Source organism: Microbacterium paraoxydans, from assembly GCF_900105335.1.
Lineage (GTDB): Bacteria > Actinomycetota > Actinomycetes > Actinomycetales > Microbacteriaceae > Microbacterium > Microbacterium paraoxydans.
This window is the reverse complement of record NZ_LT629770.1, coordinates 1,611,019-1,722,569: the sequence shown is the minus strand read 5'-3', so window position 1 is coordinate 1,722,569 and position 111,551 is coordinate 1,611,019. Positions and strand designations below refer to the sequence as shown.

The 111,551-nt window shown below is 71.0% G+C and carries 107 protein-coding genes and 1 riboswitch (2 of these 108 only partly in view); of the genes, 55 read left to right on the top strand and 52 right to left on the bottom strand.

All coding sequences use genetic code 11. From position 1 onward, the window contains the following. Both pyrE and BLU02_RS08650 read left to right on the top strand, forming a co-directional pair. Positions 1-495, top strand: partial view of an orotate phosphoribosyltransferase gene (pyrE, locus tag BLU02_RS08655; RefSeq protein ID WP_060923662.1) — the 3' portion only. The gene continues 66 nt to the left of window position 1, outside the view; only the last 495 of its 561 coding nucleotides appear in the window; its start codon lies beyond the left edge, outside the window; the stop codon is at positions 493-495. Next, positions 492-1,394 (top strand): ROK family protein, encoded by a 903-nt coding sequence (locus tag BLU02_RS08650; protein WP_083370942.1) that lies wholly within the window; start codon positions 492-494, stop codon positions 1,392-1,394. Before pyrE ends, BLU02_RS08650 begins: the two co-directional genes overlap by 4 nt. An 8-nt stretch (positions 1,395-1,402) precedes the next feature. Here the strand turns inward: BLU02_RS08650 and BLU02_RS08645 are convergent, their stop codons facing one another. After that, entirely contained in the window at positions 1,403-1,837 is a 435-nt protein-coding gene (locus BLU02_RS08645; RefSeq protein ID WP_060921502.1) for a hypothetical protein, read from the bottom strand. Between the two features lie 215 nt (positions 1,838-2,052). Here BLU02_RS08645 and BLU02_RS08640 point away from each other — a divergent pair, with 215 nt between their 5' ends. Beyond that, positions 2,053-3,255 (top strand): anhydro-N-acetylmuramic acid kinase, encoded by a 1,203-nt coding sequence (locus BLU02_RS08640; protein ID WP_060921503.1) that lies wholly within the window; start codon positions 2,053-2,055, stop codon positions 3,253-3,255. A 21-nt stretch (positions 3,256-3,276) separates the two neighbouring features. Here BLU02_RS08640 and BLU02_RS17580 read toward each other — a convergent pair whose 3' ends face one another. The 5 genes from BLU02_RS17580 to BLU02_RS08620 form a co-directional block, all read right to left on the bottom strand. After that, positions 3,277-3,441: a hypothetical protein gene (locus BLU02_RS17580; protein WP_167627837.1), complete on the bottom strand. Its 165-nt coding sequence runs from the start codon at positions 3,439-3,441 to the stop codon at positions 3,277-3,279. Further along, positions 3,438-4,007, bottom strand: coding sequence for a YdeI/OmpD-associated family protein (locus tag BLU02_RS08635; protein ID WP_060921504.1), 570 nt, complete (start codon positions 4,005-4,007; stop codon positions 3,438-3,440). Before BLU02_RS08635 ends, BLU02_RS17580 begins: the two co-directional genes overlap by 4 nt. Before the next feature lies 1 nt (position 4,008). Then, positions 4,009-4,818, bottom strand: a complete 810-nt coding sequence (locus BLU02_RS08630) for an HAD-IIA family hydrolase (RefSeq protein WP_025104898.1) — start codon at positions 4,816-4,818, stop codon at positions 4,009-4,011. Positions 4,819-4,914: 96 nt separating this feature from the next. Next, positions 4,915-5,547 carry a metal-dependent transcriptional regulator gene (locus tag BLU02_RS08625; protein WP_060921505.1) on the bottom strand — a complete coding sequence of 211 codons (633 nt, stop codon included), beginning with the start codon at positions 5,545-5,547 and terminating at the stop codon, positions 4,915-4,917. 9 nt (positions 5,548-5,556) lie between these two features. Beyond that, entirely contained in the window at positions 5,557-6,225 is a 669-nt protein-coding gene (locus BLU02_RS08620; RefSeq protein WP_060921506.1) for a TetR/AcrR family transcriptional regulator, read from the bottom strand. Positions 6,226-6,295: 70 nt separating this feature from the next. On the opposite strand from BLU02_RS08620, the gene BLU02_RS08615 reads away from it, so the two are divergent. Together BLU02_RS08615 and BLU02_RS08610 are read left to right on the top strand one after the other, a co-directional pair. Then, positions 6,296-7,909, top strand: coding sequence for an amidohydrolase (locus tag BLU02_RS08615; protein ID WP_060921507.1), 1,614 nt, complete (start codon positions 6,296-6,298; stop codon positions 7,907-7,909). Between the two features lie 52 nt (positions 7,910-7,961). Further along, complete coding sequence (locus BLU02_RS08610) at positions 7,962-9,407, top strand: Na+/H+ antiporter NhaC family protein (protein WP_060921508.1); 1,446 nt, start codon at positions 7,962-7,964, stop codon at positions 9,405-9,407. 1 nt (position 9,408) lies between these two features. Here the strand turns inward: BLU02_RS08610 and BLU02_RS08605 are convergent, their stop codons facing one another. Then, complete coding sequence (locus tag BLU02_RS08605) at positions 9,409-9,708, bottom strand: hypothetical protein (protein ID WP_060921509.1); 300 nt, start codon at positions 9,706-9,708, stop codon at positions 9,409-9,411. A gap of 20 nt (positions 9,709-9,728) precedes the next feature. Beyond that, positions 9,729-11,012 carry an Nramp family divalent metal transporter gene (locus BLU02_RS08600; RefSeq protein ID WP_231919666.1) on the bottom strand — a complete coding sequence of 428 codons (1,284 nt, stop codon included), beginning with the start codon at positions 11,010-11,012 and terminating at the stop codon, positions 9,729-9,731. 101 nt (positions 11,013-11,113) lie between these two features. Here BLU02_RS08600 and BLU02_RS08595 point away from each other — a divergent pair, with 101 nt between their 5' ends. Continuing rightward, positions 11,114-11,779 (top strand): TrmH family RNA methyltransferase, encoded by a 666-nt coding sequence (locus BLU02_RS08595; protein ID WP_060921510.1) that lies wholly within the window; start codon positions 11,114-11,116, stop codon positions 11,777-11,779. Positions 11,780-11,806: 27 nt separating this feature from the next. On the opposite strand, the gene BLU02_RS08590 is transcribed toward BLU02_RS08595, so the two are convergent. Together BLU02_RS08590 and BLU02_RS08585 are read right to left on the bottom strand one after the other, a co-directional pair. Beyond that, positions 11,807-12,145 (bottom strand): hypothetical protein, encoded by a 339-nt coding sequence (locus BLU02_RS08590; protein ID WP_071329417.1) that lies wholly within the window; start codon positions 12,143-12,145, stop codon positions 11,807-11,809. Between the two features lie 119 nt (positions 12,146-12,264). Continuing rightward, complete coding sequence (locus tag BLU02_RS08585) at positions 12,265-13,587, bottom strand: MATE family efflux transporter (RefSeq protein ID WP_060921512.1); 1,323 nt, start codon at positions 13,585-13,587, stop codon at positions 12,265-12,267. A gap of 94 nt (positions 13,588-13,681) precedes the next feature. On the opposite strand from BLU02_RS08585, the gene BLU02_RS08580 reads away from it, so the two are divergent. From BLU02_RS08580 to BLU02_RS08565, 4 genes are all read left to right on the top strand, one after another. Further along, on the top strand, positions 13,682-14,227 hold the full coding sequence (locus tag BLU02_RS08580) for a DnaJ family domain-containing protein (RefSeq protein ID WP_060921513.1): 546 nt from the start codon (positions 13,682-13,684) through the stop codon (positions 14,225-14,227). Between the two features lie 45 nt (positions 14,228-14,272). Next, complete coding sequence (locus BLU02_RS08575) at positions 14,273-16,258, top strand: M13 family metallopeptidase (protein WP_060921514.1); 1,986 nt, start codon at positions 14,273-14,275, stop codon at positions 16,256-16,258. A gap of 111 nt (positions 16,259-16,369) precedes the next feature. Then, positions 16,370-17,335: a serine hydrolase gene (locus BLU02_RS08570; protein ID WP_060921515.1), complete on the top strand. Its 966-nt coding sequence runs from the start codon at positions 16,370-16,372 to the stop codon at positions 17,333-17,335. Between the two features lie 224 nt (positions 17,336-17,559). Beyond that, entirely contained in the window at positions 17,560-17,958 is a 399-nt protein-coding gene (locus tag BLU02_RS08565) for a hypothetical protein (protein WP_060921516.1), read from the top strand. 90 nt (positions 17,959-18,048) lie between these two features. Here the strand turns inward: BLU02_RS08565 and BLU02_RS08560 are convergent, their stop codons facing one another. Further along, positions 18,049-19,488 (bottom strand): MFS transporter, encoded by a 1,440-nt coding sequence (locus BLU02_RS08560; RefSeq protein ID WP_082749975.1) that lies wholly within the window; start codon positions 19,486-19,488, stop codon positions 18,049-18,051. A gap of 56 nt (positions 19,489-19,544) precedes the next feature. Between BLU02_RS08560 and BLU02_RS08555 the strand changes: the two genes are divergently transcribed. Together BLU02_RS08555 and BLU02_RS08550 are read left to right on the top strand one after the other, a co-directional pair. Beyond that, positions 19,545-20,165, top strand: a complete 621-nt coding sequence (locus BLU02_RS08555; RefSeq protein WP_060921517.1) for a hypothetical protein — start codon at positions 19,545-19,547, stop codon at positions 20,163-20,165. 47 nt (positions 20,166-20,212) lie between these two features. Then, a complete protein-coding gene (locus tag BLU02_RS08550; RefSeq protein WP_060921518.1) occupies positions 20,213-20,902 on the top strand; it encodes a GNAT family N-acetyltransferase in 690 nt (229 codons plus the stop codon). A gap of 12 nt (positions 20,903-20,914) precedes the next feature. On the opposite strand, the gene BLU02_RS08545 is transcribed toward BLU02_RS08550, so the two are convergent. After that, positions 20,915-22,384 carry a peptide MFS transporter gene (locus tag BLU02_RS08545; protein WP_060921519.1) on the bottom strand — a complete coding sequence of 490 codons (1,470 nt, stop codon included), beginning with the start codon at positions 22,382-22,384 and terminating at the stop codon, positions 20,915-20,917. A gap of 116 nt (positions 22,385-22,500) precedes the next feature. Between BLU02_RS08545 and BLU02_RS08540 the strand changes: the two genes are divergently transcribed. From BLU02_RS08540 to BLU02_RS08530, 3 genes are all read left to right on the top strand, one after another. Further along, positions 22,501-23,886 (top strand): glycine--tRNA ligase, encoded by a 1,386-nt coding sequence (locus BLU02_RS08540; protein WP_060921520.1) that lies wholly within the window; start codon positions 22,501-22,503, stop codon positions 23,884-23,886. 46 nt (positions 23,887-23,932) lie between these two features. After that, positions 23,933-24,604, top strand: a complete 672-nt coding sequence (locus tag BLU02_RS08535; RefSeq protein WP_060921521.1) for a hypothetical protein — start codon at positions 23,933-23,935, stop codon at positions 24,602-24,604. A 278-nt stretch (positions 24,605-24,882) separates the two neighbouring features. Continuing rightward, positions 24,883-26,562: an ABC-F family ATP-binding cassette domain-containing protein gene (locus BLU02_RS08530; protein WP_060921522.1), complete on the top strand. Its 1,680-nt coding sequence runs from the start codon at positions 24,883-24,885 to the stop codon at positions 26,560-26,562. 136 nt (positions 26,563-26,698) lie between these two features. Here the strand turns inward: BLU02_RS08530 and BLU02_RS08525 are convergent, their stop codons facing one another. From BLU02_RS08525 to BLU02_RS08510, 4 genes are all read right to left on the bottom strand, one after another. After that, complete coding sequence (locus BLU02_RS08525) at positions 26,699-26,956, bottom strand: hypothetical protein (RefSeq protein WP_082749976.1); 258 nt, start codon at positions 26,954-26,956, stop codon at positions 26,699-26,701. Next, positions 26,956-27,546, bottom strand: coding sequence for an HhH-GPD-type base excision DNA repair protein (locus BLU02_RS08520; RefSeq protein ID WP_060921523.1), 591 nt, complete (start codon positions 27,544-27,546; stop codon positions 26,956-26,958). Before BLU02_RS08520 ends, BLU02_RS08525 begins: the two co-directional genes overlap by 1 nt. An 18-nt stretch (positions 27,547-27,564) precedes the next feature. Then, positions 27,565-28,317, bottom strand: coding sequence for a class I SAM-dependent methyltransferase (locus BLU02_RS08515; protein ID WP_060921524.1), 753 nt, complete (start codon positions 28,315-28,317; stop codon positions 27,565-27,567). Between the two features lie 176 nt (positions 28,318-28,493). Next, positions 28,494-29,810 (bottom strand): glutamyl-tRNA reductase, encoded by a 1,317-nt coding sequence (locus tag BLU02_RS08510; protein WP_060921525.1) that lies wholly within the window; start codon positions 29,808-29,810, stop codon positions 28,494-28,496. Positions 29,811-29,882: 72 nt separating this feature from the next. Here BLU02_RS08510 and hemE point away from each other — a divergent pair, with 72 nt between their 5' ends. Beyond that, a complete protein-coding gene (gene hemE, locus BLU02_RS08505; RefSeq protein WP_060921526.1) occupies positions 29,883-30,905 on the top strand; it encodes a uroporphyrinogen decarboxylase in 1,023 nt (340 codons plus the stop codon). A 51-nt stretch (positions 30,906-30,956) separates the two neighbouring features. On the opposite strand, the gene BLU02_RS08500 is transcribed toward hemE, so the two are convergent. After that, positions 30,957-31,850, bottom strand: a complete 894-nt coding sequence (locus BLU02_RS08500; RefSeq protein ID WP_060921527.1) for an NAD(P)H-binding protein — start codon at positions 31,848-31,850, stop codon at positions 30,957-30,959. 66 nt (positions 31,851-31,916) lie between these two features. Between BLU02_RS08500 and BLU02_RS08495 the strand changes: the two genes are divergently transcribed. The 11 genes from BLU02_RS08495 to BLU02_RS08445 all read left to right on the top strand — a co-directional run bounded on the left by BLU02_RS08495 (position 31,917) and on the right by BLU02_RS08445 (position 40,776). Continuing rightward, positions 31,917-32,228, top strand: a complete 312-nt coding sequence (locus BLU02_RS08495; protein ID WP_060921528.1) for a metalloregulator ArsR/SmtB family transcription factor — start codon at positions 31,917-31,919, stop codon at positions 32,226-32,228. Positions 32,229-32,320: 92 nt separating this feature from the next. After that, on the top strand, positions 32,321-33,829 hold the full coding sequence (locus BLU02_RS08490; protein ID WP_060921529.1) for a protoporphyrinogen/coproporphyrinogen oxidase: 1,509 nt from the start codon (positions 32,321-32,323) through the stop codon (positions 33,827-33,829). Positions 33,830-33,998: 169 nt separating this feature from the next. Continuing rightward, the gene (locus tag BLU02_RS08485; RefSeq protein WP_060921530.1) at positions 33,999-34,412 is read left to right on the top strand and encodes a hypothetical protein; all 414 of its coding nucleotides are present in this window, start codon (positions 33,999-34,001) and stop codon (positions 34,410-34,412) included. Between the two features lies 1 nt (position 34,413). Then, positions 34,414-34,821: a phage holin family protein gene (locus BLU02_RS08480; protein ID WP_060921531.1), complete on the top strand. Its 408-nt coding sequence runs from the start codon at positions 34,414-34,416 to the stop codon at positions 34,819-34,821. After that, positions 34,808-35,080, top strand: a complete 273-nt coding sequence (locus tag BLU02_RS08475; RefSeq protein WP_060921532.1) for a hypothetical protein — start codon at positions 34,808-34,810, stop codon at positions 35,078-35,080. Before BLU02_RS08480 ends, BLU02_RS08475 begins: the two co-directional genes overlap by 14 nt. Before the next feature lie 79 nt (positions 35,081-35,159). Beyond that, the gene (gene hemQ / locus BLU02_RS08470; RefSeq protein ID WP_174521419.1) at positions 35,160-35,837 is read left to right on the top strand and encodes a hydrogen peroxide-dependent heme synthase; all 678 of its coding nucleotides are present in this window, start codon (positions 35,160-35,162) and stop codon (positions 35,835-35,837) included. A gap of 5 nt (positions 35,838-35,842) precedes the next feature. Further along, positions 35,843-36,844 (top strand): hydroxymethylbilane synthase, encoded by a 1,002-nt coding sequence (gene hemC / locus BLU02_RS08465; protein ID WP_060921534.1) that lies wholly within the window; start codon positions 35,843-35,845, stop codon positions 36,842-36,844. Beyond that, positions 36,841-37,638, top strand: coding sequence for a uroporphyrinogen-III synthase (locus BLU02_RS08460; RefSeq protein WP_060921535.1), 798 nt, complete (start codon positions 36,841-36,843; stop codon positions 37,636-37,638). The genes hemC and BLU02_RS08460 overlap by 4 nt, the downstream gene beginning before the upstream one ends. After that, on the top strand, positions 37,635-38,612 hold the full coding sequence (gene hemB / locus BLU02_RS08455; protein WP_060921536.1) for a porphobilinogen synthase: 978 nt from the start codon (positions 37,635-37,637) through the stop codon (positions 38,610-38,612). Before BLU02_RS08460 ends, hemB begins: the two co-directional genes overlap by 4 nt. 90 nt (positions 38,613-38,702) lie before the next feature. After that, positions 38,703-40,025, top strand: a complete 1,323-nt coding sequence (gene hemL / locus BLU02_RS08450) for a glutamate-1-semialdehyde 2,1-aminomutase (RefSeq protein WP_060921537.1) — start codon at positions 38,703-38,705, stop codon at positions 40,023-40,025. Between the two features lie 301 nt (positions 40,026-40,326). Next, positions 40,327-40,776 carry a hypothetical protein gene (locus tag BLU02_RS08445; RefSeq protein WP_025104866.1) on the top strand — a complete coding sequence of 150 codons (450 nt, stop codon included), beginning with the start codon at positions 40,327-40,329 and terminating at the stop codon, positions 40,774-40,776. 57 nt (positions 40,777-40,833) lie between these two features. Here the strand turns inward: BLU02_RS08445 and BLU02_RS17670 are convergent, their stop codons facing one another. Beyond that, the gene (locus BLU02_RS17670; RefSeq protein ID WP_176573021.1) at positions 40,834-42,801 is read right to left on the bottom strand and encodes an ATP-binding cassette domain-containing protein; all 1,968 of its coding nucleotides are present in this window, start codon (positions 42,799-42,801) and stop codon (positions 40,834-40,836) included. A 110-nt stretch (positions 42,802-42,911) separates the two neighbouring features. On the opposite strand from BLU02_RS17670, the gene BLU02_RS08435 reads away from it, so the two are divergent. Further along, positions 42,912-43,973, top strand: coding sequence for an enoyl-CoA hydratase/isomerase family protein (locus BLU02_RS08435; RefSeq protein ID WP_231919665.1), 1,062 nt, complete (start codon positions 42,912-42,914; stop codon positions 43,971-43,973). An 8-nt stretch (positions 43,974-43,981) separates the two neighbouring features. On the opposite strand, the gene BLU02_RS08430 is transcribed toward BLU02_RS08435, so the two are convergent. Together BLU02_RS08430 and BLU02_RS08425 are read right to left on the bottom strand one after the other, a co-directional pair. After that, positions 43,982-44,377, bottom strand: coding sequence for a GntR family transcriptional regulator (locus tag BLU02_RS08430; RefSeq protein WP_060921539.1), 396 nt, complete (start codon positions 44,375-44,377; stop codon positions 43,982-43,984). Beyond that, positions 44,374-45,396, bottom strand: coding sequence for a hypothetical protein (locus BLU02_RS08425; protein WP_083370941.1), 1,023 nt, complete (start codon positions 45,394-45,396; stop codon positions 44,374-44,376). The genes BLU02_RS08430 and BLU02_RS08425 overlap by 4 nt, the downstream gene beginning before the upstream one ends. 203 nt (positions 45,397-45,599) lie before the next feature. On the opposite strand from BLU02_RS08425, the gene BLU02_RS08420 reads away from it, so the two are divergent. Together BLU02_RS08420 and BLU02_RS08415 are read left to right on the top strand one after the other, a co-directional pair. Next, positions 45,600-47,327: an ABC transporter ATP-binding protein gene (locus tag BLU02_RS08420; protein ID WP_060923393.1), complete on the top strand. Its 1,728-nt coding sequence runs from the start codon at positions 45,600-45,602 to the stop codon at positions 47,325-47,327. Next, positions 47,324-49,633, top strand: a complete 2,310-nt coding sequence (locus tag BLU02_RS08415; RefSeq protein WP_060923392.1) for an ABC transporter ATP-binding protein — start codon at positions 47,324-47,326, stop codon at positions 49,631-49,633. The genes BLU02_RS08420 and BLU02_RS08415 overlap by 4 nt, the downstream gene beginning before the upstream one ends. 58 nt (positions 49,634-49,691) lie before the next feature. Here the strand turns inward: BLU02_RS08415 and BLU02_RS08410 are convergent, their stop codons facing one another. Continuing rightward, positions 49,692-51,179 carry a D-alanyl-D-alanine carboxypeptidase family protein gene (locus BLU02_RS08410; protein ID WP_144881923.1) on the bottom strand — a complete coding sequence of 496 codons (1,488 nt, stop codon included), beginning with the start codon at positions 51,177-51,179 and terminating at the stop codon, positions 49,692-49,694. A 70-nt stretch (positions 51,180-51,249) separates the two neighbouring features. Next, a riboswitch (TPP riboswitch) is annotated at positions 51,250-51,361 on the top strand. Here BLU02_RS08410 and BLU02_RS08405 point away from each other — a divergent pair. From BLU02_RS08405 to BLU02_RS08385, 5 genes are all read left to right on the top strand, one after another. Further along, a complete protein-coding gene (locus tag BLU02_RS08405; RefSeq protein ID WP_060923390.1) occupies positions 51,352-51,993 on the top strand; it encodes an ECF transporter S component in 642 nt (213 codons plus the stop codon). Its footprint overlaps the riboswitch before it by 10 nt. Beyond that, positions 51,993-53,447 (top strand): ABC transporter ATP-binding protein, encoded by a 1,455-nt coding sequence (locus BLU02_RS08400; protein WP_197676700.1) that lies wholly within the window; start codon positions 51,993-51,995, stop codon positions 53,445-53,447. Before BLU02_RS08405 ends, BLU02_RS08400 begins: the two co-directional genes overlap by 1 nt. Then, a complete protein-coding gene (locus BLU02_RS08395) occupies positions 53,444-54,235 on the top strand; it encodes an energy-coupling factor transporter transmembrane component T family protein (RefSeq protein ID WP_060923373.1) in 792 nt (263 codons plus the stop codon). The genes BLU02_RS08400 and BLU02_RS08395 overlap by 4 nt, the downstream gene beginning before the upstream one ends. A 101-nt stretch (positions 54,236-54,336) precedes the next feature. Continuing rightward, positions 54,337-55,707, top strand: coding sequence for a glutamate decarboxylase (locus BLU02_RS08390; RefSeq protein WP_060923374.1), 1,371 nt, complete (start codon positions 54,337-54,339; stop codon positions 55,705-55,707). A 9-nt stretch (positions 55,708-55,716) separates the two neighbouring features. Further along, entirely contained in the window at positions 55,717-57,189 is a 1,473-nt protein-coding gene (locus BLU02_RS08385; protein ID WP_231919664.1) for a glutamate/gamma-aminobutyrate antiporter GadC, read from the top strand. A 13-nt stretch (positions 57,190-57,202) separates the two neighbouring features. On the opposite strand, the gene BLU02_RS08380 is transcribed toward BLU02_RS08385, so the two are convergent. Further along, complete coding sequence (locus tag BLU02_RS08380) at positions 57,203-57,928, bottom strand: aminoglycoside 3'-phosphotransferase (protein WP_060923375.1); 726 nt, start codon at positions 57,926-57,928, stop codon at positions 57,203-57,205. A 133-nt stretch (positions 57,929-58,061) separates the two neighbouring features. Between BLU02_RS08380 and BLU02_RS08375 the strand changes: the two genes are divergently transcribed. Both BLU02_RS08375 and BLU02_RS08370 read left to right on the top strand, forming a co-directional pair. Further along, on the top strand, positions 58,062-58,820 hold the full coding sequence (locus tag BLU02_RS08375; protein WP_060923376.1) for an SDR family NAD(P)-dependent oxidoreductase: 759 nt from the start codon (positions 58,062-58,064) through the stop codon (positions 58,818-58,820). Positions 58,821-58,899: 79 nt separating this feature from the next. Continuing rightward, the gene (locus BLU02_RS08370; protein ID WP_060923377.1) at positions 58,900-59,733 is read left to right on the top strand and encodes an SDR family oxidoreductase; all 834 of its coding nucleotides are present in this window, start codon (positions 58,900-58,902) and stop codon (positions 59,731-59,733) included. Positions 59,734-59,852: 119 nt separating this feature from the next. Here BLU02_RS08370 and BLU02_RS08365 read toward each other — a convergent pair whose 3' ends face one another. From BLU02_RS08365 to BLU02_RS08355, 3 genes are read right to left on the bottom strand one after another with little or no spacing between them, the layout of a single operon-like run. After that, positions 59,853-60,602: a sulfite exporter TauE/SafE family protein gene (locus tag BLU02_RS08365; RefSeq protein WP_060923668.1), complete on the bottom strand. Its 750-nt coding sequence runs from the start codon at positions 60,600-60,602 to the stop codon at positions 59,853-59,855. After that, positions 60,599-61,300 (bottom strand): ankyrin repeat domain-containing protein, encoded by a 702-nt coding sequence (locus BLU02_RS08360; protein ID WP_083370940.1) that lies wholly within the window; start codon positions 61,298-61,300, stop codon positions 60,599-60,601. Before BLU02_RS08360 ends, BLU02_RS08365 begins: the two co-directional genes overlap by 4 nt. A gap of 37 nt (positions 61,301-61,337) precedes the next feature. Beyond that, positions 61,338-61,976 (bottom strand): bifunctional 4-hydroxy-2-oxoglutarate aldolase/2-dehydro-3-deoxy-phosphogluconate aldolase, encoded by a 639-nt coding sequence (locus tag BLU02_RS08355; protein ID WP_060923635.1) that lies wholly within the window; start codon positions 61,974-61,976, stop codon positions 61,338-61,340. A gap of 132 nt (positions 61,977-62,108) precedes the next feature. Here BLU02_RS08355 and rlmN point away from each other — a divergent pair, with 132 nt between their 5' ends. Both rlmN and BLU02_RS08345 read left to right on the top strand, forming a co-directional pair. Further along, complete coding sequence (gene rlmN, locus BLU02_RS08350; RefSeq protein WP_231919663.1) at positions 62,109-63,398, top strand: dual-specificity RNA methyltransferase RlmN; 1,290 nt, start codon at positions 62,109-62,111, stop codon at positions 63,396-63,398. A gap of 122 nt (positions 63,399-63,520) precedes the next feature. Continuing rightward, positions 63,521-65,011, top strand: a complete 1,491-nt coding sequence (locus BLU02_RS08345) for a DUF4407 domain-containing protein (RefSeq protein ID WP_083370939.1) — start codon at positions 63,521-63,523, stop codon at positions 65,009-65,011. Here BLU02_RS08345 and BLU02_RS08340 read toward each other — a convergent pair. Continuing rightward, entirely contained in the window at positions 64,999-65,328 is a 330-nt protein-coding gene (locus tag BLU02_RS08340) for a hypothetical protein (protein WP_060923272.1), read from the bottom strand. The two genes, BLU02_RS08345 and BLU02_RS08340, sit on opposite strands and share 13 nt — an antisense overlap. A 19-nt stretch (positions 65,329-65,347) precedes the next feature. On the opposite strand from BLU02_RS08340, the gene BLU02_RS08335 reads away from it, so the two are divergent. Genes BLU02_RS08335 through BLU02_RS08325 form a run of 3 tightly spaced genes read left to right on the top strand, consistent with a single transcriptional unit; the run spans position 65,348 to position 68,414 of the window. Beyond that, entirely contained in the window at positions 65,348-66,841 is a 1,494-nt protein-coding gene (locus BLU02_RS08335; protein ID WP_060923271.1) for an aminotransferase-like domain-containing protein, read from the top strand. A 9-nt stretch (positions 66,842-66,850) separates the two neighbouring features. Continuing rightward, a complete protein-coding gene (locus BLU02_RS08330; protein WP_060923270.1) occupies positions 66,851-67,348 on the top strand; it encodes a hypothetical protein in 498 nt (165 codons plus the stop codon). A 52-nt stretch (positions 67,349-67,400) separates the two neighbouring features. After that, a complete protein-coding gene (locus tag BLU02_RS08325) occupies positions 67,401-68,414 on the top strand; it encodes an aldo/keto reductase family protein (RefSeq protein ID WP_060923269.1) in 1,014 nt (337 codons plus the stop codon). 66 nt (positions 68,415-68,480) lie between these two features. Here the strand turns inward: BLU02_RS08325 and BLU02_RS08320 are convergent, their stop codons facing one another. From BLU02_RS08320 to BLU02_RS08305, 4 genes are all read right to left on the bottom strand, one after another. Then, on the bottom strand, positions 68,481-69,401 hold the full coding sequence (locus BLU02_RS08320) for a carbohydrate ABC transporter permease (protein ID WP_197676699.1): 921 nt from the start codon (positions 69,399-69,401) through the stop codon (positions 68,481-68,483). Further along, positions 69,398-70,345 (bottom strand): carbohydrate ABC transporter permease, encoded by a 948-nt coding sequence (locus BLU02_RS08315; RefSeq protein ID WP_025105358.1) that lies wholly within the window; start codon positions 70,343-70,345, stop codon positions 69,398-69,400. The genes BLU02_RS08320 and BLU02_RS08315 overlap by 4 nt, the downstream gene beginning before the upstream one ends. A 3-nt stretch (positions 70,346-70,348) precedes the next feature. Continuing rightward, positions 70,349-71,662, bottom strand: a complete 1,314-nt coding sequence (locus BLU02_RS08310; RefSeq protein WP_060923268.1) for an ABC transporter substrate-binding protein — start codon at positions 71,660-71,662, stop codon at positions 70,349-70,351. Between the two features lie 61 nt (positions 71,663-71,723). Beyond that, positions 71,724-72,959: an aminotransferase class V-fold PLP-dependent enzyme gene (locus BLU02_RS08305; RefSeq protein WP_083370938.1), complete on the bottom strand. Its 1,236-nt coding sequence runs from the start codon at positions 72,957-72,959 to the stop codon at positions 71,724-71,726. A 165-nt stretch (positions 72,960-73,124) separates the two neighbouring features. Between BLU02_RS08305 and BLU02_RS08300 the strand changes: the two genes are divergently transcribed. Next, positions 73,125-73,802, top strand: a complete 678-nt coding sequence (locus BLU02_RS08300; RefSeq protein WP_060922368.1) for a FadR/GntR family transcriptional regulator — start codon at positions 73,125-73,127, stop codon at positions 73,800-73,802. Between the two features lie 104 nt (positions 73,803-73,906). Here the strand turns inward: BLU02_RS08300 and BLU02_RS08295 are convergent, their stop codons facing one another. The 5 genes from BLU02_RS08295 to BLU02_RS08275 all read right to left on the bottom strand — a co-directional run bounded on the left by BLU02_RS08295 (position 73,907) and on the right by BLU02_RS08275 (position 77,767). Next, positions 73,907-74,422: a glycine cleavage system transcriptional repressor gene (locus BLU02_RS08295; protein WP_060922364.1), complete on the bottom strand. Its 516-nt coding sequence runs from the start codon at positions 74,420-74,422 to the stop codon at positions 73,907-73,909. A gap of 21 nt (positions 74,423-74,443) precedes the next feature. Then, on the bottom strand, positions 74,444-75,502 hold the full coding sequence (locus tag BLU02_RS08290) for a PLP-dependent cysteine synthase family protein (protein ID WP_060922363.1): 1,059 nt from the start codon (positions 75,500-75,502) through the stop codon (positions 74,444-74,446). A 71-nt stretch (positions 75,503-75,573) separates the two neighbouring features. Beyond that, positions 75,574-76,386: a GntR family transcriptional regulator gene (locus BLU02_RS08285; protein ID WP_025105364.1), complete on the bottom strand. Its 813-nt coding sequence runs from the start codon at positions 76,384-76,386 to the stop codon at positions 75,574-75,576. After that, the gene (gene rbsD / locus BLU02_RS08280) at positions 76,386-76,790 is read right to left on the bottom strand and encodes a D-ribose pyranase (protein WP_025105365.1); all 405 of its coding nucleotides are present in this window, start codon (positions 76,788-76,790) and stop codon (positions 76,386-76,388) included. The genes BLU02_RS08285 and rbsD overlap by 1 nt, the downstream gene beginning before the upstream one ends. A gap of 14 nt (positions 76,791-76,804) precedes the next feature. Then, positions 76,805-77,767, bottom strand: coding sequence for a ribokinase (locus BLU02_RS08275; protein ID WP_060922362.1), 963 nt, complete (start codon positions 77,765-77,767; stop codon positions 76,805-76,807). A 117-nt stretch (positions 77,768-77,884) separates the two neighbouring features. Between BLU02_RS08275 and BLU02_RS08270 the strand changes: the two genes are divergently transcribed. Then, positions 77,885-78,547, top strand: a complete 663-nt coding sequence (locus BLU02_RS08270; RefSeq protein WP_060922361.1) for a transaldolase family protein — start codon at positions 77,885-77,887, stop codon at positions 78,545-78,547. A gap of 4 nt (positions 78,548-78,551) precedes the next feature. On the opposite strand, the gene BLU02_RS08265 is transcribed toward BLU02_RS08270, so the two are convergent. Then, positions 78,552-79,229 carry a FadR/GntR family transcriptional regulator gene (locus tag BLU02_RS08265; RefSeq protein WP_025105368.1) on the bottom strand — a complete coding sequence of 226 codons (678 nt, stop codon included), beginning with the start codon at positions 79,227-79,229 and terminating at the stop codon, positions 78,552-78,554. A gap of 47 nt (positions 79,230-79,276) precedes the next feature. On the opposite strand from BLU02_RS08265, the gene BLU02_RS08260 reads away from it, so the two are divergent. Further along, the gene (locus tag BLU02_RS08260) at positions 79,277-80,176 is read left to right on the top strand and encodes an amidohydrolase family protein (protein WP_082750068.1); all 900 of its coding nucleotides are present in this window, start codon (positions 79,277-79,279) and stop codon (positions 80,174-80,176) included. 356 nt (positions 80,177-80,532) lie between these two features. On the opposite strand, the gene BLU02_RS08255 is transcribed toward BLU02_RS08260, so the two are convergent. Further along, the gene (locus BLU02_RS08255; protein WP_060922360.1) at positions 80,533-81,324 is read right to left on the bottom strand and encodes an SDR family NAD(P)-dependent oxidoreductase; all 792 of its coding nucleotides are present in this window, start codon (positions 81,322-81,324) and stop codon (positions 80,533-80,535) included. Continuing rightward, on the bottom strand, positions 81,306-82,166 hold the full coding sequence (locus tag BLU02_RS08250) for a fumarylacetoacetate hydrolase family protein (RefSeq protein WP_060922359.1): 861 nt from the start codon (positions 82,164-82,166) through the stop codon (positions 81,306-81,308). Before BLU02_RS08250 ends, BLU02_RS08255 begins: the two co-directional genes overlap by 19 nt. A 123-nt stretch (positions 82,167-82,289) precedes the next feature. On the opposite strand from BLU02_RS08250, the gene BLU02_RS08245 reads away from it, so the two are divergent. Genes BLU02_RS08245 through BLU02_RS08235 form a run of 3 tightly spaced genes read left to right on the top strand, consistent with a single transcriptional unit; the run spans position 82,290 to position 84,985 of the window. Then, complete coding sequence (locus tag BLU02_RS08245) at positions 82,290-83,585, top strand: L-fuconate dehydratase (protein ID WP_060922366.1); 1,296 nt, start codon at positions 82,290-82,292, stop codon at positions 83,583-83,585. Next, on the top strand, positions 83,572-84,540 hold the full coding sequence (locus tag BLU02_RS08240) for an aldo/keto reductase (protein ID WP_060922367.1): 969 nt from the start codon (positions 83,572-83,574) through the stop codon (positions 84,538-84,540). The genes BLU02_RS08245 and BLU02_RS08240 overlap by 14 nt, the downstream gene beginning before the upstream one ends. Before the next feature lie 25 nt (positions 84,541-84,565). Then, positions 84,566-84,985 (top strand): RbsD/FucU family protein, encoded by a 420-nt coding sequence (locus BLU02_RS08235; protein WP_025105374.1) that lies wholly within the window; start codon positions 84,566-84,568, stop codon positions 84,983-84,985. Positions 84,986-85,080: 95 nt separating this feature from the next. Here the strand turns inward: BLU02_RS08235 and BLU02_RS08230 are convergent, their stop codons facing one another. Next, positions 85,081-86,082, bottom strand: a complete 1,002-nt coding sequence (locus BLU02_RS08230) for a LacI family DNA-binding transcriptional regulator (RefSeq protein WP_060922358.1) — start codon at positions 86,080-86,082, stop codon at positions 85,081-85,083. A 188-nt stretch (positions 86,083-86,270) separates the two neighbouring features. Here BLU02_RS08230 and BLU02_RS08225 point away from each other — a divergent pair, with 188 nt between their 5' ends. From BLU02_RS08225 to BLU02_RS08210, 4 genes are all read left to right on the top strand, one after another. Continuing rightward, a complete protein-coding gene (locus BLU02_RS08225) occupies positions 86,271-87,140 on the top strand; it encodes a sugar phosphate isomerase/epimerase family protein (RefSeq protein WP_060922357.1) in 870 nt (289 codons plus the stop codon). 178 nt (positions 87,141-87,318) lie between these two features. Then, on the top strand, positions 87,319-88,821 hold the full coding sequence (locus BLU02_RS08220; RefSeq protein ID WP_025105377.1) for a sugar ABC transporter ATP-binding protein: 1,503 nt from the start codon (positions 87,319-87,321) through the stop codon (positions 88,819-88,821). After that, positions 88,821-89,855, top strand: coding sequence for an ABC transporter permease (locus tag BLU02_RS08215; protein WP_174521432.1), 1,035 nt, complete (start codon positions 88,821-88,823; stop codon positions 89,853-89,855). Before BLU02_RS08220 ends, BLU02_RS08215 begins: the two co-directional genes overlap by 1 nt. Positions 89,856-89,990: 135 nt before the next feature. Next, entirely contained in the window at positions 89,991-90,992 is a 1,002-nt protein-coding gene (locus BLU02_RS08210; RefSeq protein ID WP_060922356.1) for an ABC transporter substrate-binding protein, read from the top strand. Between the two features lie 166 nt (positions 90,993-91,158). Here BLU02_RS08210 and BLU02_RS08205 read toward each other — a convergent pair whose 3' ends face one another. The 7 genes from BLU02_RS08205 to BLU02_RS08175 form a co-directional block, all read right to left on the bottom strand. Then, positions 91,159-91,455 (bottom strand): putative quinol monooxygenase, encoded by a 297-nt coding sequence (locus BLU02_RS08205; RefSeq protein ID WP_060922355.1) that lies wholly within the window; start codon positions 91,453-91,455, stop codon positions 91,159-91,161. A gap of 23 nt (positions 91,456-91,478) precedes the next feature. After that, positions 91,479-92,447 (bottom strand): phosphotriesterase family protein, encoded by a 969-nt coding sequence (locus BLU02_RS08200; protein WP_060922354.1) that lies wholly within the window; start codon positions 92,445-92,447, stop codon positions 91,479-91,481. Beyond that, complete coding sequence (locus tag BLU02_RS08195) at positions 92,447-93,397, bottom strand: shikimate dehydrogenase family protein (RefSeq protein WP_060922353.1); 951 nt, start codon at positions 93,395-93,397, stop codon at positions 92,447-92,449. Before BLU02_RS08195 ends, BLU02_RS08200 begins: the two co-directional genes overlap by 1 nt. Continuing rightward, positions 93,394-94,395 carry a phosphoglycerate dehydrogenase gene (locus BLU02_RS08190; protein ID WP_083370937.1) on the bottom strand — a complete coding sequence of 334 codons (1,002 nt, stop codon included), beginning with the start codon at positions 94,393-94,395 and terminating at the stop codon, positions 93,394-93,396. Before BLU02_RS08190 ends, BLU02_RS08195 begins: the two co-directional genes overlap by 4 nt. After that, a complete protein-coding gene (gene xylB / locus BLU02_RS08185; RefSeq protein WP_060923619.1) occupies positions 94,371-95,861 on the bottom strand; it encodes a xylulokinase in 1,491 nt (496 codons plus the stop codon). The genes BLU02_RS08190 and xylB overlap by 25 nt, the downstream gene beginning before the upstream one ends. Before the next feature lie 9 nt (positions 95,862-95,870). After that, complete coding sequence (locus BLU02_RS08180; protein ID WP_060923618.1) at positions 95,871-96,446, bottom strand: glucose-6-phosphate isomerase family protein; 576 nt, start codon at positions 96,444-96,446, stop codon at positions 95,871-95,873. Between the two features lie 123 nt (positions 96,447-96,569). Continuing rightward, positions 96,570-97,544 (bottom strand): acetylxylan esterase, encoded by a 975-nt coding sequence (locus tag BLU02_RS08175; RefSeq protein WP_083370936.1) that lies wholly within the window; start codon positions 97,542-97,544, stop codon positions 96,570-96,572. Positions 97,545-97,624: 80 nt separating this feature from the next. Between BLU02_RS08175 and BLU02_RS08170 the strand changes: the two genes are divergently transcribed. Beyond that, the gene (locus BLU02_RS08170) at positions 97,625-98,434 is read left to right on the top strand and encodes a DeoR/GlpR family DNA-binding transcription regulator (protein WP_083370935.1); all 810 of its coding nucleotides are present in this window, start codon (positions 97,625-97,627) and stop codon (positions 98,432-98,434) included. A gap of 11 nt (positions 98,435-98,445) precedes the next feature. Here BLU02_RS08170 and BLU02_RS08165 read toward each other — a convergent pair whose 3' ends face one another. From BLU02_RS08165 to BLU02_RS08140, 6 genes are all read right to left on the bottom strand, one after another. Further along, positions 98,446-99,333 carry a LacI family DNA-binding transcriptional regulator gene (locus BLU02_RS08165; RefSeq protein WP_231919662.1) on the bottom strand — a complete coding sequence of 296 codons (888 nt, stop codon included), beginning with the start codon at positions 99,331-99,333 and terminating at the stop codon, positions 98,446-98,448. Between the two features lie 68 nt (positions 99,334-99,401). After that, positions 99,402-101,663, bottom strand: a complete 2,262-nt coding sequence (locus BLU02_RS08160; RefSeq protein WP_060922930.1) for an FAD-dependent oxidoreductase — start codon at positions 101,661-101,663, stop codon at positions 99,402-99,404. 37 nt (positions 101,664-101,700) lie between these two features. Next, on the bottom strand, positions 101,701-103,506 hold the full coding sequence (locus BLU02_RS08155) for a BNR-4 repeat-containing protein (RefSeq protein ID WP_060922929.1): 1,806 nt from the start codon (positions 103,504-103,506) through the stop codon (positions 101,701-101,703). Between the two features lie 11 nt (positions 103,507-103,517). Further along, on the bottom strand, positions 103,518-104,843 hold the full coding sequence (locus BLU02_RS08150; RefSeq protein ID WP_060922928.1) for an extracellular solute-binding protein: 1,326 nt from the start codon (positions 104,841-104,843) through the stop codon (positions 103,518-103,520). A 50-nt stretch (positions 104,844-104,893) separates the two neighbouring features. Continuing rightward, complete coding sequence (locus BLU02_RS08145; RefSeq protein WP_025105392.1) at positions 104,894-105,799, bottom strand: carbohydrate ABC transporter permease; 906 nt, start codon at positions 105,797-105,799, stop codon at positions 104,894-104,896. After that, positions 105,796-106,650, bottom strand: a complete 855-nt coding sequence (locus BLU02_RS08140) for a carbohydrate ABC transporter permease (protein WP_174235390.1) — start codon at positions 106,648-106,650, stop codon at positions 105,796-105,798. Before BLU02_RS08140 ends, BLU02_RS08145 begins: the two co-directional genes overlap by 4 nt. 245 nt (positions 106,651-106,895) lie before the next feature. On the opposite strand from BLU02_RS08140, the gene BLU02_RS08135 reads away from it, so the two are divergent. Further along, the gene (locus tag BLU02_RS08135; protein WP_060922927.1) at positions 106,896-107,339 is read left to right on the top strand and encodes a hypothetical protein; all 444 of its coding nucleotides are present in this window, start codon (positions 106,896-106,898) and stop codon (positions 107,337-107,339) included. Positions 107,340-107,500: 161 nt separating this feature from the next. Continuing rightward, a protein-coding gene (locus BLU02_RS08130; protein ID WP_060922926.1) for an Ig-like domain-containing protein crosses the window boundary here: on the top strand, positions 107,501-111,551 show its 5' portion. Its footprint extends 23 nt past the window's final position; the window shows 4,051 of its 4,074 coding nt (coding positions 1-4,051); its start codon is at positions 107,501-107,503; the stop codon falls past the right edge of the window.

Genomic DNA, 111,551 nt, shown 5'->3' with positions numbered 1-111,551 from the left:
GGCGATTTCACCCTCTCCAGCGGCAAGAAGGCGACGTACTACGTCGACATGCGCAAGCTCACCCTCGACCACCGCGCCGCCCCGGCGATCGGTCGCATCATGCGCGACCTGATCGCCGATCTCGACGTCGTCGCCGTCGGCGGTCTGACGCTCGGCGCCGACCCGATCGCGAACGCCGTCCTGCATGCCTCGGTCGGCACCGACCGTCCGCTCGACGCGTTCGTCGTGCGGAAGGAGCCGAAGGACCACGGCCGCGGTCGCCAGATCGAGGGCGCCGACGTGAAGGGCAAGCGCGTGGTCGTGCTGGAGGACACCTCGACCACCGGGCAGTCCGCGCTCAAGGCGGTCGAGGCGCTGCGCAAGGAAGGCGCCGAGGTCGTCGCGGTCGCGGTGATCGTCGACCGCAAGACCGGCGCCCAGGCCGCCATCGAGGCCGAAGGCCTGGAGTGGCGCGCGGCCTTCGACCTCGACGACCTCGGACTCGACCCGCAGTGACCCGCTACGCGCTGGCCGTCGACGTGGGCGGCACGAAGATGGAGGCCGCCCTCGTCGCCGACGACGGCGCGCTCGTCCCCGGCAGCCGCAGCCGGCAGCCCACCGGCCGTGAGGCGACGTCCGCGTCGTTGACGGCGGCGGTCGACGCGATCGTGCGGCATGCGCTCGCGGCCCTTCCCGCCGACGCGGAGCTCGTCGGCGCCGGGATCGGCAGCGCGGGTCCCGTGGATCGGACCCGCGGTGAGATCCTGCCGGTGAACATGCCCCTCGCGCGGGGGTTCGGCCTCGTCGACGCGGTCGCCCGTGCGGCCTCGACCGCACTCGGACGGGACGTCCCGGCGGTCCTGGGTCACGACGGCGGCGCGCTCGCGCTCGCGGAGTCGTGGCTGGGGGCGACGCAGCAGGCGGGAGCCTCGTTGTCGATCGTCGTGTCCACCGGCGTCGGCGGCGGTTTCGTCGTGGGCGGTGCGTATGTGCCCGGGGCCAGCGGCAACGCCGGGCACCTGGGGCAGGTCCGCCGCGAGGGCGGGCTCACTCTCGAGGAGATCGCCTCCGGACCTGCCAGTGCCGCCTGGGCGCGGGAGCAGGGCTGGTCCGGCGCGACCGGGGAGGACCTGGCCCGGGACGCCGCAGCCGGTGTCGCCGTCGCCCGTGCGGCGATCGAGCGCTCGGCCCGCGCCGTCGGGGAGGCGCTGGCGGATGCCGCAACCCTCGTCGACCTCGATGTCGTCGCCATCGGCGGCGGCTTCTCGCGGGTGTCGCCGGACTACATCGACCTCGTCCAGCAGGCGCTCACCGCCAGCGCGGTGCACCAGTACTCCCGTCGCACCCGCGTCGTCCGCTCGGGCCTGGGCGACGAGGGGCCGCTGATCGGCGCCGCCGCCCTCGTCCTGCGCTGACGCGAGGCTCAGCTCCCCGACACGAGCAGGCGTCGCGGGGGCCCTTCGAGCCGGGCGACGGTGATCTTCAGCTCCGTGACGTCCGCCGCCACCGCATCGATGCGGGCGCCGAGCTTCTCTTCGGCGGTGTCGATGCGGGCGCCGAGCTTCTCTTCGGCGGTGTCGATGCGGGCGCCGAGCTTCTCTTCCACGGTGTCGATGCGTGCGGTGAGCTTCTCTTCGACGGAGTCGATGCGTGCGGTGAGCTTCTCTTCCACGGAGTCGATGCGGGCGCCGAGCCTTCCTTCGACGGAGTTGATGCGTGTGGAGAGCCGATGGTCGACGGTGCCGAGACGCTCGTCGATGCGACGGATCATCCCCGCCCCTGCCGCGAACAGGCTCGCGCCGAGGGTGAGCACGACGCCGATCGCGCTGACGACGACCGTGAGGGTGTTCGCGGACACGGTGCTCCCTTCCTCGGTGCGGGTGCGGCTTCGACGATACGTGGTCGCCGTGCGCGCGTCGCTCGGAATTCCGGGATCTGTGAAGCGATTACCGATCACGCGGCAGTGTGGAGGAGAGGGCACCCCAGGCCGTCCAACCAGGCGGATGAAACGCTGTTACACCCATATGCCACCTGATGTAGTTTTGATACCTACCTCTTGTCGGAAGGAAATCGATGCGCGTCCTGGGACTGATCTCCGGCACCTCGCACGACGGGATCGACGCCGCCGTCGTCGACTTCGCCACCAATGGGGGGTTCACGGCGCACGGCGTCGACCTCCGGGGCACGGTGCTCGCATCCACGAGCGTCCCCTACGATCCCGAGCTGCGGGCACGCCTCATCGCCGCGCTCCCTCCGGCACAGACCACCCTGGCCGAGGTGGCCGAGCTCGACACCCTCATCGGGCAGGCGTTCGCCGACGTCGCGGCTGATATCGCGGCCGAGGTCGGCGGCGTCGATGCGGTGTGCTCGCACGGTCAGACCGTCTACCACTGGGTCGACGGCTCCCACGCGCTCGGCACCCTCCAGATCGGGCAGCCCGCCTGGATCGCCGAGAAGACCGGCGTGCCCGTCGTCTCCGACATCCGCATCCGCGACATCACCGCGGGTGGTCACGGTGCTCCGCTCGTGTCGTTCCTCGATGAGCTGCTGCTCCGCGGTCGCGCCGGCGTCTCGGCGGCGCTGAACCTCGGCGGCATCTCGAACATGACCGTCGTCCGCCCGGACGGCCTCGTCGCCTACGACATCGGCCCCGCGAACGCGCTTGTCGACGCGGTCATCGTCGCGCACGACCTCAACCCGCTCGGCTACGACGACGACGCGGCGATCGCCCGCACCGGACGGGTCGATGAGGCGCTGCTGGACGCCATGCTCGCGGACCCCTACTACGCCCTCACCCCGCCGAAGAGCACGGGCAAGGAGCACTTCCACCTCGCCTACGTGCACGAGCACCTCGCAGCGCAGGGACGCGAGGTCGCGGTCGCCGACGTCGTGCGCACGCTCACCGAGCTCACGGTCCGCACGGTCGCCCGCGACGTCGAGGCCGCCGGGATCGGCTTCCTCGCGGTGTCCGGCGGCGGCTGCCGCAACCCGCTGCTCCTGGACGGGCTCCGGGCGGCGCTGCCGCAGACCGAGGTCGTGCTGGCCGACGAGCTCGGCGCCCCCGCCGACAGCAAGGAGGCCATCCTCCTCGCCCTCATCGGCTGGTCGACCCTGCACGGCGTCCCCGCGATCGTCCCCGGTGGGACGGGGGCGCGCGAGCCGCGCATCCTCGGCACGATCACCCCGGGTGCCGGTCCGCTGCAGATGCCCGAGCCGGTCGCGGCGATCGACTCGCTCACGCTCACAGAGGTGGCCGGAGCGTCGCTCGCCTCCTGAGACCGGGCGACGGCCGTCGGCTCAGCGTCGGCGGTCGTCGTCGTCCCAGGGGCCTTCCCACCAGCCGGCGCGGCCGTCATCCTCGCCGCCACGGCGGCGGGAGCGCACGAACTGCACCACGAACACGACCAGCGACGTGAGCGTGATGAGGAACAGGACGAGGAACAGCAGGTCGCTCTGGTTCATGGGCGCTTCCCCTCCGCGGCATCCGCCACGATCTTCGCGATGCGCGCGGCCTTCGTATCCGGCCGCTTGGCCATCGCGATGTGTGTGAGGCCGAACTTCTTCACCGACTTCGGGAACGCATCCCAGCTCGCCCTCGCCGCCGGCACCGCGTCGAGAGCGGCGGTGAGCTCCGGCGGCTCGATGCCGGCCTCGGGGCCGTCGAGGAGCGTCCAGGAGCCGTTCGCCTTCGCGGTCTCCAGCGCGCGGATGCCGGCCGGAGCGAGGAGCCCCGCGGCCTCCAGCTCCGCGATGCGGGCCTTGTTCGTCGCCGCCCAGCCGCTCCCCGGGCGTCGAGGGGAGAACCACTGGCCACCGGTCTCGTCGTCGAACGTGCGCACCGGGCCGTCGATCCACCCGAAGCACAGCGCCTGCCGGACGGCGTCCTCGTAGCCGACGCCGGTGGCGGATCGCCCGCGCACGCTCAGCAGCCACACTCCGGCCGTGCGTTCGTGGTTCGCCTCGAGCCAGGCGCGCCAGGCCGCGGCGTCCGCCGCCGTGACCCGCTCGCCGTCGTCGAGGGCGCCCACGTCAGTCCTCGTCGAGAGTGGGGATCGAGTCGGTGATCGTGGGCAGCAGGTCGGCGACCGAGTCGACGATCTCGTCCGGGCGGAAGGGGTACTGCTCGATGATCCGCTGGTCGCTGATGCCGGTGAGCACGAGCACCGTGTGCAGACCCGCCTCGATGCCGGCGACGATGTCCGTGTCCATCCGGTCGCCGATCATCCCCGTCTTCTTCGAGTGCGCGCCGATCTTGTTCAGGGCCGAACGGAACATCATCGGATTGGGCTTGCCGACGACGTAGGGCTCCTTGCCGGTGGCCTTGGTGATGAGGGCGGCGATCGCTCCCGTGGCCGGCAGCACCCCGTCGGCGCTCGGGCCGGTGGCGTCCGGGTTGGTCACGATGAAGCGCGAGCCGTTGATGATGTGGCGGATGGCCTTCGTGATGGCCTCGAACGAGTAGTTGCGGGTCTCGCCGACGACGACGAAGTCGGGGTTCGTCTCGGTCATGATGAAGCCGGCCTCGTGCAGAGCGGTGAGGATGCCGGCCTCGCCGATGACGAACGCGGAGCCGCCGGGGAGCTGCTGCGCGAGGAAGTCGGCGGTCGCGAGCGCGGAGGTCCAGATGCGCTCCTCCGGCACGATCAGGCCGCTCGCACGGAGGCGGGCCGAGAGGTCGCGGGCGGTGAAGATCGAATTGTTCGTGAGCACGAGGTACGGGATCTCGTTGCGCTCCCATCCGGCGAGGAGTTCGGAGGCCCCGGGGATGGCGTCGTTCTCATGGACGAGCACGCCGTCCATGTCGGTGAGCCAGCATTCGATGTCGTCACGGTGTGCCATGTGCTCAGCCTAGAGGCCTCACCTTTCCTTTCGAATCGCCTGATTGGCCCCATCCCCGGCCGATGTGCCGCAAAGTGCGCGATTCGAAGCCGGGGGTCAGGCCGACAACCACACCACGGCGCGGGCGGCGGGGGGCAGCGGCGGCTCGGTGTCGTCGAGGGTGATGCCGGACGGGGTCACCGTCACGGTCGTCCCCACGACGACCCCGTGGGCGTCGAGGGTCCGCAGCAGCTCCGGGTCGCGGTCGTCGACGCGGAGGACGCGGCCGGTGTGTCCGTCCGGGGCATCGGCGAGCAGCACGAAGGGCTCGCGTTCGATGCGGCCCTCGGCATCCGGGATGGCGTCTCCGTGCGGATCGAAGCGCGGCCGCCCCAGGCGCTCGTCGATGCCCTCGAGCAGCCGGTCGCTGATGGTGTGCTCCAGCACCTCGGCCTCGTCGTGCACCTCATCCCATCCGTACCCGAACTCCTGCACGAGCCAGGTCTCGATGAGGCGGTGGCGGCGGACCATCGCGAGGGCCCGGGTGGTCCCCGCGTCCGTCAGCCGGACCGCTCCGTACGGCACGTGCGACACGAGTCCCGCCGCAGCGAGCTTCTTCACCATCTCCGTGACCGACGACGGGGCGATGCCGAGCTTGGCCGCCAGGACCGAGGGGGTGATCGGCGCATCCTGCCACTCGGTGTGCGCGTAGACGGTCTTCAGATAGTCGTCAGCTGCCGGGGATGCCACCCCACCACTCTACGGCGCGGGCCGGTCTCCGCCCCTGCGCGCCCAGGCCGTGAGGCCGTGGATGAGGGCGCGCACGCCGATCTCGAACGTCCGTCGGGCGGGGTCGTCGCTGAGCTCGGCCCTCGCATTCTCCGCCGCGGCGAAGGTGGGGTAGGCGGGGGCGAGCTCCTTCGGTGCCATGTTGTCCGCCGGAGCGAGCGCGTCCAGCGCGGAGCCGATGATGAACGACTCCAGCGCGACGATGGCATCGACGATCGTCTCGCGGGGCCAGCCGTCGTCGGAGAGCAGCACCGCGATCTGCTCGTAGTCCGCGAACGAGCCCTCGTCGGCATCGATGGGGGAGCTCGCGAGCATGACCATGGCCTGCGGGGCGGCGACGGCCGCGTCGCGATAGCTGTGCGCCCAGGCGAGCAGGGCGTCCTCCAGGGGTCGTTCGCGGGGCACCGGGGTGGCGAGGGAGCGGCTCACGCGGCCGCGCATGGCCCGGATCACAGCGTCGCGGTTCTCGAAGTGGTGATAGAGCGCCGAGGTGCGCACCCCGAGGGATTCCGCGAGCGCGGTCATGGTGAAGCGCTGCGGGGTGCGTTCCGCGCTGAGTCGGAAGGCGGCATCGAGGATCCGCTCCTCGGTGAGCACCCGGCCGGAGGGGCGGCCCACGCTGCGGGGAGTCTTCGTCATCGGGGCTCGATTCGGGTTCCGTGTCTGCTACTTTATTGAAACTCTTTCAATTCGCTCGAGGAAGAACGTCATGACGGGTTTCGACGCCGACACTATCGTCACCGGCGCGCGCGTCGTGACCATGGACCCCCGCCGCCCGGAGGCGACGGCCTTCGCCGTCCGCGACGGTCGCTTCCTCGCGGTCGGCGGCGACGACCTCGTCCGCGAGCTGCGCGGGACCGGAACCGTCGTGCACGACCTCGGCGGTGCCGCCGTCACCCCCGGGCTCATCGACGCGCACCTGCACCCGCTGCAGGGCCTCGAGCTCACCGCGGGAATCGACCTCGGGGGCATCACCACCGCCGCGGCGTTGCGCGCCGCCCTGCGCGCCGAGGCGGACCGGGCGCTCGACGAGGACGCCGAGCCGTGGGTGCGCGGGTGGAATCTCGACTACGACGTCTTCCACGAGGTCCCCATGACCGCCGACGCCATCGAGGACGCGGTGCGCGGCCTCCCTGCGCTCCTCATCGTGTTCGACGGACACACCGCGCTGGCCAGCCGCGAGGGGCTGCGGCGCGGCGGCATCACCGGGCCGCGCGAGACGGACGACTCCTCCCTCGTCGTGGTCGACGCCGAGGGGATCCCGACCGGCGAGCTGCGCGAACTCGGCGCCTACGAGCCCGTGCGCCTCGCCGCCCCCGCCCTGGACCGTGCGCAGACGCTCGCCGCCGGCCACGAACTGCTGCAGGGGCTCCGGTCCTCCGGCCTCACCGGCGGCACGATCATGGACGGCGGCTTCGCGACCCTGGACCTGCTGGACGCCATGGAGCAGGGGCCGGGTCTACCGATCCGCATCGTCTCCGCCATCGACCACGAGCCCGGGTTCGACACCGCCCGCACGGCCGAGAACCTCCGGATGCGCGACCGCCGGGGAGAGCGCTGGCGGGGCGGGGTCGTCAAGCTCTATGCCGACGGCGTGGTGGAGACGGGAACCGCCTGGCTGTACGAGCCCGACACGGCGGGGGAGGGGACCGCGCCGTTCTGGAAGGACGCCGCCGCCTACGCCCGCACCGTGCGCCGCTATGCCGAGGCCGGCTTCCAGGTCGCGACGCACGCCATCGGCGACCGAGCGGTGGGGGAGGTCATCGATGCGTACCTCGCCGCCGGGGTCCGCAGTGCCGGTGGCGCACCCCACCGGATCGAGCACCTGGAGACCACGACCGATCGTGACGTCGCGCGCCTCGCGGCCGCGGGGATCACCGCCTCGATGCAGCCGCTCCACCTGCAGTGGCGCAAGGCCGACGGCTCGGACGACTGGTCGCGGCGTCTCGGACCGGCCCGTGCCGCCCGTGCCTGGCGCGTGCGCGACTACTGGGAGGCCGGAGCCCCGGTCGCCCTGGGATCGGACTGGCCCATCGCCCAGAACGACGCCCGCATCGGCCTCGCCTGGGCCCAGCTGCGCCGTCGTCCCGGCGACCGCGACGCCCCCGTCTTCGAGCCCCACCAGGTGCTCACCCCCTACCAGGCGCTGCACGGCTACACCGTGGGTGCCGCGCGTGCTCAGGGCGACACCGACCTCGGCCGGATCGCCCCCGGGTTCCGCGCCGACTACGCCGTGTGGGCGGAGAACCCGCTGCACGTCGCCCCGGACGACCTCCCCGACCTGCCCGTACAGCGGACGGTCGTCGGCGGCGTCGAGCCCTGACCCCCGCTCGACCCCTCATACCCCCTTCCTTCTTCACACCGAGGTGAACCCCATGCCCGAATTCGGCGCCCTCGCGCTCCTGCCCATCGCGGTGATCCTCGTGATCGCCGTCGCCACTCGGCGCACCCTCTTCGCCCTGCTCTGCGGCACCGTCGCCGGCGCCCTGATCCTGGGCGGCTGGGGCGGCTTCGACGTCTGGGTCGAATACACGGGAACAGCGCTGTCCAACGAGACCGCCCAGTGGCTGCTGCTCATCGTGGCGCTGTTCGGCATCCTCATGATGCTGTTCGAGAAGTCGGGCATCGTGACCGACTTCGCCCGCTGGGTGGAGCGGTTCGTGACCTCCCGCCGGAAGTCGACACTGCTGACGTTCCTGCTCTCGGTGGTCCTGTTCGTGGACGACTACCTCAACGTGCTCACCACCGGCACCTCGATGAAGCAGGTGACCGACCGGTACCGCGTCCCTCGTACGCAGCTCGGCGCGATCATGAAGATGACCGCCGCGCCGATCGCGGTGCTCGTCCCGGTCTCGACCTGGGCGCTGTTCTTCTCCGGACTCTTCGAGGCCCAGGGCGTGACCGTCGGAGGCAGCGGCTTCGGCGCCTACCTGCAGTCGATCCCGTTCATCTTCTTCGGGTGGACGGCGATCGCGGTCGCCCTGCTGATGAGCATCGGCTGGCTGCCGCGCTTCGGTCCGCTGAAGAAGGACGCCCTGCGGGCGGAGCGCGACGGCGACGTCTTCCCCCTCGGAACGACCGACGCGGAACGCCGCGCGGAGGGAGCGGCCCTGCTCTCCGAGCTGCGCGAGGACGACCCCGACGGTTCGACGGCGCAGCGGGTCGCCGTGGCGCTGGAGACCTCGACGGAGGCGGGACGCAAGCCGCAGCCGTGGTCGTTCCTCGTCGCGATGGCGGTGCTCGTGGGCGTCACCATCGCCACGGACGCCAACGTCGTCGCCGGCACCGCGGCCGCGCTCGCCGTCACGATCGTTCTCGTCCTCGTGCAGCGCCGTCTCTCCGTGCGGGGCGTGCTGGACGCGGCGCTGGAGGGCGTCGAGAGCATGCTCTTCGTGATGGTGCTTACCGTGCTGGCGTTCATGGTGCAGGAGATGAACATCACCCTGCAGCTCGCCGAGTTCGTCATCCAGGTCACGGAGCCGGTGCTCACCCCGGCCCTGCTGCCCGCCATCGTGTTCGCCGTCTGCGGCGTGTACGCCTACGCGACCGGTTCGTTCTGGGACCTCGCCGCGGTCATCACCCCCGTGGTGCTGCCGCTCGCGCTGGCCCTCGGCGCCGACCCGATCCTGGCGGGCGCGGCGGTGTTCTCCGGGGCGGCGCTCGGCAGCACGACCTGCCTCTACGGGGACGGCATCATCCTCGCGTCGCGGTCCATCGGCATCAAGCCGATCAACCTCATGCTGGCCATCCTCCCCTACGCGGGGATCGCCGCCGGGGTCTCGCTCGTGCTCTACCTCGTGACGGGCTTCCTCGCGGCCTGAGTCAGGCGCCCGCGGAGCCGAGCAGGATCACGGTCGCCTGCCCCGCGAAGAAGAGCACGAGGAACCCCAGGAGGGCGGCGGCGAGCGAGAGGCGCCCGTCGAAGCCCTCCACCTCGGCGATGCCGACCTTGCGGGCGCGGAACGCGAAGATCAAGGTGGCGACGCCGAGCGCGAGCTGCACCCACGGGCTGGCGGGGCCGATGACCTTCGGGAACGCGATGAGCAGACCGCCGATGACGCCGGTCGCGAAGCCGCTCCAGGTGAGGAGGCGGACGGTGCGACGGGCGGAGGCGGCAGACATGATGTCGAGCCTATCCGGCGTCATGCCCCCGTCAGCACCAGCCAGAGCAGGGCGCCGTTCAGGGCGATGAGGAGCACCGAGGCCACGATGCCGGCGGCTGTCGTCCACGCCCGGTTGACCCAGACGCCGAGCGTGCGGCGCTGCGCCGTGAGGGCGACGAGCGGGATCAGCGCGAACGGGATGCCGAAAGACAGCACGACCTGGCTGAGGACGAGGGCGAGCGTGGGGTCCACCCCGATGCCGAGGATCACCAGCGCGGGGATGAGCGTCACGAGGCGGCGGGCCAGCAGGGGGATGCGCACGTGCAGGAGGCCGTGCATGATCTCGGCGCCCGCGTACGCGCCGACGGAGGTCGAGGCGAGACCCGAGGCGAGCAGTCCCACGGCGAAGAAGGTCGCCACGACCGGGCCGAGACCCGCGGCGAGGGCGGCGTGTGCGCCCTCCAGCGAGTCGGTCCCCGCGACGCCCGCGAGGTTCGCCGCCGCGAGCAGGAGGATGCCGAGGTTCACGGAGCCCGCGATGACCATAGCGATCGTCACATCCCAGCGCGTCGCCGTGAGCAGGCGGCGGATCCGCGAGGTCTCGATCCGGGCCGCCTCCTCGGTCGTCTCGGCACTCGTCGCACCGAACCGGTCGCGGGCCAGGGAGGAGTGCGCGTAGATCGCGTGCGGCATGATCGTCGCGCCGAGGATCGAGGCGGCGAGCAGCACGGACCCCGTGTCCTCGAAGCGCGGCACGAGGCCGCTCACGACCCCGGCCGGGTCAGGTGGCGCGAGGAACAGGCCAGCCATGAAGCCGATCGTGATCACGAACATGAGGCCGATGATCACGAACTCGAACGGCCGAGCGCCGCGACGATTCTGCACGGCGAGCAAAACCATGGACACGGCCCCGGTGATGAGGCCGCCCCACAGCAGCGGTACGCCGAAGAGCAGGTTCAGCGCGACGGCACCGCCGATGACCTCGGCGAGGTCCGTCGCCATCGCGACCAGCTCCGCCTGCAGCCAGTAGGCGCGGCGGGTCCAGGGGCGGCGCAGCCGCTGGCCCAGCACCTCCGGGAGGCTCTGCCCGGTGACGACGCCGAGCTTCGCGGACAGGTACTGGATCAGCCAGGCCATCACATTGCCGGCGACGACCACCCACACGAGCAGATAGCCGTACTGCGCCCCCGCGGTCATGTTGCTGGCGACGTTGCCCGGGTCGAGGTAGGCCACACCTGCCACCAGTGCCGGTCCCAGCAGCCACAGCAGGCGCGGCGAGGCGGTGCGGGCGGGGATCAGTACGGCGTCGGAATTTTTAGGCACACCGAAACCGTAGCGTATTTTCGGTCTGCCTAAATATCCGCGGGTGTTGCGCGGCCCCTCCGCCGACCGCGACCAGGCGGAGGCGGCGATAGCCTGGCGGGATGGATGCGCAGCGCCCCGAGAGCACGGAACCGACCGCCCCCGGGGGGTCCTCGGCGCAGCCCGGATACGGCGTCGGCCCCTGGCCCGGAGGGCCGTCGGCCTGGCCTGAGGGAGAGCAGTACGATCCCGAGCTCCTCGCGCACGGCGACACGCGGAACGTCACCGACCGCTATCGCTACTGGCGCATGGAGGCGATCGTCGCTGATCTCGATACGCGGCGTCATCCGTTCCACGTCGCGATCGAGAACTGGCAGCACGACATGAACATCGGTTCCATCGTGCGCAGCGCCAACGCGTTCCTCGCCGACACGGTGCACATCATCGGCCGCCGTCGCTGGAACAAGCGCGGCGCCATGGTGACCGACCGCTACCAGCACGTCGTGCACCACGAGGACATCGCGACCTTCGCCGCCTGGGCGGCCGCCGAGGGGCTGCCCGTCATCGCGATCGACAACGTCGACGGGGCCGTGCCGGTGGACCGCGCCGACCTGCCGCGCTCGTGCGTGCTCCTCTTCGGTCAGGAGGGGCCGGGGCTGTCGCCGGAGGCACTGGCTGCCGCCTCCGGTCACATCGAGATCACGCAGTACGGCTCGACCCGCTCGATCAACGCGAGTGCCGCCGCCGCCGTCATCATGTACGAGTGGTGTCGTCGCCACGCGGAGTGAGCACGAGGAGCGGTCGTACCTGCTCCGTCAGGCCGGATCGATGCCGAAGAGGTGCCGCGAGATCGCGCTGACGTCGCGGTCGAGGCCGTCCATGCGCCGGCTCAGACCGTGCACCTCCTTCCGGAGATCCCCGATCTCGGCTTTCACGCCGACGATCTCGCCCTTGATCCCGACGATCTCGCCCTTGATCCCGCCGATCTCGCCCTTGATCCCACCGATCTCGGTGTGGATCCCGCCGATCTCCGTGCGGACCGTGCCGATCTCCGTCTTGATGATCCTCACGAACATCGTCGCCATGAGCGTGATCGTGGCGTACATGCCCGAGGCGAGAACCCCGATCGTCGTCCATACCTGTGCGTCGTTCATCCCCAGCATCCCTTCAGTGTCACTCCATGCTGGACCGGAGCGACAGAGTGGCGGGGCGCTGTATTCCGCTGTGCCCGGCGGCGGGGGATGAGTCGTTCTTCGGGTCGCCTGTGGAGGAGCTACGCCGGCGCGGCGAGCCATCGCCCGGAGCGCACACGCCACCCCAGCGTCGCCAGCCGTGCGAGCAGGTACACCCCGAAGAACGCGACGGCGAGCCACACGAGGCCGGCGGTGCCGTCGACCCCCGTCGCGGCGATGATCGCCAGGGTGGGCAGGAACGGCACGAGGTTCAGACCGCCCGCGATCGCCAGGTACCGGGCGTCGTTCGCTCCCATGAGCACTCCGTCCAGCACGAACACCACGCCCGCGATCGGCTGCGCCACCGCGAGCACGAGCAGGGCCGGCTGCACCACCTCTGCCACGCCCTGATCGCCGGTGAAGACGATGCCGAGCCCCCCGGAGAGGGCGGCGATGACGGCGCCGACCACGACGCCGAACCACGCTCCCCACGCGACCGTCCGCGCCAGCACCCGGCGCACCTGCTCCTCGTCCCCGGCGCCCAGCTCCTTGCCGATCAGCGCCTGCGCGGCGATCGCGAGTGCGTCGAGGGCGAAGGCCGCCGCCGAGAAGATGGTGAACACGATCTGCCAGCCGGCGAGCTCCTCGGTGCCGATCCCCGTCGCCACGGCCACGGTCGCGAGCAGGGCGACGCGCAGGCTCACGGTGCGGAGGAACAGCCAGCCGCCCGACGTCGCGGTGTGGCGCAGGCCCTCCCGCTGGGCGCGCAACGAGGCGCTGTGCCGGGTCGCCAGCCGCCGGACCACGAGCGCGTACGCCGCGACCATGCCCCATTGCGCCGTCACGGTCCCCGCCGCGGAGCCGGCGATGCCCCAGCCGAGGCCGTAGATGAAGAGCCAGTTCAGCAGGGCGTTCGCCGCGAAGCCGAGCCCCGCGATCCACAGCGGGGTCATGGTGTCCTGCATCCCGCGCAGGAGACCGGTGGCGGCGAACACGATGAGCATCGCGGGGAGACCCCACATCGAGATCACGAGGTATTCGTTCGCCTGTGCCGCCACCTCGGCGCTCGCCCCGAACAGGGAGACGAGCCAGGGGGACGAGACGGCGCCGACGACGGCGAGCACGGCACCCAGGCCGAGTGCGAGCCACATGCCGTTGATCCCGACCGAGACCGCCTCCCCCGGACGCCCGGCCCCGAACCGACGCGCGACCGCGGGAGTCGTGGAGTACGCGAGGAACACCATGAGGCCGACGATCGTCTGCAGCACGGCTCCGGCGATGCCGAGCCCGGCGAGGGGGACGGTGCCGAGATGGCCGACGAGGGCGGCGTCGACGATGAGGAAGGCCGGCTCCGCGATGAGCGCACCGAGGGCGGGGACCGCCAGGCGCAGGATCTCGCGGTTCAGGGAGGTGCGGGCGGCCATCCTCCGAGCCTATGACCTGTCGTCGACACCCGAGACCGCCGGCCTCGACCGGACGTAGGGTGAAGGAGGAGCTCCCAGCGGACGGAGGCGCACCATGACGGATCCCCGGGAGGCGGCCGCGCGCTATCGAGCGCGGCAGCAGCAGGGCGGCAGTGCTGAAGACGACAGCGAAACCGGCACCCCGTCCGCGGCCGCGGCGGTCGATAGAGCCGCCTTCGTCGAATCCGCCATCCAGGTCGCCATCCGTCGCGGCGACTTCGACGATCTGCCGGGAGCCGGGAAGCCGCTCGAAGGGCTCGGCGACCACCACGACCCGGACTGGTGGATCCGCCGGAAGATCGAGACCGAGGGTCTGACCGGGCTCGGCCCTCCCGCCATCCTCCTGCGCACGGAGGACCGCGAGCTCGACGGGCAGCTCGACCTCCTCGGTCGCGAGTCCGACGTGCGCGAGGTGCTCGAGGACTTCAACCGGCGTGTGCGCGAGGCCCGGCGCCAGCTCCAGGGTGGACCTCCCGTCGTGACCGCGCTGCGCGACGTCGACGCCGAGGTCGTCGCGTGGGCGGAACGCCGGGCCGCGCGGACACCGGTGCCAGAGACGTCACCCCGGCGCCGACGCTTCGGGCGCCGACCCCGGGACTGAGGTCTTCTGGACACCGTGGGGGACCCCGGCCATAGGCTGGAGCGCATGACCGACGTGCTTCCCGCGGGCCTCGCGCTCGACGACCTCAGCCCCGACATCCGCCCGCAGGACGATCTGTATCGTCACGTGAATGGCGCCTGGATCGCTCGCACCGAGATCCCCGGAGACAAGGCGCGCTGGGGCTCCTTCCATCTGCTGGCCGAGCAGGCCGAGAAGGACGTCCGTGCGATCGTCGAGGAGTCGCAGGACGCGGAGGAGGGCACCCTCGCCCGCAAGATCGGCGACCTCTTCGCGAGCTTCATGGACACCGACCGCATCGCCGCGGCCGGCGTGACCCCGCTGGCCGGGACGTTCACCGAGATCGACGCGATCGACGGCATCCCGGCCTTCCTGCGCACCGTCGGCACCTACGACCGGGAGGGCCGGGCGGCGGTGATCGGCCTCTACGTCGACGGCGACCCCGGGAACCCGGAGCGCTACCTCCCGGTGCTCGTGCAGGCCGGGCTCTCGCTGCCGGACGAGAGCTACTTCCGACTCGACACCTTCGCGGAGACCCGCGCGGCGTACCGGGAGCACCTGGAGCGCCTGCTCGCCCTCGCCGGCGTGACCGATGCCGCGGCGCAGGCCGAGCGCTCCATCGCGCTGGAGACCGAGCTCGCCGGACACCACTGGGACAACGTGCGCAGCCGTGACGCGGTGGCGACCTACAACCTCAAGACGTGGGACGAGCTGCAGGAACTCGCGGGCGTCGACCTCACTCCGTGGCGCGAAGCCGTGACGCCGACGAACCCGCAGGCGTTCGACGAGGTCGTCGTCGCGCAGCCGAGCTTCTTCGAGGAGCTGGGCGCTCTGCTCACGCCGGAGCGGCTGGACGACTGGAAGGCCTGGCTGCGCGCGAAGGTCGTGCACGCGGCGGCGCCCTACCTCACCGACGAGCTCGTGCAGGAGAACTTCTCGTTCTACGGCACCCAGCTCACCGGCGTCCCGACGCTCCGCGAGCGCTGGAAGCGCGGCGTCTCCGTCGCCGAAGGGGCCCTGGGCGAGGCGATCGGCAAGGTCTACGTCGAGCGGCACTACCCGCCGACGGCGAAGGCGGCCATGGACGAGCTCGTCGCGAACCTCGTCGAGGCCTATCGGCAGAGCATCGAGACCCTGGAGTGGATGACCGCGGAGACCCGGCAGCGGGCGCTGGCGAAGCTGGACGCGTTCACCCCGAAGATCGGGCACCCCGAGGTGTGGCGCGACTACTCGGCCCTCGTGATCGACCGGACCGATCTCCTCGGCAACGTGCGCCGCGCGGCGATCTTCGAGCACGACCGCAACATCGACAAGGTCGGGAAGCCGATCGACCGCACCGAGTGGCACATGCCGCCGCAGATGGTGAACGCGTACTACAACCCCTCGATGAACGAGATCGTCTTCCCCGCGGCCATCCTCCAGTACCCGTTCTTCGACGCCGGGCGGGACGCGGCGGCGAACTACGGCGGGATCGGCGCCGTCATCGGGCACGAGATCGGCCACGGCTTCGACGACCAGGGCAGCCGATACGACGGCGAGGGGCGCCTGCAGGACTGGTGGACCGACGCGGATCGCGCGGCCTTCGAGGAGCGCACGAAGGCGCTCATCGCGCAGTACGACGCCCTCGTGCCGGAGGGGCTGGACGCCGAGCATCACGTGAACGGCGCCCTCACCATCGGTGAGAACATCGGCGATCTGGGCGGCCTCGGGATCGCGCTGAAGGCGTACGAGCTGTCGCTGCGGGCCGATCCGTCGGTGCCGGAGCGCGTCGAAGGGCCGGTCATCGACGGCTACACCGGGGTACAGCGGCTGCTCCTGTCCTGGGCGCAGGTCTGGCAGCAGAAGAGCCGCGAGGCCGAGACCCTGCGTCTGCTGACGATCGATCCGCATTCGCCGAACGAGTTCCGGTGCAACCAGATCGTCCGCAACATCGACGCGTTCTACGAGGCCTTCGGGGTCACCGAGAACGACGCCCTGTGGCTGCCGGAGTCGTCACGGGTGACCATCTGGTGACGAACCTCCGGACTCTGTGAGGTGTGCCCCGGCGGTGGGGTTACGATATCCCTGCCGCCGGGGCGCCCTTCCCGGATGCGCAGTATCCCTCCCCCTCCTGAAGGACCACGCGTGGGTGCGACCGACCCTGGTGACGCGTTCCGGAACCCCTCGGCTCCCGGAGCGTCCGGGAGTGCGCCTGAGTCGTCCCGCGGTCGGCGTTCGCAGCGGCCGGGAGCCCGTCGGCTGCCCCGCCGCGTGGCCGTCGGCCGGCGGTCGTTCACGTCGACGCTGAAGGCTCTCGAAGGCCTCGCGAACTCCGGGGCGCAGGTGTCCGTGCACGTGGTCGACCTCGACTCCCATGTGCACGTGCTGGCGGGAGACGACCACGTCACCATGCCCGTCGCCGGCCTCGGTGTGGTCCCACTGCTCATCGAGGTGGCGGCGGCGTTCGAGTCCGGTGCCCTCGACCCTCTCGAGATCGTGGAGCGCACGAGCGTCGAGGCCGTGGAGAGCTCCGGGCTGTGGCGGCACCTGCGGGCCCCGGCGCTGCCGCTGGAAGACCTCGCCGTGCTGGCCGCGACCGCCGGCGATCCGATCGCCGTGAACATCCTGCTGGAGAAGGTGGGGCACGACCGGGTGCGGGAGCGCATCGAGGGCTTGGGTCTGCGACGCACCGCCCTGCTCGACCGGTTCCGCGACCGCCGCGGTCCGGACGACGCCCCGCAGGTCGCGGTGGGGTCGGCACGCGAGCTCGCCGGGCTGTTCTCCGCGCTCGTGAACTCTCAGGTCGTGGATGCCGCCGTTAGCGCCCAGGTCTCGGAGTGGCTCAGCCTCAACCAGGACCTCAGCCTCGTGGCCGCCTCGACCGGGCTCGACCCCTTCGCACACGAGCACGACGCGCACGGCCTGCTGTTCGTGAACAAGACCGGGCGCGACCGGGGAGTGCGCGCCGAGGCGGGGGTGCTCGCGGGGCCGCGCGCCGGGGTCGCCTACTCGATGATCGTGTGCTTCGACGACCTGTCGATCAGCCACCGTCTCCGCGCGCACGACGCCTTCCGCGTGCTCGGCGTCGAACTCATGGAGTACACGCACTGACCCCCTGACCCCGCGCGAACAGGCATCCGCGCGAGATCAGGCGTCCGGAGTGACAACGAGCCTGATGTCCCGCGCTCGCCTGACCTCGCTTGTTCCCCTGTTTCCACGTCCCCTGGATCCCGCGCGCGAACGCAGACATTCGCGTCGCATCAGGCTTTCGGGGGCGCAACTGCCTGATGTCGCGCGAGAGCCTGATCGTGCGACGCGCGGGCTAGCATCGGGGCATGCCTCATGCCTGGACCCCGCACCGCCGCGACGACGGCGAGCTGCTCGGCTGGATCCGTCCGGAGGGCGAGGACTGGATCGCCGTCGATGTCCTCGGGCGCAGGGTCTTCGGCCCCGGTGAGTGGCTCGACGCGGAGGCCGCGCTGGATGAGCACGGCATCGCCTGGCTCGCCGATCCGTGGATGCTCGAGGGAGAGGGTGACCGCCCGCTTCGGGTGCGCATCCTCGAAGTCACGCCGGACGAAGAGGGCACGCCGGGGCGCATCGTCGTGAAGGTCGACGACTTCGGGGACATGACCCGACCCGCGACCGCGCGGTTCACCCTGCCGTGGCCGCTTCCCGCCCGGCTGCGGCCACCGCGTACCGACGACCCGGATCCGCGCACGATCTTCCGCTGACCCTCCGCCGCAGGTCGCAGATCCGCTGCAGGTCGCACGCTCTGCGGGAGTCCCTGCGACCTCGATGCGAATCCACGACCGCCGAACGGGTCAGCGCAGCGAGGGGTGCGGCTCCTCGGCGCGTCGTCGCGGGATGAACAGGGACAGGACCACGGCAACGATGCCAGCGGCGATCGCGAGCCAGAAGCAGACCTCGAACGCGGCCCGCGTCGGCACGGCCACGCCGCCGACGTCCACGCTCATCGCCGCGAGTACCCCGCCCATCACGGCCGAGGCCGTGGAGGTGCCCACGGAGCGGAACAGCGCGTTGAGGCCGTTCGACGCCCCGGTCTCGTTCGCGGGCACGGAGCGCATGATGATCATGGGCATCGCGGCGAAGGTGAACCCGATGCCGACGCCGATGAAGATGTTGGCGACGAAGATGTGCCACACCTCGGTCGACCACAGCAGCACGAAGACGTAGGCGAGGACGATCGCGATGGCCCCGACGGTGAAGAGCGGCCGCGGCCCCACGGTGCGCTCAAGCCACCCGGACAGGGGCGAGATCACCATCATGACCAGACCCGCCGGCATGATCACGAGGGAGGCCGCCACCATGTCGAGCCCGAATCCGGCGCCGCCCACCGCCGGCATCTCCAGCATCTGCGGGAACGTGACGTTCGAGGCGAACAGGGCGAAGCCCATGCCGATGGCGGCGATGTTGGTGAAGAGGACGGCGGGCCGGGCGGCGACGCGCAGGTCGAGCAGCGGATCGTCCGTGCGCAGCTGGTACCAGCCCCACAGCAGCAGCACCGCGACGCCGCCGATCACGCAGACGAGCGTGAGCGGCGCCGTCCAGCCCCACTCGGCGCCGCGCGACACGAACAGCAGCAGACCGGTGAGGCCGATCGCGAGTCCGATGGCCCCGAGCACGTCGAGCCGACCGGGGGAGCGGAGCACGTCCTCCGGCACCACGGCGAGCACCAGGAGCAGCCCGAGGACTCCGAGGGCGGCGGCGAGCCAGAACAGCATGTGCCAGTCGGCGTTCTCGGCGAGCAGCGCGGCGACGGGCATGCCGATCGCCCCGCCGACGCCCATGGTGGCGCTCATCAGGGCCACCGCGGTGCCGAGGCGTTCGGGTGGCAGCACGTCGCGCATGATCGCGATTCCGAGGGGCACGACGCCGGTCACGGCCCCCTGAAGGGCCCGGCCGATGATGACGCCGACGATGGATCCGGAGAGCGCGGCGATGATCGAGCCCGCGATGAGGATCGCGAGGAGCACGATGACGACGCGGCGCTTGCCGTACATGTCGCCGAGACGGCCGGAGATCGGGGTCGCGACGGCGGCCACGAGCAGGGTGATCGTCACCACCCAGGTGGTGTCCTCACGGGAGGAGTTCAGCAGCTGCGGAAGCTCGGCCTGCAGCGGCACGACGAGCGTGAACATGAACGAGGAGCACAGGCCCGCGAACGCGAGCACCGCGATGATCGCCCACCGCGGAGGGGTACGGGAGAGGCGTTTCCTGGCTCTGTCGTCGTTCGCACCCACCGGCTCAGGCTATCGGCGATCCCGGAGGGGAGGGGCCGATGTGGTTGCATGGCCGGATGACCGACGACATCGCGCCCGCGCAGCACCCCGCCGACTCCGCGTACCACCGCCGGCTCCCGATCGGCGAGGTGCTCGACGCCTCGGCGCTCGCGGAGGGTCTGCCGTGGGCGTTCGAGAGCGTAACGATGCGACCGCTGGAGCCGATGCTCGTGCCGGAGAAGCCCCGCGCCGGCGAGCACGACCCGGCCGCGTGCGGTCACTGCGGTCCGAGCGTGCACACCATCTGGCACGACGACCTCTGGCAGGTGCGTGCCGGGTGGGACGTCGGCGGTCTGCCCTTCATCGGCGGCGTCGCACCGCGCGAACACTGGCTCCTGGAGAACGCGCCGCAGGACGTGCTCGCCGCGCTCGGGCCGCTGATGCAGCGCGTGTCCGAGGCGGTCAAGAGCATCCCCGGCGTCGCCCGCTGTCACTTCGGGCGCTGGAACGACGGCTCCGCGCACATGCACATGTGGGCGCTCGCCCGACCGGCCGGGATGATGCAGGGCCGCGGCGCGGTGCTCGCGTTCTGGGACGGGATCCTGCCGCCGCTGCCGGCGGAGATGGCCGAGGACCACCTCCGCATCGTCGCGGAGGCGCTCGCCGCGGGCGGGGGCGAGGCGTTCCCGTACCGCTGAGCCGGGTCGGTTTCCGCGAACGGGCGGAGGAGGGGCAGACTGGGATCGTGCGAACCATCCGCGATCTCGACACCGTTGAACTCATCCTCGACGCCCAGAGCCTGCTCGACTCCATCCGGGGCCCGCAGCGCGTGGTGGACGCCGGGACCCTCCGTGCCCTGCAGCAGTCGGGCAACTACGTCGTCGGCTTCTTCGACGGCGAGGGCGACGAGGAGCGCATGGTCGGCGCCTCGATCGCCTTCTTCGGCGAACCGGCCCGCCGCGCCATGCACTCGCACATCACGGCTCTGCTGCCCGAGTACCGGGGGCGCGGATGGGGCCGTGAGCTCAAGGAGCACCAGCGGCAGTGGGCGTTCTCCCGCGACGTCGGGCGCATCACCTGGACCTTCGACCCGCTGGTCGCCCGCAACGCGCACTTCTTCCTCACCGTCCTCGGCGCGCGCGCCACGGGCTACTCGGTGAACCGGTACGGCATCTTCGGCGGCGGCGACGCGGGCGACGAGAGCGACCGCCTCGACGTCGAGTGGGCCCTCGCGGACATCGCCAAGCCGCCGGCGAAGGACGCCGTCGTGGAGACGCTGGAGATCCCAGACGACATCGAGGGCATGCGGGAGTCCGACCCCGCGGCCGCGCACGAGTGGCGGCTGCGGCTGCGCGCGCAGATGGAGGGCCTGCTCGGCAGCGGCCTCCACATCGCGGGCTTCGAGACCGGCCGGGGCTACCTCTTCACCGCGTGATCGCCGGGGCCGTCACCGCACGCCCCGCATGAGCCGCAGCACGGGCTTCACGCTCAGCAGCAGGCCGATGCCGACGAGGATCGCGATGCCGCCGAGGATCGAGAAGTACGGCACCTCGTTCTCCGGATCGTAGAACTTCACGAGCTCGCCCGAGATGGCGGTGCCGAGGGCGATCGACAGGAAGAACAGCGCGACCATCTGCGTGTGGAACACGGTCGGGGCGAGCTTCGTCGTCACCGACAGCCCCACGGGCGAGAGCAGCAGCTCGGCGACCGTGAACACGAAGAGGATGCCGACGATCGCGAGCAGCGGCGTGGAGTTCGCACCGCCGCCGGAGAACGGCAGGAACAGCAGGAACGCAGAGCCCATGATGATGGCGGCCAGTCCGAACTTGACGGGGGTCGACGGCTGGCGCTTCCCCAGCTTCGTCCAGATCGCCGCGAAGACCCCGGACAGGATGATGATGAACACCGGGTTGATGGACTGCACCCACGACACCGGCATCTCCCACCCGAACAGGTCGCGGTCGAGTCGCTTGTCGGAGTAGATCGTCAGCACCGTGAACTGCTGCTGGTACAGCGACCAGAACGCGACGCTCGTGAGGAACAGCGGCAGGAACCCCCAGACCCGCGAGCGCTCGGTGGCATCGATGCGGCGGCTGCCGAGGATCACCGCGAAGTAGGCGACTGCGGCGATCACGGTGACCGCGATCACGATGGTGGCGAGGTTGTCGGCCTGGATGACTCCGGTCAGCACGAGCACCGCGATCACGACGACCGCACCGACCGCGATGCCGGCGACGAGCGGGTAGCGCGCGCGGGGGAGCGGGTTCGGCACCTCGCGCGCGGAGGCGGGCAGGCCGCGGCGGCCGAACGAGTACTGCACGAGACCCAGCGTCATGCCGAGGGCGGCGAGGCCGAACCCCCAGTGGAAGCCCAGGGTCGACTGGAGCAGTCCGGTGAGGATCGGACCGAGGAAGGCGCCGAGGTTGATGCCGAGGTAGAACAGCGAGAACCCGGCGTCGCGTCGTTCGTCGTCCGGACGGTACAGCGTCCCCACGACCGACGTGGCGTTGGCCTTCAGACCGCCCGAGCCCAGGGCCACGAGCACGAGTCCGACCCCGACGCCGACGAACCCCGGCAGGAGTGCGAGGGCGAGGTGGCCCGAGACGATGACGATGGCGCTGACGAACAGCACCCGCTCGGAGCCGAACAGTCGATCGGCGAGCCAGGCCCCGAGGATCGTGGACAGGTACACCGAGCCGCCGTACGCGCCGACGATCCCGCCCGCCACCGCTTCCGGGAGGCCGAGGCCGCCATCGGCCACCGAGAAGTACAGGTAGATGAGCAGGATGCCCTGCATGCCGTAGAAGCTGAAGCGCTCCCACATCTCCACGCCGAAGATGTGCACGAGCGACCACGGCTGTCCGAAGAAGCGGGTGTCCTCGTCGCGGGAGGCGGGCGGCTGCGCGGTGGTGCTCATGCGTGGGACGGTACTCCTCCCGCGGGTCCCGCGGCCAGGGGTTGCGCTCAGGCCCCGGATAGAATGGGGGTGCCCGTGCTCACGGGCATTCTCCGCATCCGACCATTGGAGCCACCGTGGCCGAACAGTCCCGCCTCGACAAGGTCATCGCCCTCGCCCGCCACCGCGGTTTCGTCTTCCAGGCGGGTGAGATCTACGGCGGTTCCCGGTCGGCCTGGGACTACGGACCCCTCGGCACCGAGCTGAAGGAGAACATCCGGCGGCAGTGGTGGCAGACCTTCGTGCGCGGCCGCGGCGACATGGTCGGCCTCGACTCCAGCATCATCCTGCCGAAGCGCGTGTGGGAGGCCTCGGGTCACGTCGCGACCTTCACCGACCCGCTCGTCGAGTGCCTGCAGTGCCACAAGCGCTTCCGTGCCGACAACCTCATCGAGGACTTCGAGGCGCGCAAGGGCCGCAAGGCCGAGAACGGTCTCGCCGACATCCCCTGCCCGAACTGCGGCACCAAGGGGCAGTACACCGAGCCGAAGGCCTTCTCCGGTCTGGTGAAGACGTACCTCGGCGTCGTCGATGACGAGTCCGGCCTCTACTATCTGCGCCCCGAGACCGCGCAGGGCATCTTCGTGAACTTCTCGAACGTGCTCACCGCGAGCCGCAAGAAGCCGCCGTTCGGCATCGGCCAGGTCGGCAAGGCGTTCCGGAACGAGATCACCCCCGGCAACTTCATCTTCCGCACCCGCGAGTTCGAGCAGATGGAGATCGAGTTTTTCACGCCGCCCGCCGAGGCGCCGCAGTGGTTCGACCACTGGGTCGAGGCGTGCTGGAACTGGTTCATCGACCTCGGCATCGACCCGGAGAACATGCGCCAGTTCGACGTGCCGGAGGAGGACCGCGCGCACTACTCGGCCGGCACCATCGACGTCGAATACCGCTTCGGCTTCGCAGGCAAGGAGTGGGGCGAGCTCATGGGCGTCGCCAACCGCACCGACTACGACCTCTCCAGCCACAGCGAGGCCTCCGGCCAGAGCCTGACCTACTTCGACCAGGCCACGGGCGAGCGCTATACGCCGTACGTGATCGAGCCGTCCTTCGGCCTGACCCGCGCGATGATGGCCTTCCTCGTCGACGCGTACGTCGAGGAGCAGGTGCCCAACGCCAAGGGCGGCACCGACACCCGCACCGTGCTCAAGCTCGACCCGCGCCTGGCTCCGGTCAAGGCGGCGGTGCTCCCGCTGTCGCGCAACGAGAACCTGTCGCCGCTCGCCCGCGAGGTCGCCGACACGCTCCGCGGCTCGTGGGCCGTCGACTTCGACGACGCCGGTGCGATCGGCCGCCGCTACCGCCGCCAGGACGAGATCGGCACGCCGTTCTGCGTCACGGTCGACTTCGACTCGCTCGACGACCGTGCCGTGACCGTGCGCGACCGCGACACGATGGCGCAGGAGCGCGTCCCGATCGACGAGCTGCACGCCTACCTGACGGAGCGCCTCCGCGGCGCCTGACGTGACAGTACCGGGGGGAGCCGGCGCACGGCGAGAAGCCTCGCCCGTGCGTCCGGTCGCGGCCATCGTGCTCGGGGCGCTCGCCGTGTCATGGATGATCCTCACGGTGCTCGACCTGCGGGAGAACGACGGCGCCGGGCCCATCATCGCGATGTTCGGCATTCCGGCGCTCGCGGCGGCGGTCATCATCCAGATCGTGATGACGCGGCTGGGGGACCGGAAACGCGTGCCGAAGGCCGTGTTCTGGTGGGTTCTCGCGGTGCTGCCGCTGGGCACCCTGGCGGGCTTCGTCGTCGCGATCCTCCGCGACCCCGACTACTTCATCGCCGACGAAGGCCCCTGGATGCTCCTCTGGGTGCCGGTCTTCATCGTCGTGGGGCTGCTGCTCGGGGCCCTCGTCTGGTTCTTCTTCGTGTTCCCCCTCGTCTCGATCGTGACCGTGATCCGCTTGATCGCGCGCGGGGAGGCGAAGCCCGGCGCCCTCATCATGCCGATCGTGCTGCTGAGCCTGGGCGTGCTGAGCATCGTGGGTGGACTCTCGATCGACACCGACAGCAGCGGTCGCGCGTCGTGGGGCTCCATCATCGCCGCGTTCCTCGGCCTCCCCGGGAACTACGAGGTGATCTGGGAGCCCGGCCTCTGGATCGTCCGCGGCATCGTCCTCGCGATCATCCTCCTCTTCGCCCTCCCCCGCCTCTCCTCCCGCCCCCGCCATTGACGCTGAGACCCCGGGTCCTCGCCGAGACCCCGGGTTGCATGCGGGCACGCGTCGGGGTCTCGGCGAGAAAACGGGGTCTGGCGGGCGCTGAGCGACCCTGCTATGGTCGCTCCTCGTGGGTACTCTGATTCGCTAGATCGGGACGCCGCGTCGAGAGATCCTCTCCGCGGTGGGTCCTGAGCGAACGCGCCCGACTCCGGGTGCGGTCGAGGTTCCTGTTCCCCGCGTCATCGACGCAGATCCCGGCGGTGCGCGTGCGCCGCTGGAGAGGACCCCTCATGTTCCCTGTACTCTCGACCCCTTCCGAGTCCTCGGCCCGCGCTCATCGCGAGTGCGCGCTGCAGGCCGCCTCCGTCCGGTTCGCCGACCGACTCGTCCTGGACCGGATCGACCTCGTCGTCGCCCCCACCGACCGCCTCGCCGTCATCGGCGACAACGGCGCGGGGAAGTCGACGCTGCTCGATCTGCTCGCAGGTTCTCTCGCGCCGACGTCCGGGGATGTGCGGATCGACCTTCCCGGTGGGATCGCGCACGTCCGGCAGAATCCGGTGTTCGCGGAGGGAGCGACGGTGGCCGACGCCATCGACGAGCTCCTCGGCGACCTCCGCGCGCTGGAGCGCGAACTCGGCCATGCCTACGACCTCCTCGCCGCCGCGACCCCTTCCGAGCGTGCGCAGCAGATGACCGCCGTGGCCCTGTTGCAGGACCGTCTCGAGTCCCGCGGCGGATACGGGGTCGACCATCGCATCGACACCGCCCTCGAACAGCTCGGAGTGGGCGGGCTGGATCGCGGGCGACCGGTGGCCGCGCTGTCGGGCGGAGAGCGGGCGCGGCTCGCTCTCGCGGTCGCCCTCTCTTCCGGAGCCGAGCTGCTGCTCCTCGACGAGCCCACGAACGACCTCGACGACCGCGCGCTGGCCTGGCTCGAGGAGCGTCTCGCGGCGCACCGGGGAGCGCTGGTGGTCGTGACGCACGATCGTGACTTCCTGGACCGTTTCGCGAAGGCTGTCGCGCAGGTGGAGGACGGACGGATCCGGCGCTACGGCGATGGCTACGCCGGCTTCCTGCGGGCGCGCGAGGCGGAACGCCGGGCGGCGGCTGCGCGCCACGAGGAGTGGAAGGCCGACGTCGCCCGCACCGAGGCCCTGCTCGCCGCCAACGCGTTCCGGCTGCAGTCGATCCCGCGCAAGCTCGAACTCGACGGCTTCGGTCATGGCGCGTTCCGGGCGCGGAGCCGCGACCACGGTGCCGTCGGACGCATCCGCATGGCGAAGGAGAGGTTGTCGCGGCTGCGGGAGAACCCGTGCCCGGCGCCGCCCGAGCCGCTGCGGTTCGTGGTCGCGGCAGAGGATCGGGCACCGCTCGACGACCCGCTCCTGACCCTCGATGCCGTCTCCCTCCGCGCACCGGGACGACGGCTCGACGTGTCGCGGTGGACGATCGAGGCCGGTTCGCGGTGGCTCATGACCGGGCCGAACGGAGCCGGGAAGACGACACTCCTCCGCCTCCTCGCCGGCGAGCTCCTCCCCGCATCCGGGACGCTCGTCCGCGGGGACGGGCTGCGGATCGCGTTCCTCCGGCAGGAGGTCGACGCGCGCCTGCGGGGTTCCGCCGTCGAGGTGTTCGCGGCTCGGACCGGGACGCCGCCGGTGGACGCACAGGGCGCTCTCCTGGCTCATGGACTCTTCCGCGGGTCGGAGGTGAAGCGCGACGTGCGGGCTCTTTCCGTCGGGCAGCGTCGGCGGCTGGATCTCGCGGTCGCCCTGGCGTCGCCGTTCGATCTGCTGCTGCTCGATGAGCCGACGAACCACCTCGATCCCGAGCTCGTGGAGCAGCTCGAGGGCGCCCTTGTCGACCATCCCGCCGCCGTCGTCACGGTGACGCACGACCGGCGGTGGCGTCGTCACGCGGCGGACGCACGGCGCGTGCAGGTTGAAGAGGGGGTGGCCACCGCCTGAGACCCCGCCTTCCCGCCGAGACCCCGGGCTCCGCACGTCCGCACGCCGGGGTTCGGCGGGAACCCGGGGTCTCGGCGACAGGACGAGAGCTACGACGTGACCGTCAGGTGCATGCGCGCGTCGCCGCGGACTCGACCTAGGCGTCCACCCCGTCGAGGAGGTAGATCGTGGTCGCGGCCTTCCGGGGGGCGAAGCTCAGTATGCCGCTGTCGCCCTCCGTCCCGGTGGGATAGCGGTAGTGACAGGAGCCGAACCCGATGATCGACCCCCAGGTCTGCGGCTCGCGCCCGGTGATGTCCTGCAGGAGAGCGGTCAGCGTCTCCGCATCACGGCGACGCACGGCCGGGGAGGAGCGGGCGATCAGCCCCGCGACGTCGTCCCCGGTCGGCTGCACTACTTCGCCGCCTTCGCCGCGGCCTTCATCGCCTTCTTGTGCTCGCGCACCTTCGTCAGCGACTCCGGCGACACGATGTCGGCGACGCTGCGGTACGACCCGTCCTCGCCATACGGGGCCGAGGCCTCGCGCCACCCTTCGCCGGTGAACCCGTACTGCTTGCCGAGGAGGGCGAGGAAGATCTTCGCCTTCTGCTCACCGAAGCCGGGAAGGGCCTTGAGGCGTTTGAGCACCTCGGCACCGCTCGGCTGGGCCCCTGAGCCTGTCGACGGGCGCGTCCACAGGGCGGCGGCGTCCCCGTCCCAGTCGTCGACGAGCGCCTGGCACAGCGTCTGCACCCGCGTCGCCATGGCGCCCGGGAACCGGTGCACCGCGGGGGTCTGCCGGAAGGCCTCCAGGAACTCCTCGGGTGCCATCCCGGCGATCGCCGCGGCATCGGCGGCTCCCGTCCGCTGCTCGATCTTGAGCGGTCCGGTGAACGCGGTCTCCATGGGGATCTGCTGGTCCAGCAGCATGCCGATCAGCAGAGCCGTCGGGTTCTCGGTCAGCAGGGCGTCGGCGGCGGTGTCTCCGGTGATGTGAAGGGCCATGAGTCCCATCCTCTCTCACTACGGGGTGGCGGATTCGCAGATGCAGAGCTGGGTCGAGGAGCCCGCCCCGAAGAGGCTGCCGTCCCAGCTGCCGAAGCGCTCGACCAGTCGGAGTCCGGCATGCGCAAGGAGTACCGGCAGTTCTTGGGGGAAGATGCTCCGCACCTCGATGGACACCGTCTGGAAGTCGGGCTCGGAATCCGTCGAGAAGTACCAGGTGCCGCGCGTCACCTGTGCGGCGGCATCGTAGGCGTCCGCGACGTCCACGCGGACGTCGCCGCGGTCGGGATCGGCGAATGTCGTGCGCGGGCGCCGGACGCCGTCGGCGTCAGCCAGGAGCCGCACGTCGGGATGGAAGACGTCGAAAGCGAACCGTCCGCCGGGCGCGAGGTGCCGCCGTGCCGCGCGGAAGCACTGCACGATGTCGTCAGCCTCGTGCAGGTGCAGCAGAGCGTTGCCCGCGATGAAGATGAGGTCGAACTCGTCGCCCAGGTCGAAGTCGCGCATGTCGCCGTGCTGCCACTCGACGGACACGCCGCGCTCGTCAGCCTTCTGACGCGCCACATCCAGCATGTCGAGCGACAGGTCGAGGCCGACGCTCGGGTGCCCGTCGGCCGCGATCGGTATCAGCTTCTGACCAGTTCCGCATCCGAGCTCGAGCACACGACCGCCCACGCGGTCGGCTTCGGCTCGGTAGAAATCCACGGCTGCCTCGCTCGTCGGAAACAGGAGGTCGTACAGCCTCGCGTCCGAGTACAGATCCTGTGTCATTCGCACCTCCTCGTGCCCCACGCTCCCACAGCGCGGATCCTCCCGCAGCCCATGGTTCTCGCGGTCCGGTCCATCAGCATGTCGACCTGCAGCACCAGCGGCTCTCGTTCCACAGGCGTCGGGGCGGTGTCTCCGGCGATGTGGAGGACAGCGCCTCCCGTCTCGCTCACACGGGATCAGGCTGTGGCGGCGTCCTCGACGGCGTCCGCGGCAGGGGTGATCCCGTACAGCGTCGACAGCGCGGCGGCGAACTCGTCCGCGCGACCGGCGGCGGCGAGCTCATGAGCCCGCACGGTCGGCGTGTGCAGCAGCACGCCCGAGAGGTGCCGCAGGGCCTGCTCGACCTTGCCGTCCTCGTCGCCACGCGCACGCGCACGATCGATCTCGCGCTCCAGCAGTTCGAAGATGTGCGAGCGGAACGCGACGACCGACGGGGTCACGCTCTGGCGGGCACCGACCACGTGGAAGGTCTCCGCGGCTTCGCGGACGACGCTCCGGGCGGCGTCCGTCGCCTGCAGCTCCTCCAGCGGAGCGTGCAGGCGGATGGTCTCCAGGTCGAGCAGCGCGACGCCCTCCAGCGCGGCCACGGCCGGGTCGACGTTCCGCGGCATGCCGAGGTCGACCACCAGCCGGCTCGGGACCCCGGTGGTGCCGCTGGTCGCGGCGACGGGGCAGCCCGCGGCGGCGAGGCCGACCGGGAGCTGCAGGTGCTCCGGGCCGAGCACGGGCTCGGTCGCGGTGGTGCAGGTGATCAGCAGCGTGGAGTGCGCCGCCGTGCGGGCGTACTCCTCGGACGGCACCGGGCGGATGTCGTGCTTGGCTGCGAAGATCTCCGCGCGACCGGACGGGGAGTAGACGGAGATGTCGACGGCGCCGCGCTCGCGCAGGGTCGCGAGGGTGACCGCCGCGTAGGCGCCCGTGCCGACCAGCAGCACGCGCTCGGCGGACCAGTCGGCGATGCGGCTGTCGGCGAGCTCCAGCGCGAGGCGCACGAGCGAGCGACCGGCGCGGCCCAGGGCGGTGACGTTCTTGACCTTGCGCTGCGCCTGGCTCGCGCGCTGGAACAGCCGCTCGAGTTCGGGGGAGGTGGTGCCGTCCTTCCGGGCGGACTTGAGCGCCCGACGGACCTGGCCGGCGATCTCGCCCTCACCGGAGACGACGGACTCGAGGCCCGAGGCGACGGAGAACAGGTGCTCGGCGACGCGGCGGCCGGAGTGCACGGCATAGGCGCCGTCGAGATCGGCGGCGGAGATGCCGGTCGCGGACTCGACCGCCTCGATCACGGCTTCCACGCCGATGGCGCCGGCCGCTGTCACCGGCTCGTCCATCTCCACGTACGCCTCGAAGCGGTTGCACGTCGCCAGGACCACGGCACCCTGCACGCACGGCGCCATGCCCACGATGGTGGGAGCGACGTCGTCGGGGGTGCGGCTCAGGCGTTCGAGCAGTTCGAAGGAGGCGGTCTTGTGACTCGCCGTCACACACAGCAGCACCCTTCGATTGTACCCGAGCATCCGAAGCCGAGACTCGGCTGCTCCCTATACGCCGGATGGGAGGATGGACGCATGGCACTCTCCGACGCCCCGCTGTTGCGCGCCCTCACCGGCGACCGCCCCGCCACCGCTCCGGTCTGGTTCATGCGCCAGGCCGGCCGCTCCCTGCCCGAGTACCGGGAGCTGCGGGTCGGCACGAGGATGCTCGACGCCTGCCTCACTCCTGACCTCGCCGCCGAGATCACCCTCCAGCCGGTCCGACGGCACGGCGTCGACGCGGCGGTGTTCTTCAGCGACATCGTCATCCCGCTGCGTCTCGCCGGCGTGGAGGTCGAGATCGAGCCCGGCCGCGGCCCCGTCTTCGCGAACCCGGTGCGGACGGTCGCGGACGTCGACCGCATCACGGCGATCGATCCGGAGAGCCTGGACGGCAGCGCGATCGCGGAGGCTGTCGGCATCGTCGTCGCGGAGCTCGGCGACACCCCGGTCATCGGCTTCGCGGGAGCCCCCTTCACGCTCGCCGCGTACCTCGTCGAGGGCGGTCCGTCCAAGGAGCACCTGCGCGCCCGCGGCATGATGCACGCGGAGCCCGAGGCCTGGCACCGTCTCGCGGGCTGGCTGGCGCAGATCTCGCGGCGGTTCCTGGAGACGCAGCGCGATGCGGGCGCCGCGGTCGTGCAGCTCTTCGACAGTTGGGCGGGCTCGCTCAGCCCCGCCGACTACCGCGCCTTCGTGGCGCCGCACTCACGGACCGCTCTGGACGGCATCGGCGTCCCGACCATCCACTTCGGCGTCGGCACCGGTCCCTTCCTCGGCGATATGCGGCTCGACGGCATCGCGGACGGTGTGGGGGTCGACTGGCGCCTGCCCCTCGATGAGGCCGCCGCGATCCTCGGCCCCGACGTCTCGGTGCAGGGCAACATCGATCCCGCGTTCCTCGGCGCGCCGTGGCCGGTGCTCGAGGCGCATGTCCGCGACGTGCTCGAGCGCGGTCGCGCGGCCCGCGGGCACATCCTCAACCTCGGCCACGGCGTGCCCCCGGAGACCGACCCCGATCAGCTCACGCGCATCGTCGAGCTCGTGCACGCCGGCTGACCTCCGTTCGAATCGCCTGCTTTGCGGCATCTGCGGCCCAGATGCAGCAAATCAGGCGATTCGAAGCGCGCGCGCCAGCCGCAGGTCCGACAGGCCGAAGCGCCCGGTGGGCAGTGCCGCGCGGATGCTGTCCTCGTCGAACGGCCGTGAGGGGCGGATGTCCTCCGGCGGCTCCGGCGCCCACGGGGCCGGCTCGCTCACACCCTCCGCGAGCATCCGCGCCTGCGCCTTCGCCACTAGGGGCACGACCATGGTCCACTCCGTGAGCTGCGCGAGCACCCGTACGACCCAGGTCGGCACCGGGAGGAAGGCGGGGCGGCGTCCGGCGACACGGGCGATCCGGCGGATGGCCTCTCCGAGCGTCATCTCGTCCGCGCCCATCACCGCAACCGTCGGCTCCGGGATCCGCCCCTCCAGCGCGGCCACCAGCACGTCCGCGGCGTCCTCGACCGGGACCGGGCGGGCGGTGCGTTCGCGGTAGCCGACCGTCCAGAAGAAGGGGAGGGTGCGGACGGCGCGGGTCACGTGGTCGACCATGTGATCGCCGGGGCCGTATATCATCCCGGACTTCAGGATCGTGTGCGGCAGCCCGGAGCCGCGGACGATCTCCTCGGCCTCCCACTTCGACTCGTGGTAGCCGGAGCCGCAGTCGGGACGGGCGCGGAGGAAGCTCACCATGACGAGGCGTCGGACACCGGCGCGGCGGGCGGCTTCGACGACGGCAGCCGTCCCCTCCACGTGCACGCGGCGGAAGGTCTGGTCGCCGATCTCCCGGTTGATCCCGGCGCAGTGGGCCACCGCGTCGCATCCGGCGAAGGCCGCGGTCAGCGCGTCGACGTCCGTGACGTCCGTTCCGGAGCGTCGGGAGATCACCACGGGCTCCTCCAGGCGATCGGCGAGGGCGCGGCCGACGAATCCACTGCCTCCGGTGATGGCGACCTTCATGGTGTTCTCCTTCGCTAATTAGCTACCTGGCGAAACTGTATCTAGCGAAGGTGCTATATTGCAAGCATGGCCGACAGCGCATCCGACATCTTCGCGGCGCTCGCCCATCCCACCCGGCGGCAGATCCTGCAGGACCTCAAGGAGGGGGAGCTCGCCGCGGGGGAGATCGCGTCCCGGTTCTCCGCGAGCGGACCGACCATCTCCCGGCACCTGAGCGTGCTCCGGCAGGCGGGCCTCGTCAGCGAGCGTCGCGACGCCAACCGCATCTTCTACTCGCTCGTCGGCGAGCGCCTCGCCCTCTCCGTCGGCGACTTCCTCTCCACCGTCTGCCCCGAGCAGATCGTGCTCCGCGAGGTCCGCAAGCGCGGTCGGGCCTGACCTCCGTTCGAATCGCGCACCTGGCGGCATCGGCGGCGATTATCCGGCCAATCGGGCGATTCGAAGCACAGGGGCGGTGAAAGGATGGAGGCATGAGCCCCGAGCACCCCGCACCCGCCGAACCGGCCGACCTTGCCGCCCGCGCCGCACGGAAGCACGTCGTCGTGGTGGGCGGTGGCGTCGGCGGACTGGTGGCCGCCCGCGAGTGCGCGAAGGTCGGCATGCGGGTGACGCTGCTCGAGGGGTCCGAGGCCCTGGGCGGCGTGATCCGTCGGGTCGCCCTGGACGGGGTCGTCGTCGACGCCGGGGCGGAGAGCTACGCGACGAAGGGCGGCCATGTCCGGGCACTCGTGGACGACCTCGGCCTCTCCGACCGCGTCGTGACGCCGCAGGCGGGAGGGGCGTGGCTCGCCGGACTCCCCGGCGGTGGCGCGGCTCCGCTCCCGGCCGGCGGCATCCTCGGCATCCCCGGCAACCCGTTCCAGGACGACGTCCGCCGCATCATCGGCTGGTCCGGCGCCTGGCGGGCCTATCTCGACCGGGTGCGCCCGCCGCTCACGATCGGGCACCAGCTCAGCCTCGGTCGCCTCGTCGCCTCGCGCATGGGGGAGAAGGTGCGTGACCGCCTCGTCGCGCCTGTCACCACGGGGGTCTACTCCGCCTCCCCGGACGACGTGGACATCGATGTCGCCGCCCCCGGACTCAACGCCGCCCTGACCCGCGTCGGATCCCTGTCCGGTGCGGTGCTGGCCCTCCGCGGAGAGGGTGCGTCGCGCGGCGCGAAGACTCCGGGTGCCGCCGTGGAGGGCCTCGTCGGCGGCATGAGCGAGCTCGTCGACGCCCTCGCAGCCGACCTCGACGAACTCGGTGCGACCGTCCGCACTCGCGTCCGAGCCCGTCGTCTCACCACCGACGGCACCACCTGGCGCATCGTGGTCGAGGAGCCCGACGCAGACGAGCCGATCGAGGGGGAGGAGGCGACCCAGGAGGCGGAACTCGTCGCCGACGCGGTGATCGTCGCGACCTCCGAGCACACGGCGCGGGAACTGCTCGCGGGCGTCGTGCCTGCCCTCGCGGCCGCCGACGCCGCGCTCGCCCCCGAGATCGAGATCATCAGTCTGCTGCTCGATGCGCCCGCGCTGCGCACCCCGCCCCGCGGCACCGGCGTGCTCACCGTCCCGCACAGCCACACGGCGAAGGCGCTCACGCACTCCACGGCGAAGTGGTCGTGGGTGCGGGAGGCCGCGGGCGACCGTGAGGTGGTCCGCGTCTCCTTCGGTGCGCAGGGGGAACCGGCGGCCACCGCGGCGCTGGATGACGAGGCCGCGATCGACCTCGCCCGTCGGGAGGCCTCGGCGCTCCTGGGTGTCCCGCTGTCGCCCGACCAGGTCGTGGCGGGTCATCGTGGGCGCTTCGTGCAGGCACAGCCCGCGTCGATCATCGGCTCGGGGGAGCGGCGTGCCGCGGCGCGTCAGGCCGTGCAGGCCGTGCCAGGGCTGGCCGCTGTGGGTGCCTGGCTCGCGGGCACGGGGCTCGCGCAGGTCGTGCCGGATGCTGTGGAGGAGGCGGACCGCCTGCGCCGCGCTCTCCTCTGGGACTGAGCGTCCGCCGAGCACGCGCGAGTGCGCTCGGCGGCTCCGTGTCAACCCTCTGATCGATTGATGCCGAAATCGGCATACGGCGTTACGCTGGGTACCTGATCGCGGTGGAGACGCGGGCGATCGGCGTCCCCCGGGACGGACCACAGCCGGAACAACGTGAGGAGACCCCATGAAGGGGAAGATCGGACTCGTCGTCGGACTCGGCGTCGGCTATGTGCTCGGCACCCGCGCAGGACGCGAGCGCTACGAGCAGATCAAGACGCAGTGGCTGAAGGTCTGGAACACCGACCCCGTGCAGGAGCGCGTCGACAAGGTCAAGGGCTTCGTCGGCGACAAGGCCGCCGCGGTTCCGGGCGCCGTCTGGACCGGCGCCGTGAAGATCGTCAAGTCGGTCACCGGGGACGGCACGCCCGGGCAGAAGCTCGATGCCGTCATCGCCTCCGGCAAGGACGCGGCCGAGGAGATCTCGGACGCCGCGGAGGACGCGGTCGACGAGGTCAAGGAGCGCGCCGCCGAGGCCCAGAAACCCGCTGCCTCGAAGCCGGCCGCGAAGAAGCCCGCCCCGCGGAAGTCCGACGACTGACATGCCCCGCGGATATCGGGATCGCGCCGACGACAGTCTGCTGACGCTGCTCGGCGACCTGCCGGAGCTCGTCACCAATCTCGTCAAGGCCGAGATCGACGCGGCCAAGGCGTGGGTGTCGCGCACCGCGAAGGACGCGGGGGTCGGCTCCGTCTGGTTCCTCGTCGCGCTGTTCTTCCTGTTCTGGGCCGTGCCCGTCATCCTCGTGTTCGCGATCGCGGGACTGGCGTCATGGTGGCCGGTGTGGCTGTCCGCTCTGGCGGTGTTCGGCATCCTCATCATCGCCGTGCTGCTGTTCGCACTGCTCGGCATCCTGAAGTTCCGCAAGGTGCTCCGTCGCCAGAACCCGGCACAGGCCGTGGCCGAAGACATCCGAATCGTGAAGGAGGCCGGCGATGAGCACCCCTGAGTCGCTGCCGCGCACCGCGGTCCCCGCGGGAATCGTCGATCCCGTCGCCTCCGCGCGCGCCGAGCTGAAGGCGGCCCTCGCCGCCATCGAGGTCAAGGGGAACATCCCGCGGCGCGTCGAGAAGGCGTCGGCGCGGGCCGCCGTCAAGGCGCGTGTGTTCGCCGACCGCAACCCGGTTGCCGCGATTGCCGCGACGGTCGGGATCGCCGCCGCCGTCGGCGGGGCCGTGTGGGCCATCGCCCGCGCCATCGCGCGCTGAGCGACCCCCGCACCGCCCTCGGGCGGGGGCAGTATTCCCCTGATTAGCGGCGCCTCCGCAAAGGGGGCAGACTGGGATCATGTCCGACCTGCGCGAAGAGAACCCGTCCGGTTACACCCTCTGGGCCGTCTGGCGACGCAACCCCGACGCCCCCGTGACCGAGAACGATGCGACCGAGCTCGAGTCGATCGTCTCGCACATCGAGGACTCCGGCGTCACCGTCCGCGGCTTCTACGACGTCTCCGGGCTCAAGGCCGACGCCGACCTCATGGTGTGGCTGCACGGCGCTACCGCCGAGGAGCTGCAGAAGGCTCTCCGCCGCCTGCGCCGCACCGAGATGCTGCGCTCGCTCCTCCCGGTGTGGAACGTCATGGGCGTTCACCGTGACGCGGAGTTCAACCGCGCGCACGTCCCCGGCTTCCTGCGCGGCATCGAGCCCAAGGACTGGCTCTGCCTCTACCCGTTCGTCCGCACGCCGGAGTGGTACCTCGCCCCGGAGAGCGAGCGTCGTGCGATGCTCGCCGATCATGGGCGCAAGGGTGCGGCATTCACCGGCGTCATCGCCAACACCGTGGCCTCCTTCGCCCTCGGTGACTACGAGTGGCTGCTGCCGCTCGAGGCCGACGAGCTGACCGATCTCGTCGACATGATGCGCGATCTCCGCTACACCGACGCCCGCATGTTCGTGAAGGAGGAGGTGCCGTTCTACACCGGGCGCCGCCTGCGCTTCGACGAGATCGCGGACGTGCTGCAGTAAGCGCCATGAGCACCCCCATCCGTCTCGGCACCCGTCGCAGCGCGCTCGCGCAGGCGCAGTCCGGTCATGTCGCCGCCGCACTGGAGAAGGTCACCGGTCGTCGCGTCGAACTCGTCCCGATCACCAGCGAGGGCGACACCAACCGCGCCTCGCTGTCGGAGATCGGCGGCCTCGGCATCTTCGCCACCCGTCTCCGCGAAGCCCTCCTCGCCGGCGAGTGCGACTTCCTCGTGCACTCGCTGAAGGACCTCCCGACCGCGGTTCCGGAGTCGCTCGTCATCGCCGCGACGCCCCGGCGGGAAGACGCCCGCGACGTCGTGCTCACCCGCCACGGCATTCCCCTGCACGAGCTCCCGGCGGGGAGCGCCGTGGGTACCGGGTCGCCGCGACGCATCGCCCAGGTCCACCGTCGTGCGCCCCGCGCCCACGTCGTCGACATCCGCGGCAACGTCGACTCCCGTCTCGCGCGCGTCGCCTCCGGAGAGCTGGATGCCGTGATCCTCGCCGCCGCGGGCCTCTCGCGCCTCGGCACGGACTCGCCGTTGCATCGCGAGGAGCTCGGCCTCGCGGAATGGCCGACCGCTCCCGGCCAGGGGTCCCTGGCCGTCGAGACACGGGCGGACGCGCCGGAGGAGCTGCGCACGGCACTGTCGGCGCTGGATCATCGGGAGACCCGGCTCGCCATCACCGTCGAGCGCGCCATGCTGGAGGGACTGGACGCCGGTTGTCAAGCCCCCATGGCGGCGCACGCCGTCGTCCAGGACTCCGAGATCCGCGTCAGGACGGTCGTCTACGCCCCGGACGGCGGTCGGCGGATCGGTCTGGACGTCACGGAAGCCCTGAACGGGGAGTATATTCATCGGAACGGCAGTGGCAATGGTGCGGATGCTGCCGATGGTGCAGACCCGATGCACGCAGCGCGTGAGCTCGGGCTCGCTGTTGCCCGTCGGCTGCTCGATCAAGGGGCGGCCGACCTCGTCCCTCAAGAGCAATCCGAATTGTCATGACCACTTCTGAAAGCAAGCAGGACCGACCGCTGGACGGCTGGCGCATCCTCGTGCCCCGTGGCGGCCCCTGGGGCGACAGCGTCGCCGCGAGCCTCCGCGCTCTCGGCGCCGTCCCCGTCGTCGCCCCGCTCATCAACTTCGCTCCGACCACGGATCAGGCGACCCTCGACCGCGCGCTGGAGCAGCTCGCGGCCGGCGAGTTCGACTGGCTGACCGTCACGAGCGCGACCACGGTGGATGTGCTGTTCGCCCACCGTGCCGTCGTGCCGAAGACCACGAAGATCGCGGCCGTGGGGGAGACGACGGCCGCGGCGCTGCAGGCCGTGGGCTACGAGGTGGCCCTGGTCCCCGAACAGGACAACTCCGCGCAGGGCATGGCGCAGCAGCTCATCGCTCTGGAGCACGAGCCCCGCCGCATCCTGGCGCTGCGCAGCGAGATCGCCAAGCCCGTCCTGAGCATCCTGCTGTCCGACGCAGGACACGACGTGCACGGCGTCGTCGCCTATCGCACGGTCGGCGTTCCGGTGACGGAGCGCATCCGCCGCGACGTCGAGAACGGCCGGATCAACGCGATCCTCATCACCAGCGGTTCGGTGGCCGAGCAGGTGCGGGAGCAGTTCCCCGAGATCCCGGACGAGACGCTGCTCGCGGCGATCGGCCCGCGCACGGCCAAGGACGCCGAGCGCGCCGGCCTGCCCGTCTCGGTGGTCGCCGATCGGCAGACCATCGATGCGCTGATCGATGCCGTGTCGCAGTTCACCCTTCCGCACGCGGCAGACGAGTTCGCGCCGTGAGCTTCCCCGACATCCGTCTGCGCCGACTGCGTCAGTCGCGCGCCGTCCGCGACCTCGTGCGTGAGACCTCTCTCGAGCCGCGTCAGCTCGTGCTCCCGCTCTTCGTCCGCGAGGGGATCAGCGAGCCGGTCGCCATCGGGTCGATGCCCGGCATCGCCCAGCACTCGATCGACTCGCTGCGTTCCGCGGCCGTCGAGGCCGCCGAGGCCGGAGTGGGCGGCGTCATGCTGTTCGGCGTTCCCGCGGTCCGTGACGCGCGAGGCTCCGGTGCGGACGACCCGCAGGGCATCCTGAACGTCGCCACCGAGGCGCTGGCGGCCGAGGTCGGCGACGCGCTCGTCGTGCAGACCGACCTCTGCCTCGACGAGTTCACCGATCACGGTCACTGCGGCGTCCTCGCCGCAGACGGTTCGGTGGACAACGACGCGACCCTGGAGCGGTACGCCTCGATGGCCCTCGCCCAGGCACGTGCGGGATCGCAGCTGCTGGGGCTGTCCGGGATGATGGACGGCCAGGTCGCCGTGATCCGTCAGGCGCTCGACGCCGAGGGCTTCACCGACACCCTCATCCTGGCGTACGCCGCGAAGTACGCGAGCGCGTTCTACGGCCCGTTCCGCGAGGCCGTGGACTCGCAGCTCCAGGGCGACCGCCGCACGTATCAGCTCGACCCCGGCAACCGTCGCGAGGGCGTGCGGGAGGCGCTGGTCGACGAGGACGAGGGCGCGGACATCGTCATGGTGAAGCCGGCGATGGCCTTCCTCGACGTGCTCCGCGAGGTCCGCGACGCCGTGACCGTCCCGGTCTGGGCGTACCAGGTGTCGGGCGAGTACGCGATGATCGAGGCCGCCGCCGCGAACGGCTGGATCGATCGGCGCGCCGCGGTCCTCGAGTCGCTGCTGTCGATCCGCCGGGCGGGCGCCGACGCGGTGCTGACGTACTGGGCCACCGAAGCGGCCCGCTGGCTGCGCGGCTGAGCCTTCGTCGGCCGCGGCCTCGGAAGGGCAGGGGGCGGGTTAGCCTGGAAGGGATGCCGGGAGAGCGCCGTGCATCACGGAGGAGCCTCGATGACCGACCGCAATGACGACCTTTTCTCTGCCGCCCGTGCGGTGATCCCCGGCGGGGTGAACTCTCCGGTGCGGGCCTACGGGTCGGTCGGCGGGACGCCGCGGTTCCTCGCCTCGGCGCGCGGTGCCACCGTGACCGACGCCGCGGGTCGCGAGTACGTCGACCTCGTCGCGTCCTGGGGTCCCGCACTGCTCGGACACGCGCAGCCCGAGGTCGTCGCCGCCGTCCAAGAGGCCGCCACCCGCGGGCTCTCCTTCGGCGCGCCGACCGAAGGGGAGGTCGAGCTCGCCGCGCTCATCGCCGACCGCGTGCGCTTCGGCGAGATCCGTCCCGTGGAGCGCGTCCGTCTCGTCTCGACCGGCACCGAGGCCACCATGACCGCGATCCGCCTCGCCCGCGGCGCGACCGGCCGTGATCTGCTCGTGAAGTTCGCGGGTCACTATCACGGCCACTCCGACGGCCTGCTCGCCGAGGCGGGCTCCGGGGTCGCCACGCTCGCGCTGCCCGGTTCGGCCGGCGTGCCCGCGCCGATCGCCGCGCAGACGCTCGTGATCCGCTACAACGACCCCGAGGCGCTCGCCGCCGTCTTCGCCGAGCACGGTCCCCGCATCGCGGCCGTCATCGTGGAGGCCTCGGCCGCGAACATGGGCGTCGTCCCTCCGCTGCCGGGCTTCAACCGCCTCATCGCGGAGACCGCGCACGCCCATGGCGCTCTGATGATCCTCGACGAGGTCCTCACCGGCTTCCGGGTGCACCCCGCGGGTTTCTGGGGGCTCCAGGCGCAGGCGGGGGAGGACTACCTCCCCGACATCCTGACTTTCGGCAAGGTCGTCGGCGGCGGTATGCCGCTCGCGGCGCTCGGTGGTCGTGCCGAGGTCATGGATCTCCTCGCGCCGCTCGGCCCCGTCTACCAGGCGGGCACGCTCTCGGGGAACCCGCTGTCGGTGGCCGCGGGCCTGGCCACGCTCCGCCTCGCGACGCCGCAGGTCTACGCGACGGTCGATGCCGCGGCGGCCCGGGTCTCCTCGGCCCTCGACCGCGCGCTCGCCGACGCCGGGGTGACCCACTCTCTGGCGTCCGCCGGGAACCTCTTCAGCGCATCGTTCCGCGCCTCGGCCCCGCGCGACTATGCCGAGGCGCAGGCGCAGGAGTCGTTCCGGTACGCGGCGTTCTTCCACGCGATGCGCGAGCACGGCGTCGCGCTGCCGCCGAGCGTCTTCGAGGCCTGGTTCCTCACCGCCGCGCACGGCGAGGACGAGCTCCAGCGGATCGAGGAAGCCCTGCCGCACGCCGCTCAGGCGGCCGCCACCGCGCGCCCCTGACCGCCGCCGCCGCTGCCTTTCTCCCGCGAGGACCGGCGTCCGCGCGGGAACAGGCACCGCTGGACCCTGTTGCCTGATGCCGCGCGGATGCCTGCGGAGGGAGCGGTGGTCGCGAGGTCGTCCGCATCAGGCCTTCGCGCGGAGTCAGGCTTACGCCCGCGGCAGCGCCTGTTCCTGCGCGGGAGCCTGTTCTCGCGAAGGAGTTGTGCGCGCGGAGCGTGGGGGATTCCGACAAGGGATCGTTGCGTTCCTGTGAGCAACTTCCAGCCAACCGGGAGGACGGCGCTGGCAGACTGGGGGCATGGTGACGTTGTTGCTGGACCAGACGCAACTCGAGGTCGTGCTCTCGCCCATCGAACGTGCCGCCACCTTCCACCGCGAGAACGTCCGCATCGTGCGCGACACGATCACCAAGGTCCAGCTGACGGATGACGCCTGGACCTGGCTCCGCGGAGTCCCCAACCCGGGTACGCACATCCCGGGCGTCCTAGCAGCCGGGAGCTGGAAAGCGGCAGGCAGCCTCGACTTCGTGCTGATCCGCCGCCGACGCCCCAGCGTGGTCGTCGATCTCGAAGGCGACCCGCAGTACAACCGCCTGATCCTGACCACACGGCACGGCCTCGCGCTGACGCAGGCGCTGCGCCTCCCGGTCTCCGAGGAGCCCACGACGGTCGAGGAGATCGTCGCCACGGCTCCGACCCCGGTGTCGAAGGGCAGCCGGCGCCCGGTCATCCGACCACGTCCGGCCTGATCCCGGATGCAGAACGCCCTCCCGGTGGACCGGGAGGGCGTTCTGCTGTGCGGGGGCTCAGTCGCGGTGTTCGTCGTCGTGGTGCTCGTCCCCACGGTCGTCCGCGGGGGTGTGCTGTTCCGCCGTGGTCTCCGTGTCGTCTGCAGACTCGTCGCTCCCGATCTCGTCCTGCGGAGCCCCCTCGGCGGACGACGTCTCCTCCGCCGGAGCGAGCGGGTAGTCGCGCGGTTCGTCCTCGTAGTAGGCACGCGCGGCGGCGGCCAGCATCGAGCTCACGGCGGCCGATCGCGGGTCGTCGTCGGACGCAGGAGAGGCGTCCTCGCCCTGCGCTGCGGCCTCGGCGGTGTCCTCGGACGGCGCGGTCTCGTCGTCCGCCGACGAGGCGTCCAGGCCGGTGAAGAACTCCACCCCCGCGGGCTCCTCGTCACCGGAGGCGCTGTCGGGCGCGTCGGTGCTCGGGCTGTCGGCCGGTGCATCGGCAGCGGAGCCGACGGCCTCGGCGGGGGTATCGTCGGTCGTCGACGGCGACTCGGACTCGGTCTCGGACTCGGTCTCGCCGGGTGCGTCCGTCGCCGCCGGCTGCGCGGACGACTCGGCCTCCGCGTCCGCAGACGCCGTTGCGAACAGGGCGGCGAAGGACCGCCGCGGGGACTCGGCGGCGGGCGCGGGCGCACCGAAGAGGATGTCGTCGAACGACGGCGCGTCCTCGGCCTCCGTGTCCGCGCCCTCTTCGGCGTGTTCCGCCTCTGCAGGCTGCGTGTCTTCGGCCGCGTCGATCACCGGCAGGATCCGGGTGGTGTCGGCGTCCGCGGCGACGACGGGAAGAGCGCGGGTCGCATCCTCGTCCGCCGCGACCTCCACCTCCGCCTGCTCCGTCGGGGCGGCGTCGGCGGCGATCGTCCCGGAGGTCACGGGGCCCGTGGCCTGAGTCGTCAGGTCGTCGGCGAGGGCGGCGGTGCCGCCGGCTGCGAGAGCCGCAGCGGCGGTGCCCGCGGCGGCCTCATCCGTCGACACGGCGTCCGTCGGAGCTTCCTCCGCAGGCGCCTCGGCGTCGGTCGCGGACTCGGCCTCCACCTCGGCATCGGCCTCCGTCGGAGACTCCGTCTGATCGAGCGCCGGGGCGGTGTCGAAGCGCCCGCCCCGCATGAGGTCGATGAACACATCCTCCAACGTCGGACCGCGCTGCACGAGGGTGCTGAGAGCGATACCGGCGTCCGCCGCAACGGCGCCCACCCGGCTCGCGTCCGTCCCCCGCACGGTCAGACCGGAGCGGAGCACCTCGATGTCGAATCCCGCGGCGACCAGGGCGGTCGTGAGGCCGGGGCGATCGACGGAATCGACCACCACCGAACCGCCGGCCGGGTCGGCCAGTGTCTCGATGCCGCTGGACAGCACGAGGCGTCCCTTGGAGAGCACGAGCACGTGGTCGGCGACCTGCTCGATCTCGCTGAGCACATGGGAGGAGACCAGGACCGTGCGGCCTTCGTCGGCGAGACGACGCATCAGCAGGCGCATCCAGCGGATGCCCTCCGGGTCGAGACCGTTCGCCGGCTCGTCGAAGACGAGCGCTCCCGGGTCGCCGAGGAGTGCGTGGGCCACGCTGAGGCGCTGACGCATGCCGAGCGAGAATCCGCCGATGCGCGTGTCCGCTTCGCCCTCCAGGCCGACGAGGGAGATGACCTCGTCGACGCGCGCCAGGCGGATGCCGTTGGCCTTCGCGGCGATCGTGAGCTGACGGCTGGCCGTGCGGCGTGGACGGTAAGCCGTCTCCTCCAGCACCGCGCCGATGGTGCGCAGCGGCTGGCGCAGCTCGGCGTACGCGACGCCGCCGATCGTGGCGGTGCCGGACGTGGCGCGCACCTGGCCGAGCAGGATGCGCAGGGTCGTCGTCTTGCCCGCACCGTTGGGGCCGAGGAAAGCAGTGACCGCGCCGGGCTCGACCCGTGCGGAGAAGTCCGAGACGGCCGTCACCTCGTTGAAGCGCTTCGTCACATTCGTGAATTCGAGCACCTGTCCTTCGGGCATCCGGGACCTCTCGTTGCGATGAACAGTTCCTCCTATCCTGCCGGAAAACCGCCCCGGAACCCGCATTTCGTGCGGAATCCGGCCGCATGCGACGGGGTAGCCTGGCACCCGTGACCGATACCCCCGCCGCGCCCCGTGTCCTCATCCGCACCGAAGGAGCGCTCGGGCGGCTCACGCTCAACCGCCCTGAGGCGATCAATGCGCTCGACGAGGACATGATCGCGATCATCACGGAGGCGCTCGTCGCCTGGCGCGAGGACTCCGACGTGCAGATCGTCCTCATCGACGGCGAAGGCGAGCGTGGGATGTGCGCAGGTGGCGACGTGCGCCGCCTGCACCGACAGATCACCTCGGGTCATCCGGAGCAGTCCGCGGAGTTCTTCCGAGCCGAGTACGCGATGAACGCCATGATCGCGGAGTATCCGAAGCCCGTCGTCGCGCTCGCCGACGGCATCACGATGGGGGGTGGCATCGGTCTGGCGGGGCACGCCGCGATCCGTGTGGTCACCGAACGCTCGAAGCTCGCCATGCCGGAGACCCGGATCGGTTTCACGCCCGATGTCGGCGGAACGTGGCTGCTGGGGCGGGCGCCGGGGCGCCTCGGCGAGTACCTCGGTCTCACGGGGACGACGATGAACGGTGCCGATGCCGTGTACGCGGGCTTCGCGGATCATTTCGTCCCCTCCGACCGCCTCGACGCGCTGCGCGAGGCTCTGGCCTACCGCGCCGACCCGACGAGCCCCAGCGAGATCGTCCTGCTCTTCGACGAGACGCCGGAGCCGTCGTCGCTCCCCGCTGCGCGGGAGTGGATCGACGAGGCGTTCGCCGCCCCGACCGTGCCCGAGATCCTGGCGCGGCTCCGCGGGCTCGGCACCGACGAGGCGGCGGCCGTCGCCGACCTGCTCGACGGGCTGGCCCCGACCGGTCTCGTCGTCACTCTCGACGCCGTGCGGGAGGCTCGGGAGATGTCCGGGCTCCGCGCCGCGCTCGAGGGCGAGTACCGCCGGGTGCTCTGGTTCGTGAACGAGCACCCCGATCTCGTGGAGGGCATCCGCGCGCAGCTCGTGGACAAGGACCGCAACCCGCGGTGGCAGCCCGCCACCCTTGCCGAGCTCGGACCCGACGCCGGGGCGGCCGCCCGCGACTACGTCCCGCAGCCGGCGCTGTTCTGACGCGCGCCTCAGCTCTCTTCGGGGACGACGGCGGCGCGGCGGCGCGAATCCCAGGTCGCCCGGATCACGTCGGTGACATCGCCGGGTCCGAGGCCGGCCTCCTGCGCGGTGTCGACCAGCTCGCGGATCCTCCGGATCACCGCCGCCGGCAGCACGGCGGCGGAGTCTGCGACGCGCGTGCCCGCCGCGGTGCGTGAGACGACCAGGCCGTCGGCTTCGAGCATCTTGTAGGCGCGCGCAGCCGTCCCCGGAGCGACGCCGAGGTCGCCGGCCGTCTGCCGGACCGAGGGCAGCCGTTCGCCGGCGCCGAGTTGGCCGGAGACGATGAGCCCGCGGAACTGCCGATAGATGTCCCGGGCCGGAAGCGTATCGTCGGCGGCGGACAGCGGAGAGCGCGGCGTCATCGCGCGCCCTCCGGCTGCCGCGTCGCCGCCGTCGCGGAACCCCTCGACCTGCGGGCGCCGTCCGGCAGCAGGGCCGGTGCCGCGAGCACCAGGAGTGCTACGGCCACGACCTCCAGCACCGGGGCCGCCGCACCGGCCGCGCGGGCGATGTCCGCATACCGCCAGACGATCTCGAACGTGCCCTCGCCCTCGATCGTCAGGGGGCCGATCCGCCCCGCGCTCCCGATGAACCGCCAGGCGGCGGCCAGCGTGAGCAGGATGCCTCCGGTCGCGACCTGGGCGACCCCCGCGGCGATCCGGCGACGTTCGCGGTGTTCGGCGGGAACGGTCTCGGGGCGGAGGAACGGACGCGTGGCGTTCGTCGACAGCGCCCAGACGACGGACGCGGCGACCAGCGCGCAGCACAGCAGCACGGCGACGCCGTACGCCCATCCGTAGAACCACAGCCGCACCGGGTCGACGTCGGTGTTCGGCGCGGGGATCTCCAGGAACACGAAGGGCCCGCCGTCGATGTTCGAGGAGGCGCAGCCGGCCGCGATCGTCGTGAGGATGAGCCCGAGCAGCGCGATACCCGCCGCCACGGTGCCGCCGCGGGGGCTGAACGAGAGCCAGGTCCGCCGGGTCCCGGTGGCCACCGGCTGCGTCGCGTGGCGCGCACCCCGCACGCTGATCGCGAGCGCCAGCGCGGCGATGACGGCGGCGGTGGCGAACACGGGGGCGGCGTAGCGCCACCAGGACACCTCGCCGTTCAGCGGCAGCACGTACCGGGCGAGCACCTCCACCGTCACCCCCGTCCCGAGGACCACCAGGGCGCCGCCGGCGAGGAGCCGTCGCTCGGGCGAGTAGCGTGCGCCGACGGCGACCGCTTCATCGCGCGTCAGCCGGGTCGCCGTCGCCGCACGCGCGCGCCACCAGGGCGTGAGGCCCAGCAGCGCGGCGATGACGAGGCCGACGACGAACGAGACGGCCGGTGACGAGAGGGCGGCGCCGACGATGTCCGGCGGGGTGGGGTTCGGCATGGCGGACTCCGTTCTTTGTGCCATATGTCTATCACAAGTTGCGTCATTCAAGCGATACATATGATGGTTCGCTCTGAGCGAAGGTCCTCCCGGAGGGGGATCCGAATGTCGCCGCTTCGTGGCACCCTGTCCTATGGCCCGTCGTCGGTCGGCATCCGTCTGCCGGGAGACCCGCCGCCTCCTCCTTCCGAGAAAGTACGCCTGTGCTGGGAAAACTCCTCCTCCGATATCTGTCTCGCTACAAGTGGCTCCTCGTCGCCGTGCTGGTCTTCCAGTTCGCCAGCGCGGCCGCCACCCTCTACCTGCCCCGCCTCAATGCCGACATCATCGACAACGGCGTCGCGCAGGGCGACACCGCGTACATCTGGCGCACCGGTCTGTTCATGCTGGCGGTGTCGCTCGGCCAGATCGTCGCCTCGGTCATCGCGACCTACTTCGCCGCCCGCGCCGCGATGGGGGCGGGCCGTGACATCCGCGCCGACGTGTTCGGCAAGGTCAGCGGCTTCTCCGAGCGCGAGGTCTCGCAGTTCGGCGCCGGTTCCCTCATCACCCGCAACACGAACGACGTGCAGCAGGTGCAGATGCTCGCGATGATGGGCGCGACCATGCTCGTCACGGCGCCGCTGCTCGCGATCGGCGGCATCATCTTCGCCGTGCAGACCAACGCCGGGCTGAGCTGGCTGATCGCCGTCTCCGTCCCGGTGCTGCTCCTGCTCGCGGCACTCGTCATCGGCCGGATGGTGCCGCTGTTCCGCAGCTACCAGGGCAAGCTCGACAACGTGAACCGCATCATGCGGGAGCAGCTCACCGGCGTGCGCGTGGTCCGGGCCTTCGTCCGCGAGCGCATCGAGGAGGAGCGCTTCCGCGGCGCGAACACCGACATCATGGTCGTCGGCCGCAAGGTCGGCTCGCTGTTCGTGCTGCTCTTCCCGCTGTTCATGCTCATCCTCAACGTGACCGTGGTCGCCGTCATCTGGTTCGGCGGCATCGAGGTCAACAACGGAACCGTGCAGGTGGGCACGCTGTTCGCCTTCATGCAGTACATCGGTCAGATCATGGGCGGCGTCATCATGGCCAGCTTCATGGCGATGATGATCCCGCGCGCCGCCGTCTCGGCCGAGCGCATCGGTGAAGTGCTGAACACCGAGTCGACGATGACGCGTCCGGCGGACGGCGTCACCGCCTTCCCGACGCCGGGAGCGGTCGCGTTCGACGACGTTGAGTTCACCTACCCGGGCGCCGACGCCCCGGTCCTCAGCGGCATCAGCTTCGCCGCCGAACCGGGCGAGACCGTCGCGGTGGTCGGCTCCACCGGCTCGGGGAAGACCACGCTCGTCTCGCTCATCCCTCGCCTGTTCGACGTCTCGGGCGGTGCGGTGTACGTAGGGGGCACGGACGTCCGCGACGCCGACGTCGAGGCGCTGTGGGACAGCATCGGCCTCGTGCCGCAGCGTCCCTTCCTCTTCACGGGCACCGTCGCGTCCAACCTGCGCTATGGCCGCGAGGACGCCACCGACGAGGAGCTCTGGCACGCGCTCGAGATCGCTCAGGGGCGCGACTTCGTGGAGGAGATGCCGGACGGCCTCGACTCCCGCATCGCCCAGGGCGGCACGAACGTGTCCGGCGGCCAGCGACAGCGCCTCGCGATCGCGCGGGCCCTCGTCCATCGCCCGCAGGTGCTCGTGTTCGACGACTCGTTCTCCGCGCTCGACCTCACCACGGACGCCCGGCTGCGGCAGGCGCTGTGGCGGGAGCTTCCGCAGGTGACGAAGATCGTGGTCGCGCAGCGCATCTCCACCATCACCGATGCCGACCGCATCGTGGTGCTGGAGGGCGGCACGATGGTCGGAGTCGGCACCCATGAGGAGCTGCTGGAGACCAGCGAGACCTACCGGGAGATCGTCGAGTCGCAGCTGGGGGTGGACGCATGAGCGAGCAGGATCCTTCCACAAGCCCAGGGACCCAGGGAGCGGGCCCTTCGACAAGCTCAGGGACCCAGGGCCAGCGGCGCCGGGGACGGGGCAAGACACCGGCGCCCACGGCCGAGCGGGAGCTCACCGCCGAGGAGCAGTACGAGGCCGAGCTCGCCGAGCAGGCACGGCAGAACTCCGGCGACTGGGACAGCGTCGCACCGGGCAAGGCCGACCACTTCGGCCCGAGCTTCGCCCGGATGATCGGGCTGCTCAAGCCCTCCGCGGTCTGGTTCGTCTTCGTGTCGATCCTCGGAGCGATCGGGGTCGTGCTGACCGTCGCCGCCCCGAAGGTGCTCGCCGAGGCGACGAACATCGTCTACCGCGGCTTCATCTCCATCCAGCTCGGTCAGCCCAGCGGCGACTTCCCGGGATTCCCGGCGGGGACGCCGCAGGACGTGGTGGTCGACGCCCTGCGCGACGCCGGACAGACCGACTTCGCCAATCAGGTCGGAGCGCTCGGCGACTTCCGAGTCGGCGACGGCATCGACTTCGACGCGCTGCGCTGGGTGATCGCCGCCGTCCTCGCGATCTACGTCGTGGCCGCATTCCTCAGCTGGCTGCAGGGGTACGTCATCAACGTCATCATGGTCCGGACCATGTGGCGCCTGCGCGAGTCCGTCGAGGCGAAGATCAACCGGCTCCCGCTGGCGTACTTCGACAAGGTGCAGCGCGGCGAGCTGATCTCCCGCGTGACGAACGACATCGACAACATCACCCAGACCATGCAGCAGTCGCTGTCCGGTGCCCTCACCGCCGTGCTGACGGTGATCGGCGTGCTCGTGATGATGTTCTCGATCTCGTGGCAGCTCGCCCTCGTGGCGCTCGTGGCACTCCCGCTCATGGGCGTGATCTTCGGCGTCATCGGACCGCGCTCGCAGAAGGCCTTCGGCACGCAGTGGCGCAAGGTCGGCCGGCTCAACGCCCGGGTCGAGGAGGCCTTCTCCGGGCACGCGCTGGTCAAGGTGTTCGGCCGTGAGCAGGACGCTCTGGACAAGTTCAAGGCCGAGAACGAGGAGCTGTTCCAGGCGAGCTTCAAGGCGCAGTTCCTCTCCGGCATCATCATGCCGGCGATGACCTTCGTCGGCAGCCTGACCTATGTCGGCATCGCGGTGCTCGGCGGCCTCATGGTCGCGAGCGGGCAGCTGCGACTCGGCGACGTGCAGGCCTTCATCCAGTACTCGCAGCAGTTCACCCAGCCGCTGTCGGAGCTGGGCGGCATGGCCGCGGTCGTGCAGTCCGGCACCGCGTCGGCGGAGCGGGTGTTCGGCCTGCTCGATGCCGACGAGCAGGAGGCCGACGATCCTGAGGCCCCCGCGCTTCGCGAGGGGGAGGGCGTGATCGAGTTCGAGAACGTCTCGTTCTCGTACTCGCCGGAGCGGCCGCTCATCACCGATCTGTCCTTCCGGGTGGAACCGGGACAGACCGTCGCCATCGTCGGGCCCACCGGCGCAGGCAAGACGACGCTGGTGAACCTCATCATGCGGTTCTACGAGCTCAGCGGCGGGCGGATCACGCTCGACGGTCAGGACATCTCGACCATCACGCGCGACGAGCTGCGGTCCCGCACCGGCATGGTGCTCCAGGACCCCTGGCTCTTCGCCGGGAGCATCCGCGAGAACATCCGCTACGGACGCTCGACCGCGACGGACGAGGAGGTGCTCGCCGCGGCGAAGGCGACCTACGTGGATCGCTTCGTGCACGCACTGCCGGACGGGTACGACACCGTGCTCGACGAGGACGCGTCGAACGTCTCGGCCGGTGAGCGCCAGCTCATCACGATCGCACGGGCCTTCGTGGCGCATCCGTCGATCCTCATCCTGGACGAGGCCACATCGGCGGTCGACACCCGCACCGAGCTGCTGCTGCAGCACGCGATGGCCGCGCTCCGGCAGGGGCGCACCTCGTTCGTCATCGCCCACCGCCTGTCGACCATCCGCGACGCGGACCTCATCCTCGTGATGGAGCACGGTGACATCGTGGAGAAGGGCACGCACGACGAGCTGATCGCCGCGCAGGGCGCGTATTGGCGCCTGTACCAGTCGCAGTTCGAGCAGGCGGCGACCGACCTCGACGCCGAAGCGGCTCTCACCGGATCCTCGCCGGTCGTCGTGACCGGCGACGCGGACGAGGAGGCGAGCGCGCAGGAGCAGGCGGCGGACGCGGTGGCCGGAGCGGCGGTCGGCGCCCAGCTCCCGGCGGCCGAGACCGCAGCGGCTCGGGCACTTCTCGACGACGGCGCTGACGGCTCCACGTCTCCGTCCTGACCCGCCTCACGCACGACGCCCCACTCCGGATCCGGAGTGGGGCGTCGTGCGTGAAACCTCAGTCGTCTCCGGCGATGCCGAGGAGTTCGAGGGGGTGGGTCAGTCGCCACCATGGGCTCGGACCGTCCAGGTCCTCGTCGAGGACGAGGGCGGTGTCCGTGCTGTCGACGGGACCGGTCGTGGTCAGGGTGCCGACCGTCCCGTCCGCTTCGCGTTCCTCCCCGAGATCGAACACCGGCGTCGCCGTCGCGCTCGCTCCGTTCCACAGCACGACATCGGCGTCCTCACCGGCGACCACATCGACGCGCTCGCCCCAGACGGTGAGGACGCGCCCGACCACCGTGCCTGCCGGGACGGCCGGGCCCTGGGCCTGCAACGCCGCTTCCGTCTGAGCGAACAGGGCGCGGGTGAGGGCGAGGCGCGCCTCGTCGTCCTCCTGGTTCAATGCCGCGGCGTAGAGCCGGACCGTCGCGTCGCCGATGACGACGTCCTTGGCGGTCAACAGGTTCCAGCCGACGAGGGTGCCCGTCTTGATGCCGACGACTCCCGGATCGGCGAGCATGCCGTTCGTGTTCTCGACCGTCCCGGCCCCCGGCAGGTCGACGGACCGGGTACCCACGATCTCGGCGAACACCGGATTCCGCATCGCCATCTCGCCCAGGGCCACGAGGGCCTCCGGGGTGGCGACGTTGCGCTCGTCGAATCCGGACGGCGTGACCACGGTGATGCCGGAGAGTCCGCGCTCGCCGAGCCAGACCTCGGCCGCGGCGGCGAATTCGCGGTCGGACCCCCAGATCTCCGACGCCAGCCGGTCGATGTAGTTGTTGGCCGAGCCGAGCAGGGTGCCCTGCAGAAGCTGGTACTCGGTCAGCACTCCGCCCACCGGCACATCGAGCGCCGACTGATTGGCGATCCGATAGTCCCAGTAACGGACGCTGTCGGCGTAGGTGAAGGAGAACTCCGGGCCCTGTTCGCCGGGGGCCAGCGGCAGCCGGTCCAGCACCATGAGACTGCTGACGACCTTCGTGATGCTCGCGATGCTCACCGGCGCGGTGGTCGACGCCGCGGTGGTCATCCCGGCGATGCCGACCGCCCCGTCGCCGACCGCCGGCCAGGCGAGCGCGGCGGTGGGGGCGGCGACCGGGGTGAACTCGACCGCCTGGACGGTCGGGGCGACCTCGTGCAGCGGCCAGAGCAGCGTGGTGCCGGCGTAAGAGGCGATGAGGCCGGCGAGGACGCCGAGGGGGACGAGCAGGCCGGGTCCGGCAATCGCCGGGCGCAGCCGGGCGTCGCGCAGCAATCCCGTCTCCTCCTCCGTGCCGGCCGAGGCATCGAACTCGGGCGTCGATGACGCCGCAGCGACGATCGACGGGTCCACCCAGGTCAGCGCGGTCGGCGGTGCCGAGGCATCGGCCCACGCGGCAGCTTCCGGAACCGGACCCGGCTGATCGTCCGCGGGCGCGGCAGAGGCGGGTGCGGAGTCTTCGGGCCGCGCGTCGACGCCCACGCCGCCGGACGCCTCTTCAGGGGGATCGGAAGCGGTCACTCGCTTACGGTACCGAATCCGGCCCCGAATCCGCCGTGCGCGGCGCGGGACGCGCGGACGGTAGGATCGACAGCACAACCACGGGAGTCCGGCGAGCCGGGCTGAGAGGGAGCGAATCGCGCTTCGACCGTCGAACCTGATCTGGGTCATGCCAGCGCAGGGAGGAGTTCACATGAGTACGTCCACGTCCGCATCCCCGTCGAGGAACACCACGGCCGCTCCGGCGCGGGGCTACCTGCGCTGGCGCGTCATCGACATCGTCGTCGCCAGCGTCCTCGGTGTCGCCGCCGGTCTGATCTTCCTGGCCTGGAACGTCGGATACCTGGGGCCGAAGGCCATGCTCGAGCCGCTGCTTCCCGGCCTCCAAGGGCTCCTCGACGGCCCGTGGCTCTTCGCGGGTGTGCTCGGCGGGCTCATCATCCGCAAGGCGGGTGCCGCGATCTACGTCGAGCTGCTGGCCGCCGTCGTCTCGGCGCTCATCGGCAACCAGTGGGGCGGCTTCCTCACGCTCGAGGCGGGTCTCGTGCAGGGCCTCGGCGCCGAGCTGGTCTTCTTGCTGTTCTTCTACCGCCGCTGGTCGCTGCCCGTCGCGATCCTCGCCGGGGCCGGTGCCGCGCTCGCGGGCGGCATCAACAACCTCGTCCTCTGGTATGCCGGGTCAGGTCCCGCCTTCACGACGATCTACCTCCTCAGCACCGTGATCTCCGGGGCGGTCATCGCCGGTGCGCTGTCGTGGGTGCTCGCCCGCGGCATCGCGGCGACCGGGGCTCTGGACCGCTTCGGCTCCGGGCGCGAGGCGCGCGTCCGCGTCTGATGTCCGCGCAGTTCGCTCCCGCCGGCGTCGAGGCCCGCGGCTGGGGTTGGCGACACGCGAGCCGCCACGCCTGGGCGCTGCGCGACGTCTCGTTCCGCATCGAGCCCGGCGAGCGCGTGCTCGTGCTCGGCGCCTCCGGCGCGGGGAAGTCGACGCTGCTGCACGGCCTCGCCGGTGTGCTCGGCGGTGAGGAGGAGGGGGAGAGCGAAGGCGCGCTGCTCGTCGGCGGCGACCCCGCCGCGGCGACCCGCGGGCGGGCCGGGCTCGTGCTCCAGGATCCCGACTCGCAGGTGATCCTCGCCCGTGCCGGCGATGACGTCGCCTTCGGGTGCGAGAACCTCGGTGTGCCGCGTGCCGAGATCTGGCCCCGCGTCGAGGCCGCGATGGCCGGCGTCGGACTGGACGTGCCGCTCGATCACCCGACCGCGGCGCTCTCCGGCGGTCAGAAGCAGCGGCTCGCCCTGGCCGGCATGCTGGCGATGGGCCCCGGGCTGGTGCTGCTCGACGAGCCGACGGCGAACCTCGATCCGGAGGGCGTGCGCGAGGTCAGGGATGCCGTCGAGCGGATGCTCGCCACGCGTCCCGCCACCCTCGTGGTCGTGGAGCATCGGCTCGAGGTGTGGTTGCCGCTCCTCACGCGGGTGATCGTGCTGGGTGCCGGCGGGGTGGTGGCGGACGGCACTCCTGCGGATGTGCTCGGCGCGCAGGGCGAGCGCCTGGCCGCGGACGGCGTCTGGGTGCCCGGCCGACCGCCCGCCGAGCCGCCGGCACCGCGGACGGCTCCCGGGGAGGTGCTGCTGTCGGCGCGCGGGCTCGCGGTCGCACGGGTGAAGGGGCGCCCCGTGGCACAGGGCATCGACCTGGAGGTGCGTGCGGGGGAAGCCGTCGCGATCACCGGGCCCAACGGTGCGGGCAAGTCCACGCTGGGTCTGACCCTCGCCGGACTCCTCCCTCCCGTCAGCGGTGCCGTGTCCGCGGCCCCGGTGCTCGCGCAGGGGGCGGACCCGTCCCCGATCCGCTGGGCCTCCCGCGAGCTCCTCACGCGGATCGGGATGGTTTTCCAGGAGCCGGAACATCAGCTCCTCGGCAAGACGGTGCGCGAGGAGCTCGCGGTCGGCCCCCGCGCCCTGGGCCTCCCCGAAGGCGAGATCGAGGCCCGTATCGACGAGCTGCTGGCCCGGCTGCGGCTGGCGCATCTGGGGGCCGCGAATCCGTACACGCTCTCGGGTGGAGAGAAGCGCCGGCTCACGGTCGCGGCCGCGATCGCCACGCGACCCCGGGTGCTGATCCTCGACGAGCCGACGTTCGGCCAGGACGCCCGCACCTGGGCTGAGCTCGTCGCGATGCTCGCCGCCCTGCGGGACGAGGGCTCCGCGATCGTCACCATCACCCACGATCTCGACGTGGTGCGCGCCCTGCACGCCACGCGGTTCGCGCTGGGGGCACCGGCATGACGGCTCTCGCCCCCGCGTCCGCCCGCACCGGCGTCGTCGCCCGGATCAATCCGGTCGCGAAGCTGGGGGTCAGCGCGCTCATCGCCGTGCCGCTGGTCCTCACCCTCGACCCCGTGTCGGCGGCTGTCGCGCTGGTGCTCGAAGCGGTGCTGTTCCTCTTCGCGGGCATCGGCTGGCGGGAGTTCTGGGTGCGCACGTGGCCGGTCTGGCTCGCGGCTCCGCTGACCGGTCTCACCATCGCCCTCTACGGAGAGACGAGCGGCACCGTCTACGTCGACTGGTTCGTGCTCCGCATCAGCGAGGGGTCGCTCGCGCTCGCCGTCGCCACGATGCTCCGGGTGCTCGCGATCGCCCTGCCCTCGGTAGTGCTCTTCATCACGGTCGATCCCACGGACCTCGCCGACGGCCTCGGGCAGATCCTTCGGCTTCCGGCCCGTTTCGTGCTGGGCGCGCTCGCCGGCCTGCGCATGGCCGGACTGTTCCTCGACGACTGGCGTGCCCTCGAGCTCGCCCGTCGCGCGCGCGGCGTGGCCGACCGCGGGCGCATCCGGCGCTTCCTCGGCATGGCCTTCGCCCTGCTCGTGCTGTCGATCCGCCGCGGTGCCAAGCTCGCGACCGCGATGGAGGCACGCGGCTTCGGGGCGGCGGGACGACGGACGTGGGCGCGGGAGTCGCGCTTCGGCGCGCCGGAGTGGCTTCTGCTCGCCGTCGGGGCGGCGATCTCCGCGACGGCGATCGCCGCCGCGGTCGCGACCGGGGCCTGGAACTTCATCCTCGGGCCGTCCTGACCCTCACCCGTTTCGGACGAGGGTCCCTGGAGGTCGGTCGGTGGCCGGTCTAGCGTCCGCTGGAGACAGTGCCAATCGACACCGACCGAAAGGGACGTCCCATGAGCATCTCCTCCGCCGACGACCAGCCGCTCTTCACGCGGCCGGGCGAGGCCACCGTCGCACCGCGACACGTCATCCCGGATTCCGAGTCGCTTCCCGCGACGGCGAAGCAGATCGTCGAGGACGAGACCATCCTCGACGGCAACGCACGCCTCAACCTCGCCACCTTCGTCAGCACCTGGATGGACGACGAGGCGAAGCAGGTCTACGTGGCCTCGTTCGACAAGAACATGATCGACAAGGACGAGTATCCGCAGACCGCCGCCATCGAGGACAACTGCTGGCACATGCTCGCGAACCTCTGGAAGGCTCCGGACGCGGCGAAGAGCATCGGCACCTCGACCATCGGCTCCTCCGAGGCGTGCATGCTCGGCGGTCTCGCGTTCAAGCGGCGCTGGCAGCAGGCGCGCCGTGCCGCCGGCAAAGACGCCTCCGCGCCGAACCTCGTGATGTCGAGCGCCGTGCAGGTGTGCTGGGAGAAGTTCTGCAACTACTTCGACGTCGAACCGCGCTACGTGCCCATCAGTGAGGAGCACAAGACACTCGACGGCCATGATCTCGAGAAGTACGTGGACGAGAACACCATCGGCGTCGTCGCCATCATGGGTGTCACCTACACCGGCATGTACGAGCCGGTGGCGGAGATCGCCGCGGCGCTGGATGCGATCCAGGAGAAGACCGGCCTCGACATCCCGATCCACGTGGACGGCGCCTCGGGAGCGATGATCGCCCCGTTCCTCCAGCCCGACCTGGTCTGGGACTTCCGGCTGGAGCGCGTGCACTCGATCAGCACCTCGGGGCATAAATACGGTCTCGTCTACCCCGGTCTCGGCTGGGTGGTCTGGCGCGACACGCAGTGGCTGCCGGAGGATCTGGTGTTCAAGGTGAGCTACCTCGGCGGGGAGATGCCGACCTTCGCCCTGAACTTCTCCCGCCCTGGGGCGCAGGTGCTGCTGCAGTACTACCTGTTCCTCCGCCTCGGATTCGAGGGCTACCGGGCTATCCAGCAGGCCTCGCAGGACGTGGCGAAGTTCCTGTCCGCGGGGATCGCGAAACTGGACGCGTTCGAACTGTGGAACGACGGCAGCGACATCCCCGTCTTCGCCTGGCGCCTGAAGGACGGGCACACCGACAAGTGGACGCTGTACCACCTGCAGGATCGACTCCGGATGCGCGGCTGGCTCGTCCCCGCGTACCCGATGCCCGCCGATCTGGAGGACCTCACGGTGCAGCGGATCGTCGTGCGCAACGGGCTCAGCATGGACCTGGCCGCCGAGCTGCTCGACGCCATCACCGCTGAGGTGGCCCACCTCGACGCGCTCACGGCACCCATGCCGTCCGACCACCCCGACTCGGCGTTCCACCACTAGGGGGCTGACATGTCCGCCCCGCAGTCCGGTGCCGCCGGCGCCGCCTCCACGCCGCGCGTCTCCCGTCCCGCCGTCGCCGTCCTCGGCATCGGCCAGCTCGCCCTGCTCACCCTCGTCGTCGTGGCGAGCCTGCGGTCCCTGCCCGCGATGGCGATCTACGGCCTCGGTAGCATCACGCTGTACCTCATCCCCGCGGTGCTCTTCCTCGTCCCCACCGCCCTCGTCGCCGCGGAGCTCGCGACCGGGTGGAAGGGCGGGGTGTACGTCTGGGTGCGGGAGGCCCTCGGCAACCGCTGGGGGTTCACCGCAGTGTGGCTGCAGTGGATCCAGAACGTCGTCTGGTTCCCCACGCAGCTCGCCTTCGTGGCCGGCGCCCTCGCCTTCGTCTTCCTCGACCCCTCGCTGTCCAGCTCCGGTTTCTTCACGGCGGTCATCATCATCGTCTGCTACTGGGGCGCCACCCTGGTCACCCTCCGCGGTGGCGATCTCTTCGCCAAGCTGGGCTCGTGGGGCGGCATCATCGGCACGCTGTTCCCGGCGGTGCTGCTCATCGTTTTCGGGGCGGTGTGGGTCTTCAGCGGGGAGAAGAGCCAGGTGCCGCTGGATGCCTCGGCGGTGATCCCGCCGTTCACGGGTCTCGCGTCCATCGTGCTGATCGTCTCGAACGTGCTGGCCTACGCCGGCATGGAGGTCAACGCGGTGCACGTGAACCAGATGAAGGATCCGGGCAAGGGCTACCCGCGTTCGGTGTTCCTCGCCGCCGGCCTGATCCTGCTCGTCTTCATCCTGCCCACCATCGCGATCGCGGTCGCTGTGCCGAAGAAGGAGCTCGGGCTGACGAACGGCATCATGCTCGCGTTCGGGGAGTACTTCGACCACTGGGACATGGGGTGGGCGACGGCCGTCGTCTCGGCCCTGATCGCCGCCGGTGCCCTCGCCTCGGTCGTGACGTGGGTCGCCGGTCCCTCCAAGGGTGTGCTGGCGGCGGCGGAGACGGGACTGCTCCCGCCGCTGCTGCAGAAGCGGAACAAGGCCGGTGTGCAGTCCGGCATCCTGATGCTCCAGGGAACCATCGTCACGATCCTCGCGGCGATCTTCATCATCGTGCCCAACGTCAGCGCCGCCTTCGTGGCGCTCATCGACATGGCCGCCGCGCTGTACCTCATCATGTACATGCTCATGTTCGCCTCGGCGATGGTGCTGCGGCGGAAGGCGCCGGACGTCCACCGTGCCTACCGCGTGAAGGCCCTCCCGTTCGTCGCCGGGGTCGGGTTCTTCGCCTGCCTCGCGGCGTTCCTGCTCGCCTTCATCCCGCCCGACGGCTTCACCGCCTTCCCGGCGGCCGCGTACCCGTGGATCGTCGGAGCGGTGATCGTCGTGCTCGGTGCCCCGCCGCTGCTCTTCTACGCGCTGCGGAAGCCCTCGTGGGATCGGCGGCCCGCCGACGGGAGCCTCCTGAGCGACGCGCACCCGGAAGCCTGAGCCGGGGGCCGGATCACGTCTCGTTCCAGAGGCGTCGGTAGTACTCCAGCCGGACGTGGTCGGGCTCGACGCCGTAGGCCGTGATGAGGGTGTCCTCCCACCCGGGTCCGAAGTTCCACAGCGTGCTCATGGCGGCGACGGCGATGTCGGTCCACCGGTCGGCGACCCCGAGCGCGGCGAGGTCGACATGGGCGAGGGGTCGGCCGTCGTCGTCGAGCAGGGTGTTCGGCAGGCATGCGTCGCCGTGGCAGACCACGAGCCGGTCGATCGACGGCGGCTCGAGCAGGTCCGTCGGTACCGTCGTGCCGCGGTCGGCGGCGTTCGCGATGCGCTCCGCCGGGCTCCACGTCCACGGACACTCCGCGACGGGGAGGGCGTCGTGCAGGAGGCGCAGACCGAGCCCGACTGCGCGGACGGCGGCCTCCGGAGAGGCGGCCCACCGCGGATCCACGGCGCTGCTGCCGGGGAGGGCCGCCATCACGAGCCACTCGTGTGCCTCGTCCTCGCCCTGGGAGAGCACCTCGGGCACCGTGATCCAGGTGCGGGCCCAGCGCATCCGCTCGGCCTCGTCGCGCATGTTCGCCTCAGGATCGAGGGGGCCCCATTTGATGTAGCGGCCGTCGTCGGTGCGGAAGGTCAGGCCGCCGAGCGCGTTGCGCCACGCGGGGGTCAGTGCCGCCCCGGCGGCGAGTTCGCGCACCCGGGCGGGGACCTCGACGGAGGCGGCGGGGATGCTCACCTCTCCATCCTGCCGGAACCTCGGTGTCGTAGGCTCGGGTCGACGCACTGGGCCTGCGGTGACACCAAGAACCGCATAGGCTGGGACTGCGTTCCAGGCATGTCGCACGACGACGTTCGAAGGAGAACATCAGATGCAGATCAGCGGACAGGGTGCCCTCGTCACCGGCGGCGCCTCCGGACTCGGGCTGGCCACCGCCCGTCGGCTCACCGCCGCGGGAGCCCACGTCACCATCATCGACCTCGCCTCGTCGAAGGGGGAGGAGATCGCGTCCGAGCTCGGCGGTCTCTTCGTGCCCGCGGACGTGACGAGCGTCGACGGGGTCAAGGCCGCCGTCGCCGCGGCACAGGCCGCCGCGCCGTTGCGGGTGGTCGTGAACTGCGCCGGCATCGCCCCGCCCGCCAAGGTGCTCGACCGGCACGGCACGCCCGCCGTGCTCGCCGACTTCGAGCGCATCGTCCGCATCAACCTCGTCGGCACGTTCAACGTGATCTCCCAGGCTGCGGCTGTGATCGCCGCGAACGAGCTGCATGACGAGGAGCGCGGGGTCATCGTCAACACTGCGAGCGTCGCCGCGTTCGACGGGCAGATCGGGCAGCCGGCGTACTCGGCGTCCAAGGGCGGCGTGCACGCCATGACCCTGCCGATCGCTCGCGAGCTCGCCCGTCACGCCATTCGCGTGTGCACGATCGCCCCCGGCATCATGGAGACGCCGATGCTCATGGGCCTTCCGCAGGAGGCGCAGGACTCGCTGGGACAGCAGGTGCCGTTCCCCGCTCGCCTCGGACGCCCGGACGAGTACACCGCCCTCGTGCAGCAGATCGTCGAGAACGGCTACCTCAACGGCGAGACCATCCGCCTCGACGGCGCCATCCGCATGGCCCCGCGGTGACCCCTCCCGGCTTCGAATCGCCTGAATGACCCGATTCGACCCGGAAATCCAGCCAATCAAGCGATTCGAAACGAGAACCATGAGCACACTCGCCGGAAAGACCATCCTCATGTCGGGCGGCAGCCGCGGGATCGGCCTCGCGATCGCCCTGCGCGCGGCCGCGGACGGCGCGAACATCGCGATGCTCGCCAAGACCGACTCCCCGCACCCGAAGCTCGAGGGCACCGTGCACAGCGCGGCCGAGCAGATCCGCGCCGCCGGCGGCCAGGCGCTGCCGATCGTGGGCGACGTGCGGGACGACGACCACATCACCGAGGCCGTCATGAAGACGCAGGGCGAGTTCGGCGGGATCGACATCGTCCTCAACAACGCCAGCGTCATCGACCTCTCCCGGTCGCTCGACCTCTCCGCCAAGAAGTACGACCTGATGCAGGACGTGAACGTCCGCGGCACCTTCATGCTCTCCCGGGCCGCGGTGCCCATCCTCAAGGACGCCGAGAACCCGCACATCCTCTCGCTCTCGCCGCCCCTGAACCCCACCCCGAAGTGGCTGGGCGCGCACACCGGGTACACGCTGGCCAAGTACGGGATGACGATGGTCACGCTCGGACTCGCGGCGGAGTTCGCGGCCGACGGCATCGCTGCCAACACGCTGTGGCCGCGCACGACGATCGCGACGGCCGCGGTGCAGAACCTCCTCGGCGGCGACAAGGTGATGGCCGCGAGCCGGACGGCCGACATCTACGCCGACGCCGCCTACGTCGTGCTCACCCAGCCGGCGCGTACGTACACCGGGCAGTCGCTCATCGTGGAGGACGTGCTCGAGGCGAACGGAGTCACCGACTTCTCGGGCTACGCCGCCGTCCCGGGGACTCCGGACAGCGCGCTGTTCCCGGACATCTTCCTCGACTGACGCGCTTCGACAGGCTCAGCGACCCAGCTCTGGGTCCCTGAGCCCGTCGAAGGGTGGGTCCCTGAGCCCGTCGAAGGGTTGGGTCCCTGAGCCCGTCGAAGGGTGAGCCCGTCGAAGGGCTAGAGCAGCAGGTACACGGCACCGAGGATCGTCAGCACGATCACGATGCGATCGAAGAGCCGCTGGTCCAGGCGCCGCGCGACCCGCAGACCGAGCAGCGCGCCGAGCACCACGAGCGGCGCGAGGATCGCATCGGTGAGCAGCACGGGGCCGGTGAACAGTCCGATCCCGGCCAGGAACGGCACCTTGATCACGTTGATGATCGCGAAGAACCAGGCGGAGGTGCCGAGAAAGACCTGGACGGGCGTCCGCGTAGCGAGGAAGTACATCGACATGACCGGACCGCCCGCGTTCGCCACCATCGTCGTGAAGCCGCCGAGCGTGCCGTAGACGCCGGCCAGCAGCGCGCCGCCGCGCGCCGCAGCCTCCTGCTCCGCCCGCGCCTGCCGCCATCGCCGCCACAGCGTCACGGCGATCATGAGCAGCAGGATCACGCCGATGGCGCGGCGCACGACCCCGTCTCCGGTCAGGGCGAGGAAGGCGAAGCCGAGGAGGAGTCCCGCGACCACCGCCGGTGCGAGGCGGAGCAACGTCGGCCAATGCGCGTGCCGTCGGTAGGCCAGCAGCGCGAACACGTCGCCCACCATCAGCAGCAGGAGGGTCGCGGCCGTGGAGGTGCGTGCGGGGAGGACCGCGGCGAACAGGGCGATCGCGAGGATGCTGCCGCCTGGAAGAGCGGTCTTCGAGATCCCGATGACGACCGCGGCCACGCCGAGCGCGGCCCAGGCCCAGGGATCGAGCGCTGTCACCGCCGAAGCTCGGCGGCGATGGCGTCGTACCCGCGGTCGGTCGCGAGGTCCAGCGGCAGCACCCCGTCGCCGTCGCGGATGGTCGCATCGGCGCCGCCGTCGAGGAGAGCGCGCACCACCTCGACGTAGCGGGCGGAGCCGTCGCCGAGCACGATCGCCTCGTGCAGGGCGGTCCAGCCGAGGTTGTTGATGTGATCCGGGTCGACTCCTGCGTCCAGCAGGATCTCGATCGTCGGCAGCAGACCGCGCTCGGACGCCGGGATCAGCGCGGTGCCGCCGAAGCGGTTCGTGCTGCGGAGGTCGGCCCCGTGCGCCAGGGTCATCCGCAGGATCTCGTCATGCCCGCGGGCGCCGGCGTAGAGGTAGGCGGAGTCCTGGATGTCGTCCTTCGCGTTCACGTCGGCGCCGGCCTCGATCAGGAGCCGTGCTGCGTCGACATGGTTCGCCTTGGTGGCCGCGATCAGGGGCGTCATGCCGCCGTCGCCACGGGCTTCGATGTCGGCACCCGCGTCCAGCGCGCGGCGGACGGCGTCAGCGTCCCCCGCGGCGGCCGCGGCGAGCAGGTCGGGCGTGGCGTCGGTCATAGGAACCTCCGGGATCGGTGGCGAGGGATGCGACGAGGTCGCGGCGGTGCATGCCGAGGCGAGCAGCAGTGCCCCCGCGAGAACGACGGCCGTCGCCACCCGTCGCATCCGCATGCATCCGGTATACCAAATGATCCCGGAGGTCGACGGCTCAGCCCCGCGTGGCAGCGAGCGCGGCCGCGAACCGCGAGGCCCGCTGCTCGATGTCCGCCCAGTCCGCGTTCGCGATCGCGGCGCCGTTCGCAAGGTCGCCACCGGCCCCCACGGCGACCGCGCCGGCCGCGAACCAGTCGGCGAGGTTGTCGGGCTTCACGCCGCCCGTGGGCATCAGCGGGGCGTCGGGGAACGGTCCGCGCAGGGCCCCGAGATAGGACGGGCCGCCGAGGGAGGCGGGGAAGATCTTCACGACGTCGACGCCCAGTTCGAGGGCCCCCATGACCTCGGTCGGCGTCATCGCACCGGTCATCACCACGCGGCCGGTGTCGAGCATGGCGCGCGTGAGGTCGGGGAGGGTTCCCGGGCTGACGAGGAAGGCGGCACCCGCGTCGGCGGCCTGGGTCGCCTGCTCCGCCGTCGTGACGGTGCCGGCGCCGATGTACGCGGCGTCCCCATGGCGGGCGATGAGCTCGCGGATCACGGCCGGCGCGTCGGGGGTCGAGAAGGTCACCTCGATACCCGAGACGCCGCCGCGGATGATCGCCTCCGAGGCCTCCAGGGCCAGCTCCGGCGACGGGGCGCGGAGGACGGCGAGGATGCCGGTGGTGCGGGCGCGGGCGAGACGGTCGGACATGCTGCTCCTTGATCGAGGGGGATGCGCCCATTCTTCCGCACGGCAACTTGTAATTACAAGTATCCTCGGCCCCGCTCCGCGACAGGGATCGTGCCCAGGCGCCTCCCACCCGCATCCCGGTACCCTGGAGGGATGGCCGAGAACCCCCGCACACCCGAGACGCGCTCCGCGACAGCGCCCGCGTCGTCCCGTTCGGGGGCGATCCGCGAGACCCGTGCCCCGCAGGTGCGCCCCGCGACCGAGGGCTGGACCCAGAAGAAGGACGCCGAGGGGCGCCCGCTGCTGCAGTTCGCGAGCCCGAAGCGCGGCAAGCCGCCGGTCCACCTCGCCGACCTCACCCCGGCCGAGCGCATCGAGAAGGTGAAGGAGCTCGGACTCCCCGGGTTCCGCGCCAAGCAGCTCGCCACGCATTACTTCCGCCACTACACGTCCGACCCCGCGGAGATGACGGACCTCCCCGCCGGCATCCGTGAGGAGCTGGTCGCCGGCATGCTCCCGCCCCTCATGACCGAGGTGCGGCGGCTGGAGACCGACCGCGGCGACACCATCAAGTTCCTCTGGCGTCTGCACGACGGCGCGCTCGTCGAGTCGGTCCTCATGCGCTACCCCGGCCGCATCACGCTGTGCGTGTCGAGCCAGGCCGGCTGCGGCATGAACTGCCCGTTCTGTGCCACGGGCCAGGCGGGGCTGACCCGCAACATGTCCACCGCCGAGATTATCGAGCAGATCGTCAGGGCCAACCGGGCCATCGCGAACGGCGAGCTGGGCGGCAAGAAGCGCGACGACCACAGCATGGAGCGCGTCTCCAACATCGTCTTCATGGGCATGGGGGAGCCGCTCGCCAACTACAAGCGCGTCATGGACGCGGTGCGCACCATGGTCGCCCCGCAGCCCGACGGTCTCGGCATGAGCGCCCGCGGCATCACCGTGTCGACCGTGGGACTCGTGCCCGCGATCCGCAAGCTCGCCGACGAGAACATCCCCGTCACGTTCGCCCTGTCGCTGCACGCCCCTGACGACCACCTGCGGGACGAGCTCATCCCCGTGAACTCGCGGTGGAAGGTCGACGAGGCGCTCGACGCGGCCTACGACTACTACGCCAAGACCGGGCGCCGCGTGTCCATCGAGTACGCCCTCATCAAGGACATGAACGACCACGCCTGGCGGGCCGATCTCCTGGCGGACAAGCTCAACCAGCGCGGTCGCGGGTGGGTGCACGTGAACCCGATCCCGCTGAACCCGACGCCGGGCTCGATCTGGACCTCGTCAGAGAAGGACGTCACCGACGAGTTCGTGCGACGGCTGAACGACGCCGGCATCCCGACGACCCTCCGCGACACCCGCGGCAAGGAGATCGACGGCGCCTGCGGGCAGCTCGTCGCGACGACCGAGGACGAAGCTGCCGCCGCGGCGATGGCCTGACCCCGGTTCGAATCGCTCACCTGGCTCCAAATCCGGCCCGGATGCCGCCATTCGCGCGACTCGAAGGCCTGTCCAAGGGATCTTCCACGGTATGCACAGGCGGAGTTTCGTAGATTGTCGGGATGCCCTATTCCGCCCACCGCCCGGGTCGCTTCGACTCGCAGGGTCGGATCATCCTCGACGGCGACCCGAACGCCGAGACGGATGACCTCGACTTCCTGCGCGAGTACGAACCGACCGGCGACACGTCCGCGCAGTCCGACGTCGCGTCCGACGACCGGACGCCCGAGCCGGTGACGGCGCCCGACGCCCCGGCCGACGCGGAGCCCGTCCCCGACCGGAAGGCGCGTCCGCCGCGCGTCCGGAAGCCGCGTCGCCGTCGCGCCGCCGCCGAGCGCCTCCGTGCTCTCGCGATCCTCGGCGGGGCGGAGGGCGAGATCCTCGACCGGGTCCCCGGCGAGACCCCGCGCTTCGTGCAGATGTTCTTCGTGCTCGCCGGGACCGCCCTGGTCAGCGCGATCTCCATGCTCTTCGCCCTCACGACGGGCGTGCGCGCGGCGGTCTGGTTGGCGATCCCGCTCGCGATCGTGTGGGCGCTGATCATCTTCAACCTCGACCGCTTCCTCACCTCGACCATGACGTCGACCCGCAACGTCTGGAAGCTCATCGGCCTCGCGATCCCCCGCGTCATCATGGCGGCGATCATCGGTTTCGTCGTCGCGGAGCCGCTCGTGCTGCAGATCTTCCACAACGACATCTCCCGCGAGGTCGCCGCGACCAACATCGTCCAGGCGCAGGCCGACCAGGAGGCGCTCGAGACCGGCCCGGAGAAGAAGGCGCTGGACGCGGCGTCCGAGCGGGTCGCGGCGCTGGAGAACCAGGCGGCGACGGGCATCGTCGCCGGGACCGAGTCGTCGTCGGCGACCGAGTCCGCCGCCCAGTCCACGGTCGATGACCTGACGGCGAAGCTCACGGAGCAGCAGGCCGTGATCGACCAGGCGCGGACGCTGTACCAGTGCGAGCTCACGGGCGAGGGCGCGGGTACCGTCCCCGGCTGCACCGGCGTGAACGGCGAGGGCGCGAGCTCTCAGGCCGCCCAGGCCCAGCTCGCCGAGGCCCAGCAGACCTACGACGCGCTCGCGGCCCAGCTCCGCACCGCGAACGAGGAGCTCGCCGCTGCCGGAAGCGCTGCCAAGGAGAACACCACGGCCTCGGAGTCGCAGAACCGTCAGCAGGCGAAGGACGAGCTCCCAGCCGCGCGCGACACGTACGAGCAGGCGCTCGCGGCCTACAACGCCCGCGCGGATTCCGTGGCGCAGGGCAACGCCGGGGCGGTGGGGCTGCTGAGCCAGATCAGCGGCCTCAATCGCCTGAGCGAGAAGGAGCCCGCGATCCTCTGGGCGCACATCCTCATCGCTGCGCTGTTCTTCATGATCGAGTTGCTGCCGGTGCTGGTGAAGGTGCTCACGAGCTACGGCGACCCCAGCCTCTACGAGAAGGCCCTGGCCATCCGCAAGCAGGTCGCGCTGGACAAGGTCACGGCGGAGGGCTTCCGCGACCGCGCCGACATCGTCACCACTCCCGCCTCCGGCGCGGGGGCTCAGGCCACCTGACTCGTTTCGAGTCGCGCACTGTGCTCCATTCCGGCCGGATTCGGAGCAAAGTGAGCGATTCGAACGCGGGAGAAGCCTCCGGACCGGGACACCAGCGCGAGAGAACGGATCAGGGCGACCGTGGACGGGGCGACCGTGGACGGCGCGGTCGGCCACGGGGTGCCGGTCACGGCGGCCTCGATGCGGGCCAGCGGTTCGCGGAGGGCCGGGTCGTGCGTGCGGGTATCGTCCTCGAGCCACGCGAGGAGTTCGCCGATGGTCCAATCCTGCTGAATTGGACCGAGATCGAGACCGAAGCTGGTCGTGGAAGCTGTCATTGGTCCAGAATCGGATCTCATGGACACCCTCGACAGGGCCAATGCGACGCCGGTGGCCCACGGATCGGCCTCCGCGCCCCTCGTCCAGGCCGGAGAGGTCTCCGCGACCGCCCTCGCCGCACGCCTCGGACGCTGGTCCCACGGCGACGGCACCCTCTCCACCCGACTCGCCGCGGCGATCGCCGCCCTGATCGGCAGCGGTGAGCTGCGCCCCGCTGACCGCCTGCCTGCCGAACGCGCCCTCGCCGCGGCGGTCGCGGTCTCGCGGGGCACGGTCGTGTCCGCCTATGCGACCCTCGCCGAGCAGGGTCTCGTCGAGCGCCGGCAGGGCAGTGGGACGAGGGTGTCGGGGGCGAGGACGGCGCCCGCGGCGGACCGCCGTCCCGGCCGCGGCGAGGCCCTGTTCTCGGCACTCCCCAACGCGATCGACCTGCTCCGCACGGTGCCGCAGATCCCGGACATCGGTGTGCAGCTCATCCGCGACCACCAGCCGCGGCTCGACCTCGCCCTGCTCCCGGAGACCGACCCCGCAGGGCTCCCCGCGCTCCGCGAACTCATCGCCGACATGTACCGCGCCGAGGGGACGCCGACCACGCCCGAGCAGATCCTCGTGACCCACGGCGCGCAGCAGGCCATCAGCCTCGTCGTGAACGCGCTCGTGGAACCGGGTGACGTCGTGCTCGCGGAGGAGATCACCTGGCCGGGCGTGACCGACTCCGTGGGGCTGCGCGGCGGCACCGTGCACGGCGTGCCGATGGGCGCGGACGGCCTCGACGTCGACGCGCTGGAGCAGGCGATGGCCCGGCTGCGTCCTGTGCTCGTCGCACTCAACCCGCACCACCAGAATCCCACGGGGACGCGACTGCCCGCGGCGGCCCGGCACCGCGTGGCCGAACTCGCCGCGCAGTACGGGGTGCCCGTGATCGAGGACCGCGTCGTCGCCGGCATCTCGTTCGACGGGGTCGTGCCGCCCACGCTCGCCTCGGAACGGCCGGATGCCCCGGTGCTCGTCGTCGAGTCCGTGTCGAAGTGGGCCTGGGCCGGGCTGCGGATCGGGTGGCTGCGGGCCGATCCCGTGCTGGTCCGGCGGCTCCGCGGCGCCCGGCAGCTCGCCGATCAATCCACGAGCGTGCCCGGCCAGCTCCTCGCGCTCGACCTCATCGCGCACGCGACGGAGCTCCGCCGCGCCAACAGCCGCGTGCACCAGGAGCGGCTCCTCCTGCTGCAGGAGCTGATGGCCGCGCACCTCCCCGACTGGACCTCTGAGACCCCGCGGGGTGGACTCTCGCTGTGGGCCGCGCTGCCTCGGGGCTCCGCATCGGCTCTCGCGCGCGTCGCCGCGGCGCACGGGGTCTCGATCGCGGGCACCGGGGCCTTCGCGGTCTCGGCCGCCGCGCCGGACGACCACGTGCGCTTGCCGTTCACCGCGCCGGACGACGTGCTCACCGAGGGGGTGCGCCGCTTGGGCGACGCCTGGCGTGAGTACCGGGAGACTCTCAGCAGCCCTGCCTAGGGTGACCGCATGACACCGGTGCCGCGCCCCACCCTCTGGATCTGCGTCGCGGGCGTGCTCGCCGTCACCGCGTACGCCGCCCTCGCCGCGGTGCAGATCCTCGTGCTCAACCCGATCGCCGCGGCTCCGGGCAGCCTCTCGCTGGACGAGGTCCGGGCCGCGATGTCGAACGCCGGGGAGAGCCTCATGGCGCCGACCGTCCTCGGCATCCTTGCCGCGGGCGTGTGCCTGGCCATCGGGACGGCGGTCGTCTGCCTCCTCACGCGGGCTCCGGCGGTGGTGGCCGGCATGACCTTCCTCGCGCTGCTCATGGGCGGGGCGCCGGCCTACTTCGTCGCGTCGTTCGGTCCGGGCATGGGGCTCGCCGACACCTTCGGCATCAGCGGCGCCGATGCCTCCCCGTGGGCCCTGCCCCTGTACGCCGTCAGCGCGCTCGCCGCGGTCGGGGTGCTGGTCGGGGCCGCGCTCACGTCCCGCCGCCGCGGACCGGCGCCTGCCACCGCCTGACGATCACGGTCGATCCGGCCCGCCGCCCCGCCGGCGGGACTAGCGTTGGTCCATGGTCAACTATCGCTATCTCGGCAACAGCGGTCTCAAGGTCTCGGAGATCACGTACGGCAACTGGGTCACGCACGCCTCGCAGGTCGAGGACGACGCCGCGGTCAAGACCGTGCACGCCGCCCTGGACGCCGGCATCACCACGTTCGACACCGCGGACACCTACGCCAACACGGCCGCCGAGGTCGTGCTCGGCAAGGCTCTGGAGGGCCAGCGTCGGGAGGGCCTCGAGATCTTCACCAAGGTCTACTTCCCGACCGGCCCGAAGGGTCCGAACGACACCGGTCTGAGCCGGAAGCACATCATGGAGTCGATCAACGGCTCGCTGCAGCGCCTCGGAACCGACTACGTCGATCTGTACCAGGCGCACCGCTTCGACTACGAGACCCCGCTCGAGGAGACGTTCCAGGCCTTCGCCGACGTCGTCCGGCAGGGCAAGGCGCTCTACATCGGGGTCTCGGAGTGGACCGCGGAGCAGCTCCGCGAAGGGCACGCCCTGGCGAAGCAGCTCGGCATGCAGCTCATCTCCAACCAGCCGCAGTACTCCATGCTGTGGCGGGTCATCGAGGGCAAGGTCGTCCCGACGTCGGAGGAGCTCGGCATCTCGCAGATCGTCTGGTCGCCGATGGCGCAGGGCGTGTTGAGCGGGAAGTACCTCCCGGGCCAGCCGGTGCCGGAGGGGTCTCGGGCGACGGATCAGAACTCGGGCGCGGGCTTCATCAAGAGCTTCCTGCAGGACGACATCCTCACCGCGGTGCAGCGCCTCAAGCCGATCGCGGAGGAGGCGGGGCTGTCGATGCCGCAGCTCGCGATCGCGTGGGTGCTGCAGAACCCGAACGTCGCGGCGGCCCTCGTCGGCGCCTCCCGTCCGGAGCAGCTCGCCGACACGGTCAAGGCCTCCGGCGTGAAGCTCGACGCCGACACGATGACCGCGATCGACGAGGCCCTCGGCGACACGGTCAACCGCGACGCCGAGCACACGTACTCGGTGTCGCCGAAGTCCCGGCTCGTCTAGGCCTTCGAATAGCGCAATTGGTCCCATTCCGTCGCGGAATGGGACCATTTGCGCTATTCGGGCGGGTTACTCCTTGACGGCCCCGGCCGTGAGGCCCTGGACGATCCAGCGGCTGGCGAGCGCGAACATCACCATCGTCGGGAGGATCGTCAGCACGGCCGCAGCGCTCATGGAGCCCCAGTCGATGTTGAACGTCGAGATGAAGCCGTTGAGCGCCGAGGGCACGGTGCGGTTCGCATCGGTGTTCATCAGCACGACCGACAGGAACAGCTCGTTCCAGCAGTTCACGAAGTTGAAGATGAACGCGGCGATGATGCCGGGGGTCATCACCGGCACGAGCACCCGGAACAGTGCGCCAAGCCGCGAGCAGCCGTCGATCATCGCCGCCTCCTCCAGCGCATCGGGGACGTTCTCGAAGAAGCCCCGCAGCATCACCGTGGAGAACGGGATGCAGATCGCGATGTAGACGAGGATGAGCCCCGGCTTGGTGTCGACGAGTCCGAGGTCGGTCATCATCGAGTACAGCGGTCCGAGGGCGATGAACGCCGGGATCATCTGCGTCAGCAGGAACGCGATGAGCACCGTGCCTTTGCCGCGGAACTCGAACCGCGCCAGCACGTAGGCGCTGAGCAGGGCGATGAGCGTCGCCACCGCGCCGGCCGACACCGCCACGATGGCCGAGTTCGCCAGGAACGTCCCGAAGGAGCTCTTCTCGAACAGGCTCGTGAAGTTGTCCAGCGAGGGCTCGCTCGGCCAGTACTCGATCGGGAAGCGGTTGATGGTCCCCGGCGACTTGAACGCGGTGAGCGTGATCCAGTACAGCGGGAACAGCGTGATGAGCAGCCACAGCCCCAGGCCGACGATACGCACCACGCCGCCCACCGAGACGCGGGGCTTGGGGCGCGGAGCGGCTTTCGGGTCGGGCACCGTGATGCGACGGGTCTCCGTGACCGAGGAGCCGGTCCGGTCGGATGAGGTGATGGTCATCGCTGCACTCTCCGCATCGCCATCAGGTAGAACGCGCAGAACACCATGAGGAAGGCCACGACGATGAGCCCGATGGCGCTCGCGATGCCGTAGTTGCCCTGCTGCGTGTAGTTGATCATCCACGTCGTGATGATGTGGGTCTGGTTGGCGGGGCCGCCGTTCGTCATCGCGTAGATGATGTCGGGGAAATTGAAGATCCAGATCACGCGCAGCAGGATCGTCAGCAGCAGCGTCATCGAGATGTACGGGATGATGATCGAGAACAGCTGCCGCACCTTGCCGGCGCCGTCGAGGCTCGCCGCCTCCAGCATCTCGTCCGGCACCGACTGGAGAGCGGCGAGGATCATGATCGCGAAGAAGGTCACGCCGTACCAGATGTTCGCGACGATCACGGCGAACATCGCGAGCTTCGGGTCGGCCAGCCACGGCAGCGGCGCGTCGATCAGTCCGGCCTTCATGAGCAGGTCGTTGACGACGCCGAACTCGGCGTTGAACATCCAGCGGAACAGCATGCCGATGAGGAAGCCGGACACCGCCCACGGGAAGAACACCAGCGCCTGGTAGAGGCCGCGGAAGCGGAACCGCTTGCGCAGGGCGAGCGCGATGAGGAACCCGATCACGAGCTGCGGCACGAGCGAGCCGACCACCCAGAGCACGGAGTTCCAGGCCACGGTCGGGAACGCCGGGTCGCGGAAGACGGCGAGGAAGTTGTCGAAGCCCACGAACGGCGTCGACGTGAGATCCCACAGGTTCCAGTCGTGGAAGGCCATGCGGGCGCCCTGCAGCATCGGCCAGTAGGTGAACCAGCAGACGAAGACGATCGCCGGCGCGAGGAACGCCAGCAGCGTGAGTGCGGTGCGGCCCCGGAAGGGGCGACGACGCGATGCCGGGGAGGCCCCGCCGGCGGTGCCGACGGAGCCCCCTTCACGGATGGTGCGGGCCACGGATCAACCCTTCTCCGCGGCGTACTTCTCGGTCCAGAACGCGTCCCACGAGGCGAGGAGGTCCTTGGTGGACATGTTGCCGAGCAGCACGCTCTGCACGTCCTGGTCGGACTTCTGGATCCACTCGGTCCACCAGCTCACGCCGCGCGGCTGACGCACGTTGACGTAGGTCTCCGGGTCCTCGGTCATGGTGACGTAGCTCGTCCAGGGGCCGGTGGAGTAGAACTCGTCGTCCGCGGCGGCCGCGATGATCGGGACGAGGCTGTTCGCCTGCGCGAACTCGGTGGCGGGCTCGGCGGACGACAGGAACTCGACGAGCTTCACCGCCGCCTCCTTGTGCTCGCTGTTCTCCGCGACACCCCAGCCGGCGACGGCGAGGGGCTGTGCGGCCTTGCCGGACGGGCCGACGAGCAGCGGCGCGGTGTCCCACTGGTCCTCGGTCAGCGAGGAGTCCTGCACCGTCGCGATGACCTCCGGGTCCTGCAGGAGGAAGGCCGTGGTGCCGTTGGTGAACCCGGCGACCATCTCGGGGTAGCCCCACGAGACGGCGGACGGCGGCGAGGCCTCCTTGAACAGGTCGAAGTAGTCGTCGACGGCCTCCTGCGCCTCGGGGGCGGCGAAGATCGTCGAACCGTCCTCCATGAGGAACGCGTCTTCCGTGTCGAGACCGTCGATCGTGTAGGCCTCGATCGCGGCGACGACGTTGCTGTTCGCGTTCTGACCGCCGCGGAACGCGTACCCGTAGATGTTGTTCGACGGGTCCTGGATCGCCGACGCCTGCTCCAGCAGGTCCTTCCAGCTGTGCGGCGGGCCGTCGAAGCCGGCCTGCTCGACGAGGTCGGTGCGGTAGAACAGCGACAGGCCGTAGAAGCCGTAGGGGACGAAATAGCTCTTGCCGTCCTCCGCGACCGAGGCCGACTGCGCGTTCTCGGTCAGGGCGTCCCAGCCGTCCCACTTCTTCAGATCCGGACCGAGGTCGTAGAGCCAGCCGTTGTTCGCGAACGGTCCGACGGTGATGTCGCGCACCTCGAGCACGTCGACGCCCTTGCCGGACTGCAGCATCTGCTGGATCTTCTGGTCGGCCTGCTCGGTGGGCGGGGAGACGAGGTTGACGGTGATGTCGGGGTTGTCCTTCTCGAACTCGTCGAGCAGTCCGCGGAGCAGCTCGGTGCGCGCCGGGTTCGTCAGGCTCTCGACCATCTGGAGGGTGACGCTGCCGTCGCCGCCGGACGAGCCGGAGCCTCCGGAGCAGCCGGTGAGTGCGAGGACGGCGACGGTGCCGACTCCGGCTGCGGTCGTCAAGATCTTGTTCTTCACGATGTGCCTCTCGGTGGGGGTGGGTGGGTGTTCGGGTGGGTCGTGCGGAAGGTGAAGCGGGTCAGGGGAGGATGAGGGCGTCCGCGGGGCGGATGCCGGCGCGGCGCAGGATCGCGGGGACGCAGCGCTCGACGAACGCCTCGATGTCGGAGGCCTCCGTGTACAGGTGCGCGGACAGGCGGAAGTAGCCGACGCCGCGGAAGCTGGTGAACGCGGTCTCCACGCCGACCTCGTCGAGGAGGTCCATGCGCAGCGCGTCGGCTTCCTCTCGGGTGGCGCCGAGGCCGAGCGGCAGCCGGATGAGCCGCATGGACGGCACCGGCGAGGGAAGAGGGGTCAGCGGGTCCTCGTCGCTGAAGGGGCGCAGGGCTTCGGCGATGAGCTCGGCACCGGCGTCTGCCCGTGCGGCCATGGCGTCGCGGGCGGCCGCCCATCCGAACTCCGCCTCGATGAACTCGATCGCGGTGGGGGTGGCGAGGTAGGTCGTCGCGTCGATCGTGCCCTGGGTATCGAAGCGCTCGGGATACGGCTCGCGCGCGGCCCAGGAGTCGATCAGCGGCCAGAGCTCGTCGCGGTCGGGGGCGGTGGTGACGAGGAGGGCGGAGCCGCGCGGGGCGCAGGGCCACTTGTGCAGATTCCCGAACCACCAGTCGCCGCCAGCGACGGCCGCCGCGTCCGGGATGAGGCCGGGGGCGTGGGCGCCGTCGACGAGGGTGCGCACGCCGCGCTCGGCCGCGAGGTCGGCGATGCGGCGGGTGGGCAGCAGGCGGGCTGTGGGCGAGGTGATCTGGTCGACGACGAGCAGCCGCGTGCGCGGGGTGAGGGCGTCGGCGAAGAGCTGCACGATCTCGTCGTCGTCGGCGAGCAGGGGCAGGGCGACCGTGCGGACGGCGGCGCCGAAGCGTCGGGCGAGGCGCTCGGCGCCCATGGTGATGGCGCCGTAGCCCTGGTCGGTGACGAGGATCTCGTCCCCGCTGTCGAGCTGGAGGGCGTTGTAGACGACGGTGGCCGCGGCGGAGGCGTTGGGCACGAACACGCTGTCCTCCGCGCGGGCGCCGACGAACGGAGCCGTCCGCTGCCTCGCCTCCTGCACGCGCTCCGCGATCCGAGGGAACCACTCCACGGGGCTCAGGTCGGCGCGGCGGCGCAGGGCGTCCTGGTGGGCGACCACCACCGACGGCACAGCCCCGAAGGACCCGTGGTTGAGGTGGATCACGGTCGGGTCGAGCGGCCAGGCATCGCGCGCCCGCAGGCCGGAATTCAGCGTGAGCGAAGCGGGGAACTGCGGAACGGGCATCGGACCTCATCGGTGAGTGGGGGCGAGTTGTTGCACAACTTTGCCACACGCCTTCGAGTTTGGCTACGAAACCGCGAAGATGAAACATAGTTGTCATACGAGTTTGCGACGCCCGGGGCGTCCGACAAACTTCACGAGGGGTGGGGAGTGGCAGAGAGGATGACGATGAGCGCACTCGACACGGCGCTGCACGGGCTGCGGGCTCTCATCGCCGACGGCGCTCTGCGCCCCGGCGACCGGCTGCCGAGCGAGGGGGAGCTGTGCGAACGGCTCGGCGTCTCGCGGGGATCGCTCCGCGAAGCCATCCGCACCCTCGCCGCACTGGGCGTGCTGGAGACGCGGCACGGTTCCGGCAGCTACGTCAGCGAGCTCCGCGCCGCCGACCTCATCGGCAGCCTGTCCCTCACGGTCGGACTGCTGCCGATGGCCGGAGTGCTGGAGCTGACCGAGCTCCGACGGGTGCTCGAGCCCCATGCGGCGGCGCTCGCCGCGGCCCGGATCGACGACGACACGGTGGCCGCGCTCGACGAGGTGCTCACCGAGATCGAGTCGACGACGGACTTCGAGGCGCAGTCCCGCCTCGACCACGAGTTCCACATGGCGATCTCGTCGGTCGCGGGCAACGAGGCCCTGACGAGCCTGATCGACGTGCTGCGTTCCCGCTCCCGGGCCTACCGGATCTCCGACCCGGAGGATGCCGCCGAGCTCAAGATCCACTCCGACGCCGGCCACCGCGCGATCCTGCGCGGTCTCGCCGCCGCGGATCCGGTGGCCGCCTCGGCCGCCGCGTCCGCCCACGTCGCCTACACCGAGTACTGGGTGCGGCGGTACTCCGGCCTCTGACTCCTGGTTTCCCGGCCGAGCCACCCTCTTTCGTGCGCCCCGGCCCTATTCGGACGTCCGGAAGGGGGTGGGCGGCACCGAAGGGGGTGGGTCGGCGAACGGGGTCAGCCGAGGTTGATGTCGACCTGGATCTCGGACGCGAGGCGCTCAAGGTCGGCACGCAGGGCGTCGAGGTCGACCGTCGGCGGGACCTTCGCGATCACCGACGCCTCGAAGAGCCTTCCGCCGGCCATCGCAGCCTCGCGGGTCTCGGTCGTGAGCTCCTCGATGCTCAGGGCGTGCGCGTTCAGCACCGCCGAGACCTCGCGCACGATGCCGGGGCGGTCGTTGCCGAGCACCTGCATCACGAGCAGCTGCTCCTCGTCCTCGGACGGCCCTGGCGTGCCGGTGAGCACCGAGAGCGTGAGGAGACCCTGGCCCTGGATCCCTCGCAGCGCGGTCTCGAGCTCCCCGGTGCGCTCCGTCGGCACGGACGCCTCGATGACACCGGCGAACGTGCCGGCGAGCTCGGCGAGGGAGCTGTTCTCCCAGTTGCCGCCGTGGGCGTCGACGACATCGGCGACGGCGGCCACGAGGCCCGGACGATCGGCACCCGCGACAGTGAGGATGAGTGTGGTCATGGGGTCAGCGTAACCCGAGGATCAGTCCGCCCAGACCCCGGTCTCCAGGAACCGCTCCAATCGTGCACGGTGCGGCGCGAGGTCCCACCCCTGCTGCGCGACCCACTCGTCCGAGTAGTACGTGCCGGCGTACCGCACACCGCTGTCGCAGATCAGCGTCACGACGCTGCCGGTCTCGCCCGCGGCACGCATCCGGGCGATGAGCTGGAACGCGCCGTAGAGGTTCGTGCCGGTGGAGCCGCCCGCCCAGTGCAGGGTGCGCTCGCGGAGGAGGCGGATCGCGGCGATGGAGCCCGCGTCCGGCACCTGGATCATCTCGTCGATCACGGACGGCACGAAGGAGGCCTCCACCCGCGGCCGCCCGATGCCCTCGATGCGGCTCGGGTGTCCGGCCGGCGGGTCGACCGTGCCCGCCCAGCCGTCGTAGAAGGCCGAGCCCTCGGGATCGACGACGGCGATCCGGGTGTCGTGGCGGCGGTACTTCACGTAGCGGCCGAAGGTGGCGCTGGTACCCCCGGTGCCGGCGCCCGTGACGATCCAGCGGGGGATCGGATGCCGCTCCTGGGCGAGCTGGCCGAACACGCTGTCGGCGATGTTGTTGTTGCCGCGCCAGTCGGTCGCACGCTCCGCGTAGGTGAACTGGTCGAGGTAGTGCCCGGTGCAGTCCGCCGCCAGGCGCTGCGCCTCGGGGGACATGTCCTCCGCGCGGTCGACGAAATGGCAGGTGCCGCCGTAGAACTCGATGAGGTCGATCTTCTCCTGCACCGTCGATCGGGGCACGACCGTGATGAACTTCAGCCCCAGCATCCGGGCGAAGTAGGCCTCCGACACCGCGGTCGACCCGCTCGACGACTCCACGAGGGTCGTGTCCTCGCGGATGCGCCCGTTGACGAGTCCGTAAAGGAGGAGGGAGCGCGCGAGGCGGTGCTTGAGGGAGCCGGTCGGGTGCACCGACTCGTCCTTGAGGTAGAGGTCGATGCCCCACTCCGGCGGCAGCGGGAACAGGTGCAGGTGCGTGTCGGCGCTGCGGTTGGCATCGGCTTCCAGCAGGGCGATCGCGGTGCTGGTCCAGTCGCTCATGCCCTCGAGCGTACCGGGGCAGGCACCGTCATCCCGGTATGGGAGAACAGCCCCGCACGGGGTGAGACGGCTCAGCCCACCGTGCCCGCGGGGGAGGCGCCGCCCGATCCGTCCACGTGCATCAGCGACGCCTGGGACTGCTCCTGCTGGAGCTGGAACTCGAAGCGCGAGCGGTCGCCGCGGTGGTACGCGATGAAGTACTCGATCGGCAGGCCGTCCTCACTGCGGCTGATGCTGCGCAGGCGGAGGAGGGCGGAGCCGGCGCTCACGCCGAGGTGCTGGGCCTGCTCGTGCGTGGCGACCGTCGCCTCGGCGGAGCGGACGCCGTGCGTGGCGATGATGCCGTGGTCGGCGAGCAGCCGGTACAGCGACGCCTCGGTGAGGTCGGCGCCGAGCGTCACCGCCCCCACGGCCTCCGGCATCCACGTGGTCGAGAGCGACCAGGGCTCGCCGTCCACGTGCCGCAGCCGCTCCAGCACGATCACCGGCGATCCCACCGGCACCTCCAGGGCGAGGGCGACCTCCTCGTCGGCGACGGTCTGCTCGTGCCGGAGGACGTCGCTGTGCACGTGGCCGCCGCGCCGCTCGACGTCGTCGTACAGCCCGACCAGCGTGTGCACGAGACTCTCGCTCGTGCGCGGGCGGGAGACGAACGTGCCCTTGCCCTTCACGCGCTCGACGAGTCCCTCGTGCTCGAGCTGGGCGAGCGCCTGGCGCACGACCGTGCGGGAGATGCCGTAGCGCTCGCACAGCCGGTGCTCGCCGGGAAGCGGATCGCCCGGCTGCAGACCGTCGCGGGCGATGCCGTCGATGATGAGCTGCCGGAGCTGGTCGTACATCGGCGCCGCGCTGTGGCGGTCGATCGCATCCTCGATGAGAGACATCAGTACGCCACCCCCGCGTGCAGGATCACGTTCGCGTAGGGGGTGAACTCCCCCGAGCGCACGAAGGCGCGGGCGGCGTGCGTGCGCTCCTTGAACTCGACGTGCGGGACGAGCTCGATCTCGAAGCCTGCGTCGGCGAAGCGCTCGCGCAGGGCGTCGAGCACCTCCGGGCTCTTCTCGGCGACCTCGGCCGACACCGTCGCCCCCTCGACCACGAGCTCCGCGAGCACCGTGTCGAGCACGTCGAGGAAGGCGGGGGCGCCGGGACGGTAGGCGAGGTCGATGCGCTCGGAGCCCGGCGGGATGGGCAGCCCGGCGTCGGTCACGACGATCAGATCGGTGTGCCCGGTCTCGCTGATGACGCGGGAGAGCGCCGGGTTGATCGTGGTCGAGGTCTTGCGCATCGTGTGCTCCTGGTTCAGTTCGCGACGGGGGCCGCGGTGCGCGCGGCGAGGAAGGCCTCGACGTCGGCGCGGTGGGGGAGGCTCGGCGAGGCCCCCTGCTTCGTGACGGTGAGGGCGCCCGCGGCGGTCGCCAGCCGCACCGCATCGGTGAGGGCCGCTCCGCTCGCGAGCGCGGCACCGAGGTAGCCGGCGTAGGCGTCGCCCGCGGCGGTGGTGTCGACGGCCTCCACGGGGAACGGCGGGACGACGGTGGCCCCCTCGGCGGTGACGACGCACGACCCCTGCCCGGCCAGGGTGATGACCGCGGCGCCCACGCCCTGCTCCAGGAACCAGTGCCCGGCGCGTTCGGCGGAGGTGGCGTCGGTCACCTCGATGTCGCTGATGAGCGACGCCTCGGTCTCGTTCGGGGTGACGATGTCGATGCTGCGCCAGATCTCCGGTGCCAGCTCCGCCGCCGGTGCCGGGTCGAGGATCACGGTCATCCCGTGCTCGCGACCGCGCGCGGTGATGTGCGCGGTCAGCGCGGACGGGGTCTCGAGTTGGGTGAGCAGGACGGAGGTCGTCGGGGCGAGAGCCGCGAGGGCCTCGTCGATCTGCGCCGTGCTGAGGGCGGCGTTGGCGAGCGGCACCATGACGATGTCGTTCTGCGCGGAGGCGTCGACACGGATGTGCGCGATGCCGGTCGGGCCCGGCACGGTGCGCAGGTGTGCGAGGTCGACGCCGGCCGCCGTGAGCCCGTCCACCACGAGGTCGTGGAACAGGTCGTCGCCGACGCAGCCGACGAAGCTCGTGCGGGCTCCGGAGCGTCCGGCCGCGACAGCCTGGTTCGCGCCCTTGCCGCCGAGCATCAGCGTGAATTCGTCGCCGAGGATGGTCTCGCCGCGGGCGGGGAGCCGCTGGGAGAAGGTCGTGACGTCGGCCGTCACGCTGCCGACGATGACGACGCCGGAGCGGTCGCCGGGGTGTGCGGGTGTCATCTCGCTCCTGATCCTCCTCGACAGCGCGGGCTCCCGGTCTTTGACAAGGTTCGGGAGCTGTCATTACATTAGCCGAAGCCCCACCTGTAACGACAGGTTGTCCGCGAGGAGACCCCGATGACCGCGATCGCGCCCCGCCTGTACGTCGACAGCGCCGACTCCGACCGCGTCTCGCGGCTCCTCTCCGCCGGGGTGGTGCACGGCGTCACGACGAACCCCACGATCCTCGAGCGCGGCGGGCGGACGGCCGCGGAGATCCCCGACCTCTATGCCCGCTGGGTGGACGAGGGCGCACGGGAGGTCTTCTTCCAGACGTGGGGCGGCGACCCGGACTCCTTCCTCCGGAACGCGGAGGGCATCCGCGCGCTCGGCGACCGGGTGGCGGTCAAGGTGCCCGCGACCGCAGCGGGTTTCGCGGCGGCCTCGGCCCTCGTCCGCGACGGGGCCACGGTCCTCGTCACCGCGGTGTACTCCGTCGCGCAGGCGCTCGCGTGCGCCTCGATCGGCGCCCAGTACATCGCGCCCTACCTCGGACGCATGCGCGACGCGGGCATGGACGGCGACGCGCTCATCGCCCGGATGCAGGAGATGTGCGCGGGCAGCGGCTCCAACGTCCTCGCCGCATCGCTGCGCTCCGCCGACGACATCACGGGGCTGCGCGCAGCCGGGGTGCCCTACTTCACCGCCGCGCCCGACGTGCTCGACCAGCTGCTGTTCCACGAGGTGAGTGACAGCTCGGCGGCGGAGTTCGACGCGGCGATGCAGCGCCTCGGGGCCTGACGACTCAGGCCGACGCCGCCTGCCGCAGCCACCGCTCGACACCCGCGATGTGGGCCGTGGCGAGGGAGGTCGCCAGCGCCGAGTCACGCTGGGCGATGGCATCGGCGATGGCGCGGTGCTCCGACAGGGTGCGCTCCACGGCGCCGCCCTCCGTGAGACCCCGCCACACGCGCGCCCGGACCGTCTGGCTGCTCAGGTGCTCGATGAGGCTCGCGAGGTAGGCGTTGCCCGCCATGCCCACGATCTCGCGGTGGAAGCGGATGTCGTGGTCGACGAGCTCCTCGATCCCGACGGACGCGTCGACGGCCTCCACCTCCTCCTGCAGGGCGGCGATCGCCTCGTCCGTGCCGAGGGTCGCCGCGAGACCGGTGGCCTGCGATTCGAGCATCCGGCGGACGGCGAACATCTCCAGCATCGAGTCGTCGTCGTGCATGTCCACGACGAAGGCGATCGCCTCCAGCAGCAGGTGCGGCTCCAGGCTCGTGACGTAGGTGCCGTCGCCGCGCCGCACGTCGAGCACGCGGATGACCTCCAGCGCCTTGACCGCCTCGCGCATGGAGTTGCGGGACAGGCCGAGGCGCTCGGACAGCTCCTTCTCCGGGGGCAGGCGATCGCCGGGGGCCAGTTCGCCCGACACGATCATCGCCTTGATCTTCTCGATCGCCTCGTCCGTGACTGCCATGGCGCTCATCCTCGCACAACATCCGATGTCTGCGGCAGGATGGGGACATGCGCATCCTCGACTCGCACCTGCACCTGTGGGACCCGGAAGCCCTCGGGTACACGTGGCTCGAAGGGCCGCTCGCGGGGCGCTTCGGCGCCGACGAGTTCGAGCGTGCGCGGGTCGAGCGGGCCACGGACGAGCGGGCCGTGTTCGTGCAGGCCGAGACCATCGAGGACGACTTCCTCGCGGAGGTGCGGTGGGTGGCTGGACAGGCGGAGCGGCTCGGGGTGGTCGGCATCGTCGCCGGCGCTCGGCTCGATCGCGGCACCGACACCACGGTGCACCTGGAGAGTCTCACCGCGGAGCCCCTGGTCGTCGGGGTGCGTCATCTCCTGCAGGGGGAGCCGGACGGCGTGATGCTCTCGTCGGCCTTCATCACCGGAGCCCGGGAGGTCGCGGCGCACGGGTGGACCTTCGACGCATGCGTGCGTGCCGCGCAGCTCCCGGACCTCGCACGACTGTCGGGTGCGATCCCCGAGCTGCGGATCGTGCTCGACCACCTGGGGAAGCCGGAGGTCGGGACGGCTTCTGCTCCGCGCACGCCCTCGGTGGAGTGGGAGCGCGACCTCGCCGAGCTGGCGCGACACCCCGGGGTGTTCTGCAAGGTGTCCGGACTGCCCGCGGAGGCCGGAGGGGACTGGAGCCTCGCGCAGCTCGAACCCTTCCTCGACACCGCGGCCGACGTCTTCGGTCCCGAGCGTCTGATGTGGGGGAGCGACTGGCCCGTGTCGGCGGTCGGTCCCGCGGAGCATGACGGCACGCACGCTCTCGCCGACGGTGCACCGGTGTATCAGCCGTCCGCCCGCAGCCGCTGGGCCGACGCCGTGGCGACGTGGGCCTCCTCCCGCGGCATCGATCCCGACGCCCTCTTCCACGCCACCGCCGCCTCCGTCTACTCCCTCTAACCCCACCCGCACCCCTAAGCGGAGCGGGTGCAATATGCCACCTCCGGAGCACCGTCCGGGCCCGCTTTTGATCCGGGCCGCATGGGTGCCGTGCCGCTCACGGTCGTCCCGGCGGTGCGCCTTCTGGTGCGCGGGATGGGAAACGGCCCGCGGCAGCCGCATCGAGGAGCGATTCTGATCCCGCCCGCGCGGCGAGGCGGCGTGCGGGATGAGAAAGGGACCTGTGGGGCGGGGTGGGGGAGCGGAATTGATCCCGGATGGGGACGGATGGGGCCAATGGGGATGGGATGGGTGGGGACGGGACGGGGACGGCCCGGGGTCTCGCGGGGAGACACCGGGCTGTCGGGAAGATCGGGTCACTCGGGGCGGAGGCGGAGCTGCGCCATCCCCCCGTCGACCTCGATGAAGGTGCCCGTGGTGGAGCCCGCGGCGGGACTCACGAGGTAAGCCACCGCGGCGGCGACCTCGTCGGGGCTCACCAGGCGTCCGTGGGGCTGTCGTGCCTCCAACGCGGCCCGCTCGGCGGCGGGGTCGGCCGCGGAGTCGAGCAGTCGTCCGACCCACGGCGTGTCTGCGGTGCCGGGGTTGACCGCGTTGACGCGGATGCCCTCGCGCAGGTGGTCGGCGGCCATCGCGCGGGTCAGAGCCGACACGGCGCCCTTCGACGCGGAGTACAGCGCCCGCTGCGGGAGCCCGGTGGTCGAGGCGATCGAGGCCGTGTTGCACACCGCGGCGGCCGGGGACTTCCGCAGCCAGGGCAGTGCCGCCGATGTCACCCGTGCGATGCCGGTGACGTTGATGGAGAGGACGCGCGCCCACTCGTCGTCGTCGTTCGCGGCGATGTCGCCCTGCGCGCCGATGCCGGCGTTGTTGACGACGATGTCGATGCGGCCGAAGCGCTCGGCGACAGCGGCGACGGCGGCGTCCACGCTCGCGCGGTCGGAGACGTCGGCGGTGAACGCCGCGAAGCGCTCGTCGGCGTGTGTGGTGTCGCGGTCGAGGACCGCGACGGTGATGCCGTCCGCGTGCAGACGGTCGGCGATCGCCGCGCCGATGCCGGAGGCGCCACCGGTGACGATGGCCACGAGGCCTTCCGTGCCGGCGTCGGGTCCCTGAGCCTGTCGAAGGGTCACTTCTCTGCCTCCCATGCGATGAAGTCCTGGCGCTGGCGGCCGAGGCCGTCGATCTCGATCTCGACCACGTCGCCCGCCGCCAGGTAGGGGTACTTGCCGGACAGGGCCACGCCCTGCGGCGTGCCCGTGAGGATCAGGTCACCGGGCTCGAGCGTCACGTACTGCGACAGGTGGTGCACGATCTGCTCGACCGTGAAGATCATGTCGCTCGTGTTCGAGTCCTGCCGAGGCTCGCCGTTCACGAAGCTGCGGAGGCCGAGCGCCTGGTGGTCGACCTCGTCGGGCGTGACCAGCCACGGACCCGTGGGGTTGAAGCCGAAGGCGATCTTGCCCTTCGACCACTGCCCGCCGGAGACCGCCATCTGGAAGTCGCGCTCCGACACGTCGTTCGCGGCGACGAAGCCGGCGACGTGCGCCATCGACTCGTCCGGGGAGTCGAGGTACGCGGTGCGGGTGCCGATGACGATGCCGAGCTCGACCTCCCAGTCGGTCTTCTCGCTCCCGCGCGGGATGGTCACGGCGTCGTTCGGGCCGACCACCGTGTTGGGCGTCTTGAGGAAGATGATGGGGATGGTCGGCGGCTCCGACCCCGACTCCGCGGCGTGGGCGGCGTAGTTCATCCCGATGCAGATCACCGCACTCGGGCGGGCGATCGGGGCGCCGATGCGCATCGTCGCGGCGTCCGGCAGCTCGGAGAGCTCCCCGGCGTCGCGGGCGGCGGCGACGCGGGCGACGAAGTCTCCCGCAAGGAAGTCGCCGTTGACATCGGATGTCACCGGGCGGAGGTCGAGGTAGCGGTCACCCTCCAGGAGGACGGGGATCTCCGCCCCCGGGGTGCCGAGCCGCGCGAACTTCATGATTCTCCTGATCGTTCGGGAGGCCGCTGCTCAGCGGCCGGTCTCGTTGACAGTATAGACATCGGATGTTTACACTCCAAGAGATCCGCGTGGAAGAACGACCCGCGCATGGAGAGGAACCCCGTGAGCCGTATCGTCGCCCTCGACACCACCGACATCCGCTTCCCCACGTCGCTGAGCCTGGACGGCTCCGACGCGATGAACCCGGACCCCGACTACTCCGCCGCGTACGTCATCGTCCGCACGGACGCCGGCGACGGCATCGAGGGGCACGCCTTCGTCTTCACGATCGGCCGCGGCAACGACGTGCAGGTCGCCGCCATCGACGCGCTCGCCGGGCACCTCGTCGGGCGTGAGATCGAGCCGCTGCTCGACGACATGGGCGGCACGTTCCGCGAGATCATCGGCGACTCGCAGCTCCGCTGGCTGGGCCCGGAGAAGGGCGTCATGCACATGGCCATCGGCGCGGTCGTCAACGCGCTGTGGGACATCAAGGCCAAGCGCGCGGGCCTGCCGCTCTGGCAGCTGCTCGCCCGGATGACCCCGGAGGAGCTCGTCGACCTCGTCGACTTCCGCTACCTCACCAACGCCCTCACCCGCGAGGAGGCGCTGGAGATCCTGCGCGCGGCGGAGCCCGGCCGGGCCGAGCGCGAGCAGCAGCTCCTCGCCACGGGATACCCCGGCTACACGACCAGCCCCGGCTGGCTCGGCTACTCCGACGAGAAGCTCGAGCGCCTCGCCCGGGAGGCCATGGCCGACGGCTTCACGCAGATCAAGCTCAAGGTCGGTGCCGATCTCAACGACGATATCCGCCGCTTCCGCAAGGCGCGCGAGGTGTGCGGCCCGGACTTCCCCATCGCGATCGACGCGAACCAGCGCTGGGAGGTGTCCGAGGCGATCGAGTGGGTGAACGCGCTCGCCGAGTTCCACCCCGCCTGGATCGAGGAGCCCACGAGCCCCGACGACATCCTCGGCCACGCCGAGATCGCCCGCGGCGTCGCGCCCATCCGCGTCGCCACCGGTGAGCACGCGCAGAACCGGATGATCTTCAAGCAGCTCCTGCAGGCCGACGCGATCTCGGTCATGCAGATCGACGCCGTCCGCGTCGCGGGGGTCAACGAGAACATCGCCAACCTGCTGCTCGCGGCGAAGTTCGACGTGCCGGTGTGCCCGCACGCCGGCGGCGTCGGGCTGTGCGAGGCCGTGCAGCACCTGTCGATGTTCGACTTCGTCGCCGTCTCCGGCACCCGCGAGGGCCGCCTGATCGAGTTCGTCGACCACCTGCACGAGCACTTCGTCGTGCCGACCGACATCCAGGGCGGCTCCTACATGGCCCCGACCGCGCCGGGGACGGGCATGGAGATGAAGGCCGACAGCATCGCGGAGTACACCTGGACGGGTGCGCATGTCCACGCCTGAGCGCCTGACCGTCCCGACCCTCGGCTACGGTGCCGCGAACGTCGGCAACCTCTTCCGTGAGCTGTCCGACGACGACGCATGGGCGGTGCTGGACGCGGCGTGGGAGAGCGGCATCCGCTTCTACGACACCGCTCCGCACTACGGCCTCGGGCTGTCCGAGCGTCGACTCGGAGCCTTCCTGCAGACGAAGCCGCGGGACGAGTACGTGCTCTCGACCAAGGTCGGCCGGCTGCTGCGCCCGAACCCCGACCACGCCGGCGGCCTCGACACCGCGAACGACTTCCACGTGCCGGACGACCTCCAGCGCGTGTGGGACTTCTCGGCGGACGGCATCCGGACGAGCCTGGACGAGTCCCGCGAGCGGCTCGGCATCGAGCGCATCGACCTCCTCTACCTGCACGACCCGGAGCGGCACGACCTCGACCTCGCGCTCGCCGAGGCCCTTCCCGCCCTGGAGCAGCTGCGCGCGGACGGCGAGGTGACCGCGATCGGCATCGGCTCGATGGTCTCGGAGGCTCTGGCGGCGTCGGTGCGCTCCGCAGACCTCGACCTCGTGATGGTGGCCGGTCGGTACACGCTGCTGGAGCAGCCCGCCGCCGTCGACGTGCTGCCCGCGTGCCGCGAGACCGGAACCGGGATCGTCGCGGCGTCGGTGTTCAACTCCGGACTCCTCGCGGCGAACGAGCCGCGTCGGGACGGCCGGTACGAGTACGGACAGCTCCCCGACGAGCTGTGGGACCGCCTCGTGCGCATCGCCGCGGTGTGCGCCGATCACGACGTGCCCCTGCCGGCCGCCGCGATCCGGTTCCCGCTCCAGGCCGACGTGGTGCGCTCCGTGGTGGTCGGCGGCAGTCGCCCGGCGCAGCTCCGGCAGAACGCCGAGTACGCTTCGCTGCAGATCCCCTCCGCGCTGTGGGAGAACCTCGCGGCCGAGGGCCTCATCCCCGCCTCCTGACGTCCGTCCACCGAGAGGAGCCGCCGTGCTCGAAGGAATCCACCCGCTGCTGACCGGGGAGCTGCTGCTGCATCTCGACCGGATGGGGCACTCCGACGCCGTGGTCGTCGCCGACGCGCACTTCCCGGCCTGGGGCCTCGGGGCGCGCGTGGTCGATCTTCCCGGCACCACGACACCCGAGGTCGTCGCGGCCATCCGCAGCGTACTGCCGCTCGACGACGCGCCCGGGATCGACCTGATGACCTCGGCCGACGGCGAGGTGCTGGACGTGCAGCGCGAACTGATGGCCGCCGCCGGCACGGAGCTCGACACCACGCGTTTCGTCGAGCGCTTCGCGTACTACGAGGTCGCGAAGGAGGCCTACCTCATGGTGCGCACGGGAGAGACGCGCAAGTACGGCAACGCACTGCTCCGGAAGGGCGTGGTCGGCCACCCCTCGGCCTGACGTCGTTCACAACTCAGGAGAAACGTCGGGGAAACGGCCGGACCGGCCGTTTCGACGCGGAGCGGCGCTCTTCTCCTGAGTTGTGAACGCGGGGTTCACCGCCCCACGGTCGACTCCCGCACGATGAGCTCGGCGGGGAACGGCGTGGGCGCCGGAGGCGCGGCGGTCGGATCGGCGAGGAGCTGCAGCAGCGCGGCCCCGGCGGCGCGGCCGATCTCGTAGCCGGGCTGGCGGACGCTCGTCAGCGGCACCACGCCCTGGTGCGCGGCGGCGATGTCGTCGAACCCGACGAGGGCGATCTCCTCCGGCACGCGGATGCCGTGGCGGAGCAGCTGCGTGAGTACACCGAGGGCCACCCCGTCGTTCGCGGCGAAGACCGCGTCTGGTCGCTCTTCCGCCGGGAGGTCCGCCAGGTGCGCCCCGGCCCGGAGGCCGTCTTGGGTCGTGAGGTGTTCGACGTCGAGGACGGAGACGCGGGCGTCGGTCCCCGCCACCGCGTCGCGCAGCCCGGCGAGACGATCGTTCGACTGGCTCACCGTCGGGGCTCCGAGGAACAGGATGCGGCGACGGCCGAGGGAGAGCAGGTGCTCCCCGGCCAGCCGTCCGCCGCCGCGGTCGTCGAAGGTGACCGCGGCGACGGAGGGCGAATCCCGGATGGGGCCGACGACCACCGAGCGGATCCCGCGAGTCGCGAGCTGTTCCAGCCGTGGCACGACATCGCCGCGCGGGTAGATGACGATGCCCTGCACCCGGTGGGCCTCGAACATGTCGATGTTCTGCTCCTCGCGGGCGGCATCGCGGGCGCTGTCGCTGAAGAAGAGCGACCAGCCGCCCTCGCGGGCCACGTCGTCGACGCCGCGGGAGAGGTCGTTGAAGTACGGCAGCCAGGCGTCGAGGAGGATGAGGGCGAGGGCTTTGCTCGAGCCGGCGCGGAGCTGGCGGGCCGACTCGTTCGGCACGAAGCCGAGCTCGGCGATCGCGGCGCGCACGCGCTCCCGGCTGGCGGCGCCGAGGACGTGCGGGTGGTTCAGGTAGTTCGACACGGTCGACGCCGAGACCCCCGCGAGAGCCGCGACATCCTTCACGCTCGCGGGCATGGGCCTCCTTCGGCGGTGGGGCCGCAGGCGCGCGGCCGGATGAGGCCCAGGCTAGCGGACCAGTTGTAACGTGCCAAGAAAGTTCTTGACACTTCCGCGGAGGGCGACGTAGCGTGACTCGAATACCGGACTTGTAACGTGCCAAGTCCGTGCGGCGACGGTGCCGGACACCCGCCGGAGGAGCGCTCATGAACATCGGCTGCCACGGACTCGTCTGGACGGGGACCTTCGACGCGGACGGCATCCGGCTCGCGGTCGAGAAGACGAAGCAGGCGGGCTTCGACCTCATCGAGTTCCCGCTCATGGACCCGTTCTCGTTCGACGTCGCCGCCGCCCAGGCCGCCCTCGCGGAGCACGGACTCGCGGTCAGCGCCTCGCTCGGGCTCTCCGACGAGACCGACATCACCAGCGGCGACCCCGCCGTGGTCGCCGCGGGCGAGGCGCTCCTGCTCCGCGCGGTCGACGTGCTCGCCGAGCTCGGCGGTACGCACTTCTGCGGGGTGATCTACAGCGCCATGAAGAAGTACATGGATCCGGTGACGCCGGAGGGTCTGGCATCGAGTCGTCGCACCATCGCGCGGGTCGCCGACCACGCCGCCGAGCGGGGAGTCTCCGTCTCGCTCGAGGTCGTGAACCGCTACGAGACCAACGTGCTGAACACCGCACGCCAGGCGCTGGCGTACCTCGGCGAGGTCGACCGCCCGAACCTCGGCATCCACCTGGACACGTACCACATGAACATCGAGGAGTCGGATATGTTCGCGCCGGTGCTCGATGCGGCTCCCGCCCTGCGGTACGTGCACATCGGCGAGAGCCACCGCGGCTATCTCGGCACCGGGACGGTCGACTTCGACACGTTCTTCAAGGCGCTCGGGCGCATCGGCTACGACGGCCCCATCGTGTTCGAGTCGTTCTCCTCGGCCGTGGTCGCGCCCGACCTCAGCCGCATGCTCGGCATCTGGCGCAACCTCTGGACCGACAACGACGAGCTGGGTGCGCACGCGAACGCCTACATCCGCGACAAGATCGTCGCCGTCGATTCGATCCGCCTCCACTGACGCCGGGCGGCGGTTCGAGACCAAGATGTTATTACAGGTCTTCCCTCGCCGCCGATCGTTAGATACATTTAGATACAACTTGCACTGACTCGGGTGCAGGTCGCAGAATTGATCCGATGTTTACGGCGGAACGGTCCGCCGCAATCGCGACAGAACCTTCAAGGAAGCAGGTGAGCGCATGAGTGGACCCATCCTGAGGGTCGAGGGGATCAGCAAGGGATTCCCCGGTGTCCAGGCGCTGAAGGACGTGCATCTCGAGGTGCGCGCCGGCGAGGTGCTCGTGCTCGTGGGTGAGAACGGTGCCGGCAAGTCCACCCTGATGAAGATCCTCTCCGGGATCTACACCAAGGACGAGGGCACGATCACGTTCGAGGGGCAGGAGGTCGAGCTCACCAGCCCGCTGCAGGCGCAGGAGCTGGGGATCACGATCATCCACCAGGAGCTCAACCTGATGCCCGACCTCACGGTCGCGCAGAACATCTACGTCGGCCGCGAGCCCACGACGGGCCCGTTCCTGTCGGAGCGGAAGCTCAACCGGCAGACGGCCGAGCTGCTGCAGCGCCTGGACATCCACCTCGACCCCCGCCAGCGCGTGGGCGAGCTGACGGTGGCCGAGCAGCAGATGGTCGAGATCGCCAAGGCGCTGTCCTTCAACGCCAAGGTCCTCATCATGGACGAGCCGACGTCGGCCCTCACCGACAGCGAGGTCGAGACCCTCTTCGTCCTCATCGAGCAGCTCAAGGCCCGCGGCACCGGCATCGTGTACATCTCGCACCGGATGGACGAGCTGCGCCGCCTGGCGGACCGGGTGACCGTCCTCCGCGACGGCACATACATCGGATCACTCGACAAGTCCGAGATCACGATCCCGACGATCATCGAGATGATGGTCGGCCGCGTGATCGACGAGGGCACCCGCCCGCAGGCCCGGGAGCACCTCAACGACCCGATCGTGCTCGACGTGCAGGGGCTGTCCACGCGGAAGCTCCTCAAGGACGTGTCGTTCCAGCTCCACAAGGGCGAGATCCTCGGATTCGCCGGCCTCATGGGCGCCGGCCGCACCGAGACCGCCCGTGCCGTCATCGGCGCGGACCACCGCGACGGCGGCACGATCACGATCGGCGGGCGCACGGTCCGCATCGCGCAGCCCGCGGACGCGGTCAAGCACGGCGTCGGCTACCTCTCCGAGGACCGCAAGCTGCTCGGCCTCATGCTCGAGCAGGACGTCACCTTCAACACCGTGCTCGCGTCGCTCGGCTCCTACGCCAACGGCATCGGGTGGATGGGCGACAGCAAGGCCAAGAACCGCACCAAGGAGTACGTTCAGCAGCTGCGGGTGAAGACCCCCTCGGTCAACCAGGTCGTCAAGCTCCTCTCCGGAGGGAACCAGCAGAAGGTCGTCATCGCCCGGTGGCTGATGCGCGACTGCGACATCCTCATCTTCGACGAGCCGACGCGAGGCATCGACGTCGGCGCGAAGGAGGAGATCTACCGCCTCATGCAGCAGCTCGCCGACGCGGGCAAGTCCATCATCGTCATCTCGTCCGAGCTCCCCGAGATCCTCCGGGTCGCGAACCGCATCGCCGTGTTCGCGAACGGCCGCATCACCGGGACGCTCCGCAACGAGGAAGCCAGCCAGGAGAAGATCATGCAACTCGCAGCCCACGGGGAGGAAGACTGATGAGCACCCCACAGCAGTCCGGATCGTCGACGACGACGATCATCCAGACGGCCGTCAACGAGGACACCGACAAGCGCGACGTCGCCGGGTTCCTCAAGCGGCAGTTCCAGCAGTCGCTCGCGTTCGGCACCCTGATCGTCCTGGTCATCTTCTTCTCGATCGCCAGCCCGAACTTCTTCACCTTCAGCAACATCGCCACCGTGCTGCTGTCGACCGCGGTCATCGGCATCCTCGCCCTCGGCACGACGTTCGTCATCATCACGGGCGGCATCGATCTGTCGATCGGCACCGGCATGGCGCTCTGCGCCGTGATGACGGGTGTCCTCATCACCAACATGGGCCTGCCCGTGTGGGTCGGTGTGCTCGGCGGCATCGCGACCGGTGTGCTCATGGGCCTGGTGAACGGCGTCAACATCACGTTCCTGCGGCTGCCTCCGTTCATCGCGACGCTGGCCATGATGATGATCGCCGGCGGCCTCGCCCTCGTCATCTCGAACGTCGCGCCGATCTACTTCTCGACTTCGGCTCCCGACTTCAAGAAGATCGCGCTCGGCGTGCTCATCCCCGGCATCCCGAACGCCGTGCTCATCACCGCGGCCCTCGCGATCGTCGCCTGGCTCGTGCTGTCGAAGACGCTGCTCGGCCGCTACACGTTCGCGATCGGATCGAACGAGGAGGCCACGCGCCTCTCCGGCGTCAACACCCGTCGCTGGACGATCCTCATCTACATGTTCGCCGGCGCTTTCACCGGCATCGCGGGCATCGTGATCGCCGCCCGCCTCGACTCGGCCCAGCCGCAGATCGGCACCGGCTACGAGCTGCAGGCCATCGCGGCCGTGATCATCGGCGGCACCTCGCTGCTCGGCGGCCGCGGCTCGATCCTCGGCACCGTGATCGGCGCGCTCATCATGAGCGTCCTCGTCAACGGCCTACGCATCATGTCGATCCAGCCCGAATGGCAGAACATCGTCGTCGGCGTCGTCGTCCTGCTGGCCGTCTTCCTCGACTCGCTGCGCAACCGCCAGCGGACCTGAGACACGGCGGCGGCGAAACCCGTGCCCGCCGCCGTCCCCGGCTCCGGCCGGACCCCGCGGAAAACCTCCGCACAGGCACCACGAATGTCCACCCGCCGGTCCTGGCCGGCACCCACACAGAACAACGGAGTTTCCATGAAATTCGGCAAGAAGACCGCATTCGCGGCACTCGTGGCCGCATCCGCGCTCGTGTTCGCCGGCTGTGCCGGCGGCGGCGACGTGATCGAAGAGGGCTCGGGCAGCGACACCGGCAGCGGCGACGGCGAGATGTACATCGCCATGGTCTCGAAGGGCTTCCAGCACCAGTTCTGGCAGGCCGTCAAGAAGGGCGCCGAGGAGAAGGCCCAGGAGCTGGGCGTCAAGATCACCTTCGAGGGCCCGGCCGCCGAGACCGAGATCGCGCAGCAGCTCGAGATGCTGACCGCCGCGATCGACAAGAACCCGGACGCCATCGCCTACGCCGCCCTCGACCCCGAGGCGTGCGTCGCCCCGCTCGAGCAGGCGAAGTCGAAGGACATCCCCGTCGTCTACTTCGACGCCCCGTGCAACGGCGACGTCGGACTCAGCCTCTCCGCGACGGACAGCAAGGTCGCCGGCGCGCTGGCGGCCGAGCACATGGCCGAGCTGATCGGCGGCGAGGGCGAGGTCGCCATCGTCGGCCACTCGCAGATCAACTCGACGGGTGTCGAGCGTCGCGACGGCTTCGTCGAGAAGATCGAGGCGGACTACCCCGACATCGAGATCGTCGACATCCAGTACGGTGACGGCGACCACCTGAAGTCGGCCGACATCGCCAAGACGCTCATCGCGGCCCACCCCGACCTCAAGGGCATCTACGGCACCAACGAGGGTTCGGCCATCGGCGTCGTGAACGCCGTGAACGAGCTCGGCCTCGAGAAGGGCAAGATCACCATCGTCGGCTTCGACTCCGGTGCGGCCCAGATCAACGCCATCAAGGACGGCACCATGGCCGGCGCCATCACGCAGGACCCGATCGGCATCGGCGCCCAGGTCGTGCAGGCGGCCTACGACGCGGCCAACGGGGACGACGTCGAGGAGTTCTACGACACCGGTTCCTACTGGTACGACAAGAACAACATCGAGGACGACAAGATCGCCGCGGTCCTCTACGAGTGACCCGCACGACGGAGCCCCTCGCCTTCGGGCGGGGGGCTTCGTCGTGTCCGGGGGAACTCCGGCTCCGGTCCGTGGTCCGCGGCGGCTGCACGATCGGACCCCTGGTCTCCTCGTGCACCCGCGTCGGGGTCGTGCGGCTGAAACAGGGAGACGGAGAGGGGTGGGGTCAGAGGGGGCGGAGGAAGGTCAGGATCGAGGTGGGCTCGACGATGAGCTCCTGCAGGGCAGCGTTGAAGGGGATGCCGGCGGGTGCGTGCAGGTGGGCCTGGAAGGCGTCCTCGTCGCGGTAGACCTCGTACACGAAGAAGCGGTCAGGGTCGTCGACGAGGCGGTGGGCGTCGAAGACCATGTTGCCCTCCTCGGCGCGGACCACCTCGGCGAAGTCCCGCAGCAGCGCGGCGACCCGGTCGGCGGCTCCCGGCTGCGCGGTGAAGACGGCGTGGAGGACGGTGGGTTCGGGCATGACGACTCCTCGGGTTCGGGCGGTCAGGGGCGGAGGGTCAGGAACAGCGCCGGCGTCGTCACGAGCATGCGGTGCACGGCGTCGTCTCCCACGGCCTCGCGGAGCCGCGGAAGGTAGCGGTCGCCCAGGTAGGCGAGACCCGGCATGCCGCCGTACGCGATGTATCGGGTGCGGCGGGCGACGTCGCCCCCGAGCAGGATCCGGTCACCGGCGCCGCGCTCCACCACGGCGACCGTGAGGGCCAGCAGCTCTGCGTCGGAGCGGGTGCGCGGGCGGGCGAAGCCGTCGTACCCGAGGTGGGCACCGCGCTCGGCCAACGCGACGTGCAGACCGGGGTCGGGGTCGCGGTCGGCGTGGGCCAGCACGACGCGATCCGCCGGCACCCCCTCGGCCCCCAGCAGGTCGAGGACCTCGTGGGCCGCGGTGCCGAACTCCAGATGCACCATGACGGGGGCTCCGGTCTCTCGGTGCGCCTGAGCGACGGCGACGAGGGTCGTCCGCTCGAACGGACTGAGACGCCAGTAGTCGGCCCCGCCCTTGAGCATGCCGGCGCGGACGGGCTGCCCATCGGGACCCGCGGCGAGAGGCACGTCGGGCGTCTCGAACACCGCGGTGTCGTCCGCCGGCATCCCCCGCGTGAGGTCGGACACGAACAGGGCGGCGAGGCGGTCCGCGCCCCACACCTGCATCGGGTGGTCGGGGCCGTAGTGGGCCTCACGGTGCCGACCCGTCGTGGCGACCACGTGCAGTCCGGTCGCGGCGCTGATGCGGGCGACGGCGGCCGGGTCCCGACGGAGGCCGAACGGGGTGGCGTCGACCATGGCCTCGAAGCCGCTCGCCCGCAGCAGACCGGCCTCCTCGCCGGACGCGGCCTCGTCGTCGAGCTCGTCCCCGACCAGCAGCGGCGACACCTGGAAGAGGTGCTCGTGGTAGTCCACGCGACCGAGCCGCGACGGGTCGAGGTCGCCGAGGACGGTCCGCACGGCGGGCATCAGCGCACCGACTCCGCGGCCTCCGCGAGGCGCTCGACGGTCTCCGGCGTGAGGTCGAGGTCGAACACGTCCGCCACGACCTGCGACCAGCCGTGGATGAAGTACCGCCAGCCGTCGACCACGTGCAGGCCGCGGTCGTCCTCCTGTGCTTCGGCCTGGTGCAGGAACTCCAGGGAGCCGCGGTAGTTGAACTCCCACACGTACGCGCCCTCGGGGAACACGACGGCGTCGGTCAGCGGGGAGCCGGGGCGGTCCTTGCCGAGCCCGGTGGCGTTCGCGATGACCGATCCCGCGGGCGCGGCGGCGACCAGGGCGTCGGCCTCCTCCGGCGTCTCGGTGACGACGTAGCGGAGGAGTCCCTCGGGGGTGCCGTGCTGGCGGTGCACCTCGCGGAGGTGGTCGAGCTTGTCCTGCGTGCGCGCGGTGACGGTGATGAGGGCCGGGGCATCCTCCCGCTCGGCGAGGGCCCAGCTCAGCGCGGTGCCCGATCCGCCCGCACCCAGGATGACGACCTCGGCACCGGTGCGCGCGAAGTGGTCGGCGGGGAGGAAGTCGCGCAGCGCCAGGTCGACCGTGATCGGGTCCTTCGCGCGGCCGGACAGCGTGGACCCGCGCTTGGCGATGCTGGAGATCTCGGCGCAGGACACGGCGAACGGGTCGAGCTCGTCGAACAGGTCGGACGCCGCCGCGTACACGTTCATCTTGTGCGTGGTGACCAGCGCGCCGCGGTGGTGCGGGTCGTCGCGGATCTGCTCGACCATCGCGCGGTACTGGGCGGGGTCGGCATCCATCGGCAGGTCGTGACCGACGAGGGTCCGGGTGGGGAGGCCGAGGATGTCGGCCCACAGCGGGAACACCTTCATGATCGACGACGAGGCGGTGGTGACGCCGACGAAGCCCATGTAGTCGGCGGTGGCGGACGGTGCGGCGGACGTCGCGGCGGTGGTCATCGGTTCTCCTCGGGGGCGGACGCGGGGACGGGGACGAGGTGGGCGGGGTCGGCGCCGCGGAGGACCGCGATCACGTCGTCGAGGGACAGCGCCCCCATGTTGTCGACGGCCTGGGTGGTCTGGGCGCCGAGGTGCGGGGTGACGATGACACGGTCGGCGAGGTCCGCGGCGAGCAGGGGGCTGTCGTGCGCGGCGGTGTCGCCGTCGAGCGTGTCGGCCGCGTACCCGGCGAGGATGCCGTCGCGGAGCGCGTCGGCCACGGCCAGCTCGTCCACGAGGTCGCCGCGGGCGGTGTTGACGAGCACGGTCCCCGGTCGCATCCCGGAGAGGCGGTCGGCGTCGACGAGCTGCTGCCCGCCGGGGGCGTGCAGGGTGATCACATCGGCGGTGCGGAACAGGTCGTCGAGGGTGACGGGTTCGGCGCCGCCGTCCCGCACGAGGTCGGCGGGCAGGAACGGGTCGGAGGCGAGCAGCCGCGGGCCGAATCCACTCAGTCGCCGCGCGACCCCCTGGCCGATCCGCCCGAAGCCGACGATGCCGACGGTCGCGGCGCCGAGCTCCCGCCCGCGGCGGACGCTCCAGTCGCCGGTCCGCACGCGGCGGTCGCCGTCCGGGATGGTGCGCAGAGCGGCGAGCATGAGGCCGACCGCGTGGTCGGCGACCGCATCCGCGTTCGCGCCGGGGGTGTTCGTGACCGGGATGCCACGGTCGCGCGCCGCCGCGAGGTCCACCGCCTCCGTGCCGACCCCGTAGCGCGCCACGACCTTGAGCTTCGGGCCCGCGGCGAGGTGCGCGTCGGTGACCGGTCCGGTGCCGGCGATCCAGGCGTCGGCGCCGTGCAGCAGCACGCGCAGCTCGTCGAGGTCGTGGTGGGCGGGGCCGCGGAGGATGCGGTGTCCGGCCTGCGCGGCGCGCCCGACCAGGTCGAGGTCGCCGTCCGAGAAGGAGCGGCTCGTGACGAGGATGACGCCCATCAGCGCGGCCTTCCGGCGAACCACGGTGCGAGGGCAGCGTACGCGTCGGTGAAGCGGGCGTGGCGCTCGGCGTAGACCGCATGCCGGGACGGGTCGGGCGTGAACTCGGCGGTGACCTCGCTGAGCGCGCGGGCGGCGGAGAAGTCGGTGAGGCCGAGGCCGACGGCTCCCGTGACCGCGGCACCGAGGCTGTTCGCCTCCTCCACGATCGTGCGGCGTCGCACCGGCACGCCCCACACGTCGGCGAGGACGGCGAGGTAGACGTCGCTCTGCGCCCCGCCGCCGACGGCGTCGATGCGGTCGATCGTCGCGCCGGCCTCACGGAACGCCTGGATGCAGGTGAGGAGGTTGAACGCCGTCCCCTCCAGGACCGCGCGCACGAGGTGGGCCCGCCCGTGGTGGCGGGCGAGACCGACGAAGGCCCCGCGCGCATCCGGGTCCCACAGCGGGGAGCGCTCGCCGAGCAGGTAGGGGAGGAAGTAGAGGTCGTCGGTGTCGATGTCGCTCGCGGCCTCGGCGACGAGGCGCCCCGTCTCCGGGTGCGCGGGGTCGACGGAGAGGGCTTCGGCGATCCACTGCACCGAGGCGCCGCCGGCCTGCATGGTCGCGGTCGGCACGAACGACGCGGGCACGACGTTGTCGAACGTGAAGGTGCGCATCGCGGGGTCGTGCAGCGGGGCGTCCGCTGCGAAGGAGATCCACGAGGAGGTGCCGAGGCACACGTAGGCGCCGTCCTCCGGCGCCACGACGCCGGAGCCGACCGCGGCGAGCGGTCCGTCGCCCCCGCCCATCACGACCTGGACGCCGGTGTGCAGCCCGAGCGCCTCGGCCGCGGCGGGCGTGAGCGGGCCCGCGATCTGCGTCGACTCCAGGATCTCGGGGAAGAGGGCGGGATCGAGTCGCGCGGCCGCGAGGATCTCCGGCGACCACGTGCCCGCGACCTGGTCGTACGCATTGGTGCCCGAGGCGTCCGAGCGGTCCGTGGCGAGCCGCCCGGTCAGCCGCAGCACGATGAAGTCCTTGGCGACGCACACCCGGCGCACGCGCTGCCACACCGCGGGTTCGTTGTCGCGCACCCACATGATCTTCTCGAGGGAGTAGGTGGGGTTCAGGCGGTGGCCGAGGATCCCGTAGGCGCGCTCGGCGCCGACCGCCGCCTCGAGCTCGCGCTGCTGGGCGCCGGCGCGGGTGTCCGCCCAGATGATCGCGGGTCGTGCGGGCTCGCCGTCGGCGTCGAGCAGCACGGCGCCCATCATCTGTCCGCTGACCACGAGGCCCGCGACCTCGGCGGCGGCGGTGCCGGTGCGCGCGAGGAGGTCGCGGGTCGCCGTGACGACCGCGTGCCACCAGTCGGCCGGGTCCTGCTCGGCGACGCCGCCGGCCGCGAAGTGGGCCGGGTACGGCACGGTGACCGCGGCGATCAGGCGACCGTCGTCGTGGTGCAGGGACGCCTTGTTCCCGGTGGTGCCGAGGTCGTGGGCGATGATCATGGCCGGAGCCTATTCCGCGTAGGGGCGCAGGTCGACGCCGGACTCCGCGCGGTATGCCCGCGAGCCCATGCCGTGCTCCAGCACCCAGCCGTAGTCGTGGCCGGCGCCGCCCGGGTACACCGCGAGGAAGGAGTAGGGCTCGTCCCCGGTGTTCACGGAGCGGTGCGCCCAGCCCGGCGGGATGTAGCCGATGGTGCCCGGGAGCATGTCGAGCCACTCGGTGCGCTCGCCGTCGAACATGAGCAGTCCGCCGCGGCCGTGCAGCGCGAGGTAGATCTCGCCCTGATGGTCGGGGTGCTGGTGGCCCTTGGTCATCCAGAGCTCGCCGCCCGTGTCGCCGGGCATGATCGTGGTGATCGACTGCGGCAGCTCCCGCTCGATCTCGGGGACAGGGGAGCTGACGACCGTGTAGACGATCGGGTCCTCGCCCGCGGCGGCAGCCGCCCAGGCGTCGTGATCGCGGAACAGGCCCTCGAGGTCGGACATCCGCCGGGTCAGGGTGGGGCCTTCGGGGGAGAGGGTGAGCTTCTCGGCGTCGAAGGCGATCGCCATCGGGGAGATCGGCGGGGTCTGGTACTCGGGCATCCATGCTCCTCGAAACGGGTGCTGCGTCGTCGCGCAACCTGTAATGACAAGCTCACTGTACCTGTTATGACAGGTTGCGTCCAGTGCTCTCCTGCGCGGAGCAGGCCGCGCGCGCGATGGCCGTCAGCCGCCGAGCACCCGTTCCAGGTGCTCGCGCCCGCCCCGGATGGCGCCCGCCGTCACGTCCGCCGACCCCGGGTACTCGGCGTGACCGGCGGGAAGGACCGCGAGGTCGAGATCGCGCGCCCCGGCGGCGACCGCGAACTGCCCCTGCGGCGGCACGTACTGGTCCCACAGGGCCGCCTCCACCCGGACCGGCACCTCCGTGAAGCCGATCGCGGTCGAGGAGTCGAACCAGCGCAGCACCTCGCGGGCCTCGGGATTCCCCATGACGTGCTGACGCACGGTCTCCCCGCTCCCCAGGCACGGCACCGCCAGCCGTTCGTCGTACTGGCCGAAGCTCGGCACGATGAGGGTGGCTCCCACGAACCGGTCGTCCCACGGCAGGGCGAGCGCGCCGATGCCGCCGCCGAAGCTCTCCCCGACGTAGTAGAGAGGAAGCGCGCCGACGACCGAGGCGAGGACGTCGGCCGCCAGCCACAGGTCACGGGCGCAGAGGCCGAGCACGTAGCGCTCCGGGTCGTCGATGCCCGCGAGCACGTGCTCGGGGGTCGGCTCGGGCGCTCCGATCCCCGCGTTCAGCACGCCGAGCCCGCGGGCCACGGGATAGATCGCCGCCACATCGTCCGGCACCCGGGCGAGATCGACCGCGTCGCGACCCCCGTAGCCGTGGCCGTGCACGACGCCCGCGCGGGGAGAGCCGTCGAGGGGCTCGACCACCCAGGCCCGCAGCCGCACACCGTCGACGCCGGCATGCTCGACGACGGACACCCGACGGCCTTGCTCCTCGGAGGTGGAGAGGACGACGGGGGCCGCGTCCACCGCGGCGGCCTCGCGCCGCCAGCGCCGCCAGCGGTCGGCGAAACCGGGCGGCGCGGGCACGGGGCGGACGGCGCGGAGGTCGGCTTCGGTGCGGCCGTAGCTGCCGTCGAACGCGGCATCGGGGAACCAGGTGGCGTAGGGCTCGGGGAAGGTCATGCGGGCTGAGGGGTCCTGTTCCGGGAGTGGGGCGGGCTGGGGTGCGTGGCAGACTGGAGGCTCCATCGGAAGGAGACCGCGTGCTGGTCACGGAACGACGCGAGCGCATCCTGGCCCTGACCCGCGATCGCGGTACCGCCTCCATCGGCGAGCTCGCGGCCACGCTGCAGGTGAGCGAGATGACGGTGCGGCGCGACGTCGATCAGCTGGCCGAGGAGGGCGCGGTCGAGCGCATCCGTGGCGGCGTGCGGGCGCGGGGCCTCCAGCGTCTGGTTCCGGCTCCGGCGGCCTCGGCGGAACGGCGGGCGATCGTCGCGGCGGCCGCGGGCCTCGTCGAGCCGGGTATGGCGGTCGGCATCTCCGGCGGACCCACGGCCCTGGCGCTCGCGAGGGAGCTCGTGCGCGTCCCGGAGCTCACGATCGTCACGAACGCTCTGCCGGTCTCCGACCTGTTCTCGCCGCCGGACCGCGCGGACGCTCCGTACACGCAGACGGTCGTGCTCACCGGGGGCGTGCGCACGCCCTCCCAGGCGCTCGTCGGGCCGGTCGCCGTTCGCGCCCTCGAGCACCTGCACTGCGACCTCGTGTTCCTCGACGCCCACGGCCTCGACGAGCAGGCCGGCATCACGACCATGAACCTGCTGGAGGCCGAGACCAATCGCGCGCTCATGGCCGCGGGCCGGGAGGTCGTCGTCCTCGCGGAGCACACCCGCTGGGGCGTGGTCGGGCTCACGACCGTGGCCGACCTCAGCGACATCGACCGCCTCGTCACCGACGACGGCCTCGACGACGGCGCGCGGGAGCTGCTCGCCGCGCACGTCGGCACCCTGCACGTCGCGCCGCGCGACGGCGGCGACGAGCGTGCGCTCGCGACGGCCCTCGCGGACTGAGTCCGCCGCCGTCATCGGGCCGTGCTCGCCCGCGGGATCAGCCGGGCGCCGACCGTCACGTGCCGCACCGGGAGATCCGCTCCCGGCGGCGCGGCGATCTGCCGTTCGAGCTCCGTGAACGCGGCGTCCACGAGGCGGGCGTGGTCGGGAGCGATGGTGCTGAGGGCGGGGACGGCGAAGCGCGCGGCCCGGATGTCGTCGATGCCGACGACGGCGACGTCACCCGGCACGCTCCGCCCCTGGGCCTGAAGGGCGGCCAGCGCACCGAGGGCGACGGAGTCGTTCGAGCAGACGATGCCGTCGAGGTCGGGGACCGCGGCGGCCATCGCCCCGGCGACGCGCTCACCCTCCTCCGCCGTGAAGGCGTCGACCTGCGCGGTGAGGGCGGGGTCGGCCGGGATGCCGGCGGCGGCCAGGGCCTCCAGGTACCCGGCGTGCCGACGGTCGGCGGCATCCGAGGGGCGGGCGTCGCGGCGTCCGACGAAACCGATGCGGCGGCAGCCGACCGCGAGCAGGTGCTCGGTGGCCGTGTAGGCGGCGGCCCGGTTGTCGATCGTGACGTGCGTGAACGGGCTCACCTGGATGTGCTCGCCCAGCAGCACGAGCGGCCCGGGGGAGGTGCGGCGTGTGAGGTCGGCGACCGTGAGCGAGCGCGGGATGTGGATCAGCCCGTCGATGGGCGGCAGACCGACGCCGTTGGCGACGTCGATCTCGCGGCCGTGGTCGCCCTCGGTCTGCACGATCAGCACGGCCAGCCCTCGGTCGTCGGCGCCCCGGACGATGCGCGAGCCGAGCTCCGCGAAGTACGGCTCCTCCAGATGCGGCACCGCGAGCGCGATGAGTCCCGTGCGGGTGGCCCGCGCGACGGGGAGCACGCGGCCGCCGGGCGAGGTGGTCACCTGCGGCCTCCTGGAGGGACGACGGTCTCCGCCGGGACGACGGATGCCCTTCACGTTAGCGCTCTCCGTCACGATTGCACTCGGAACGCGATCACGCGTGCCTCCGCGACGCCGTTCGTCCGCTCCACCACGAGGCGGGCGGCCGTGAAGGCACCGAGGTCATCCGGCAGCGGATGCACCCGCAGGCGATGACGGTTGTCCCGCTCCTCGGCCACGGTGCGCCACTCCTCGGAACCCGCCTGCTGCACCTCGACCCGGTAGTCGCGCACGAGCTGGGGCAGCACCTCGTCGGGGCTCCGGTGGTGGTGCAGGGTGTTGAGCTCGAGGTCCACGTCGTCGTCGAACACGAGGCGGATCTCGGAGGCCGTGACCGGCTGCTCCCAGTCCAGGCGCAGCCACTGCGGACCGTCGGCCTCCGGGGCGGACGCCCACAGGTGCGGTCCGCCGAACGGGCGGTTGTACCCGGAGACGGCGCGCTCCGGCGCGACCGCCTCGGAGTCCGGGCTCGTGCGGAACGCGGGCACCCGTCCGCGCAGCGGCTTGGTCGGCCACTGCACGAGGAGACCGTCGCGGTCGACCTGCACGTTCCGGTCGTCGTTGTCGACCCGGTGCACGAGGGTGAGCACTCCGGGCGGGAGCTCGTCGGCGAGCTGCACCTGCACCTGCGGGTTCGCGCGGAGCACGATGATCGCGTTCTGCGGGTCCTCCGGGGTGAAAGGCGTCTCCGCCCGCACCCAGGACGGACCACCGGCGGGGACGTCGATCACAGTGCGGTGCTCGAGCACCGCGGGCACGATGTTCTGCGGACGGCCCGTGGACCAGACCTCCACCGTGACCTGCGTGTCGACCTCGGCGCCGAGCAGCAGCTCGGTCGCGTCGAGGCGCGGGTGCACGGGGACGACGATGCCGAGGTCGTCCGTCAGGGTGTGCGGGGTCGCCGCGGCCAGGGTGCTCTCCGGGGTGCCGATCGTGCGCAGGGTGCTGGACGCGGTGACGGCGGCGGTGCGGGCGAGGTCGGAGGGATCCTCGTTCGCGACTCCGATGAGGGAGGCGTCGGCGCGGAGCAGCGTCTGCCGGAGTTCCGCACGATGGTGCTCGTACAGCGCGCGGGGCGTGGCGTCGTGCGCGTAGCAGAGGGCGGCGGCGGTGCCCGCGGCCTCCCCCATCGCCGCGCACGTGGCCATCACTCGGGCGGCACCGAAGGCGATGTGCGTGGCCGAGATGTCGCGACCCGCCATGAGCAGGTTGTCGACGTTGACGGAGTAGAGCGAGCGGAACGGGATCTCGAAGACGCCGTCCGAGAAGCGCTGCACCGCGCCCGCCCCCGTCGCGTACATCCCCTCGGCGGGATGCAGGTCGATGGACCAGCCGCCGAACGCGATGCCGTCGTCGAACGACGTCTGCTCCAGGATGTCCTGCTGGCGCAGCGTGTAGTCGCCGATGAAGCGGCGGTACTCGCGCTTGCCGGGGATGTTGCCGATCCACTCCAGGGTCAGGTTGTCGGCGTCGAACTCGCCGGAGTTCTTGATGTGGTCCCAGATGCCGAGGATCACCGACCGCAGCTCGTCGCGGATGGCCTCGTTGTCGTCGACGATGTCGAGCGTGCCGCCCCACTCGATCCACCAGTAGTGCGCGCCGCTGTCGCCGCTGCGGATGATGCGCGACGAGGGGATCGGGGTGGTCGAGATGTCCTTCGCGCTCTCCGGCGCGACGTACTTCACCGGGTGCCCGAGTTCCTTCGTATAGAAGAGGAGCGTCGAGCCGAGGAACTCGCGCACGGGCTGCTCGGGCGCCCAGTCCTCGCCGAACTCGCTGCGGCTCTCCTTGCCCAGTCGGTGCCGGGCGCCGACGAGCCGTCCGACCAGGCCGTCTCCGGTGCAGTCGAGGAAGAGCGGCCCGCGGAAGACGGTGCGGATCTCCGAGCCCATCGTCCAACCGGTGACCGACCGGACCCGACGGGCGTCGTCGGGTCCGGTGGCCTCGGCCTCGAGCACCTCCGTGTTGAGGAACAGCGTGAGGTTGGGCTCGCGGCGCACGATGTCGAGCACCACGTCGTCCCAGTACACGGGGTTGCCCTCGGGGTTGCGGAACTGGTTCTCCCGGTACATCTCGCCGATGATCCCGGTCTCCCGCGCCCACCGCTGGTTGCCGTGGGCGGTCGCTCCGCACACCCAGACCCTCACCTCCGAGGAGGAGTTGCCGCCGAGCACCGGCCGGTTGTTGATCAGCACGGTACGTCGGCCGAGGCGGGCGGCCGCGACGGCGGCGCTCACTCCGGCGAGGCCGCCGCCGACGACGATGATGTCGGCTTCGACGGTCTGGGTGCGCATGGGGATGGGTTCCTTTCGGGAGGGGTGGTGATGCCGCTCAGCGCGCGGCGATCGCCTCGATCTCGTAGACGCGAGCGACGTCGGTGGCGGAGTCGGACGGGTCGGTGATGACGAGGCGCACGGCATCGGCCGTCCGCCCCTGGGCGTCGACCACGACCGTCGTCTGCGTGTTGCCGGTGACGGTGCCGACCGTGACCCAGCCGCTCGCGGTGCGCAGCTGGACGGTGAAGTCGCGCAGTACGGAGGTCTGCGGCGGGCCGACCGTGTATCCGCTGCGGACCCGGACGACGTCCAGCGGCGCGGCCTCGTCCCACTCGACCGTGATGGTCGGCTGGGTGTCGGAGGCCGCCGAGATCCACCGGCTCGCATCCGTGCAGCCGCCGTCGATCGCCTTCTCCGGGCCGGTGTCGGCGCGGAGCTGGGACGAGGCGGTCGCGGTGCCGCCGAGCGCCAGGTTCTCGCCGCCGGCGTCGCCGCGGAGGGAAGCGACGATGGCGGAGAGGCTGGTGGTGCCGGGCTGGCCGTCGCGCGGGATCTCGGCATGCCGCAGCGTCCCTCCGCTGGGGACAGCAGGGGCGCTGAGGTAGACGACGTCGGTGCCGTCCGTGCGGGTCGCCGCCCGGAGGCGCTGCTGGCCCACGACAGGGTCGCCCACGGTGTCGGCGGTCCATCCGGACGCTCCGGCGGTCAGCAGCACCGTCTGACTGCGGGTGATGCCGCAGTCCTGCACCGACACCACGGCGTAGACGCGGGTCTCGCCGCCGGCGGTGGTGGTGTCGAGCGCCGCGATGGTCTGCACGCCGCCACCGAGGGCGTCCGTGTCCACGAGGGTCTCGCTCGTCCAGGCAGAGCCGGTCCAGGTCGCCCACCGCACGTCGAAAGCGTTCTCGGTCTCGTCCGCGTACCGGTAGGTCACGCCCACGAGCTCGCCGTCGGCCAGGGCCATCTTCGCGGTCTGCACCGCGGGCACGGCGTCGCCGATGGTCTCGCCGGGCTCGTAGCCGCGCCACACGACGGCGCCGGGGGTGTCCGGGCGGATCGGGGTCGGCAGCGCCTGCCCGGCGACGTCTCGGAAGCCGCCCGCGGCCGGGTCGTACACCGCGTACGAGCCGAGGTGGCGGTAGGGATCGGCGGGCCACGGGCCCCACTCCCACAGCACGTGCACCTTGCCGCCGGCGTCGACCTCGAGGTCGTCCGGGTAGAAGGAGTGGTTCACGGCGGCGGCGATCGTCGTCTCGCGGGTCCACGTCCCGGCCACGGGGTCGTAGTGGTACAGCACCCCGTCGCGGCGAGCCTGCGGGTCGGCGCCGATGCGCACCATGAGCCAGATGTCGCCGTCGGCTCCCTGCGCCGTGACCGGGTAGGAGACCGCGGCCCCGGCGTCGGGCATCTCCGCGCTCGCATCGACGAGCGAGGTCGCGTCGTACGGCGCGGTGGAGCGGAAGTACTTCCAGGGCTCGTGGTGCATCGAGACGAACGCGTGGATGTAGCCGTCGCCGTCGATCGCGATCGACGGCTGGTTGTGGCCGTTGTCGTCCGCGTACTCGGCGCAGGCCCCGGTCGCCAGACGCAGGCAGCCGGTGGTCCACGTGCCGTCGGCGGCGCGGACCGAGAGGTTCACCTGGTGCTTCGCGGCCACCGAACCGGGCACGTTGTACGCGAAGTACGTCTCGTCGCCGTCGACGACGAGCGGGTTCCACCAGCCGGACTGGTTGGAGCTGTCGACCGTGACGGGCACGGTCTCGACGTCCGGGGTCGCGGCGGCGGCCGGAGCGGGCACGGCGAGGACGAGCGCGGCGAGGGCGGCGGCAGCGGTGGCGCCGGCCTTCCAGCGGAGGGTCATGGCGATGCTCCTCAGCCCAGCAGCTTCTGCGCCTGGTCGCCGGCCTGCGCCATCGCGTCCTTGGCGCTCTGCTGACCGACGAGGACGGCCTGCACGCGGTCGGCGATCACGGTCTCGATCTGGGCGTACTGCGGGTACTGCCAGAACGGGTTGGTGGTGGCGGTCGCCGTGATCTTCTCGGCGAAGCGGGCGCCGAACGCGTCGGACGCCACCTCCTTCGAGGACTGCGCCTCCTCGGTCACGGGCGGCAGGCCGCGCAGCTCGTAGTCGCCGAGCACCGCCTTCAGGTCGCTCGTGGCCCACTGGCCGAAGTCCGCGGCCGTGCGGGTGCTGTCGCCGGAGCCGCCGCCGACGATGGCGATGGCGCCGCCCCAGACGAGGGCGCGCGGGGTGTCGCCCTTCTTCAGCACCGGGCGGGACTCGGGCACGAGCTTGGAGGCGAGGTCGGGATCCGGCGAGTCCTTCGTGACGGACGCGCGGCCCACGGGGGCGTCGTCGTAGATCGCGGCGCGGCCCTGGGCGAACAGGGAGCGGGCGTCGAAGCGGTCGACGTCGGCGGCGATGAGCCCCTGGTCGTACAGCGACTTGTACCAGGTCACCGCCTCGATGCTCGCGTCGTCGCCGATCGTGACCTTGCCGTCCTTGACGAGGTCGCTGCCGAACGTCTGCATCCAGATGAGGACGTCCTTGAGCTGGGCGGCCTTGGTCGAGGCGGCGTAGGGGATGAGGCCGCCGCCGAGGGCCTTGAGCTTCTTCAGCGCCGCCTCGAAGTCGTCGACGGTGGTCGGGAACGTGGAGATCCCCGCCTTCTTCAGGAGCTCGGAGTTGGTGATGAGCCCGATCGCGCCGATGGTCCACGGGAACGCGTACTGCTTCCCGTCGAGCTGCGTGGCCTCCAGGCTCGAGGCGGTGTAGCCGCGGCCCTTTGTGAGTGCCGAGACGTCCTCCAGCTTGCCGAGCGCGGCCAGCGAGGCGAGCCAGGCGACGTCGACGTGCGCGGCGCCGGTGAACTGCCCGCCGCGCACCTGCAGCATGAGCTGCTTGAAGTACTCGTTGTAGGGGAAGGAGACCTCGGTGATGCCGACGTCGTTGGTCTTCTTGTAGCCGTCGAGCAGCGCGCGGGTGGCCGGGGCGGCGGCCTCCTCGGTGAGCGACCAGCTGGAGAAGGAGAAGTCGGTGGCGGTGAAGTCGCCCGCGCCGAGCCCGGCGCCGGGGGAGGAGGACGGACTGCCGCTGCCGCCGCCGCTCGGCATGCAACCGGCGAGGAGGAGGCCGGCGGCGCCGAGCCCGGCGAACTGTAGCAGCTGGCGACGGGAGACGGTGGTGTTCTCGGACATGAGGGTGCTCTCTCTTCTTCGAGGGACTGCGGATGAGGGGGTGGTGCGGGTCAGCCCTTGACCGCGCCGGCGGTGAGTCCGCCGACGAGGAAGCGCTGCAGGGCGATGAACGCGATGGCCACGGGGAGCGAGACCACGAGCGAAGCGGCCATGAGCTCGGGCCAGGCGGTGGACGCCTCGCCGATGAACGTGTTGACGAGTCCCGGCGGCAGGGTCTGCTTGTCGGGACCGGCGAGCGTGAGGGCGAAGATGAAGTCGTTCCAGCCGCGGACGAACGCGAACAGTCCTGCGGCGATGAGGCCGGGGGCGGCCAGCGGCAGCACGATCGAGTGGATGATGCGCAGGCGGGAGGCGCCGTCGACGCGGGCGGCCTCGATGAGCTCGTCCGGGATCGTGTCGAAGAAGCCCTTCAGCATCCACACGCACAGCGGCAGCGTGAACGTCGTGAACGACAGCACGAGCGCCGTGTAGGTGTTGAGCAGGCCGTAGGCCGAGAACACCGCGTAGAGGGTGATGAGCAGCAGCGCCTGCGGGAACATCTGCGACGCCAGCACGAAGTACATGAGGCTGCGGCGGCCGCGGTAGCGGAACTTCGAGAACGCGTAGCCCATGTACGCCGATACCAGCACCGAGAGGATCGCGGTGATGACGGAGACGACGATGCTGTTGCGGAGGTAGCCGAACAGGGCCGGGTTGTTCGCGAGGGCGGCGTAGGCCTCGAACGTGATCTCGGTGGGGAACAGCTTCGGCGGGTAGCTGAACACCTCGGTACGCGGGGTCAGCGAGGTCGCGAGCAGCCAGTACACGGGCAGCAGGGCGAACCCGCCGAACACGACGACGGCGATCCAGGCGCTCACGGTGGAGGCACGGCGGTCGGCGCGGTGGCGCCGACGGCGGGGCGCGGCGGGCGGGGCGGAGACGGCGGCCACCGTCTCCTCGGTCAGCACGGCGGTCATCGCTTCTCTCCCTTCTCGGACAGACGGACGTAGACGACGACGAGCGCCATCAGCAGGATCATCCAGAGCAGGCCGATCGCCCCGGCGTGGCCGAGGTCGAAGCCGTCGAACGCGGTCTCGTACACCGCGGTCGCGAACGTCTGGGTGGAGCCGGCGGGACCGCCGCCGGTGAGGACGTAGATGATGTCGAAGTGCTGGAAGTTCCAGATGAACTCCAGCAGGATCACGAGGCCGATGATGCCGCTCATCTGCGGGACCGTGATGGAGAAGAAGCGGCGGATGGTGCCGGCGCCGTCGATCTCGGCGGCCTCATGCAGCTCGATCGGCACGGTCTGCAGGCCGGCGAGGAGCATGACCATCATCCAGGGGAACGACTGCCACGTCTTCGCGACGATCACGGCGATCATGGCGGTGGTGGGGTTCGCGAGCCACGCCTGGGGGGAGTCGATGAGGCCGACGGTCTCCAGGGCCGCGTTGAGCACGCCGTAGTTGGCGTTGAAGATCCACATCCACAGGAACGACACGACCACGCCGGGGATCAGCCACGGGATGAGCATGAGGCCGCGGAGCACCTTGGCGCCGCGGATGCGCGTGTTCAGGGCGAGGGCGAGGCCGAAGCCGATCACGAACGGCGCGATGGTCGTGCCGAGGGTGAAGACGAGCGTCTGGGTGAGGAGCGGGAAGAACTCGCCGGTGAGCACGTCGACGATGTTCTGGAAGCCCACGAACTCGCGGCCGGGCTCGACGAGGCTCTGCTTGTAGAACGCGGTGATGAGGGCCGTGATCAGCGGGTACACGACCACGGCGGCGAGGAGCGCGAGGCCGGGAGCCGTGAGGAGGAGCGCGAACATCCCGTCCGAGAGGCGACGGGGCCGGCGACCTGTTCCTATCTGTGAGGAAATGGTCTGTTCTGTCATCTAGGTCATCCTTGGCCTGGGGTGATGTGTCCGCACTCTCGCGGTGCGGTCTCGGGCTTCCTCAGTATTTCCGGCAGATTACGGCGACGTCAACTGGAGAGCGCAATAGTCAGAAAGTGGTGGAAAGTGTTTCTTTTGTGAAATGATTGCCCGGGAGTAGCCCTCGGTACGATCGCGACATGGGGTTCTCACTGCTCGGCCTGGCGGTGAGTCTCGCGATCTTCCTGCCGAACCTGCTGCTGATCCCCTTCCCGCCGAGACCGAAGCTCGAGAGCCCGGCGGTGCCCCGAGTGCTCCTGGTGTTCGAGAGGGCAGGGCAGGCGCTCTGCATGACGGTCCCTGCGATCACGGCGGCCGGCCCGATCGCGTGGGGGTGGGCGGTGCCGGTGGCGCTGGCGGTGCTCGCGTACGGGGCCCTCTGGATCCGCTACCTCCGCCGCGGCCGGCCCGGGGCGGCGCTGTTCGACACCGTCCTCGGCATCCCGGTCCCGATGGCCCTCGCGCCGGTGGCCGCCTTCCTCGGCACAGCGGCTTGGCTGCAGAACCCGTGGATCGCGCTGGCCGCGGTCGTCCTCGCGGTCGGGCACATCCCGACCTCCCTCCTCGCGGCCCGAGAACATTAGGAGCACCTGCTCGGCGTGGGGCGCGCGTCCTGACGCAGCGACGAACCGAAACGATCAGTATCGATCCTTGCTAGTCGATTATCGATTGGCTACGGTCGGAGCAGCCGCTCCCGCGGCGCCGCGCGCATCGGCCGTGCGGGAAGCGACAGTTCGGAGACGCGATGAAGCGTGTACTGGCAAGCCTGACCCTGGCGGCGGTGTTCGGATCCGCCCTCGCTGCGGCGGTCCCGTCGGCGGCTGCGGCCGCGGACGACGACGCCCTCTACCTCGCGCCGGGAGGTGACGACGCGGCCTCCGGCACGATCGACGACCCCCTCGCGACGCTGGAAGGCGCCCGCGACCGGATCCGCGCGCTGAAGGCGGACTCCGCGCTCCCGGACGACGGCCTCACGGTGTACCTCCGGGAGGGCACGTACCCCCGCTCGGCGTCGTTCGAGATCGGCGCGCAGGACTCGGGCACTGCCGACGCCCCCATCACCTACCGCTCGTACCCGGGGGAGACCGCCACCCTCACCGGCGGTCGCGAGCTGCCGCGCGACCAGTTCGCCGCGGTCGACGACGCGGCGGTGACCGAGCGCATCATCGACCCGGCTGCCCGCGACCGTGTCGTCGGGATCGACCTCGCCGACCTCGGCATCACCGACTACGGCCAGCTCAGCCGCCACGGCTACTGGAAGGCCAACGACGTCAGCACCACCCCGCCCATGGAGCTGTTCATCGACGGCCAGGGCATGACCCTCGCGCGCTGGCCCAACGCCGACGCGGCCACCCCGACGGTGCAGATGGGCGACATCATCGACGCCGGGCCGGACCGCAACGACGCCGACCTGCAGGAGCGCGGCGGCACGTTCAGCTACGGCTACGACCGCCCGAAGCACTGGACGCAAGCCGAGGACGTCTGGCTGGACGGCATCTTCGGCTACAGCTGGGAGTGGTCGTACAACAAGATCGAGAGCATCGACACCGAGGCGAAGACCATCACCCTCCGCTACGGCGAGATGTCCGGGATCATGAAGAGCTGGTTCCCCGACTTCCACTTCGCGCAGAACCTGCTGGAGGAGCTCGACGCCCCCGGCGAGTACTACATCGACCGTGACGCCGGGAAGCTGTACCTCATCCCGAACGCGGCCTTCACGTCCGGTCGCGGCGCCGTGACGGTGACGACGCTCGACGAGCCGATGCTGCGCGCCGACGGAGCCTCGTACGTGAACTTCGACGACCTCGTGATGGAGTACGGCCGCGCGACGGCCGCGGTGATCCTCGGCGGCTCGCACGTGACGATCTCGCACAGCGACATCCGCAACTTCACCGACGGCGGCGTGCTCATCAACTCGCCGGGGCGCTACACGTACGACGGCATTCCGGTGAACCGCGGCGGCCGCGACCACGCCGTGACCGACAGCCGGCTCACTCACGTCGGCGGCGTCGGCGTGGTGCTCCAGGGCGGCGACAAGACGACGCTCGAACCCGGCCGCAACCGGGTCGAGAACTCCGAGATCGCCGACTTCGCGTACTACCACAAGGCCTACAATCCGGGCGTGATGTTCGACGGCGTCGGCAACATCGCCAGGGACAACGAGATCCACGACGCCCCGCATCCCGGGATCATCGTGCACGGCAACGACCACCTGTTCGAACGCAACGAGGTGTACGACGTCTGCAAGCAGTTCCACGACCTCGGTGCCATCTACATGAACTCCGGCAAGACCCCGCAGCAGCGCGGCCACGTGTTCCGGGAGAACTACTTCCACGACATCGGCGTCGGCATGGCGGGCGTCGAGGGCATCTACGCCGACAACTTCACGTGGGACCTCACGATCGAGAAGAACGTGTTCGTGAACATGGGCAACGGCGCGATCAAGAGCGGCTCGGCCGACTACATCGAGGCACGCAACAACGTCTTCGTCGACGCCTACGCCCCGTACGACAACTACGAGCAGTGGATGGGCGACCAGGAGGGCAACGTCGTCGACCGCGACTACATGCCGGCCTGGGAGAAGGTGTTCGCCGACAACAACGACTTCGTCGGCACGCCGTATCTGACGAAGTACCCCGAGCTCGCGCACTTCTTCGAGGACGACCACTACTTCCCGAACCACAGCACGTTCGCGGAGAACGTCGTGTGGAACCCGAACCGGGCCCGCATGGCCGGCGTCAACGAGCACGGCGCGAAAGACGGGAAGAACCTCCTGAACTACGAGGACAACTGGGTGGCCGACGCCGACCCCGGCTTCGTGGACGCCGCGAACGGCGACTACACGCTGAAGGCGGACGCGGCCGTGTTCGACCAGATCCCGGGCTTCGAGGCCATCGCGTTCGGCGAGATCGGCGTCGACGGCGCGATCGGGCAGACGCAGCAGCCGCAGACCATCCCGCTCGAGGACATCGCGTTCGACAGCGACACGCTCACGATCGACGCGGGCGACGAGGTGCGCGTGCGCGCCGTTCCGCTGCCCTGGAACGCCGACGACGCCGCGGTGACCTACGCCTCGGCCGATACCGCCGTCGCCTCCGTCAACGACAAGGGCGTGGTGCTCGGCATGGGCCCCGGCACGACCACGGTCACGGCGACGGCGAAGGCCGATGCCGCCAAGACCGCGACCATCGAGGTGATCGTCGAGGAGGGCGACGGCGTGCTGCACTTCACCGACTTCGAGTCGGGGGCGAACGGCTGGCCGACCGACCCGAACCGCTCCATCCAGGTGGATGCGTCGGGCGACAAGGTGTACCGCATCCTCAAGGGAGCCAACAGCATCCTGCCGCGGGACTTCACGGAGTTCGTGCTCGACTTCGACGTCACGGCCCCGGCCACGACCCCCGCCAACGCGGGACTCATCGTCTACGACCGCAACGGCAAGGGCGGCGGCTACATCCGCTTCCGCCAGGCCGCGGCGGGGCCGACCTGGACGATCTTCGACGACGCCTGGAAGGTCGTCGCCGAGAAGGTCGTGCCGGCGGCGCAGGGCCTGACCCCCGGGGAGACCTCGCACGTCCGCATCGCCGTGCAGGACGGGCAGATCCGGATCTCCGTGAACGGGGCGATCGCGCTGGAAGGCGCCGACCCCGGGCCCGGCAAGGCCGGTCGGGTCGGGTTCTACGTGGAGAACTACGCCTCGCTCGACTTCGACGACATCGGGTTCTCGCTCTCCGGGGTGCCGGTCACGGGCGTGAGCCTGGACGCTGACGCCGTGGGACTGACCGTGGGGGAGCGGCGGTCCGTCGCGGCCACGGTCGCCCCGGAGGACGCCAGCGACGCCCGGGTCACCTGGACGACCGACGCGCCGGAGGTCGCCACGGTCTCCGGCGGACGCATCGCGGGGGTCACGGCCGGCACGGCGACGATCACCGCGACCTCGGTCGCCGATCCGAGCCTCAGCGACACGGTCACCGTGACCGTGGACGATGCCGAGTACCCGACCACCCGCCTGGACGGCCAGCTGAAGGACGGGGCGAACTGGAGCCAGTCCGACCTCATCGCGGTGGACGACACGGGTGTCGTGATCAGCGGTCAGGGCGTGCACGGCTACGAGGCCGAGCGCTTCGGCGACACCCTGCTGCAGTTCGAGGCGGAGTTCGGCGCCTTCGACGGGGGCTGGTACGGCTTCCAGGCGCGCTCCGACCAGACCGGCCTTCCCGCCTGGCAGAACTCCAACACCGGATACCTCGCGGTGATCAAAGAGGACGTGATCGAGTTCCAGAGCTGGACCCCGGGCCAGACCATGCTCGACAGCATCCCCAACAAGGTCATCGAGCCGAACTCCACGCACCGGATCGAGTTCGGGGCCGTCGCCGAGGACGGCGGCACCCGCATCGTGCTCCGGGTCGACGACGTGACAGTGTGGAACATGGTCGACGCCAGGGAGAATCTCCGCGTCGGTGCGGACGGCTTCTTCAACGTCTACCACTACGGCAAGACGAACACCCTGGCCGTGCGGCCGACACCGCCGCCCGCGACGGTGACCGGCATCTGCTGGGCGCCCGAAGCCGACCCCAAGACCCGCTACGTGCGCGGCGAGGAGCTCGACGTGACCGGCATGCTGCTGGGCGTGGACTGGAGCGACGGATCCCGCACCACCCAGCAGGTGACGGCGGACATGGTCAGCGGCTTCGACAGCAGCAAGGTGCGCCCGCACCACACGCTCACCGTGACGTACGCTGACGCGAGCGTCGAGCTCCCGATCTCGGTGCGACCGAAGCTCAAGAACGACGAAC

Bases quoted from the DNA above. Each gene is read 5' to 3' on its own strand.
- BLU02_RS08640 (WP_060921503.1), top strand. From the start codon at position 2,053: ATGCGCGTCCTGGGACTGATCTCCGGCACCTCGCACGACGGGATCGAC.
- BLU02_RS17580 (WP_167627837.1), bottom strand. From the start codon at position 3,441: ATGAACCAGAGCGACCTGCTGTTCCTCGTCCTGTTCCTCATCACGCTC.
- BLU02_RS08630 (WP_025104898.1), bottom strand. From the start codon at position 4,818: ATGGCACACCGTGACGACATCGAATGCTGGCTCACCGACATGGACGGC.
- BLU02_RS08620 (WP_060921506.1), bottom strand. From the start codon at position 6,225: ATGACGAAGACTCCCCGCAGCGTGGGCCGCCCCTCCGGCCGGGTGCTC.
- BLU02_RS08615 (WP_060921507.1), top strand. From the start codon at position 6,296: ATGACGGGTTTCGACGCCGACACTATCGTCACCGGCGCGCGCGTCGTG.
- BLU02_RS08610 (WP_060921508.1), top strand. From the start codon at position 7,962: ATGCCCGAATTCGGCGCCCTCGCGCTCCTGCCCATCGCGGTGATCCTC.
- BLU02_RS08605 (WP_060921509.1), bottom strand. From the start codon at position 9,708: ATGTCTGCCGCCTCCGCCCGTCGCACCGTCCGCCTCCTCACCTGGAGC.
- BLU02_RS08595 (WP_060921510.1), top strand. From the start codon at position 11,114: ATGGATGCGCAGCGCCCCGAGAGCACGGAACCGACCGCCCCCGGGGGG.
- BLU02_RS08590 (WP_071329417.1), bottom strand. From the start codon at position 12,145: ATGAACGACGCACAGGTATGGACGACGATCGGGGTTCTCGCCTCGGGC.
- BLU02_RS08585 (WP_060921512.1), bottom strand. From the start codon at position 13,587: ATGGCCGCCCGCACCTCCCTGAACCGCGAGATCCTGCGCCTGGCGGTC.
- BLU02_RS08580 (WP_060921513.1), top strand. From the start codon at position 13,682: ATGACGGATCCCCGGGAGGCGGCCGCGCGCTATCGAGCGCGGCAGCAG.
- BLU02_RS08575 (WP_060921514.1), top strand. From the start codon at position 14,273: ATGACCGACGTGCTTCCCGCGGGCCTCGCGCTCGACGACCTCAGCCCC.
- BLU02_RS08565 (WP_060921516.1), top strand. From the start codon at position 17,560: ATGCCTCATGCCTGGACCCCGCACCGCCGCGACGACGGCGAGCTGCTC.
- BLU02_RS08555 (WP_060921517.1), top strand. From the start codon at position 19,545: ATGACCGACGACATCGCGCCCGCGCAGCACCCCGCCGACTCCGCGTAC.
- BLU02_RS08545 (WP_060921519.1), bottom strand. From the start codon at position 22,384: ATGAGCACCACCGCGCAGCCGCCCGCCTCCCGCGACGAGGACACCCGC.
- BLU02_RS08530 (WP_060921522.1), top strand. From the start codon at position 24,883: ATGTTCCCTGTACTCTCGACCCCTTCCGAGTCCTCGGCCCGCGCTCAT.
- BLU02_RS08520 (WP_060921523.1), bottom strand. From the start codon at position 27,546: ATGGCCCTTCACATCACCGGAGACACCGCCGCCGACGCCCTGCTGACC.
- BLU02_RS08515 (WP_060921524.1), bottom strand. From the start codon at position 28,317: ATGACACAGGATCTGTACTCGGACGCGAGGCTGTACGACCTCCTGTTT.
- hemE (WP_060921526.1), top strand. From the start codon at position 29,883: ATGGCACTCTCCGACGCCCCGCTGTTGCGCGCCCTCACCGGCGACCGC.
- BLU02_RS08500 (WP_060921527.1), bottom strand. From the start codon at position 31,850: ATGAAGGTCGCCATCACCGGAGGCAGTGGATTCGTCGGCCGCGCCCTC.
- BLU02_RS08495 (WP_060921528.1), top strand. From the start codon at position 31,917: ATGGCCGACAGCGCATCCGACATCTTCGCGGCGCTCGCCCATCCCACC.
- BLU02_RS08490 (WP_060921529.1), top strand. From the start codon at position 32,321: ATGAGCCCCGAGCACCCCGCACCCGCCGAACCGGCCGACCTTGCCGCC.
- BLU02_RS08485 (WP_060921530.1), top strand. From the start codon at position 33,999: ATGAAGGGGAAGATCGGACTCGTCGTCGGACTCGGCGTCGGCTATGTG.
- BLU02_RS08480 (WP_060921531.1), top strand. From the start codon at position 34,414: ATGCCCCGCGGATATCGGGATCGCGCCGACGACAGTCTGCTGACGCTG.
- BLU02_RS08475 (WP_060921532.1), top strand. From the start codon at position 34,808: ATGAGCACCCCTGAGTCGCTGCCGCGCACCGCGGTCCCCGCGGGAATC.
- hemQ (WP_174521419.1), top strand. From the start codon at position 35,160: ATGTCCGACCTGCGCGAAGAGAACCCGTCCGGTTACACCCTCTGGGCC.
- hemC (WP_060921534.1), top strand. From the start codon at position 35,843: ATGAGCACCCCCATCCGTCTCGGCACCCGTCGCAGCGCGCTCGCGCAG.
- BLU02_RS08460 (WP_060921535.1), top strand. From the start codon at position 36,841: ATGACCACTTCTGAAAGCAAGCAGGACCGACCGCTGGACGGCTGGCGC.
- hemL (WP_060921537.1), top strand. From the start codon at position 38,703: ATGACCGACCGCAATGACGACCTTTTCTCTGCCGCCCGTGCGGTGATC.
- BLU02_RS08445 (WP_025104866.1), top strand. From the start codon at position 40,327: ATGGTGACGTTGTTGCTGGACCAGACGCAACTCGAGGTCGTGCTCTCG.
- BLU02_RS17670 (WP_176573021.1), bottom strand. From the start codon at position 42,801: ATGCCCGAAGGACAGGTGCTCGAATTCACGAATGTGACGAAGCGCTTC.
- BLU02_RS08430 (WP_060921539.1), bottom strand. From the start codon at position 44,377: ATGACGCCGCGCTCTCCGCTGTCCGCCGCCGACGATACGCTTCCGGCC.
- BLU02_RS08425 (WP_083370941.1), bottom strand. From the start codon at position 45,396: ATGCCGAACCCCACCCCGCCGGACATCGTCGGCGCCGCCCTCTCGTCA.
- BLU02_RS08415 (WP_060923392.1), top strand. From the start codon at position 47,324: ATGAGCGAGCAGGATCCTTCCACAAGCCCAGGGACCCAGGGAGCGGGC.
- BLU02_RS08405 (WP_060923390.1), top strand. From the start codon at position 51,352: ATGAGTACGTCCACGTCCGCATCCCCGTCGAGGAACACCACGGCCGCT.
- BLU02_RS08400 (WP_197676700.1), top strand. From the start codon at position 51,993: ATGTCCGCGCAGTTCGCTCCCGCCGGCGTCGAGGCCCGCGGCTGGGGT.
- BLU02_RS08395 (WP_060923373.1), top strand. From the start codon at position 53,444: ATGACGGCTCTCGCCCCCGCGTCCGCCCGCACCGGCGTCGTCGCCCGG.
- BLU02_RS08390 (WP_060923374.1), top strand. From the start codon at position 54,337: ATGAGCATCTCCTCCGCCGACGACCAGCCGCTCTTCACGCGGCCGGGC.
- BLU02_RS08385 (WP_231919664.1), top strand. From the start codon at position 55,717: ATGTCCGCCCCGCAGTCCGGTGCCGCCGGCGCCGCCTCCACGCCGCGC.
- BLU02_RS08375 (WP_060923376.1), top strand. From the start codon at position 58,062: ATGCAGATCAGCGGACAGGGTGCCCTCGTCACCGGCGGCGCCTCCGGA.
- BLU02_RS08370 (WP_060923377.1), top strand. From the start codon at position 58,900: ATGAGCACACTCGCCGGAAAGACCATCCTCATGTCGGGCGGCAGCCGC.
- BLU02_RS08360 (WP_083370940.1), bottom strand. From the start codon at position 61,300: ATGCGGATGCGACGGGTGGCGACGGCCGTCGTTCTCGCGGGGGCACTG.
- BLU02_RS08355 (WP_060923635.1), bottom strand. From the start codon at position 61,976: ATGTCCGACCGTCTCGCCCGCGCCCGCACCACCGGCATCCTCGCCGTC.
- rlmN (WP_231919663.1), top strand. From the start codon at position 62,109: ATGGCCGAGAACCCCCGCACACCCGAGACGCGCTCCGCGACAGCGCCC.
- BLU02_RS08345 (WP_083370939.1), top strand. From the start codon at position 63,521: ATGCCCTATTCCGCCCACCGCCCGGGTCGCTTCGACTCGCAGGGTCGG.
- BLU02_RS08340 (WP_060923272.1), bottom strand. From the start codon at position 65,328: ATGACAGCTTCCACGACCAGCTTCGGTCTCGATCTCGGTCCAATTCAG.
- BLU02_RS08335 (WP_060923271.1), top strand. From the start codon at position 65,348: ATGGACACCCTCGACAGGGCCAATGCGACGCCGGTGGCCCACGGATCG.
- BLU02_RS08330 (WP_060923270.1), top strand. From the start codon at position 66,851: ATGACACCGGTGCCGCGCCCCACCCTCTGGATCTGCGTCGCGGGCGTG.
- BLU02_RS08325 (WP_060923269.1), top strand. From the start codon at position 67,401: ATGGTCAACTATCGCTATCTCGGCAACAGCGGTCTCAAGGTCTCGGAG.
- BLU02_RS08320 (WP_197676699.1), bottom strand. From the start codon at position 69,401: ATGACCATCACCTCATCCGACCGGACCGGCTCCTCGGTCACGGAGACC.
- BLU02_RS08305 (WP_083370938.1), bottom strand. From the start codon at position 72,959: ATGCCCGTTCCGCAGTTCCCCGCTTCGCTCACGCTGAATTCCGGCCTG.
- BLU02_RS08300 (WP_060922368.1), top strand. From the start codon at position 73,125: ATGAGCGCACTCGACACGGCGCTGCACGGGCTGCGGGCTCTCATCGCC.
- BLU02_RS08295 (WP_060922364.1), bottom strand. From the start codon at position 74,422: ATGACCACACTCATCCTCACTGTCGCGGGTGCCGATCGTCCGGGCCTC.
- BLU02_RS08290 (WP_060922363.1), bottom strand. From the start codon at position 75,502: ATGAGCGACTGGACCAGCACCGCGATCGCCCTGCTGGAAGCCGATGCC.
- BLU02_RS08285 (WP_025105364.1), bottom strand. From the start codon at position 76,386: ATGTCTCTCATCGAGGATGCGATCGACCGCCACAGCGCGGCGCCGATG.
- rbsD (WP_025105365.1), bottom strand. From the start codon at position 76,790: ATGCGCAAGACCTCGACCACGATCAACCCGGCGCTCTCCCGCGTCATC.
- BLU02_RS08275 (WP_060922362.1), bottom strand. From the start codon at position 77,767: ATGACACCCGCACACCCCGGCGACCGCTCCGGCGTCGTCATCGTCGGC.
- BLU02_RS08270 (WP_060922361.1), top strand. From the start codon at position 77,885: ATGACCGCGATCGCGCCCCGCCTGTACGTCGACAGCGCCGACTCCGAC.
- BLU02_RS08265 (WP_025105368.1), bottom strand. From the start codon at position 79,229: ATGGCAGTCACGGACGAGGCGATCGAGAAGATCAAGGCGATGATCGTG.
- BLU02_RS08260 (WP_082750068.1), top strand. From the start codon at position 79,277: ATGCGCATCCTCGACTCGCACCTGCACCTGTGGGACCCGGAAGCCCTC.
- BLU02_RS08255 (WP_060922360.1), bottom strand. From the start codon at position 81,324: ATGGGAGGCAGAGAAGTGACCCTTCGACAGGCTCAGGGACCCGACGCC.
- BLU02_RS08250 (WP_060922359.1), bottom strand. From the start codon at position 82,166: ATGAAGTTCGCGCGGCTCGGCACCCCGGGGGCGGAGATCCCCGTCCTC.
- BLU02_RS08240 (WP_060922367.1), top strand. From the start codon at position 83,572: ATGTCCACGCCTGAGCGCCTGACCGTCCCGACCCTCGGCTACGGTGCC.
- BLU02_RS08230 (WP_060922358.1), bottom strand. From the start codon at position 86,082: ATGCCCGCGAGCGTGAAGGATGTCGCGGCTCTCGCGGGGGTCTCGGCG.
- BLU02_RS08225 (WP_060922357.1), top strand. From the start codon at position 86,271: ATGAACATCGGCTGCCACGGACTCGTCTGGACGGGGACCTTCGACGCG.
- BLU02_RS08220 (WP_025105377.1), top strand. From the start codon at position 87,319: ATGAGTGGACCCATCCTGAGGGTCGAGGGGATCAGCAAGGGATTCCCC.
- BLU02_RS08215 (WP_174521432.1), top strand. From the start codon at position 88,821: ATGAGCACCCCACAGCAGTCCGGATCGTCGACGACGACGATCATCCAG.
- BLU02_RS08210 (WP_060922356.1), top strand. From the start codon at position 89,991: ATGAAATTCGGCAAGAAGACCGCATTCGCGGCACTCGTGGCCGCATCC.
- BLU02_RS08205 (WP_060922355.1), bottom strand. From the start codon at position 91,455: ATGCCCGAACCCACCGTCCTCCACGCCGTCTTCACCGCGCAGCCGGGA.
- BLU02_RS08200 (WP_060922354.1), bottom strand. From the start codon at position 92,447: ATGCCCGCCGTGCGGACCGTCCTCGGCGACCTCGACCCGTCGCGGCTC.
- BLU02_RS08195 (WP_060922353.1), bottom strand. From the start codon at position 93,397: ATGACCACCGCCGCGACGTCCGCCGCACCGTCCGCCACCGCCGACTAC.
- xylB (WP_060923619.1), bottom strand. From the start codon at position 95,861: ATGATCATCGCCCACGACCTCGGCACCACCGGGAACAAGGCGTCCCTG.
- BLU02_RS08180 (WP_060923618.1), bottom strand. From the start codon at position 96,446: ATGCCCGAGTACCAGACCCCGCCGATCTCCCCGATGGCGATCGCCTTC.
- BLU02_RS08175 (WP_083370936.1), bottom strand. From the start codon at position 97,544: ATGACCTTCCCCGAGCCCTACGCCACCTGGTTCCCCGATGCCGCGTTC.
- BLU02_RS08160 (WP_060922930.1), bottom strand. From the start codon at position 101,663: ATGCGCACCCAGACCGTCGAAGCCGACATCATCGTCGTCGGCGGCGGC.
- BLU02_RS08155 (WP_060922929.1), bottom strand. From the start codon at position 103,506: ATGACCCTCCGCTGGAAGGCCGGCGCCACCGCTGCCGCCGCCCTCGCC.
- BLU02_RS08150 (WP_060922928.1), bottom strand. From the start codon at position 104,843: ATGTCCGAGAACACCACCGTCTCCCGTCGCCAGCTGCTACAGTTCGCC.
- BLU02_RS08145 (WP_025105392.1), bottom strand. From the start codon at position 105,799: ATGACCGCCGTGCTGACCGAGGAGACGGTGGCCGCCGTCTCCGCCCCG.
- BLU02_RS08140 (WP_174235390.1), bottom strand. From the start codon at position 106,650: ATGTTCGCGCTCCTCCTCACGGCTCCCGGCCTCGCGCTCCTCGCCGCC.
- BLU02_RS08135 (WP_060922927.1), top strand. From the start codon at position 106,896: ATGGGGTTCTCACTGCTCGGCCTGGCGGTGAGTCTCGCGATCTTCCTG.